At 68.5% G+C, this 110,802-nt stretch carries 114 protein-coding genes and 1 pseudogene (1 of these 115 cut by a window edge); 46 read left to right on the top strand and 69 right to left on the bottom strand.

From position 1 onward, the window contains the following. Together OD997_RS14585 and OD997_RS14580 are read left to right on the top strand one after the other, a co-directional pair. Positions 1-762: the 3' portion of an NAD(P)-binding domain-containing protein gene (locus tag OD997_RS14585; RefSeq protein WP_434332218.1), read on the top strand. It extends 579 nt beyond the left edge of the window; 762 of the gene's 1,341 nt are visible here — the last part of the coding sequence; its start codon lies off the left edge, out of view; its stop codon occupies positions 760-762. Beyond that, entirely contained in the window at positions 759-1,163 is a 405-nt protein-coding gene (locus OD997_RS14580; protein WP_434332217.1) for an arsenate reductase ArsC, read from the top strand. The genes OD997_RS14585 and OD997_RS14580 overlap by 4 nt, the downstream gene beginning before the upstream one ends. A gap of 137 nt (positions 1,164-1,300) precedes the next feature. On the opposite strand, the gene OD997_RS14575 is transcribed toward OD997_RS14580, so the two are convergent. Genes OD997_RS14575 through fdxA form a run of 3 tightly spaced genes read right to left on the bottom strand, consistent with a single transcriptional unit; the run spans position 1,301 to position 2,789 of the window. After that, complete coding sequence (locus OD997_RS14575) at positions 1,301-1,930, bottom strand: superoxide dismutase (protein ID WP_434332216.1); 630 nt, start codon at positions 1,928-1,930, stop codon at positions 1,301-1,303. An 11-nt stretch (positions 1,931-1,941) separates the two neighbouring features. After that, positions 1,942-2,466: a flavin reductase family protein gene (locus OD997_RS14570; RefSeq protein WP_434332215.1), complete on the bottom strand. Its 525-nt coding sequence runs from the start codon at positions 2,464-2,466 to the stop codon at positions 1,942-1,944. Beyond that, positions 2,463-2,789 carry a ferredoxin gene (gene fdxA, locus OD997_RS14565; protein ID WP_434332214.1) on the bottom strand — a complete coding sequence of 109 codons (327 nt, stop codon included), beginning with the start codon at positions 2,787-2,789 and terminating at the stop codon, positions 2,463-2,465. Before fdxA ends, OD997_RS14570 begins: the two co-directional genes overlap by 4 nt. Before the next feature lie 76 nt (positions 2,790-2,865). Here fdxA and soxR point away from each other — a divergent pair, with 76 nt between their 5' ends. Further along, positions 2,866-3,348: a redox-sensitive transcriptional activator SoxR gene (soxR, locus tag OD997_RS14560; RefSeq protein ID WP_056310216.1), complete on the top strand. Its 483-nt coding sequence runs from the start codon at positions 2,866-2,868 to the stop codon at positions 3,346-3,348. A 24-nt stretch (positions 3,349-3,372) separates the two neighbouring features. Here the strand turns inward: soxR and OD997_RS14555 are convergent, their stop codons facing one another. The 6 genes from OD997_RS14555 to OD997_RS14530 all read right to left on the bottom strand — a co-directional run bounded on the left by OD997_RS14555 (position 3,373) and on the right by OD997_RS14530 (position 11,206). Then, positions 3,373-5,619, bottom strand: a complete 2,247-nt coding sequence (locus OD997_RS14555; RefSeq protein ID WP_434332213.1) for a glycoside hydrolase family 3 N-terminal domain-containing protein — start codon at positions 5,617-5,619, stop codon at positions 3,373-3,375. Further along, entirely contained in the window at positions 5,619-6,755 is a 1,137-nt protein-coding gene (locus OD997_RS14550) for an ABC transporter permease (RefSeq protein WP_434332212.1), read from the bottom strand. Before OD997_RS14550 ends, OD997_RS14555 begins: the two co-directional genes overlap by 1 nt. A 1-nt stretch (position 6,756) precedes the next feature. Beyond that, on the bottom strand, positions 6,757-7,845 hold the full coding sequence (locus tag OD997_RS14545) for an ABC transporter permease (protein ID WP_434332211.1): 1,089 nt from the start codon (positions 7,843-7,845) through the stop codon (positions 6,757-6,759). Continuing rightward, positions 7,842-8,648, bottom strand: a complete 807-nt coding sequence (locus tag OD997_RS14540) for an ABC transporter ATP-binding protein (protein WP_311244070.1) — start codon at positions 8,646-8,648, stop codon at positions 7,842-7,844. The genes OD997_RS14545 and OD997_RS14540 overlap by 4 nt, the downstream gene beginning before the upstream one ends. Next, complete coding sequence (locus OD997_RS14535; RefSeq protein ID WP_434332210.1) at positions 8,645-9,469, bottom strand: ABC transporter ATP-binding protein; 825 nt, start codon at positions 9,467-9,469, stop codon at positions 8,645-8,647. Before OD997_RS14535 ends, OD997_RS14540 begins: the two co-directional genes overlap by 4 nt. Positions 9,470-9,541: 72 nt before the next feature. Beyond that, positions 9,542-11,206 carry an ABC transporter substrate-binding protein gene (locus OD997_RS14530; RefSeq protein ID WP_434332209.1) on the bottom strand — a complete coding sequence of 555 codons (1,665 nt, stop codon included), beginning with the start codon at positions 11,204-11,206 and terminating at the stop codon, positions 9,542-9,544. A gap of 166 nt (positions 11,207-11,372) precedes the next feature. Here OD997_RS14530 and OD997_RS14525 point away from each other — a divergent pair, with 166 nt between their 5' ends. Together OD997_RS14525 and OD997_RS14520 are read left to right on the top strand one after the other, a co-directional pair. Next, entirely contained in the window at positions 11,373-12,020 is a 648-nt protein-coding gene (locus OD997_RS14525) for a TetR/AcrR family transcriptional regulator (protein WP_434332208.1), read from the top strand. 10 nt (positions 12,021-12,030) lie between these two features. Beyond that, positions 12,031-13,245 carry an amidohydrolase gene (locus tag OD997_RS14520; protein WP_434332207.1) on the top strand — a complete coding sequence of 405 codons (1,215 nt, stop codon included), beginning with the start codon at positions 12,031-12,033 and terminating at the stop codon, positions 13,243-13,245. 12 nt (positions 13,246-13,257) lie between these two features. Here OD997_RS14520 and OD997_RS14515 read toward each other — a convergent pair whose 3' ends face one another. The 9 genes and pseudogenes from OD997_RS14515 to OD997_RS14475 all read right to left on the bottom strand — a co-directional run bounded on the left by OD997_RS14515 (position 13,258) and on the right by OD997_RS14475 (position 20,269). Further along, positions 13,258-13,845: a hypothetical protein gene (locus tag OD997_RS14515; protein WP_434332206.1), complete on the bottom strand. Its 588-nt coding sequence runs from the start codon at positions 13,843-13,845 to the stop codon at positions 13,258-13,260. Positions 13,846-13,912: 67 nt separating this feature from the next. Beyond that, on the bottom strand, positions 13,913-14,998 hold the full coding sequence (gene moaA / locus OD997_RS14510; protein ID WP_434332205.1) for a GTP 3',8-cyclase MoaA: 1,086 nt from the start codon (positions 14,996-14,998) through the stop codon (positions 13,913-13,915). A gap of 252 nt (positions 14,999-15,250) precedes the next feature. Further along, on the bottom strand, positions 15,251-15,874 hold the full coding sequence (locus OD997_RS14505) for an Abi family protein (RefSeq protein WP_434332204.1): 624 nt from the start codon (positions 15,872-15,874) through the stop codon (positions 15,251-15,253). Between the two features lie 19 nt (positions 15,875-15,893). Next, positions 15,894-16,145, bottom strand: a pseudogene (locus tag OD997_RS14500) (Abi family protein); the annotation flags it as partial. Between the two features lie 172 nt (positions 16,146-16,317). Beyond that, a complete protein-coding gene (locus OD997_RS14495; RefSeq protein WP_434332203.1) occupies positions 16,318-16,911 on the bottom strand; it encodes a hypothetical protein in 594 nt (197 codons plus the stop codon). A 339-nt stretch (positions 16,912-17,250) separates the two neighbouring features. Then, positions 17,251-18,306, bottom strand: coding sequence for a sulfate/molybdate ABC transporter ATP-binding protein (locus OD997_RS14490; RefSeq protein ID WP_434332202.1), 1,056 nt, complete (start codon positions 18,304-18,306; stop codon positions 17,251-17,253). Continuing rightward, positions 18,303-19,091, bottom strand: coding sequence for a molybdate ABC transporter permease subunit (gene modB, locus OD997_RS14485; RefSeq protein ID WP_434332201.1), 789 nt, complete (start codon positions 19,089-19,091; stop codon positions 18,303-18,305). The genes OD997_RS14490 and modB overlap by 4 nt, the downstream gene beginning before the upstream one ends. Continuing rightward, positions 19,088-19,873, bottom strand: a complete 786-nt coding sequence (modA, locus tag OD997_RS14480; RefSeq protein ID WP_434332200.1) for a molybdate ABC transporter substrate-binding protein — start codon at positions 19,871-19,873, stop codon at positions 19,088-19,090. The genes modB and modA overlap by 4 nt, the downstream gene beginning before the upstream one ends. A 3-nt stretch (positions 19,874-19,876) precedes the next feature. After that, a complete protein-coding gene (locus tag OD997_RS14475; RefSeq protein WP_434332199.1) occupies positions 19,877-20,269 on the bottom strand; it encodes a TOBE domain-containing protein in 393 nt (130 codons plus the stop codon). 150 nt (positions 20,270-20,419) lie between these two features. On the opposite strand from OD997_RS14475, the gene OD997_RS14470 reads away from it, so the two are divergent. Genes OD997_RS14470 through OD997_RS14455 form a run of 4 tightly spaced genes read left to right on the top strand, consistent with a single transcriptional unit; the run spans position 20,420 to position 23,161 of the window. Beyond that, complete coding sequence (locus tag OD997_RS14470; RefSeq protein WP_434332198.1) at positions 20,420-21,190, top strand: HesA/MoeB/ThiF family protein; 771 nt, start codon at positions 20,420-20,422, stop codon at positions 21,188-21,190. After that, positions 21,187-22,434: a molybdopterin molybdotransferase MoeA gene (locus tag OD997_RS14465; protein WP_434332197.1), complete on the top strand. Its 1,248-nt coding sequence runs from the start codon at positions 21,187-21,189 to the stop codon at positions 22,432-22,434. Before OD997_RS14470 ends, OD997_RS14465 begins: the two co-directional genes overlap by 4 nt. Then, a complete protein-coding gene (gene moaC / locus OD997_RS14460) occupies positions 22,431-22,910 on the top strand; it encodes a cyclic pyranopterin monophosphate synthase MoaC (protein WP_434332196.1) in 480 nt (159 codons plus the stop codon). Before OD997_RS14465 ends, moaC begins: the two co-directional genes overlap by 4 nt. Continuing rightward, positions 22,907-23,161, top strand: coding sequence for a MoaD/ThiS family protein (locus OD997_RS14455; RefSeq protein ID WP_434332195.1), 255 nt, complete (start codon positions 22,907-22,909; stop codon positions 23,159-23,161). Before moaC ends, OD997_RS14455 begins: the two co-directional genes overlap by 4 nt. A 126-nt stretch (positions 23,162-23,287) precedes the next feature. On the opposite strand, the gene OD997_RS14450 is transcribed toward OD997_RS14455, so the two are convergent. The 5 genes from OD997_RS14450 to OD997_RS14430 all read right to left on the bottom strand — a co-directional run bounded on the left by OD997_RS14450 (position 23,288) and on the right by OD997_RS14430 (position 27,040). Then, complete coding sequence (locus tag OD997_RS14450) at positions 23,288-23,728, bottom strand: molybdenum cofactor biosynthesis protein MoaE (RefSeq protein ID WP_434332194.1); 441 nt, start codon at positions 23,726-23,728, stop codon at positions 23,288-23,290. Beyond that, a complete protein-coding gene (locus OD997_RS14445) occupies positions 23,725-24,213 on the bottom strand; it encodes a MogA/MoaB family molybdenum cofactor biosynthesis protein (protein ID WP_434332193.1) in 489 nt (162 codons plus the stop codon). The genes OD997_RS14450 and OD997_RS14445 overlap by 4 nt, the downstream gene beginning before the upstream one ends. A 43-nt stretch (positions 24,214-24,256) precedes the next feature. Further along, positions 24,257-25,912 (bottom strand): molybdopterin-dependent oxidoreductase, encoded by a 1,656-nt coding sequence (locus OD997_RS14440; protein ID WP_434332192.1) that lies wholly within the window; start codon positions 25,910-25,912, stop codon positions 24,257-24,259. A 105-nt stretch (positions 25,913-26,017) separates the two neighbouring features. Further along, positions 26,018-26,287 carry a hypothetical protein gene (locus OD997_RS14435; protein ID WP_434332191.1) on the bottom strand — a complete coding sequence of 90 codons (270 nt, stop codon included), beginning with the start codon at positions 26,285-26,287 and terminating at the stop codon, positions 26,018-26,020. A gap of 54 nt (positions 26,288-26,341) precedes the next feature. Continuing rightward, positions 26,342-27,040 (bottom strand): GTP pyrophosphokinase, encoded by a 699-nt coding sequence (locus OD997_RS14430; protein WP_056310262.1) that lies wholly within the window; start codon positions 27,038-27,040, stop codon positions 26,342-26,344. 107 nt (positions 27,041-27,147) lie between these two features. Here OD997_RS14430 and OD997_RS14425 point away from each other — a divergent pair, with 107 nt between their 5' ends. The 3 genes from OD997_RS14425 to OD997_RS14415 all read left to right on the top strand — a co-directional run bounded on the left by OD997_RS14425 (position 27,148) and on the right by OD997_RS14415 (position 30,463). Continuing rightward, positions 27,148-27,507: a nuclear transport factor 2 family protein gene (locus OD997_RS14425; RefSeq protein WP_434332190.1), complete on the top strand. Its 360-nt coding sequence runs from the start codon at positions 27,148-27,150 to the stop codon at positions 27,505-27,507. Positions 27,508-27,610: 103 nt separating this feature from the next. Beyond that, positions 27,611-29,698 (top strand): APC family permease, encoded by a 2,088-nt coding sequence (locus OD997_RS14420; protein WP_434332387.1) that lies wholly within the window; start codon positions 27,611-27,613, stop codon positions 29,696-29,698. 174 nt (positions 29,699-29,872) lie between these two features. Further along, positions 29,873-30,463, top strand: coding sequence for a GNAT family N-acetyltransferase (locus OD997_RS14415; RefSeq protein WP_434332189.1), 591 nt, complete (start codon positions 29,873-29,875; stop codon positions 30,461-30,463). Between the two features lie 18 nt (positions 30,464-30,481). Here OD997_RS14415 and OD997_RS14410 read toward each other — a convergent pair whose 3' ends face one another. The 4 genes from OD997_RS14410 to OD997_RS14395 form a co-directional block, all read right to left on the bottom strand. Continuing rightward, entirely contained in the window at positions 30,482-31,660 is a 1,179-nt protein-coding gene (locus OD997_RS14410; RefSeq protein ID WP_434332188.1) for an SLC13 family permease, read from the bottom strand. Between the two features lie 52 nt (positions 31,661-31,712). Further along, positions 31,713-31,907 (bottom strand): YciI family protein, encoded by a 195-nt coding sequence (locus tag OD997_RS14405; protein ID WP_434332187.1) that lies wholly within the window; start codon positions 31,905-31,907, stop codon positions 31,713-31,715. Positions 31,908-32,057: 150 nt separating this feature from the next. Further along, positions 32,058-33,332 carry an RNA polymerase sigma factor gene (locus tag OD997_RS14400; RefSeq protein ID WP_434332186.1) on the bottom strand — a complete coding sequence of 425 codons (1,275 nt, stop codon included), beginning with the start codon at positions 33,330-33,332 and terminating at the stop codon, positions 32,058-32,060. A 95-nt stretch (positions 33,333-33,427) separates the two neighbouring features. Next, entirely contained in the window at positions 33,428-33,619 is a 192-nt protein-coding gene (locus tag OD997_RS14395) for a hypothetical protein (protein WP_434332185.1), read from the bottom strand. A 286-nt stretch (positions 33,620-33,905) separates the two neighbouring features. Between OD997_RS14395 and OD997_RS14390 the strand changes: the two genes are divergently transcribed. The 6 genes from OD997_RS14390 to OD997_RS14365 are packed head-to-tail and all read left to right on the top strand — an operon-like array spanning position 33,906 to position 41,672. Next, positions 33,906-33,995: a potassium-transporting ATPase subunit F gene (locus OD997_RS14390; protein ID WP_056276367.1), complete on the top strand. Its 90-nt coding sequence runs from the start codon at positions 33,906-33,908 to the stop codon at positions 33,993-33,995. Further along, positions 33,995-35,680 (top strand): potassium-transporting ATPase subunit KdpA, encoded by a 1,686-nt coding sequence (kdpA, locus tag OD997_RS14385; protein ID WP_434332184.1) that lies wholly within the window; start codon positions 33,995-33,997, stop codon positions 35,678-35,680. Before OD997_RS14390 ends, kdpA begins: the two co-directional genes overlap by 1 nt. Before the next feature lies 1 nt (position 35,681). Beyond that, positions 35,682-37,820, top strand: coding sequence for a potassium-transporting ATPase subunit KdpB (kdpB, locus tag OD997_RS14380; RefSeq protein ID WP_434332183.1), 2,139 nt, complete (start codon positions 35,682-35,684; stop codon positions 37,818-37,820). 50 nt (positions 37,821-37,870) lie between these two features. Beyond that, positions 37,871-38,470 carry a potassium-transporting ATPase subunit KdpC gene (gene kdpC / locus OD997_RS14375; protein ID WP_434332182.1) on the top strand — a complete coding sequence of 200 codons (600 nt, stop codon included), beginning with the start codon at positions 37,871-37,873 and terminating at the stop codon, positions 38,468-38,470. A 14-nt stretch (positions 38,471-38,484) separates the two neighbouring features. Beyond that, positions 38,485-41,004 (top strand): ATP-binding protein, encoded by a 2,520-nt coding sequence (locus tag OD997_RS14370; RefSeq protein WP_434332386.1) that lies wholly within the window; start codon positions 38,485-38,487, stop codon positions 41,002-41,004. Then, positions 41,001-41,672 carry a response regulator gene (locus OD997_RS14365; protein WP_434332181.1) on the top strand — a complete coding sequence of 224 codons (672 nt, stop codon included), beginning with the start codon at positions 41,001-41,003 and terminating at the stop codon, positions 41,670-41,672. Before OD997_RS14370 ends, OD997_RS14365 begins: the two co-directional genes overlap by 4 nt. Before the next feature lie 130 nt (positions 41,673-41,802). Here OD997_RS14365 and OD997_RS14360 read toward each other — a convergent pair whose 3' ends face one another. Both OD997_RS14360 and OD997_RS14355 read right to left on the bottom strand, forming a co-directional pair. After that, positions 41,803-42,597, bottom strand: coding sequence for a TspO/MBR family protein (locus tag OD997_RS14360; protein ID WP_434332180.1), 795 nt, complete (start codon positions 42,595-42,597; stop codon positions 41,803-41,805). A gap of 100 nt (positions 42,598-42,697) precedes the next feature. Then, positions 42,698-43,261, bottom strand: a complete 564-nt coding sequence (locus OD997_RS14355; RefSeq protein WP_434332179.1) for a TetR/AcrR family transcriptional regulator — start codon at positions 43,259-43,261, stop codon at positions 42,698-42,700. Positions 43,262-43,356: 95 nt separating this feature from the next. On the opposite strand from OD997_RS14355, the gene OD997_RS14350 reads away from it, so the two are divergent. Then, entirely contained in the window at positions 43,357-44,199 is an 843-nt protein-coding gene (locus OD997_RS14350) for an alpha/beta fold hydrolase (protein ID WP_434332178.1), read from the top strand. A 57-nt stretch (positions 44,200-44,256) separates the two neighbouring features. On the opposite strand, the gene OD997_RS14345 is transcribed toward OD997_RS14350, so the two are convergent. The 5 genes from OD997_RS14345 to OD997_RS14325 form a co-directional block, all read right to left on the bottom strand. Then, positions 44,257-47,016, bottom strand: coding sequence for a glycosyl hydrolase 53 family protein (locus OD997_RS14345; RefSeq protein WP_434332177.1), 2,760 nt, complete (start codon positions 47,014-47,016; stop codon positions 44,257-44,259). Between the two features lie 31 nt (positions 47,017-47,047). Further along, entirely contained in the window at positions 47,048-47,959 is a 912-nt protein-coding gene (locus OD997_RS14340; protein ID WP_434332176.1) for a sugar ABC transporter permease, read from the bottom strand. After that, the gene (locus tag OD997_RS14335) at positions 47,959-49,581 is read right to left on the bottom strand and encodes an ABC transporter permease subunit (protein WP_434332175.1); all 1,623 of its coding nucleotides are present in this window, start codon (positions 49,579-49,581) and stop codon (positions 47,959-47,961) included. The genes OD997_RS14340 and OD997_RS14335 overlap by 1 nt, the downstream gene beginning before the upstream one ends. A gap of 64 nt (positions 49,582-49,645) precedes the next feature. Then, positions 49,646-50,872, bottom strand: coding sequence for a sugar ABC transporter substrate-binding protein (locus OD997_RS14330; protein WP_434332174.1), 1,227 nt, complete (start codon positions 50,870-50,872; stop codon positions 49,646-49,648). A gap of 105 nt (positions 50,873-50,977) precedes the next feature. Then, positions 50,978-52,987 carry a beta-galactosidase gene (locus OD997_RS14325; protein WP_434332173.1) on the bottom strand — a complete coding sequence of 670 codons (2,010 nt, stop codon included), beginning with the start codon at positions 52,985-52,987 and terminating at the stop codon, positions 50,978-50,980. A gap of 215 nt (positions 52,988-53,202) precedes the next feature. Here OD997_RS14325 and OD997_RS14320 point away from each other — a divergent pair, with 215 nt between their 5' ends. Further along, the gene (locus OD997_RS14320) at positions 53,203-54,210 is read left to right on the top strand and encodes a LacI family DNA-binding transcriptional regulator (RefSeq protein WP_434332172.1); all 1,008 of its coding nucleotides are present in this window, start codon (positions 53,203-53,205) and stop codon (positions 54,208-54,210) included. Positions 54,211-54,241: 31 nt separating this feature from the next. On the opposite strand, the gene OD997_RS14315 is transcribed toward OD997_RS14320, so the two are convergent. Beyond that, positions 54,242-54,787 carry an NUDIX hydrolase gene (locus OD997_RS14315; RefSeq protein WP_434332171.1) on the bottom strand — a complete coding sequence of 182 codons (546 nt, stop codon included), beginning with the start codon at positions 54,785-54,787 and terminating at the stop codon, positions 54,242-54,244. A 43-nt stretch (positions 54,788-54,830) separates the two neighbouring features. Further along, complete coding sequence (locus OD997_RS14310; RefSeq protein WP_434332170.1) at positions 54,831-55,697, bottom strand: alpha/beta fold hydrolase; 867 nt, start codon at positions 55,695-55,697, stop codon at positions 54,831-54,833. Between the two features lie 185 nt (positions 55,698-55,882). On the opposite strand from OD997_RS14310, the gene OD997_RS14305 reads away from it, so the two are divergent. Beyond that, positions 55,883-56,284: a hypothetical protein gene (locus OD997_RS14305; RefSeq protein ID WP_434332169.1), complete on the top strand. Its 402-nt coding sequence runs from the start codon at positions 55,883-55,885 to the stop codon at positions 56,282-56,284. Between the two features lie 9 nt (positions 56,285-56,293). Here OD997_RS14305 and OD997_RS14300 read toward each other — a convergent pair whose 3' ends face one another. From OD997_RS14300 to OD997_RS14260, 9 genes are all read right to left on the bottom strand, one after another. After that, positions 56,294-57,250, bottom strand: coding sequence for a siderophore-interacting protein (locus tag OD997_RS14300; RefSeq protein ID WP_434332168.1), 957 nt, complete (start codon positions 57,248-57,250; stop codon positions 56,294-56,296). Continuing rightward, positions 57,240-58,040: an ABC transporter ATP-binding protein gene (locus OD997_RS14295; RefSeq protein ID WP_434332167.1), complete on the bottom strand. Its 801-nt coding sequence runs from the start codon at positions 58,038-58,040 to the stop codon at positions 57,240-57,242. Before OD997_RS14295 ends, OD997_RS14300 begins: the two co-directional genes overlap by 11 nt. Continuing rightward, entirely contained in the window at positions 58,037-59,119 is a 1,083-nt protein-coding gene (locus OD997_RS14290; protein ID WP_434332166.1) for a FecCD family ABC transporter permease, read from the bottom strand. The genes OD997_RS14295 and OD997_RS14290 overlap by 4 nt, the downstream gene beginning before the upstream one ends. Beyond that, complete coding sequence (locus tag OD997_RS14285; RefSeq protein ID WP_434332385.1) at positions 59,116-60,138, bottom strand: FecCD family ABC transporter permease; 1,023 nt, start codon at positions 60,136-60,138, stop codon at positions 59,116-59,118. Before OD997_RS14285 ends, OD997_RS14290 begins: the two co-directional genes overlap by 4 nt. A 53-nt stretch (positions 60,139-60,191) precedes the next feature. Continuing rightward, positions 60,192-61,226 carry an iron-siderophore ABC transporter substrate-binding protein gene (locus tag OD997_RS14280; RefSeq protein ID WP_434332165.1) on the bottom strand — a complete coding sequence of 345 codons (1,035 nt, stop codon included), beginning with the start codon at positions 61,224-61,226 and terminating at the stop codon, positions 60,192-60,194. Positions 61,227-61,532: 306 nt separating this feature from the next. Then, a complete protein-coding gene (locus OD997_RS14275; protein ID WP_056310329.1) occupies positions 61,533-61,736 on the bottom strand; it encodes a cold-shock protein in 204 nt (67 codons plus the stop codon). 77 nt (positions 61,737-61,813) lie between these two features. Beyond that, positions 61,814-64,699, bottom strand: a complete 2,886-nt coding sequence (locus OD997_RS14270; protein ID WP_434332164.1) for a helix-turn-helix transcriptional regulator — start codon at positions 64,697-64,699, stop codon at positions 61,814-61,816. A 68-nt stretch (positions 64,700-64,767) separates the two neighbouring features. Continuing rightward, a complete protein-coding gene (locus OD997_RS14265) occupies positions 64,768-65,019 on the bottom strand; it encodes a hypothetical protein (RefSeq protein ID WP_434332163.1) in 252 nt (83 codons plus the stop codon). 160 nt (positions 65,020-65,179) lie between these two features. Continuing rightward, entirely contained in the window at positions 65,180-65,635 is a 456-nt protein-coding gene (locus OD997_RS14260; protein WP_056310335.1) for an SRPBCC family protein, read from the bottom strand. Between the two features lie 117 nt (positions 65,636-65,752). On the opposite strand from OD997_RS14260, the gene OD997_RS14255 reads away from it, so the two are divergent. From OD997_RS14255 to OD997_RS14240, 4 genes are read left to right on the top strand one after another with little or no spacing between them, the layout of a single operon-like run. After that, positions 65,753-66,787, top strand: coding sequence for an FUSC family protein (locus OD997_RS14255; protein ID WP_120494944.1), 1,035 nt, complete (start codon positions 65,753-65,755; stop codon positions 66,785-66,787). Between the two features lie 27 nt (positions 66,788-66,814). Beyond that, complete coding sequence (locus OD997_RS14250) at positions 66,815-67,483, top strand: DNA alkylation repair protein (protein WP_434332162.1); 669 nt, start codon at positions 66,815-66,817, stop codon at positions 67,481-67,483. Positions 67,484-67,517: 34 nt separating this feature from the next. After that, positions 67,518-68,231: a purine-nucleoside phosphorylase gene (gene deoD, locus OD997_RS14245; protein WP_434332161.1), complete on the top strand. Its 714-nt coding sequence runs from the start codon at positions 67,518-67,520 to the stop codon at positions 68,229-68,231. A 55-nt stretch (positions 68,232-68,286) separates the two neighbouring features. Next, the gene (locus OD997_RS14240) at positions 68,287-70,800 is read left to right on the top strand and encodes a DEAD/DEAH box helicase (RefSeq protein ID WP_434332160.1); all 2,514 of its coding nucleotides are present in this window, start codon (positions 68,287-68,289) and stop codon (positions 70,798-70,800) included. 88 nt (positions 70,801-70,888) lie between these two features. On the opposite strand, the gene OD997_RS14235 is transcribed toward OD997_RS14240, so the two are convergent. From OD997_RS14235 to OD997_RS14220, 4 genes are read right to left on the bottom strand one after another with little or no spacing between them, the layout of a single operon-like run. Next, positions 70,889-71,923, bottom strand: a complete 1,035-nt coding sequence (locus OD997_RS14235; protein ID WP_434332159.1) for an acyltransferase family protein — start codon at positions 71,921-71,923, stop codon at positions 70,889-70,891. Next, positions 71,920-72,876: a D-alanine--D-alanine ligase family protein gene (locus OD997_RS14230; protein ID WP_434332158.1), complete on the bottom strand. Its 957-nt coding sequence runs from the start codon at positions 72,874-72,876 to the stop codon at positions 71,920-71,922. The genes OD997_RS14235 and OD997_RS14230 overlap by 4 nt, the downstream gene beginning before the upstream one ends. Further along, a complete protein-coding gene (alr, locus tag OD997_RS14225) occupies positions 72,873-74,009 on the bottom strand; it encodes an alanine racemase (RefSeq protein WP_434332157.1) in 1,137 nt (378 codons plus the stop codon). Before alr (OD997_RS14225) ends, OD997_RS14230 begins: the two co-directional genes overlap by 4 nt. Then, entirely contained in the window at positions 74,006-74,614 is a 609-nt protein-coding gene (locus OD997_RS14220; RefSeq protein ID WP_434332156.1) for a M15 family metallopeptidase, read from the bottom strand. Before OD997_RS14220 ends, alr (OD997_RS14225) begins: the two co-directional genes overlap by 4 nt. 102 nt (positions 74,615-74,716) lie before the next feature. Between OD997_RS14220 and OD997_RS14215 the strand changes: the two genes are divergently transcribed. Both OD997_RS14215 and OD997_RS14210 read left to right on the top strand, forming a co-directional pair. Next, entirely contained in the window at positions 74,717-75,388 is a 672-nt protein-coding gene (locus OD997_RS14215; protein WP_434332155.1) for a response regulator transcription factor, read from the top strand. Next, a complete protein-coding gene (locus OD997_RS14210; RefSeq protein WP_434332154.1) occupies positions 75,375-76,493 on the top strand; it encodes a sensor histidine kinase in 1,119 nt (372 codons plus the stop codon). Before OD997_RS14215 ends, OD997_RS14210 begins: the two co-directional genes overlap by 14 nt. Positions 76,494-76,500: 7 nt before the next feature. On the opposite strand, the gene OD997_RS14205 is transcribed toward OD997_RS14210, so the two are convergent. Continuing rightward, positions 76,501-77,157, bottom strand: a complete 657-nt coding sequence (locus OD997_RS14205; RefSeq protein WP_434332153.1) for an FMN-dependent NADH-azoreductase — start codon at positions 77,155-77,157, stop codon at positions 76,501-76,503. 77 nt (positions 77,158-77,234) lie between these two features. On the opposite strand from OD997_RS14205, the gene OD997_RS14200 reads away from it, so the two are divergent. Together OD997_RS14200 and OD997_RS14195 are read left to right on the top strand one after the other, a co-directional pair. Then, positions 77,235-77,573, top strand: a complete 339-nt coding sequence (locus OD997_RS14200; RefSeq protein WP_120494934.1) for a winged helix-turn-helix transcriptional regulator — start codon at positions 77,235-77,237, stop codon at positions 77,571-77,573. Continuing rightward, positions 77,570-78,067 (top strand): hypothetical protein, encoded by a 498-nt coding sequence (locus OD997_RS14195; protein ID WP_434332152.1) that lies wholly within the window; start codon positions 77,570-77,572, stop codon positions 78,065-78,067. The genes OD997_RS14200 and OD997_RS14195 overlap by 4 nt, the downstream gene beginning before the upstream one ends. 111 nt (positions 78,068-78,178) lie before the next feature. On the opposite strand, the gene OD997_RS14190 is transcribed toward OD997_RS14195, so the two are convergent. Beyond that, positions 78,179-79,696 (bottom strand): SDR family NAD(P)-dependent oxidoreductase, encoded by a 1,518-nt coding sequence (locus OD997_RS14190; protein ID WP_434332151.1) that lies wholly within the window; start codon positions 79,694-79,696, stop codon positions 78,179-78,181. Positions 79,697-79,943: 247 nt separating this feature from the next. Here OD997_RS14190 and OD997_RS14185 point away from each other — a divergent pair, with 247 nt between their 5' ends. The 7 genes from OD997_RS14185 (at position 79,944) to OD997_RS14155 (ending at position 83,907) form a co-directional block, all read left to right on the top strand. Next, complete coding sequence (locus tag OD997_RS14185) at positions 79,944-81,008, top strand: M4 family metallopeptidase (RefSeq protein ID WP_434332150.1); 1,065 nt, start codon at positions 79,944-79,946, stop codon at positions 81,006-81,008. Beyond that, complete coding sequence (locus OD997_RS14180) at positions 80,983-81,288, top strand: protealysin inhibitor emfourin (protein WP_434332149.1); 306 nt, start codon at positions 80,983-80,985, stop codon at positions 81,286-81,288. The genes OD997_RS14185 and OD997_RS14180 overlap by 26 nt, the downstream gene beginning before the upstream one ends. An 80-nt stretch (positions 81,289-81,368) precedes the next feature. Further along, positions 81,369-81,707 (top strand): hypothetical protein, encoded by a 339-nt coding sequence (locus tag OD997_RS14175; RefSeq protein WP_434332148.1) that lies wholly within the window; start codon positions 81,369-81,371, stop codon positions 81,705-81,707. 60 nt (positions 81,708-81,767) lie between these two features. Then, positions 81,768-82,004, top strand: coding sequence for a hypothetical protein (locus OD997_RS14170; RefSeq protein WP_434332147.1), 237 nt, complete (start codon positions 81,768-81,770; stop codon positions 82,002-82,004). Next, entirely contained in the window at positions 81,988-82,668 is a 681-nt protein-coding gene (locus tag OD997_RS14165; RefSeq protein WP_434332146.1) for a hypothetical protein, read from the top strand. Before OD997_RS14170 ends, OD997_RS14165 begins: the two co-directional genes overlap by 17 nt. A gap of 43 nt (positions 82,669-82,711) precedes the next feature. Continuing rightward, entirely contained in the window at positions 82,712-83,449 is a 738-nt protein-coding gene (locus OD997_RS14160) for a ribonuclease H family protein (RefSeq protein WP_434332145.1), read from the top strand. Positions 83,450-83,487: 38 nt separating this feature from the next. Beyond that, the gene (locus OD997_RS14155; RefSeq protein WP_434332144.1) at positions 83,488-83,907 is read left to right on the top strand and encodes a DoxX family protein; all 420 of its coding nucleotides are present in this window, start codon (positions 83,488-83,490) and stop codon (positions 83,905-83,907) included. Between the two features lie 99 nt (positions 83,908-84,006). Here the strand turns inward: OD997_RS14155 and OD997_RS14150 are convergent, their stop codons facing one another. Then, entirely contained in the window at positions 84,007-84,984 is a 978-nt protein-coding gene (locus OD997_RS14150) for an SRPBCC family protein (protein WP_434332143.1), read from the bottom strand. 1 nt (position 84,985) lies between these two features. Then, the gene (locus tag OD997_RS14145; RefSeq protein ID WP_434332142.1) at positions 84,986-85,381 is read right to left on the bottom strand and encodes an ArsR/SmtB family transcription factor; all 396 of its coding nucleotides are present in this window, start codon (positions 85,379-85,381) and stop codon (positions 84,986-84,988) included. A gap of 125 nt (positions 85,382-85,506) precedes the next feature. Between OD997_RS14145 and OD997_RS14140 the strand changes: the two genes are divergently transcribed. Then, entirely contained in the window at positions 85,507-86,553 is a 1,047-nt protein-coding gene (locus OD997_RS14140) for an NAD(P)-dependent alcohol dehydrogenase (RefSeq protein WP_434332141.1), read from the top strand. Between the two features lie 113 nt (positions 86,554-86,666). Here OD997_RS14140 and OD997_RS14135 read toward each other — a convergent pair whose 3' ends face one another. Genes OD997_RS14135 through OD997_RS14115 form a run of 5 tightly spaced genes read right to left on the bottom strand, consistent with a single transcriptional unit; the run spans position 86,667 to position 92,305 of the window. Beyond that, positions 86,667-87,605: a PfkB family carbohydrate kinase gene (locus OD997_RS14135; protein ID WP_434332140.1), complete on the bottom strand. Its 939-nt coding sequence runs from the start codon at positions 87,603-87,605 to the stop codon at positions 86,667-86,669. Next, positions 87,599-89,110, bottom strand: a complete 1,512-nt coding sequence (locus OD997_RS14130) for a glycoside hydrolase family 32 protein (RefSeq protein WP_434332139.1) — start codon at positions 89,108-89,110, stop codon at positions 87,599-87,601. The genes OD997_RS14135 and OD997_RS14130 overlap by 7 nt, the downstream gene beginning before the upstream one ends. Positions 89,111-89,146: 36 nt before the next feature. Continuing rightward, complete coding sequence (locus OD997_RS14125) at positions 89,147-89,980, bottom strand: carbohydrate ABC transporter permease (protein WP_055876214.1); 834 nt, start codon at positions 89,978-89,980, stop codon at positions 89,147-89,149. Positions 89,981-89,987: 7 nt separating this feature from the next. Continuing rightward, positions 89,988-90,923 (bottom strand): carbohydrate ABC transporter permease, encoded by a 936-nt coding sequence (locus tag OD997_RS14120; protein ID WP_434332384.1) that lies wholly within the window; start codon positions 90,921-90,923, stop codon positions 89,988-89,990. Further along, complete coding sequence (locus tag OD997_RS14115) at positions 90,923-92,305, bottom strand: extracellular solute-binding protein (RefSeq protein WP_434332138.1); 1,383 nt, start codon at positions 92,303-92,305, stop codon at positions 90,923-90,925. The genes OD997_RS14120 and OD997_RS14115 overlap by 1 nt, the downstream gene beginning before the upstream one ends. Before the next feature lie 195 nt (positions 92,306-92,500). Between OD997_RS14115 and OD997_RS14110 the strand changes: the two genes are divergently transcribed. Together OD997_RS14110 and OD997_RS14105 are read left to right on the top strand one after the other, a co-directional pair. Next, entirely contained in the window at positions 92,501-93,526 is a 1,026-nt protein-coding gene (locus tag OD997_RS14110) for a LacI family DNA-binding transcriptional regulator (protein WP_434332137.1), read from the top strand. A gap of 22 nt (positions 93,527-93,548) precedes the next feature. Continuing rightward, on the top strand, positions 93,549-94,340 hold the full coding sequence (locus OD997_RS14105) for an IclR family transcriptional regulator (RefSeq protein WP_434332136.1): 792 nt from the start codon (positions 93,549-93,551) through the stop codon (positions 94,338-94,340). Here OD997_RS14105 and OD997_RS14100 read toward each other — a convergent pair. The 3 genes from OD997_RS14100 to OD997_RS14090 are packed head-to-tail and all read right to left on the bottom strand — an operon-like array spanning position 94,323 to position 97,738. After that, a complete protein-coding gene (locus OD997_RS14100; protein WP_434332135.1) occupies positions 94,323-95,096 on the bottom strand; it encodes an IclR family transcriptional regulator domain-containing protein in 774 nt (257 codons plus the stop codon). The two genes, OD997_RS14105 and OD997_RS14100, sit on opposite strands and share 18 nt — an antisense overlap. Before the next feature lie 36 nt (positions 95,097-95,132). Beyond that, entirely contained in the window at positions 95,133-96,263 is a 1,131-nt protein-coding gene (gene alr, locus OD997_RS14095) for an alanine racemase (RefSeq protein ID WP_434332134.1), read from the bottom strand. Continuing rightward, positions 96,260-97,738: an amino acid permease gene (locus OD997_RS14090; RefSeq protein WP_194763077.1), complete on the bottom strand. Its 1,479-nt coding sequence runs from the start codon at positions 97,736-97,738 to the stop codon at positions 96,260-96,262. The genes alr (OD997_RS14095) and OD997_RS14090 overlap by 4 nt, the downstream gene beginning before the upstream one ends. Positions 97,739-98,027: 289 nt before the next feature. On the opposite strand from OD997_RS14090, the gene OD997_RS14085 reads away from it, so the two are divergent. Then, a complete protein-coding gene (locus tag OD997_RS14085; protein WP_434332133.1) occupies positions 98,028-99,080 on the top strand; it encodes a homoserine dehydrogenase in 1,053 nt (350 codons plus the stop codon). Next, positions 99,080-100,489 carry an aldehyde dehydrogenase family protein gene (locus OD997_RS14080; RefSeq protein ID WP_434332132.1) on the top strand — a complete coding sequence of 470 codons (1,410 nt, stop codon included), beginning with the start codon at positions 99,080-99,082 and terminating at the stop codon, positions 100,487-100,489. Before OD997_RS14085 ends, OD997_RS14080 begins: the two co-directional genes overlap by 1 nt. Before the next feature lie 55 nt (positions 100,490-100,544). Here OD997_RS14080 and OD997_RS14075 read toward each other — a convergent pair whose 3' ends face one another. Beyond that, positions 100,545-100,988: an Lrp/AsnC family transcriptional regulator gene (locus OD997_RS14075; RefSeq protein WP_434332131.1), complete on the bottom strand. Its 444-nt coding sequence runs from the start codon at positions 100,986-100,988 to the stop codon at positions 100,545-100,547. A 113-nt stretch (positions 100,989-101,101) separates the two neighbouring features. Between OD997_RS14075 and OD997_RS14070 the strand changes: the two genes are divergently transcribed. Beyond that, positions 101,102-102,316, top strand: a complete 1,215-nt coding sequence (locus tag OD997_RS14070) for a trans-sulfuration enzyme family protein (protein WP_434332130.1) — start codon at positions 101,102-101,104, stop codon at positions 102,314-102,316. Between the two features lie 127 nt (positions 102,317-102,443). After that, on the top strand, positions 102,444-103,196 hold the full coding sequence (locus OD997_RS14065; protein WP_434332129.1) for an SDR family NAD(P)-dependent oxidoreductase: 753 nt from the start codon (positions 102,444-102,446) through the stop codon (positions 103,194-103,196). Positions 103,197-103,342: 146 nt separating this feature from the next. Here the strand turns inward: OD997_RS14065 and OD997_RS14060 are convergent, their stop codons facing one another. The 4 genes from OD997_RS14060 to OD997_RS14045 all read right to left on the bottom strand — a co-directional run bounded on the left by OD997_RS14060 (position 103,343) and on the right by OD997_RS14045 (position 105,804). After that, positions 103,343-104,566, bottom strand: coding sequence for an MFS transporter (locus tag OD997_RS14060; protein WP_434332128.1), 1,224 nt, complete (start codon positions 104,564-104,566; stop codon positions 103,343-103,345). A gap of 91 nt (positions 104,567-104,657) precedes the next feature. Continuing rightward, complete coding sequence (locus OD997_RS14055) at positions 104,658-104,948, bottom strand: hypothetical protein (protein WP_434332127.1); 291 nt, start codon at positions 104,946-104,948, stop codon at positions 104,658-104,660. 3 nt (positions 104,949-104,951) lie between these two features. Beyond that, positions 104,952-105,281, bottom strand: a complete 330-nt coding sequence (locus OD997_RS14050; RefSeq protein WP_434332126.1) for a hypothetical protein — start codon at positions 105,279-105,281, stop codon at positions 104,952-104,954. 73 nt (positions 105,282-105,354) lie between these two features. Beyond that, positions 105,355-105,804, bottom strand: coding sequence for a MarR family winged helix-turn-helix transcriptional regulator (locus OD997_RS14045; RefSeq protein ID WP_434332125.1), 450 nt, complete (start codon positions 105,802-105,804; stop codon positions 105,355-105,357). Positions 105,805-105,925: 121 nt separating this feature from the next. On the opposite strand from OD997_RS14045, the gene OD997_RS14040 reads away from it, so the two are divergent. Together OD997_RS14040 and OD997_RS14035 are read left to right on the top strand one after the other, a co-directional pair. Then, positions 105,926-106,183 (top strand): hypothetical protein, encoded by a 258-nt coding sequence (locus OD997_RS14040; RefSeq protein WP_434332124.1) that lies wholly within the window; start codon positions 105,926-105,928, stop codon positions 106,181-106,183. Next, a complete protein-coding gene (locus OD997_RS14035) occupies positions 106,183-106,740 on the top strand; it encodes a MarR family winged helix-turn-helix transcriptional regulator (RefSeq protein WP_434332123.1) in 558 nt (185 codons plus the stop codon). The genes OD997_RS14040 and OD997_RS14035 overlap by 1 nt, the downstream gene beginning before the upstream one ends. Positions 106,741-106,785: 45 nt before the next feature. Here the strand turns inward: OD997_RS14035 and OD997_RS14030 are convergent, their stop codons facing one another. The 3 genes from OD997_RS14030 to OD997_RS14020 form a co-directional block, all read right to left on the bottom strand. Then, positions 106,786-108,399 (bottom strand): MFS transporter, encoded by a 1,614-nt coding sequence (locus OD997_RS14030; protein WP_434332122.1) that lies wholly within the window; start codon positions 108,397-108,399, stop codon positions 106,786-106,788. A gap of 100 nt (positions 108,400-108,499) precedes the next feature. After that, on the bottom strand, positions 108,500-108,673 hold the full coding sequence (locus OD997_RS14025; protein ID WP_431074657.1) for a CsbD family protein: 174 nt from the start codon (positions 108,671-108,673) through the stop codon (positions 108,500-108,502). 62 nt (positions 108,674-108,735) lie between these two features. Beyond that, a complete protein-coding gene (locus OD997_RS14020; protein ID WP_434332121.1) occupies positions 108,736-108,990 on the bottom strand; it encodes a hypothetical protein in 255 nt (84 codons plus the stop codon). 89 nt (positions 108,991-109,079) lie between these two features. Here OD997_RS14020 and OD997_RS14015 point away from each other — a divergent pair, with 89 nt between their 5' ends. Beyond that, positions 109,080-110,708, top strand: a complete 1,629-nt coding sequence (locus OD997_RS14015; RefSeq protein WP_434332120.1) for an SDR family oxidoreductase — start codon at positions 109,080-109,082, stop codon at positions 110,706-110,708. Positions 110,709-110,802 lie beyond the last annotated feature (94 nt).

Raw genomic sequence — 110,802 nt, 5'->3', positions numbered from 1 at the left:
GTCGTGGGAGCCGGTCATTCGGCGACGCATGCGGTGCTGAGACTGACGGATATGGCTCGCCGCGCTCCCGGCACCCGGGTGACCTGGCTGCTCCGCCGCGGCAGCGCGACGGGAGTGCTCGGCGGCGAAGCGGGAGACGAGCTGCCGGAGCGGGCCGCACTCGGCACACGGGCACGGCGCGCGATCGATGCCGGAGTCGTCGACGTGGTGACCGGATTCCGGGTGTCGGAGTTCCGCCGCGACCCCGACGGCCTGACGATCGTCGCTGAGGACGGACGCGAGGTCGGCGATGTCGCCGGGGTCTTCGCGCTGACGGGATTCCGCCCCGACCTCGGGATTCTGCGTGAAGTGCGCATCGACCTCGACGCATCGCTGGAGGCGGTCGCCGGGATCGCGTCCGAGATCGACCCGAACGTCCACTCCTGCGGATCCGTCGGCGCGACGGGCGCACGGCAGCTCTCCCAGCCCGAGCAGGGGTTCTTCATCGTCGGGGTGAAGTCCTACGGACGAGCGCCGACGTTCCTGGCCCTGACCGGATTCGAGCAGGTGCGCAGCGTCGCGGCGCACCTCGCCGGCGATCACGAGAGCGCCGCCCGAAACGAGCTCGCTCTGCCTGAGACCGGAGTATGCGGGGGTTCCGGCGACTTCGACCCCGAGGCCACCGGCGCGGGATGCTGCTCGGCACCCGCCACACTGCAGATCGGCAGGACACCCTCGACCGCCCTCGACCCCGCTCACTCGCTTACCCTGGAGACATCATGACCGACAGCATCCCTTCCGTCCTCTTCGTGTGCGTGCACAACGCGGGGCGCTCGCAGATGGCCGCCGGGTTCCTCCGGGAGTTCGCGGGCGACCGCATCGAGGTGCGCTCGGCCGGATCCATGCCCGCCGACCAGATCAACCCGGTCGCGGTCGAGGCGATGAGCGAGCTCGGCATCGACATCACCGCCGAGGCGCCGAAGGTGCTGACGACCGAGGCCGTGCAGGCATCCGACGTCGTGATCACGATGGGATGCGGCGACGCCTGCCCGTTCTTCCCCGGCAAGCGGTACGAGGACTGGACGCTCGACGACCCGGCAGGCCAGGGCATCGACGCCGTGCGGCCGATCCGTGACGACATCCGCCGCCGCATCGAGGCTCTCGCGGGCGAACTGCTCGCCTGACCCCTGCCGTCCGGCGGCTCACACCATCCGCTGCGCCTCGGGAGGAGAACTGCGCCTCGGGAGGACGGATGCCGTGGCATCCTGCTCCCGAAGACGAGTTCTCCTCCCGAAGAGGCGCGCGCAGCGGGCTACGCGACTCAGCGGGCGACGATGAGCCCTGCGGTCTTCTCCTGCGCAGTCTGGAACCGGCGCTGCACGTCTGACCAGTTGACGAGCTCCCAGAACGCCTTGACGTAGTCGGCGCGCACGTTGAGGTAGTCGAGGTAGTACGCGTGCTCCCAGACGTCGAGCTGCAGCAGCGGCGTGACGCCGAGCGGTGCATTGCCCTGCTGGTCGAACAGCTGGAAGATCACCGGGCGGGCGCCGACGCTGTCCCAGGCGAGAACAGCCCAGCCCGAGCCCTGCACGCCGAGCGCGGTCGCCGTGAAGTGCGCGCGGAAGGCGTCGATCGAACCGAACGCGTCGGTCAGCGCCGCCTCGAGCTCGCCCTCGGGGTTGCCGCCGCCGTCGGGCGACAGGTTCTCCCAGAACACCGAGTGGTTGATGTGTCCGCCGAGGTTGAACGCGAGGTCCTTCTCGAGCTTGTTCACCGCGGCGAAGTCGTTCGAGTCACGGGCTGCCGCCAGCTGCTCGAGGGCCGTGTTGGCGCCGGTCACATAGGCCTGGTGGTGCTTCGAGTGGTGCAGCTCCATGATCTTGCCCGAGATGTGCGGGGCGAGTGCCGAGTAGTCGTACGGCAGTTCGGGGAGGGTGTACAGAGAGGTCATGCGTGTTCCTTTCAGTCGTTCTGATCGGTGGGGAGTGAGTGGAATCGGCGGTCGAGGTAGACGAGCGGTCGACCCGGCCGCCCGAGCAGCACCTCGTCGATCTCGGCGACCACGACGGTCGATGACCCGACCGCGACCGTCGACATCGTGTGACCGCGCATCGCGGCGCGCGCCTCGGCGAGGTACGGCTCACCGGTCGGAAGGGTGCTCCAGCCCTGATCGGGGGTGAAACGGTCGGCGCCGCTCACCGCGAAGCTCTGCGCCAGAGCCGAGTGCTCGTCGTCGATCAGGTGCACGACGAACGACTCGGCGTTCAGGATCGAGCCCGCGCTGCCGGTCGCCCTGGTCACCGAGAACACGATCGCGGCGGGGTCGACCGCGACGGACGCGACGCTCGACGCCGTGAGTCCGACCGGACCGGCGGGGGTCATCGCGGTGATGATCGCGACTCCGGCCGGGTGCGCGCGGAACGCGGCTTTGAGCCCTTCACCGACCTCGGAGGGTACCGGCGCTGCGGGATGCTGCTGAGTGCTCATTCGGGTGCCTCCTGGGGCGGAAGGGCTGTGATGATCGGATGATCTCGGTCGATGATGCCGAGCTTGGCGGCGCCACCGGGGGATCCCATCTCGTCGAAGAACTCGACGTTGGCCTTGTAGTAGTCCTGCCACTCGTCGGGCAGGTCATCCTCGTAGTAGATCGCCTCGACGGGGCAGACGGGTTCGCACGCGCCGCAGTCGACGCATTCGTCCGGGTGGATGTACAGCGAGCGCTCGCCCTCATAGATGCAGTCAACCGGGCATTCGTCGATGCACGCACGGTCCTTGACATCGACGCAGGGCAGCGCGATCACATAGGTCATCGGTCACTTCCTGTCGCGGTCACATGTGCAACCGTAAGACCTCAAGTACGCTTGAGGTCAAATCGAGGAGGTCGGCGTGACCGCAGAGACAGATTCCGATCGGGCCGTCCATGGCCCCGACGAACCGCTGACGATCGGTGAGATGAGCAGGCGCACCGGCGTCGCGCCCTCGGCGCTGCACTTCTACGAGAGCCTCGGACTCATCGCGTCGACACGCACCGCCGGAAATCAGCGCCGTTACGCGCGTCACATGCTGCGGCGGGTCTCGCTCATCACGGTCGCGAAGCGCCTCGGCATCCCCCTCTCCGACGTGCAGCACGCGTTCGCCGACGTGCCTCTGACCCAGACCCCGAGCCATGCCGACTGGCAGCGCGCGTCGAGACGCTGGAAGCGCGAGCTCGAGAAGCGCCGCGAGGGAATCGAGCGTCTCGAGCGCGAACTCACCGGATGCATAGGCTGCGGGTGCCTGTCGATGAAGGCGTGCGGCCTGCTCAACCCCGACGACGCCCTCGGCAGTCAGGGCGCGGGGCCTCAGCGTCTGCGTGACGAGGACGCCTGAGCGCCCTCGTCACGGCGGCGCACCTCAGGCGACGGTGAACGCGGCGCTCAGCAGCGCGTCATCCCGCGAGCTCGAACCCACGAGCAGCTCGAACGCACCGGGCTCCACGAGGCGGATGCCGGCGGCATCCACGATCGAGCAGTCGGCGACGGGAAGCTCGAGGCGCACGCGCACGGACTCCCCCGGCGCGACGTCGACCTGGCGGTAGGTCTTGAGCTCTTTGCCTGCCCAGCTGACACTCGTGATGGAGTCGCGCACGTAGACCTGCACGGTCTCGCGCGCGGGTCGAGAGCCCGTGTTCGTGACCGTCACCTCGGCGACGATCGTGTCGTCGTGACCGAGCCGATCGGACGCGAGCGCCAGGTCGCCGTACGCGACCGTCGAGTACGACAGCCCCTCGCCGAACGCCCAGGCCGGAGACTGGGTGAGGTCGGCGTAGCGGTCGCCGTGCTGGCCGCGGATCTGGTTGTAGTACGTCGGCTGCTGGCCGACGTGGCGGGCGAACGAGATCGGCAGGCGCCCTGACGGCTCGACGGCACCCGAGATGATCTCGGCGAGCGCGCGGCCACCCTGCATGCCCGGGTTCGCCGCCCAGATGACGGCGGCGGCCCGCGAGGCGGATGCCGGCAGCACGAGCGGCTTGGAGGCGAGCAGCACGATCACCACAGGCTTTCCCGTCGCGATCAGCGCGTCGAGCAGGGCGTTCTGTCCGCCGATCAGCTCGAGCGTCGCGGTGGAGCGCCCTTCGCCGACGAGCTCGATGCGGTCGCCGACCACGGCGACGACGACGTCGGATGCCGCAGCAGCCGCCACCGCTTCGGCGATGAGCGCGTCGTCAGCCGGCGCCGGCACGACGACCGAGGGCCGAGGCTGCCCGTCGGGGAACTTCGCGCCGCGGGGGTCGTCCTCGAGCGTGAGAATCTCGGCGCCGCGGGCATGCGTGACCGACCAGCCGTCGACGCCCGCGAGGCCGTCGAGCACGGTCGTGATCATCTCGCGCGGCTGTCCGTCGAGCCAGCCGGCCTGACCGGAGCCACCCGCCCAGTCGCCGAGCTGCGTCTGGGCATCGTCGGCGAGCGGACCCACCACGGCGACCTTCAGGGATGCCACGGCATCGAGCGGCAGCACACCGTCGTTCTCGAGCAGCACGATCGAGCGGCGAGCCGTCTCGAGGTTGAGCTCCGCGTGTGCGTCGCTGCCGACCACGGCATCCAGCTCGTCCTGCGGCAGCCGCGGGTTCTCGAACAGCCCGAGCTCGAACTTCAGGGTCAGGATGCGCGCGACCGCGTCGTCGAAGGCATCCTCGGCGAGGAGTCCGTTCGACACCGCCTCGAGCGCACCCGCGAAGAAGCCGGGGGTGTTCATGACCATGTCGTTGCCGGCAGTCACCGCGGCGGCCGAGGCGTGCGCATAGTCGGGCTGCACGTGCTGCTCCCACACCATGCGACCGACGTTGTCCCAGTCGGTGATGAGCGTGCCGGTGTAGCCCCACTCGCCGCGCAGCACGTCGCTGAGCAGCCAGTCGTTGACCGTGATCGGCACCCCGTCGGTGGTCTGGTAGCCGAGCATGAACGTGCGGCATCCCTCGCGGGCGACGCGCTCGAACGGCGGCAGGAACCACGACCGCAGCTTGCGCCGCGAGATGTCGGCCTCGCTCGCGTCGCGCCCGCCCTGCGTCTCGGAGTACCCCGCGAAGTGCTTCGCCGTGGCGAGGATCGCGGTCGGGTCGTCGAGTCCCTCGCCCTGGTACCCCCGCACCATCGCCGAGGCGAGCTCGCCGATCAGGAACGGGTCTTCACCGAACGTCTCGTCGATACGGCCCCAGCGCAGGTCGCGCGCGATGCACAGCACCGGCGAGAAGGTCCAGTGGATGCCGGTCGCCGCGACCTCGACCGCGGTGGCCCTCGCCACCTTCTCGACGAGCTCGGCATCCCAGGTCGCCGCCATGCCGAGCTGGGTCGGGTAGATCGTCGCACCGGGCCAGAACGAGTGGCCGTGGATGCAGTCCTCCGCGACGAGCAGCGGGATGCGCAGCCGAGTCTGCGAGGTCAGCTCGTTCGCCCGGATGATGCGCTCGGGTGAGGTGTGCAGGATCGAGCCGACGTGCTTTCCGAGCACGTGGTCGTCGAGGTCGTCGCGGGCGTCGAGCTGCAGCATCTGCCCGATCTTCTCCTCGACCGTCATGCGATCGAGGAGGTCGGCGACGCGTGCCGCGATCGGCAGTTCGGGGTCGAGGTACGGCAGGGATTCGGTCAGGGTCTGAGAGGTCATCACTCGGCGTTCTGTGTCTTCGTATCGGTCTTCGTATCGGTCTTCGTCTGGGTCGTCGTCGCTGTCGCCGCGCTCTGCACGGTACCCGAGTCGGTCGTGGGCACGCTGCGCACCGCCGTCACCGGGTCGTTCACATTGAGCCCCTTCTTCTTCATCGCGCGGGCGCGCTCACCCGCCGACCGCAGCCTCGGGTTGACGTACTCGTCGATGCCGAAGTTGATGAGCGACAGGGCCACCCCGATGATCGCGATGCAGAGACCTGCGGGCACGTACCACCACCACAGACGTGGGAACGCGCCGTTCTGCTGCGCCCAGAACAGGATGGTGCCCCAGTTGAGGTTGCTCACCGGGATCACGCCGATGAAGGCGAGGGTGGTGAGACCGAGGATGGCCGCGGTGACGGTGCCGACGAAGCTCGACGCGATCAGCGCCATGAGGTTCGGCAGCATCTCGACCGTGATGATGCGGTGCAGCGGTTCGCCGTTGGCCCGGGCGGCCTGGATGAAGTCGCGGTTGCGCAGCGACATGGTCTGCGCCCGCAGCACACGCGCACCCCAGGCCCAGCCCGTGAGCCCCAGCACCGCGGCGATCACGATCAGCGGAGGGTTCTCGAACTGCGAGGCCACGATGATGATCAGCGGGATGCCGGGGATCACGAGGAACACGTTCGTGAGCGCCGACAGCGACTCGCTCTTCCATCCGCGGACGTACCCGGCGATGACGCCGATCGTGATCGCGATGACGGTCGCGATGATCGCCGAGAGGAAGCCGACGACGACCACGCCGCGGGTGCCGAAGATCAGCTGGCTCAGCACGTCCTCACCCATGTGCGTAGTTCCGAGCCAGTGGTCGAGGGACGGCGGCTGGCGGAGCGCCGTGCGATCCTTCTGGGTGGCCCCGTAGGGCGCGAGCAGCGGCGCGAAGATCGCGATCAGCACGAACACCCCGAGGATCATCAGGCCGGCGATCGACTTCGGGTTGCGGAACATCGCGAACGCCTGCACCAGCTGCGACCAGAACGTCTTGCGGGTCGGCTGGTCACCCTCAGCGGTGCGGAACGTCGCGGTCTCCGGCATCCCGGTGGGGATCGCGCTGCCGTCGGGTGCCGTGGTGTCGGTCGATGTGGGAACGCTCATGTCAGGCCTCCGTCTGGCGCGTGCGCGGGTCGAGGTATGCGTAGACGATGTCCGCCAGGATGTTGGCGACCAGCACCGACAGCGTGATCACCAGGAACACCCCCTGCATCAGGGCGAAGTCCTTCGCGTTGGTGGCGTCGAGCAGCAGCTTGCCGACGCCCGGGTAGCTGAAGACCATCTCCATGACGATCGTGCCGCCGACGATGAAGCCGATCGAGAGCGCGAAGCTCTGGATCTGCGGCAGCACCGCATTGCGCGCGGCATACGCCCACAGCACCCGCCTGTTCGGCATGCCCTTGGCCTGCGCGACGGTGATGTAGTCCTCGTCGAGGACCGTGAGCATCATGTTGCGCATGCCCAGCATCCAGCCGCCGAGCGAGGCGATGATGATCGTGACCGCCGGCAGGGTGCCGTGCACGATCACCTGACCGATGAAGTCGAGGCTCCACTCGGGCGACTGGCCCTTGTCGTAGGCGTGCGACGAGGGGAACCACTTGAGCGTCGACGAGAAGATCGCGATCGCGATGAGTCCGAGCCAGAAGTACGGGATGGTGTTGAAGAACGTCGTGATCGGGATGAGCGCGTCGAGCCTGCTGCCGCGCTTCCAGCCGACGATCGCGCCGCCCACCGTGCCGAGCGCGAACGAGATGATCGTCGCGAGGCCGACGAGGCCGAGCGTCCACGGGAGGGCGGATGCCAGCACCTCCGACACCGGCCGCAGACCGTGCAGCGTCGAGATGCCGAGATCGCCGCGGAAGAGCATCGCCCAGTAGTCGATGTACTGCTGCCACATCGACTTGTCGGTGTCGATGCCGAGCAGGATGCGCAGCGAGTCGGCAGCCTCCGGGCTGATGTTGCGGTTGCGGGCGAGATACGAGCTGACGGCATCGCCCTTCATGAACCGCGGCAGGAAGAAGTTGATCGTGATGGCGGCCCACAGGGTGAACAGGTAGAAGCCCGCCCGTCCGGCGAAGAATCGCCACGGCACGAGCGTGCGTCCCTTCTGCGCGGTGGTCGCGGTGGTGCCGACTTCGAGCGCGTCGCGGCTCTCCTGGTCGATCTGACCCAGATCGGGGGATGCGGTGGTCACTGTGCACCTCCGTGCGAGCCGGCCGTCGCGAAGTGCTTGTCTGGGTCGGGAGAAGCCGCCCGCAGTTCGCGCGTGTAGGGGTCCTGCGGGTTGAGGATGACGTCGTCGGCATCGCCGTACTCGACGACCCGACCCTGGTTGAGCACCATGATCTTGTCGCTGAAATGGCGGGCGGTGGCGAGGTCGTGGGTGATGTACAGAACGCCGAGACCCTCTTCGCGCTGCAGGTCGGCGAGCAGGTTCAGCACCCCGAGGCGGATCGACACGTCGAGCATCGACACCGGCTCGTCGGCGACGAGCAGCGAAGGGCGCGATGCGAGCGCGCGGGCGATGGCGACGCGCTGACGCTGACCGCCAGACAGCTCGTGCGGGCGGCGGTCGATCACGGCATCCGCGTCGAGCCGCACGCGCTCGAGCAGGCGGCGCACCTCGGCCTCGGTCTCCTTCTTCGGCACGACGTCGTCGAGGCGGATCGGGCGCTCGATGTGGTACCTGATCGAGTGGTACGGGTTGAGCGAGGCGAACGGATCCTGGAACACCATCCGCAGCTGCTGGCGGTACTTCCGCAGCCCCTTGCCGCGCCGAGGGATGGGCTTGCCATCGAGGCGCACCTCTCCGGTCGTCGGCGTCTCGAGCTGGGTGAGGATCTTCGCGATGGTCGACTTGCCGCTGCCGGACTGTCCGACCAGGCCGATGGTCTGCCCCGAGGTCAGGGTGAAGCTGACGTCGTCGAGCGCCTTGAGCTGACCGGCTCCGCGGACGTTGTAGGTCTTGGTGACGTGGGAGAACTCGAGAGTGGTCATCGGGTCAGCACTCCTCGCGCACCGGTGAGACGGGGGAACGACGACAGCAGCGTCTTCGTGTAGTCGTTCTGCGGATCCGTCCAGATCTGCTCGGCGGACGCGAGCTCGACGATCTCTCCCTCGCGCATGATCGCGATGCGGTCGCTGATCTCGAGCAGCAGAGGGAGGTCGTGGGTGATGAAGATCACCGAGAAGCCGAATTCGTGACGCAGCTGCGAGATCTGCTTGAGGATCTCTCGCTGCACCAGCACGTCGAGTGCGGTCGTCGGCTCGTCCATGACCATGAGCTGCGGGCGAAGGGCCAGGGCCATCGCGATCATGACGCGCTGGCGCATGCCGCCGGACAGCTCGTGCGGGAACGAACGGGTGCGCTGACGGCCGACCTTGACGATCTCGAGCAGCTCCTCGGCCTCGGCCCGGCGCTGCCGGCGCGTCATGTCGGGCCGGTGGATCTCGAAGACGTCCTCGAGCTGCGACCCGATCGTGGCGACGGGGTTGAGCGCGTTCATCGCCCCCTGGAACACCATCGACACCTTGTCCCAGCGGAACTTCTGCATCGCGTCGACGTCGAGGGCGTTGATGTCGACGTCGACGCCGGACGCATCGTGGAACGTCACGCTGCCGCCGGCGATGACAGCGGGTGCCCGAAGCAGGCGCTGCACTCCGTAGGCGAGGGTGGTCTTGCCGCATCCGCTCTCTCCCGCGAGGCCGAGGATCTCGCCGCGCTGCAGTTCGAGGGTCACGTTCTTCACCGCCTCGACAGGTGGATCGACGTCGTACACGACCGAGAAGTCGCGCACGCTGAGCAGGGATTCTGACATGAGGGGTCCTTCGTCGGTCGGGAGGTCGGTGGGAGGGGCGGATGCGGTCGCATCCGCCCCTCCGCGGACTGCTTACTCGGCCGGCTTCAGCTTCGTGAGGATCATCACGATGTTCTGCTGCGTCGGGTCACCCGAGGCGTAGGGGTCGTCCTCGGACGGCCATCCCACGTAGTTGCGGGTGTTGTACTCGCCGAGCAGCGGGTGCGCTCCGAGCGGGATCGCCGGGACCTGATCGACGAAGATCTGCTCGAGAGTGGTGATCGCCGCGGTGCGCTCCTCGTCGGACGAGGCGTTCGCGTAGGTGTTCAGCGCCTCGGTGGCCGCCGGGTCCTCGAAACGTCCGAAGTTGAATCCTGCGATGCCCTCGGGCGAGATCCAGCGCGGGTCCATGGTCGAGGTGTAGAGGCCGTAGGCCGTGCCGCTGTCCTCGAGCCAGTGGATGATCGCCGAGAAGGTGCCCTCGTCGCGGGGACCGGCCCAGCCGCCCCAGTCGGGCATGTCGATCTTGACCTCGGCGCCGATCGCCTCGGTGATGTCCTCGGCGATGAGCTCCTGCGCGGTGTTCCAGTCGCTCCATCCCGAGGGGACCGAGAGGGTGAACGAGACGGGCGTGCCTTCGGGGTCGACCAGTGCGTCGTCCTTCCAGGTGTAACCGGCATCCTCGAGGATCCCGCGCGCCTTCTCGGCATCGACCGAGTAGTCCTGGCCTTCGAACTCGGGCTGGATCTCGTCTTCGAGGATCGAGGACAGACCGGTGACGGACCAGACCGGCTCGCTGGCACCCTCGCGGGCGATGTCGACGTAGGCGTCGCGGTCGATCACCCAGGCGAGCGCCTTGCGGAACGCGACGTCGTCGAACGGCTTCTGCTGCAGGTTCATGAACAGCGTCGCGGAGCCGGTGGTCGGAGCCACGTAGAACTTGTTGTGCTCGGGGTCCGCGTCGAGGAACTGCTCCTGGATCTGCGGGATGAACGCCTGCGCCCAGTCGGCCTCGCCCTGCGCGAGCGCGGTGGTGAGTGCCGTGTTGTCGCCGTACGAGACGTAGTGCAGCTCGGGCACGGCGAGGTCGCCGCCCCAGTAGTCGTCGCGGGCCTCGAGCGTGACCGACTCGGTCGACCAGTTCGACAGCGCGTAGGGACCGGTGCCGACCAGGTCGTCGCCCTTGACCGGGTCGGTCGCGGGCTCGTCGAACTTCTCCCAGATGTGCTTCGGCACGATGGGCACGTGCAGCACGCGGGCCTGGTTGACGTACTTCGACTCCCCGAAGGTGAGCGTGACGGCGTCGCCCTCGACGGTCGCGCCCTCGAACTTGAGGCCGGCGGTGTCGAGCGCCGGCGTCGAGACGAGCTCGTAGGTGAAGACGATGTCGTCGGCGGTGAACGGCTCGCCGTCGCTCCAGGTGACGTCCTTGCGAGGCACGACCGTGACCGCGGTGTAGTCGTCGTTCCACTCGATGCTCTCGGCGAGCCAGGGCGTGACCTCGCGGTCACCGGTCTGGTTCACGAGGCCCAGCGTCTCGAAGATGACCTTGCCGTAGCCGTACTTCGAGGCCGACGAGTCGCCGACGTACGGGTTGTTCGACTCGGTGGTGATCGCGCCGTCTGGCTTGGCGATCGTCAGGGCGGCACCGTCTCCGGAGCCGCTGTCGTTCGATCCGCCGGCGGCGCAGCCGGCGAGGGCCGAGATGCTGAGGGCGGAGATCGCCGCGACAGCGATCAGGGACTTTCTGAGCTTCATTGCTTCTCCTTGGGCACGGGTCGTTGTGCTGTGGTGCTGTCGGTGCTCGGGCATCCGACCTGTTTTGCTTACTGGCGAGAAAGTAAGCTGGTGCGAGGTTACTCGTTGGTAAGTAGAGTTGGCAAGTACGATCCAGATCAGGTATCGGTGCAGGAGAGGAGGGACCATGGCGAAGGATGTCGTCGCACCTGCGAACGTCCGCCCCGCGACGCGTGAGAAGCGGGAGCAGATCCTCAAGGCCGCCGTCGAGATCTTCGGCAACAAGGGCTCGACCAACGGCACCCTCGCCGATGTCGCCGAGCAGGTCGGCATCACGCACGCGGGAGTCCTGCACCACTTCGGCTCGAAGCAGAAGCTGCTCCTCGAGGTTCTCGCGTACCGCGACCAGGCCGACGTGGCCGAGCTCGCCGAGAAGCACATCCCCGGTGGCCCCGAGCTCTTCCTGCACCTGGTGCGCACGGCCATCGCGAACGAGCGACGCCCCGGCATCGTGCAGGCGTACACGGTCCTGTCCTCCGAATCCGTGACCGACAACCACCCCGGTCGCGAGTACTTCGAGGAGCGCTACACGACGCTGCGTCGCGAGGTGACCGAGGCGTTCCATCTGCTGTGCGCGCAGGAGGGCGTGACCGAGCCCGCGACGGTCGCGACCGCCGCGGCCGGAATCCTCGCCGTCATGGACGGCCTGCAGCTGCAGTGGCTGCTGCACCGCGACGTCTTCGACCTCGGCGAGGCGAGCGAGTTCGCGATCCGCGCCATCGTCAACGGCGTGCTGCACCCCGGACCCACCTTGGAGTCCTACCGCCACGACTAGGCTCGGGGCCATGACGATCGATCTCGAAGCGCTCTACATCGACCTGCACCAGCATCCTGAGCTCTCGTTCCAGGAGACGCGCACCGCCGGCATCGCCGCCGGTCACCTGCGGGATCTCGGGCTCGAGGTGCACGAGGGCATCGGCGTCACGGGAGTCGTCGGAGTTCTGAAGAACGGCGACGGCCCGGTCGTGTGGGTGCGCGCCGACATGGACGCGCTGCCCGTCGGCGAGGAGACGGGACTCGCCTACGCGAGCACCGCGACCGGCATCGACCCCGCAGGCAACACGGTTCCCGTCATGCACGCCTGCGGACACGACATGCACGTCACCGCGATGATCGGCGCCGTCGAGAAGCTCGTCGCCGAGAAGGCGGACTGGTCGGGCACCGTGGTCGTGCTGATCCAGCCCGCCGAGGAGTACGGCGCCGGTTCCCGCGCGATGCTCGACGACGGCCTGCGCGACCTCGTGCCCCACCCCGACATCGTGCTCGGACAGCACGTCACCCCTCTTCCTGCCGGCACGATCGGCGTGCGCCCCGGCACGCAGATGGCGGCATCCGACGGCCTGACCGTCACCCTTCACGGCCGCGGCGGACACGGCTCGCGTCCGCACTCGACGATCGACCCCGTGGTCATGGCCGCGGCGACCGTCATGCGCCTGCAGACGATCACCTCACGCGAGGTCGACCCCCGTGACGTCGCCGTCGTCACGGTCGGCTCGATCCACGCCGGTCTGAAGAACAACATCATCCCCGCCGAGGCGAAGCTCGAGCTCAGCCTGCGCTACCCGAACGACGAGATGCGCGACAAGGTGCTCGCGAGCGTCGAGCGCATCGTGCGCGCCGAGGCCGCGGCATCGGGAGCAGAGCGCGAGCCCGAGATCCGCACCGACCACACCCTGCCGCCCACGATCAACGACGCGGATGCCACGGCACGCGTCACGTCGGCGCTGCAGCGCGCATTGGGCGAGGCGTCGGTGATCGACCCCGGCATGTTCACCGGCAGTGAAGACGTCTCGTGGTTCGCGCGCGACACCGGAGTGCCGCTCGTGTTCTGGTTCTGGGGCGGGGTCGATGCGGCGACCTTCGCGGCATCAGCTGCCGCGGGGACGCTCGACAAGGACATCCCCACGAACCACTCGCCGTTCTTCGCGCCGGTGATCCACCCGACCATCGAGGTCGGCATCACCGCACTGTCGTCGGCCGCGCGCGAGTTCCTCGGCTGACCTCACGGCTCATCAACTCGGCGGCCCCGGAACGCACCCCTGCGGTTCGGAGTTGCCGCTGATGGTGAAGTCTCCGCAGGTCAGGAAGTGCTCCTGGTTCGCGCCGAGCGCGAACGACGCGACGCCGACCACGATGACCGCGATCACGACGAGGAACCGCCGACCCCTGCTGATGTCTTCGCCGAACTCGGGCCACATGACGCGCGCGAGCACCCAGATCGTGGCGGGCACGCTCAACAGCGCCACGAAGACGGCCAGAAGGTCGATCACGACCGACAGCACGTCGTCGGCATCGAGGGGCGCGAACGACAGCACCAGCCAGAGCGATGGCACCAGCAGGGCGAGCGCCTTGAGCACCCGCGGCCGCCCCCGGGGTTGGAAGAGCACGACGATCAGCGCGCCGACCGACGCCGCCCAGACGGTGAGCATCTGATCGAAGAAGAACGTCCCCCATGCGCCCAGAGTGAACGCCGGCCACCAGACCGCGATGCTCATGGCGATGATGACGACACCCGTCGCGCGGGCGGATGCGTGCGACCTGACGCCGACCGGCACGGGATCCGGGCGGCCGGCGAGAGAGTCGGGTGACGGGCTGCTCACGCGCTCACGGTAACAGCCGACCCGACGTCATGACAGCGTGCCGGCGAGAATGACGCGCAGTGAGCGCTCAGCCGCCGATGGCGTTCATGCCACGGGCGGGCTGCAGGAACGACGGGTCGTTGATCGCGTGCCCCGGCAGCTTGCCGTGCACGCACGAGCGCAGCATGGCTCCGATCGCCCCTGCCCGCTGGGCGGGATCGGACGCAGCGGGTCCGCGGAGCGAGTCGATCAGGTCGTACTCGGCGTTGGAGAACAGGCAGTTGCGCAGCTGCCCATCGGCGGTGAGGCGCAGGCGGTCGCACGCGCCGCAGAACGGAGCGGTGACCGAGGCGATGACGCCGACCTCGTGAGGTCCGCCGTCGATGCGCCACTTCTCGGCGGGTGCACCGCCGCGACCGGGAACAGGCTCGAGGCTCCATCTCGCGCTGAGCTTCTTGAGGATCTCCTCGCGCGTGACCATCGAGGCGCGATCCCAGGTGTGCCCGGCGTCGAGCGGCATCTGCTCGATGAAGCGCAGCTGCGCGCCGACCTCCATCGCGAACGCGACCAGGTCAGGCAACTCGTCGTCGTTCACGCCGCGCATCGCGACCGTGTTGAGCTTGAGCGGGCGGAGCTCGGATGCCGCCGCTGCCGCGATGCCCTCGAACACGTCGTCGATGCGATCACGACGCGTGAGGTCGGCGAAGCGCTGACGGTCGACCGTGTCGATGCTGATGTTCAGACGCGTGAGTCCGGCCTCGATCAGGTCGGGCAAGTGTTTCGCGAGCGTGATGCCATTGGTCGTCATCGCGACCTCGACGGGGCCTTCGTCACCCTCGATCGCCGAGACACGTCGCACCACGTCGACGATGTCGGCACGCAGCAGCGGCTCACCCCCGGTGAGCCGGAAGGTGCGGATGCCGAGCGATGCGGCGACCTGGGCGACCTCGACGATCTCGTCGGTCGACAGGATGCTCGTGCGCGCAAGCCATTCGTTGCCCTGCTCGGGCATGCAGTAGGTGCAGCGCAGCGAGCAGCGGTCGGTCAGCGAGATGCGCAGGTCGCGGTGCACGCGACCGTGGGTATCGATGAGTCCCTGCGAGGCGGGCGCGGCGGCATCGATGACCGCGGCGCTCGGCGCCCGCATCCCGATCACGACCGGCACCGCCGTCATCGCTCCATCCCTCTCCCCAACATGTTCCGAGACTACCCGCGCCTCCGACGCCACGGCCCGCGTGGGCACGACGACCGGCATATTGCCAGGTCTTCCGGGCAGCCGGGCGGTACTGACTTCTCTGGACGCCCGCGCCACCGGCGTCTCACATGGGCATCCACTACCGTGATCTCTTGCGAACACCCCTTCTGAGACGCGACCACGCCGTGATGAGCTCGTGAGACGAACCGAGGGAAGCGTCCCATGAGCCGATCATCTGGCGGCACTCCAAACACTTCGAGCCCGCCAATCCTCCGGGAATCCCATCTCCTTCGAGGAGCGCTCCTGGAGCAGGCTAAATATGCTGTCCATCTCTCGGACCACTTTCGCTGACCACGTGGATCCTGGCGATGTGGTTTCGAGGATGATGGCCACAATTGAGAGGGCGCCGAAGACGTCTTCGCTCTGACCCTCTCGGAGACATTCAAGCCCAGGCACCGTCCTCATTGCACTGGTGGCCGCCGGAGCTAGTCTGCGATTCCACAGGCGTCCATGATGGGCGGTGATGTTGCGCATGAGTGACAGTTGCTCAAGCCAACGAGCAAGCGGATGGTTCTTGAGGGCCTTCTTCCGCTGCGAGGGACGCAGCTGGCTGAGGTCGAACCGAATTCCGAGCCCCTCAGCGACCTGGAACTGATCCGCAGCGCGCATTCCTTCGAACAGGATCGAGACATCCGCGAAGTCGAGAACATCGACGAGAACCCAGATGGGGATGTCGCCGCCGTATCGATCCGCGTGATGCCTGATGAACGCGGAGCTGCGGGCATTTCGCGCTACTCGGCCTTTGGCCCCACGTGGCATGGTCGAAATCCGGGCGGAACAGCCGCGGATCCTCATGAGCGAGGGGATCCTTGGCTCCCAGCACGTAGCTGACCTGGATGCGCAGGGCTACCTCGATGCGTTCGATTCCGTCGTGGACGAGAGTGCGGAGCTTTCGATCGAACTCGTACAGCGCGGTAATCGCCGAGAACTTGGTGTCGCCAGCGAAATCGTCTGAGCGGACAATCCGCCCGTCCTCCGTCGTTAGGGTCCGATAGATGTACCAGTACCCGCTCAGACGGTAGTAGTTGACAGCAGCGAGCCATCGTTCGGGCACACCGACGATCATGCCAGGCCCAAAGAAATCCAGCCCACACCGGAAGGATCCGGGCGGGCTGAACGATTGACTTCAATGTAGCAAGCCCCCACTGACACTCGGCCACGTGCGCGAACTTCGGTCGCCATGCTCGCCCCACGAGCTGGAGATTCAGTTACTGAAGACTCGTTGAAGCTCTCCACTCTCATGGGTGGATCCACGCCCGCACCTCGAGCGCGCTTGCAGGCGCCGTACTCAGCGCCGATGTCCAGCGTCTGACGATGCCGACGACGCGGTAGTCACCATGCGGACTCATCGCCTCTCCGGACAGGAGGAGGTTGTTGTCCCGGCCCTCAATGGCGAGGATTTCGTCCGCGCGTCGGAGCATGGCCGGGGTGTTCTGCGAGTGGACAACGACGAGGTAAGGGCCCAGAAGCGGCCCCAGCTCAGACTCGACGCGATCGACATCAGTGGCCGCGACAACGACTGCGAAATGCTCGGCGTCGTCCACCACGACGAAATGCAATGCTGCTTCTTTCTCGACCAGGTCTCCAGCGACCGACCGAGCGAGGGAGAGATCGATCCCGGCCCGGCTGCCAGCAGCAGAAGGCAAAGACAGAAGAGCCTGCGTACCCAATGACGGCGGCGGCGCAAGGACTGCGGCATCCTCAGCTACCGGAATGATGTCCCGGACCGCGACTGCTCCCTCGCGAACCCACACTCCTCGCACCTCGACGTAGCCGTGGGTCAAGCGATCGAGATCTGAAGATGCATCCAGAAGAATCCTGGCATCGTCCATAGCAAGGCGGGTCTCGGGTGACAGCGAGACCACCGGAATCAACCACGAGTCGTGTTCGTCTTGGCGGAGGAGTCCGCGGGCTGCAACCGTGTGCCCCACTGTCGCCCCTCTCGAAGTGTCTGACATCGTCACCATCTCCTTTCCTCACACCGACGCTGGCGCAAGACCCTCCCACGGTCCCACCGCTACCGTGCGGAGACGAATTCTGGTCTTATCGGCCGCGTCCGCATGAAACTCTGACGGCAACGAGGCTTCATCCTCCACACCCACCGCGACGCATATCGATATGAAGCGCTGTCAGCAGAGAATTCGATGCTCGATCACGAAGCTGGGCGCAGCTCAGGGCACCGCGACGAACCGCACCAGTGCCGGGTCCACCCGCAGCCGAATCCGATCGCCGACCGCGACGCATCCGGCAGCATCCAGCGACAGGTCGACCGCCCCCACATCGGTGTGCACGCGCATGCCTCCCAGGGTGGGCTCGATGCGCGCCACCACAGCCGGCCACGACTCCGCGCCCGCCTCGGCGACCCGCACATCGCCCGGGCGGAAGACCGCGGCGAGCGCAGCACCATCCGTCGCTGCGAGCGCACGCGACGCAGGATCGGCACTGGTCAGCAGCACCTCGCCGCTGCGCCACCCTCCCCCGCTCGCGACGCCCACCAGGCGATTCACCCCGGCGATCGATGCGACGAAACCGGATGCCGGGGCGGCGAGCACGTCGCGCACCGGCCCCTCCTGAGTCACGCGCCCAGCCTCGACGACGATCAACCGGTCGGCGAGCGCGACGGCATCCGCGGCATCGTGCGTGACCGCGACGGTCGTGGTCGAGACGAGCTGGTCGCGCAGCATCCGTCTGATGTCGCCGGCCGTCTCGGGGTCGAGCGCTACGAGAGGCTCGTCGAGCAGTACGACACGAGGGGATGCGGCGAGCGCACGCGCGACCGCGACCCGCTGCTGCTCGCCTCCGGAGAGCTCGTGCGGCATCCGCTCGCCGGAGCCGGGGAGTCCGACCCGCGCGAGCCAGTCGTCGGCGCCGGCTCGCGCAGCACGAGCCTCGCCCCCGGCAGCCCGCGGCCCGAACGCCACATTCTCGCGCGCCGACAGATGAGGGAACAGCCGGGGCTTCTGCCCCAGCAGCACGACACCGCGGCGCATCGGCTCGGTCCGCACCCGTGGCTTCGCGACCCGGTCGACGACGCGACCCTCGACGGCGATCTCGCCCCCACCCAGCGGCTCGAGTCCGGCGAGCGCCTGCAGCAGCGTCGACTTGCCCGCGCCACTCGGCCCCATCACGGCGACCGTCTCCCCCGTTTGCACCCGCAGCGAGACATCGACCGTGAAGTGCTCCCGAGGCACGATCACCTGGGCGCGCAGGCCCTCGACGGCGCTCATCGTGCAGCACCTGGACGCCACCCGCGCACGAGCAGCAGCACGAGGATCGCGGTGACGAGCAGCAGCAGTGCGAGGGCGACCGCGGCGCCCTGCGTGACTCCGGCACCGTTGAAGGCCGTGTAGATCGCCAGGGGCATGGTCTGCGTGACGCCGGGGCGGTTGCCCGCGAAGAGTGCCGTGGCTCCGAACTCGCCGATCGCCCGTGCGAAGCACAGCACCACGCCGGCCACGATTCCGGGGGCGGCGAGGGGCAGGGTGATGCGGCGCAGGATCGTCCAGCGGCCGGCGCCGAGCGCGGCGGCGGTGCGCTCGTACTCGACCCCCGAGGTGCGCACGGCGCCCTCGACCGCCAGCACCAGGAAAGGCAGCGCCACGAACGTCTGCGCGAGGATGACCGCCGGCGTGCTGAACGAGAGCCCGAGTCCGCCGAACCACCCCGCCCGCCCGAATAGGTAGAGCAGGGCGACGCCGCCGACCATGGGCGGCAGCACGAGCGGAACCGTGACAGCCGCACGCAGCACTGCCGCGAGGCGCGGCCCTGAACGAGCAATGGTCAGCGCCAGCGGAACGCCGATCACGATGCACAGCACTGTGGCGACGAGACCTGTGCCCAGCGACAGCAGCAGCGCCGAGCGCGCGGCCTCCGACGTCACATCGGCGAGGAAGGTCGACCACTCGACGCGGGCGACCAGGGCCGCGAGCGGGAGGATGAGGAACGCGAGCCCGACCAGGGCGGGGACGGCCAGCGCGCGCGGCGCGTATCCGCGCGCTCCGGCCGCACTCACGGCTTTCCGAACCCGAAGTCGGCCAGGATGCGCTGTCCCTCGTCTGACAGCACGAAGGCGACGAACGCCTCGGCGGCCGCGGAGTTCGGAGCCTCGGAGAGCGCCGCGATCGGATAGTGGTTGACGACCTCGTCTGCGCCGTCCGGCACGATCACCTCGACGTCGTCGCGGCCGATCACATCGGTCGCGTACACGAGCCCGGCATCCGCCTCGGATGCCGCGACCTTGGTGAGCACCGCAGTGACGTTCTGCTCGAGGCTCGCCGCCTCGACCGTGACGCCGGCGTTCGAGAGCAGCGTGGCGGAGGCGGCACCGCACGGCACCTCGGGGGCGCACAGCACGGTGGTGACGTCGGCCAGGTCGGCGAGGGTCTCGACGCCGCCGGGGTTTCCGGTGGGCACGGCGATCACGAGAGTGTTCGACGCGAACAGGGCCGGGTTGACCGCTGCATCCTCGAGCTTCTTCATGTTCGCCTCGTCTGCCGAGGCGAACACGTCGGCCGGGGCGCCCTCGAGCAGCTGGGTGACCAGCGTCGACGAGCCGTCGTACACGCCGCTGAAGTCGACGTCGGGGTTCGCCTCGGTGAACGCCGCGCCGATCTCGTCGAACGCACCGGAGAGCGAGGCGGCCGCGTAGACCGTGAGCTCCCCGCTCACGTTGCTCTCAGCGGAGTCATCCGTGGCGGTCGGCGTCGGCGACTCGGCACCAGCGGCGCACCCCGTGAGAGCGAGCGCTGCGGCGGTCAGAACGACCGTGACGGTGCGGCGGAGAGTGCGCTTCATGGATCAGCCCTTCGGCACTTCGACGACGACCTGCGTCGCCTTGACGGATGCGGTGGCGAGAGAGCCCACCTCGAGATCCAGTTCGCGAGCGGCCTCAGCCGACATGAGCGAGACGACGCGGTGCGGACCCGACTGCAGATCGACCTGCGCCATGAGTCCATCGATCTGCACGCGGGTCACGATGCCGACGAAGCGGTTGCGAGCGCTCGAGAGCGCATGGCTCGACTCCTGCGCCTCCTCGGCCAGCTCCACCGCGCGTGCCGCCAGCGCATCTCCGGGGATCTCGGCCGGGACGGCGTCGGTCGTCGGCAGCAGGCCCTGGTCGATCCAGCGCCGCACCGTGTCATCGCTCACCCCGAGCAGCTGTGCCGCGCGGGAGATCCGAAAGCTCTGCATGGTCGAACATTACCGCAGAAGCGGATGCTGAGGGAGAAAACAACCGTATCCGCGGAACCGTTTTGCTCCTGACAGGACCGCCCGCTCCGAACTCCGGCCGAATCCCCCTGCACCCGCCGCAATCGCGCACCCCGGGCATAGCCTGGGGGCATGCAGCCGCTCGTCGCTCCCGCGCCCGCCCTCGACCCGGCCGAACTCGTGCGCACCGCCAGGCACGCGGTGCTCGCAGGCATCGGAGAAGAGGGGCAGCGCCGCCTCGCCGCCGCCCACGTCACCGTCGTCGGCGCCGGCGGCCTCGGCTCCCCGGTTCTCCTCGCCCTCGCCGCGGCAGGGGTCGGCAGCATCGCGGTGATCGACGACGACATCGTCGAGTTGACCAATCTGCAGCGTCAGCTCGCACACCGCGTCGAGGACATCGGCAGACCCAAGACAACCTCGGCGGCGCGCGCGATCACCGCACTGTCGCCCGGGGCAGAGGTCGTGACGGCGGCGGAGCGGCTCGACTCCGACAACGCCGAGCGCTTGTTCGCGGGGGCCGACATCGTGGTCGACACGAGCGACTCCTTCGCGACCCGGCGCGATGTCTCCGCCGCGACCGAAGCCCTCGGCATCCCGCTCGTGTGGGGCGCCGTGCAGGAGTGGCACGCACAGGCGACCGTGTTCTGGTCGGATCCGCCCGAGGGGCACTCGCCCGTCGTCCTGACCGATCTCTTCCCGCTCGGCACCGAGGGCGAGCCGCCGAGCTGCGCGCAGGTCGGCGTGCTCGGAGCGCTGTGCGTGCAGGTGGGCGGGATGCTGGCGGGCGAGGTCGTGAAGCTCATCACCGGCGCGGGCGAGCCGCTGCTCGGCCGACTCGCCATCATCGACGCCCTCACCTCGAGACAGCACGAGATCACGATCCGATCGGCGGTGTCGGCATGAGCGCCGCGAACGGCAGCCGCCGCACGGTCGAGGAGCAGCTCGCCCTCGTTCTCGACGCCGCACGCGTTCTCCCGACCGAGAGTCGTGCGATCCGCGACGCCGCCCACCGCACCCTTACCGAGCCCGCGACGGCGGCCCACGACATCCCGCTCTTCGACAACTCGGCGATGGACGGCTTCGCGGTGCGCGCGGCCGACGTGGCCGCGGCATCCGCCGACGACCCGGTGGTGCTGCGCGTGGTCGCCGACCTGCCCGCCGGGGTGTCCGACGACCCGCCTCTGGATGCCGGCGAGGCCGCGCGGATCATGACGGGCTCACCCACGCCGACCGCCGCTGATGCGATCGTGCCTTTCGAGGACACCGCCGGAGGACTCGCCGACTCGCTGGGCGAAGTGCGGGTACTGCGAGCACCCGCCGCACCGGGAGCATTCGTCCGCCGTCGCGGCGCCGACCTGCATGCGGGGGATGCCGTCGTGCTCGCCGGCGAGCGCCTCGGCGCGTTCCAGCTCGCGGCGGCCGTCGCCGCCGGGGTCGAGACCGTGTCGGTGACCCGGGCGCCGCGCGTGGCCGTGGTCTCGACGGGCAGCGAGCTGCTGTCGCCGGGTGAGCCGGCTGCCCGTGGTCGCATCCCCGACTCGAACGGCCCCCTGCTCGAGCTCCTCGTCGCCGACGCCGACGCCGAGGTCGTCCTCGTGGCGCGCGTCGCCGACGACGCCGACGCCGTGCGCACCGTCACCGCGACCGCCGTCGAACGAGGTGCCGATGTGATCGTGTTCACGGGCGGCGTCAGCGCCGGAGCCTACGAGCCGGTGCGCGGCGCCTTCGACGGACAGGGTGCCGTCGAGTTCGCGAGCGTCGCGATGCAGCCGGGCAAACCGCAGGCGTTCGGCGCTCTCGACTCAGGCACGCTCGTGTTCGGCCTGCCGGGCAACCCGGTGAGCGTCGCGGTCTCGTTCGAGGTCTTCGTGCGGCCCGCGCTGCTCGCCCTGCAGGGGCGCTCCGAGATCCATCGCGCTCGCGCATCCTTCACGGCGGATGCCGCCTGGACCACCCCGCCCGGACGCCGCCAGTACCTGCCCGCCGTCGTCGATCTCGCGAACGGCACGGTGAGCCCCGCGACCGCCGGAGGCTCGGGCTCGCACCTGGCCGGCGGTCTCGCGCGGGCCCGCGCGTTCGCGATCGTGCCCGCCGAGGTCGAGGCCGTCGCCGTGGGCGACGCGATCGATGTCATGCTGGTCGAATGAGTTTCACGCACCTCGACTCGGCCGGTCATGCGCACATGGTCGATGTGACCGCCAAGCAGCCGACCGTCCGCACCGCGACCGCTCGCGGCTTCGTGCGCTGCAGCCCCGAGGTCGTCGCGGCCCTGCGTGACGGCACCGCGCCCAAGGGCGACGTGATCGCGGTCGCCCGCATCGCCGGCATCCAGGCCGCCAAGTCGACGCCCTCCCTGCTGCCCCTCGCCCACGTGATCGGCGTGCACCGCGCGAACGTCGAACTCGACATCGTCGACGACGGCGTGCACGTCGAGGCGACCGTCGGCACCGCCGACCGCACCGGCGTCGAGATGGAGGCCCTCACGGCCGTCTCGGTGAGCGCTCTCGCGATCGTCGACATGATCAAGGGACTCGACCGCTCGGTCGTCATCGAAGACGTGCGCATCGTCGCGAAGTCCGGCGGACGCTCGGGCGACTGGGTGCGCGAGGGAGAGACCCGATGACCGCGCCGCTGACCGCGACCGTCCGCGTGCGCTACTTCGCGGCCGCGGCGGAGGCTGCGGGCACCGATTCCGAGGAACGCGGCGAGCGCTCGCTCGCACAGCTCCGCGCCGGCGTGATCGCCGACCACCCCGACCTCGCCGACATCCTGCCGCGCTGCGCGGTCATGGTCGACGGCGTGCGCAGCGACGACGACCGATCGCTCGACGACGCGCAACTGATCGACGTGCTGCCGCCGTTCGCCGGAGGCTAGGAGGCCACCGGCGAAGCGATGCCCGTGGGGCATGCTTCGCGCGGCGATCTGCACTTAAGAAGGACGCGCATACCGAAAACGGCCGTCGGAAGCGCGAATGGCCGTGTGAAGCGGCCACGGCTCGGCTCAGCCGCCGATGCCCTTCCACGACGTCGATCCGTCGGACTCGACCTGACGCTTCCACACGGGGAGCGAGGTCTTGATGTCCTCGATGATCGCGCGGCACACCTCGAACGCCTCGGCCCGATGCTCGGCGGCGACCGCGATAACGACGGCCGCATCACCCACGTCGAGCCGTCCGATGCGGTGGCTCACGGCGACTGCCACGCGGGCGTCGCCGACGGCATCCGCTGCAGCCTCCTCCGCGATGCGCCGCAGCGTGGCCTCGGCATCGGGGTGCGAGCTGTACTCGAGCCCGACGACGGGCGTCTCTGCATCGGGGTCGTTATCCCGCACGCGACCGATGAATGTCGTCACGCCGCCCAGCGCAGGGTCCTCGACGGCGGTGAGATGGGCGTCGAGCCCGAGACGCTGGTCGGAGATCGCGGCGATCCGCACCTCGTTCATGCGTGGTCACCGCCCTCGACCTGGTCGACCACGTGTCTCGCGACGGTCAGCACCACCGGGACTCCGGATGCGACGGCACGCGTGGATCCCGGAAGGTTCACGACGAGCGCTCCGGCCGGGTCGACGACACCCGCGAGCCCGCGGGAGAGCACCGACAGCGGGGTGTCGGAGAGACCGCTGCGACGCAGTTCCTCGGCGATGCCCGGCACCTCGCGGGTGATCACCTGACGGGTGCCCTCGGGGGTCTCATCTCGGGGGCTGACCCCCGTGCCGCCCGTCGTCAGGATCAGCCGTACACCGCGCGCGACCGCTCGGCGCAAGGCATCGGCGACGGAGGCCGCCCCGTCGGGGATGACCTCGGCGTCGGGGCAGTGCCACCCGGCTTCCCGCAGCAGACCGACCGCTATGGGACCGCCTCTGTCTTCGCGTTCCCCGGCGAACGATCGGTCCGAGACGGTGATCACACAGGCGGGGAGCGACGTCATGGCTCCACCCTAGGGGCTGCCCCGCAGCGACGCACGAGCACCGTCACGAGACGCGGATGAGCGAACGCTGCCAGCCCGACGATCCGTCCGGCGCGATCGGTGCGCGCTCCTCGATCTGCATGTCGCCGTTCTTGTTGATCGCCCGCACGGCCACGTAGTGCGTGCCCGGTGTGGCATCCCACTCCATGAACCACTGCACCCACGTGTTCTCGTTGATCGGAGCCGACAGCGTCGCCGGCATCCAGTCGCCCTCGTCGATCCGCACCTCGACGCGCTCGATGCCCACGGTCTGCGCCCAGGCGACGCCGGCGATCGGGATGCGACCCGCATCGACGGCCTGACCGACCTTGGGGGTGTCGACGCGCGAGGCGAACTTGATCGGCGCCTCGGCGCTGTATCCGCGCGGCGTCCAGTAGGCCTCGTCCTTGTCGAACGTGGTGACCTTGAGCTCGGTGAGCCACTTCGTCGCCGAGACGTAGCCGTAGAGCCCGGGCACCACCATGCGCACGGGGAAGCCGTGCTCGAGCGGCAGCGGCTCGCCGTTCATTCCCACGGCGAGGATCGCGTCGAGGTTGTCGTCGGTCAGCGCCGACAGCGGAGTGCTGGCGGTGTAGCCGTCGACGCTCTTCGACAGCACCATGTCGGCGCCGGACTTCACGCCGGCCTTCTTCAGCACGTCGCGCAGCGGAACACCCAGCCACACGGCATTGCCGACGAGGCCGCCGCCGACCTCGTTCGAGACGCAGGTCAGCGTGACCGCGTACTCGTCGAGACCCATGTCGAGGATGTCCTGGAAGCTCATCTCGACGCGCTTGTCGACCATTCCGTCGATCACGAGACGCCAGGTCTCGGGGTCGATCGTCGGCACAGTCAGTGCGGTGTCGACGCGGTAGAAGTCCTTGTTCGGCGTGATGAGCTTGGTGAGTCCCGGGATGTCGAGCTCGGCACCCTTCGGGACGGTCACCGTCGACTTCGGCGAGGGCAGCTTGAGGGCGTCACGGATCGACGCGACGGATGCGACCGTCATGCTCGCGGTGCGCGAGGCGACGCCCACCACGACGGCTGCGACGCTCGCGATGCCGGCGAGGATGAAGAACTGTCGGCGGCCCATCGCCTTCGCAGGCTTGCCGTCGGAGGCCTCGGCCTCGGCATCCGCTGGCTCCGTGGTCTCACCCTTGCGGTCGACCATCGCGGCGGGAACGGCGGAAGCCCTCCACGCCACGAGGCGACGGATCAGCAGCACGATGATGATCGATCCTGCGATGGTTCCGAGCACGGGAGGAAGGAAGGCGAGGGGCGTGACGCCGGCCCTCGTCACGATGGCCGCGGTGGAGAGCGCGCCCGCGACCACCAGGGCGATGACGCCCAGCGGGGGACGGAGCAGCTGCAGGATTCCGGCGATCGCAGACGCGATCACCACCGCGAGACCGAGACCGACCAGCAGGGCGATCTTGTCGTACTCGCCGAAGGTCGCGATCGCGAACTCCTTGAACGGCTGGGGCACGATGTCGATCACGAATCCGCCGACGGCGAGGAGGGGGCTGGCCGAGCGCGCGAAGATCAGCGCGAACAGCTCGGCGGTCGCGAGGAAGACGAGTCCGCTGATGACGCCCGAGAGGGCCGCCCAGAAGAAGAACCTCTTACCTCTGCTCTGCCGTGTGCCCGTGCCGCTCTCTTCTGCGGTGCTGCGCTGTGCCATGGTCTGCTCCTTCGCACCGAGGACGGTGTGGTCTCGGGTTGTTCGGAGCGGAGGTGAGAACGGATGGGCTCCGCAGCGGATGCTGCGCGATCAGAGGCACGACGATCAGAGGCGTCGCGCGGTGATGGTGTCGCGGTCCTGCAGTTCGCGCAGTGTGCGCAGGCACCTCGAGCAGAGGATCTCGACGCGTCGCGGGTGGTTCTCTCCGCACACGCAGTCGACCGACACGCGCCACTTGGCCTTGCGTCCGCAGGCGGCGTACGCCTCGTCGTCGCCGTGGTCGCACTCGCACAGCTGGCGTCCTCGGTCGAGTCCGGGGAGTTCGACGAGGGTGCGCTCGACATCCGAGACCGGGGGCTGCTGCGTCTTCACCACCTGCCTATGCTCCAGGGTCACGCGTCCCCGCGCAACACCGCGCCGGGTGGCGGGTCAGACCTGCACGACGTGCGGGGGCGGCGGAGGGGCGAGCTGACGCTGGGGCACGCCGTGCGCCTCGCGGTGCAGACGCTCCATGCGGCTGTCGAGCTCGGCCGCGGCCTCGGCGGCATCGGTCAGGCTCTCGACGAGGTGCGACGGCACCTGGTTCGAGAACTTGTAATAGATCTTGTGCTCGAGGCTGGCCCAGAAGTCCATCGCGATGGTGCGGAACTGCACCTCGACCGGCACCGAGAGCGCGCCTGTCGACAGGAAGACCGGCACCTCGATGATGGCGTGCAGGCTCTTGTAGCCGTTGTCCTTCGGGGTCGCGATGTAGTCCTTGACCGTGACGACCGTCACGTCGTCCTGCGCGGTGAGCAGATCGAACAGACGGTAGACGTCGGCGACGAAGCTGCAGGTCACGCGCACGCCGGCGATGTCGGTGATCTCGGCGCGGATGCGCTCGAAGTCCGGCTCGGCGATGCCCTTGCGGGCGATCTTCTCGACGATGCTGTCGGGAGTCTTCAGCCGGCTCTTGACGTGCTCGATCGGGTTGTACGCGTGGTGGTGGGTGAACTCGTCACGAAGGATCGAGATCTTCGTCTCGACCTCCCGCATCCCGAACTCGTATTCGCGCAGGAAGCGCTGGAACTCATCGCGGAGTTCCCGAGTCTGCTGGATGGCGTCGTCGGTGACCTGGAGGGACGTCATGCATCTGACGTTACGCGTCCGTGATCGGAAGTGGCTGTGCATCGTCGATGAGAAATCGAGCCAAACCCCCGTTGACGATGTCGGAGCCCGGGTCTAGAACGGAGGGCATGACCAGCCCAGGAGAGAAGTGGACCGAAGCGTACGTCGAGGCGTGGAGGTCGAATGACCCCCAGCAGATCGCGGCGCTCTTCAGCGACGATGCCAGGTATCTGACGAGTCCCGATTCCGAGCCGCGTGTGGGCCGAGCCGACATCGTGGCCGGCTGGCTCGAGGACCTCGACGAACCGGACACCTGGTCGTTCGAGTGGTGGATCGTCCGGGAGGATGCCGGTTTCGTGGCGATCGAGGGGCGGACGAAGTATCCCTCCGAACGCGACTACCTCAACCTCTGGATCGTGCGCCTCGACGGGGACGGTCGGGCGACGGAGTTCACCGAGTGGTACATGCCACGGCCGCATCAGGACTGACCGCAGGATGTGCGCGAGGAACCCCGTAAGGATTCCGTTAATGTCGCACGACGCGCCGTAGGGATTTCGTGAGGATCGCGTGAGGAAGGCGTTTGCGGGCGTAGTGTCGCCCGACGTGTCAGATGAATCCAGGGACAACACCGACGCCCCTCCCCGCGCCAAGCGCATCCTCATCGGCGACCCGCTGACGAGCGAGCAGGTCGACGATCAGCTGCTCCCGAAGAAGATGGCGCTGCCGATCTTCGCGTCGGATGCACTGAGCTCTGTCGCCTACGCGCCGCAGGAGCTCGTGATGATCCTGCTGATCGGCGGCCTGACGTTCCTGTCGTTCACACCGCTGGTCGCGGTCGCGGTCGTCGTGCTGCTGATCGTGGTGGTGCTCAGCTACCGCCAGCTGATCAAGGCCTATCCGTCGGGTGGTGGCGACTACGAGGTCGCGTCGAAGAACCTGGGCGAGATCCCTGGCGTCATCGTGGCCGCCGCTCTCCTGGTCGACTACGTGCTCACGGTCGCCGTGTCGGTGGCATCCGGTGTCGACAACATCATCTCGGCCGTGCCGGGGCTCGATCCGCTGAGGGTCGAGCTGGCGGTCGGCTTCGTGATCCTGATCATCCTCGTGAACCTGCGCGGCGTGCGCGAGGCCTCGCTCGTGTTCGCGATCCCCACCTACGTCTTCATCGCCTCGGTCGGCTTCATGATCGTGACGGGACTCATCCGCACCTTCCTCGGCGATGCGCCGGTCGCATCCAGCGCCGCGTTCGCCGTGAACGCCGAGAACCTCGGCCAGGCGGCGGTCATCCTCTTGATCCTCCGCGCCTTCTCGAGCGGATGCTCCGCCCTCACCGGCGTCGAGGCCGTCTCGAACGGAGTGCCCGCCTTCCGCACGCCGAAGGTGCGCAACGCGCAGTCGACGCTGGTGCTGATGGGCTCGATCGCGGCCTGTCTGTTCGCCGGCCTCACCGCGCTCGCCCTGATCACCGGCGTGCACTACGCCGAGAACCCGTGCGACCTGATCGGCTTCGACTGCTCGAACCCGCAGCCGAGCCTGATGGCGCAGATCGCATCGGCGACGTTCGGCGGCGGCAGCATCATGTTCTTCATCGTGCAGGCCGCGACCGCGTGCGTGCTGCTGCTCGCGGCGAACACCGCATTCAACGGGTTCCCCCTGCTCGGGTCGGTGCTCGCCCGCGACGGCTACGCACCGAAGTCGTTGAACACCCGCGGCGACCGTCTGGTGTTCTCGAACGGCATGATCGTGCTCGGCATCGCCGCGATCGCGGTGCTCGTGATCTTCCAGGCGAAGCTCACGACACTGATCCAGCTGTACATCATCGGCGTGTTCGTGTCGTTCTCGCTGGGGCAGATCGGCATGGTGCGGCACTGGAGGCGCGTGCTGCGTGGTCCCGTCGAAGACAAGGCGGGTTCGGGGATCGACGGAGCCTCGGCATCCGATCGCCGCTCGGCGAAGATGGGCCTGATCATCAACTCGCTCGGCGCCGCGATGACGGTCACGGTGCTGCTGATCGTGACGATCACCAAGTTCACCCACGGCGCATACCTGGTGTTCTTCGCGATCCCCGTGCTCGCCTTCCTGATGATGGGCGTCAAGCGGTACTACCGCGACGTCGAGCACGAGATCGCAATCGACGACACCACCAAGTTCGGCGCCACCGGCGACCTCGCGATCGTGCTCGTCAACCGACTGCAGAAGCCCGTCATCAAGGCGATCGACTATGCGATCGCCGCGAAGCACGGCAAGACGCTCGCGGTGCACGTCGCCGTCGCGTCCGACGACGCCGCCCAACTGCAGAAGGACTGGGCCGACCATCTCGTGCCGATCCCGCTCGTGATCGTCGAATCGCCGTACCGGTCGTTCGCCCAGCCGGTGTCGCAGTTCATCAAGCAGTACCGCGCGAAGCACGGCTCGTCGGTCGTCACCGTGTACCTGCCGCAGTACATCGTGGGGCACTGGTGGGAGACCTTCCTGCACAACCGCCGCTCGCGCCGCCTCGCCAACCAGCTCATGCTCGTACACGGGGTGTCGATCACTCTCGTACCGTGGCTGCTCGACTCGTCGGAGCTCATCTACGGTCGGCGTTCGCGGCCCCTGCCCGGGCAGGAGCGCGCGGGACGCCCGGTCGTCGTGAACGGTCGACGTGCACACCGGCCCGAGGGACCGCCCGAGAGCTGAGCCGCGCCGGTTCCCTGTCGCACCTTCCGGTCGCAGTTCATGCCGCCCGCGAGCTGCGTCTCCGATTCCGGTCGCAGTTCGTGCTGCCCGCGAGCGATCTCGGCGGCACAAAGTGCGACCGGAGCGGGCAGGAGGCGGATGCTGGCCGCGCAGCCGCCTCCGTAGGCTGGGGCGATGACCGCTACGCCGCACGCCGATGTCTGGCCCGTCCGCACTGAGCGTCTGCAGATCCGTCCGATGACCGCACCCGACATCGATGCGATGTGGGCGTGGCGGCAGCTGCCTGACGTGAACCGCTGGCTGGGGCTCGCGCCCGACACCGTCGAGGCGTTCCGCGAGCGCTACCTCGACCCTGAGCGCCTCGCCTCGATGTACCTCGTCGAACTGCTGCCGCACGGTGGCGAGCCCGCCGTGCCGATCGGCGACGTCATGATCAGGATCGGCGACGGGTGGGGTCAGCTCGAGGTCGCCGACCAGGTGAAGGGCGTCGAGGCGGAGCTCGGCTGGGTGCTCGATCCTGAGTTCACCGGACGCGGCTATGCGACCGAGGCGATCCGCGCGGTGATCGAGGTCTGCTTCGGCCCGCTGGGGCTTCGCCGGGTGCACGCCGGGTGCTTCGCCGACAACGAGCCGTCCTGGCGACTGATGGAGCGCCTCGGCATGCGGCGCGAGGAGTTCAGTCGCAAGACCGCGCTGCACCGCTCGGGCGAGTGGCTGGACGGCATGAACTACGGCATCCTCGCGGAGGAGTGGGCAGTCAGCTGACGGTCGCGGCCGTCAGCATCAGCCCGAGACGAGGGCGAGGACGAGCGTCGCGACGAGCACTGTCGGCACGGCCACGATCGCACCCCAGAGCATGAGGCTTCCCCAGCGGATCTCGACGCCGAGCGACACCACCCGGTGATGCCACAGCAGGGTCGCGAGAGATGCCCACGGCGTGATGAGCGGGCCGAGGTTCACGCCGATCAGCAGCGCCATGAGCGCGACCGGGTCGCCGGCTGCGGGTTCGAGGATCAGGTAGGCCGGCAGGTTGTTCACGCCGTTCGCGGCGAGCGCTCCGGCGGCCGAGAGACGCAGCAGCTCTGCGGGTGCGTGCCCGCTCGTGGCCAGTACCGACAGGAAGTCGAGGAGGCCGTTCGCGTGCGCCGTCTCGACCACGACGAACAGAGCCGCCGCGAGACCGATCGCCTGCCACGGAACGAGCGACAGTCGCAGCACGTGTCGACGTCGGATGCCGAAGAGCACGATGAGGATGACCGCGGCGACGGTGGCGGGGATCCAGACGTCATGGGTCAGCGCGAGCAGCGGCATCAGCAGCACGAGTGTCGCCGCGGCCCCCCAGAAGAGAATCCGATCAGACGGCTGTCCTCCTGACGGCACCCGGTATCCGCCGAAGAGCGTGCGCCGATGCCGGAGGGTGAGGATCAGCACCGGGATCAGGATGCCGACGAGGGTCGGCGCCCAGCTGAGCGCCAGGAACGACAGCGGGTCGTCACCGATCGCGCGCGCGGCGAGCAGGTTGGTGAGGTTCGAGACCGGCAGGGCGAGAGACGCCGTGTTCGCGAGCCACACGGTCACCAGCGCGAAGGGCAGGGGCGGGATGCCGACGCTCTGCGCCAGCACGACGACGACCGGCGTCACGATCACCGCCGTGGTGTCGAGCGAGAGGAACACGGCGCTGATCACCGCGAGCACCACGACAGACACCCACAGCAGGATGACGCGACCATGGCCCCAGCGCGCGAGGCGCTGGGCGACCACGTCGAACACGGCTGCATCGCGGGCCAGTTCGGCGACGATCGTGATCGCCACGACGAACCCGAGTACCGGCGCGATGCGGGCGCCGAGTGCCCCGGCATCGGTCCGCGGAAGAATGCCGGAGACGATGCAGACCACCGCGACCACGATGAGCGCCAGGACGATGATCGTCCCTGCTCCCAGTCGCCGTCGCGTCGCACTCACTCGCTGAGTGTAGATCCGTCGCGTCGTCGTCGGCGCGCACGACTCTGCCTGGTCAGTCCTGGTCCCAGGGGAGCTTCACCACCGGCAGGATGTAGACCCGGCCCATGACGGCGGTCGGATGCTTCGCCATGAACGTCGCTGCTTCTTCTATCGACTCGGCGGTGAGGAGGTCATAGCCGGCGAACCACTCCTTGAACTCGGGGAACGGCCCGTCGGTGACGAGCACCGTGCCGTCTCGTACGGCCACCGACTTCGCCTCCTCGGGCCCGGCGACCGGGGCACCGTCGCCCCGCGGCGTCGCCCTCTTGCGCCCATTCCCCCAGCATGCGCTGGTCTTCGCCCTGCGGCATCGTGCCGCCGGTCGGATCGGTCATGTGGATCACGAGGTACTTGTTGCTCATCTGCTCTCTCCGTTCGATGCGGCCCCGGGCGTTCCGGGTGCGGGAGGCGTCGCGAGCTCGTCGCGGCGCCGGGTCAGGTGGATGATCTCGGCGGCATTGTCGGCCAGCGCGATCGCCCGGGCGTACGCGTCGCGGGCCTCTGCCTCGCTGCCCGTGGCTCGCAGCAGTTCCGCGCGCGTCACGTGGAACCCGTGGAAGTGGTCGAGCGCGTCCTGCAGCTGCTCGACGAGCGGCAGCGCCTGCTCGGGCGAGTCCCGCTCTGCGAGCGCGACCGCCTTGCTGAGGACGACGACCGGGCTGGGGTCGATCCGCTCGAGCTGGTCGTAGAGGCCGACGATGCGCGCCCAAACGGTGTCGGCGGCGTCCTTCGCTCGCACGTGCACCGCGTTGATCTCGGCCAGCAGCCGATGACGACCGGGCGCCGCAGGCAGCGGCTCTTCGAGAAGCGCGAGCCCCTCCTCGATGAGCTCGTGGTTCCAGGTTGCGCGGTCCTGTTCATCCAACCGCACCAGCTCGCCCTCGGTCGTGACTCTCGCCGTGGCGCGCGCCTCGCTGAGCAGCATCAGCGCCACAAGACCCGCGACCTCCGCGTCGTCGGGCAGCAGCTCGCGGAGCAGCCCGGTGAGCCTGATCGCCTCGCCGGTCAGCTCCCGACGCAGCGCGGGCACACCGGCTCCGGACGCGAAATACCCCTCGTTGAAGACGAGGTAGAGCACGGCGAGCACCCCATCGATCCGGGCCGGAAGGTCGTCGGCCGCGGGCATCCGATACGGGATCCGTTCGGTCTTGATCTTCGCCTTGGCCCGGGTGATGCGCTGCCGCACCGTGGACTCCGGGATGAGGAACGCCCGCGCGATCTCCTCGACCGTGAGACCACCGACGATTCGCAGAGTCAGGGCGACACGCGCCTCGAGCGAGAGCGCCGGGTGGCAGCAGGTGAAGAGCAGTCGCAGGCGATCGTCGTCGATGATTCCTGTGGGCTCCGGTGGTTCGGGATCCTGCAGCATCAGAGCCTCCCGCTGCTTGGCCTCGCGGAACGACTCACGGCGGAGCCGATCGATGGCCTTGCGATAGGCCGTGGTGGTGATCCAGCCGGCGGGGTTCGGCGGAACGCCCTCCTCCCGCCAGAGCTCAGAGGCTGCGGCGAAGGCCTCAGCAGCCATCTCCTCGGCCAGGTCGAGGTCCCCGCACCTCCGGGTGAGACCGCCGACGATGCGCGCCCACTCGTCGCGGTACACCTGCGTGACGCGCGCCGCGACATCGGCGTTCATCGAGGCTCCTCGATCCGATTCCGGCGCTGCATCACTCAGATTCTCTCCGTCCGCACGATCGAGCAGGCTCTGCGCCGAGCCTGCCCTCCCGACGATCATCCCCGTTCCCCGCTCCTGCGGAAAGAGATGCGCGCCCACATGCGGCGAGCGCGGGCGATGAGAGACGGTCGCCGGATCAGACCCGGATGCTCGAACGCCGCGCGCCGTCGAGCGATCCGCTCTTCGGCTTCCTCCGCCTCGAGCCGGTAGACCAGGCTCGCCACCATCGGGTCGATGTACACAGCCACCACCGCGTCTCTCGTGTCGTGGGGCGACCGCGTATCGATCGCCTCCACCTTCACCACGAACGCCGGGCCCCGAATGCGACAACGAGGCACGATGAAAGTTCACCCGACCCCGAGATGTGAGCATCCCGCATGCATCGCGCACGCCCCCGTAGGCAAAGCGTGAGGATCGTCATATTCCGGTCTGCACGGGAGTTGTATCGAGTCTCGTGCTCGACATCATCTACATCGCGCTGACTCTCGCGCTGTTCGCCCTCGTCTCCCTGGTTGCGAAGGGGGTGGAGCGACTGTGATCGTCTTCGAGATCATCGCCGCCGCCCTCGCCGTGGCCGCCGTCGTCTACCTCGTGGTGGCTCTCGTCGCCCCGGAGAAGTTCTGATGGGCGCCGGCACCGAACTGTGGTTCGGCATCCTTCAGGCCGCGGTCCTCATCGTCGCCCTCGTGCTGCTCTACCGCCCTGTCGGCGACTACATGGCCCACGTCTTCAGCACCCCGCGTGATCTGAAGGCCGAGCGCGGCATCTACCGCCTGATCGGCGTCGACCCGGCATCCGAGCAGACCTGGCGGGCCTACGCCCGCAGCGTGCTCGCATTCTCGGTCGTCGGCCTGCTGCTCGTCTACGGCCTGCAGCGACTGCAGGGCTTCCTGCCCGAGTCGCTCGGACTCCCCGCAGTGCCCGAGGGCCTGGCGTTCAACACCGCCGCGTCGTTCGTCGCGAACACCAACTGGCAGTCGTACTCGCCCGAGCAGACCATGGGTTACACCGTGCAGCTCGCGGGCCTCACGGTGCAGAACTTCGTCTCCGCCGCCGTCGGCCTGGCTGTCGCCGTCGCTCTGATCCGCGGACTCGCTCGTCGAGGCTCGACCACGATCGGCAACTTCTGGGTCGACCTGATCCGCGGGCTCGGACGCATCCTGCTGCCGATCGCCCTGATCGGCGCCATCGCCCTCATCGCGGGTGGCGTGGTGCAGAACTTCGCGGGCTTCACCGATGTGACCACCGTCTCGGGTGGCACGCAGACGATCCCCGGCGGCCCGGTGGCATCGCAGGAGGCCATCAAGCTGCTCGGCACGAACGGCGGCGGCTTCTTCAACGCCAACTCCGCACATCCGTTCGAGAACCCGACCGGCTGGACCAACCTGCTGCAGATCCTGCTGATCCTCGTGATCCCGTTCGCACTCCCCCGCACGTTCGGCCGCATGATCGGCGATAACCGCCAGGGCTACGCGATCGCCGCCGTGATGGGCACGATCTTCCTGATCTCGACCTTCGCCCTCTCGGCCCTCGAACTCGCCGGCCGCGGCAGCGCCCCCGAGCTCGCGGGTGCCGCCATGGAGGGCAAGGAGGTGCGCTTCGGCATCCTCGGCTCCACCCTCTTCGGCAGCGCCAGCACGCTGACGTCCACCGGTGCCGTCAACTCGATGCACGACTCGTACACGGCACTCGGCGGCATGATGCCGATGCTCAACATGATGCTCGGCGAGGTCGCTCCCGGCGGCGTCGGCACCGGCCTCTACGGCATGCTCGTGCTCGCGATCATCGCCGTGTTCGTCGGCGGACTGCTCGTCGGCCGCACCCCCGAATACCTCGGCAAGCGCATCGGCCCGAAGGAGATCAAGCTCGCGAGCCTCTACATCCTCGTGACGCCGACCCTCGTGCTGGCAGGCACCGCACTGAGCTTCGCGATCCCCGGTATCCGCTCCGACGTCGAGTCGACCAGCATCCTGAACCCCGGTGTGCACGGCATGAGCGAGGTGCTCTACGCCTTCACCTCGGCGGCGAACAACAACGGCTCGGCCTTCGCCGGACTCACCGCGAACACCCCGTGGTTCAACACCGCACTGGGAGTCGCGATGCTGCTCGGCCGGTTCATCCCGATCGTCCTCGTGCTGGCTCTCGCCGGGTCCTTCGCCGGGCAGCAGCGCGTGCCGGAGAACACCGGAACCCTGCCCACGCACCGCCCGCAGTTCGTCGGCCTCCTCGCCGCCGTCGCGGTGATCATCACGGCTCTCACCTACTTCCCCGTGCTCGCACTGGGACCCCTCGCTGAAGGACTCGTCTGACATGACCATGACCACCACACCCACGGAACAGCAGGATGCTCCGGCATCCGCCCCCGCGGCCCCCGCGCGCTCGTTCGGCTGGGCACAGCTGACCCAGGCCCTGCCCGGTGCACTGCGCAAGCTGAACCCCGCATCTCTCGTGCGCAACCCGGTGATGCTGCTCGTCTGGGTCGGCGCCGCGTTCACGACCGTGCTCGCGATCGCCGAACCGTTCCTCGGCGGCCCCGCCGACTCGGGCGGAACGCCGGTGCCCGCACCGTTCACCTGGGGCATCGCGATCTGGCTCTGGCTGACCGTGCTGTTCGCCAACGTCGCCGAGTCCGTGGCCGAGGGCCGCGGCAAGGCCCAGGCCGCAAGCCTGCGCAAGACCCGCACGAGCACCATGGCCCGGCGCGTGGTGCGGTACGACGCGGCAGGGGATGCCACTGCCGACCGCACCGAGACGGTCGACGTCTCGTCGGCCGAGCTGCAGCGCGACGACATCGTGATCGTCACGGCGGGAGAGCTGATCCCGGGCGACGGTGACATCGTCGCGGGCATCGCGACCGTCGACGAATCGGCGATCACGGGCGAGAGCGCCCCGGTCATCCGCGAATCCGGCGGCGACCGCAGTGCCGTCACCGGCGGCACCAGGGTGCTGTCCGACCGCATCGTCGTGCGCATCACCTCGAAGCCCGGCGAGACGTTCGTCGACCGCATGATCGCCCTCGTCGAGGGTGCGAGCCGCCAGCGCACACCGAACGAGATCGCGCTCAACATCCTGCTCGCGAGCCTGTCGATCGTGTTCGTCGTCGTCGTTCTCGCGCTCAACCCGATCGCCTCGTATGCGGCATCGCCCGTCAGCATCCCGGTGCTGATCGCCCTTCTCGTGTGCCTGATCCCGACCACGATCGGCGCCCTGCTCTCGGCCATCGGCATCGCCGGCATGGACCGGCTGGTCCAGCGCAACGTGCTCGCGATGTCGGGGCGCGCGGTCGAGGCCGCGGGAGACGTCACGACCCTGCTGCTCGACAAGACCGGCACCATCACCTACGGAAACCGTCGCGCCCACGAAGTGCTGCGCCTCGGAGGCGTCGACCCCGACGAGCTGCTGCGCGTCGCCGCCCTGGCATCCCTCGCCGACCCGACCCCCGAGGGCGCCTCGATCGTCGAACTGGCGCTGAGCCACGGCATCCAGGTCGACGAACCCACGGACGCCGTGGTCGTGCCCTTCACCGCGCAGACCCGCATGTCGGGTCTCGACCTCGCCGACGGCACGCAGATCCGCAAGGGCGCCGGCTCCGCGATCAGCGCCTGGCTCGGACTCGACACGGATGCCGAACTCACCGGCCTCGTCGACGGCGTCGCGTCGAGCGGCGGCACCCCGCTCGTGGTGGCCGTGAAGCAGGCGGCGGGCGACGGTGAGGTGCTCGGCGTCGTGCACCTCAAGGACATCGTGAAGGACGGCCTGCGGGAGCGGTTCGAAGAGCTCCGCAGCATGGGCATCCGCACGGTCATGATCACGGGCGACAACCCGCTGACCGCCGCCGCGATCGCGAAGGAGGCGGGCGTCGACGACTTCCTCGCCGAGGCGACCCCCGAGCAGAAGCTCGAGCTGATCAAGCGCGAGCAGGAGGGCGGCCGACTCGTCGCGATGACCGGTGACGGCACCAACGACGCCCCGGCCCTCGCCCAGGCCGACGTCGGCGTCGCGATGAACACCGGCACGTCGGCCGCGAAAGAGGCGGGCAACATGGTCGACCTCGACTCGGATCCGACCAAGCTCATCGACATCGTGCGCATCGGCAAGCAGCTGCTCATCACCCGCGGAGCCCTCACGACGTTCTCGCTCGCGAACGACATCGCCAAGTACTTCGCCATCATCCCGGCGATGTTCATGGGGGTCTTCCCCGGCCTCGCGGCGCTCAACATCATGCAGCTGCACTCGCCGGCATCCGCCGTCACCAGCGCGATCATCTTCAACGCGATCGTGATCGTGTTCCTGATCCCGCTCGCACTCCGAGGGGTGAAGTACCGGCCGGCGAGCGCCTCGCAGATCCTGCAGCGCAACCTGCTCGTCTACGGCCTGGGCGGGGTGATCGCACCGTTCATCGGCATCAAGCTGATCGACCTGGTCATCACCCTCATCCCCGGTTTCTGACCGGCATCCGTCCCGCTCCGCTCGCTCCTTCTCGCATCGAAAGGCATCCCATGTCCTCCTCCCGCACCCTGGCCCGCACCACCGGCGTCGCCATCCGAGCGATGCTCGTGCTCACCCTCGTGCTCGGCGTCGGGTACACCCTGGTCGTCACCGGCATCGGCCAGCTGCTGCTGCCGTTCCAGGCGAACGGCTCCCCGCTGGCCGACGGCAAGGGCAGCTCGCTGATCGGGCAGCCGTTCACGGATGCCGACGGCGAGGCGCTGCCGCAGTACTTCCAGTCGCGTCCGTCTGCCGCCGGTGACGGCTACGACGGCGCCGGTTCGAGCGGCAGCAACCTGGGCCCGGAGAACCCCGACCTCGTCGCGGCGATCGGCGAGCGCCAGGCGGCCATCGCCGAGCGCGAGGGCGTGAGCGTCGACGCTGTGCCGGCCGACGCCGTGACCGCTTCGGGCTCGGGTCTCGACCCGCACATCAGCGTCGCCTACGCCCTGCTGCAGGTGCCGCGGGTGGCCGCCGAGCGAGGCCTGCCCGAGCAGCAGGTGCGCGACCTCGTGGAGTCTAGGATTCAAGGGCGGGATCTGGGATTCCTCGGCGAGGAACGCATCAACGTCGCCGAACTCAATCTCGCGCTCGATGAGCAGGAGGGCTGATGACGGCAGAGCGGATGCCGCGGCGCGGCCGACTCCGCGTGCTGCTCGGTGCAGCCCCCGGGGTCGGCAAGACCTTCGAGATGCTCGTCGAAGGGCGCCGGCTGCTCGATGAGGGCCGCGATGTGGTGATCGCGATCGTCGAGACGCACGAGCGCGCGGCGACCGCGGCGCAGACCATCGGCATCCCCGAGGTCCCCCGTCGCACCGACCTGCATCGGGGTGTGCCGCTCAGCGAGATGGATCTGGACGCCGTGCTCGCACGCCGCCCCGAGATCGCCCTGGTCGACGAGCTCGCCCACACGAACATCCCCGGCTCGCAGAATCCGAAGCGCTGGCAGGACGTCGGGATGCTGCTGGATGCGGGCATCGACGTCGTCACGACCGTCAACGTGCAGCACATCGAATCGTTGAACGCGGTGGTCGAGAAGATCACCGGCATCGCACAGCAGGAGACGATCCCGGACGCCGTGGTGCGTGCGGCCGACGAGATCGAGGTCGTCGACCTCGCCCCGCAGTCGCTGCGCGACCGGCTCTCCGCCGGACTCGTCTACCCCGCCGAGCGGATCGACGCGGCACTGTCGAACTACTTCCGTCTCGGCAACCTCACGGCGCTGCGCGAGCTCGCACTGCTGTGGCTGGCCGACGAGGTCGACAGCGCGCTGCGCAGCTACCGCGCCGACCACGGCATCGAGGGCACGTGGCAGGCGCGCGAGCGCGTGGTCGTCGCCCTCACCGGAGGCCCCGAGGGCGAGACGCTGCTGCGTCGAGGCGCACGCATCGCGGCGCGATCGGCCGGCGGCGAGCTGCTCGCGGTGCATGTCGCAGCGCAAGACGGACTTCGCGACGAGACCCCGGGCGCTCTCGCGGCACAGCGCTCGCTGGTCGAGTCGCTCGGTGGCAGCTTCCACCAGATCATCGGCGACGACATCCCCGAGACCCTCGTCGAATTCGCGCAGGGCGCGGATGCCACGCAGCTCGTGATCGGCGTCAGTCGGCGCGGACGCCTCGCGGCCGCTCTGACCGGGCCCGGCATCGGATCCGAGGTCATCCGGCGCTCCGGCGACATCGACGTGCACATCGTCACGCACGCTGCCGCGGGCGGACGCGTCACCCTCCCCCGCATCACCGGCGGAGCCCTCGGATGGCGACGTCAGGTGCTCGGGTTCGCCGTGGCCCTCGTCTTCGGTCCGCTGCTGTCGTGGGCCATGTTCGCGTTCCGCAGCCCCGAGTCGATCACGGTCGAGGTGCTGGCCTTCCAGCTGCTCGTCGTGATCGTCGCCCTGGTCGGCGGGGTGCGCCCCGCCGTCTTCGCGGCGGTGCTGTCGGGCATCACTCTCGACTTCCTGTTCGTCGCTCCCCTGTTCACCATCACGATCGCACATCCGCTGCACGTGCTCGCCCTCGCGCTGTACGTGACCATCGCCATTCTCGTCAGCATCATCGTCGACCAGGCGGCTCGCCGCGCGCGCACCGCTCAACGCGCCGCGGCCGAGGCCGAGCTGCTCGCCGCGGTCGCCGGCAACGTGCTGCGCGGAGACAATGCCGTGCTCGCCCTCGTCAGCCGCACCCGAGAAGCATTCGGGCTCACCGGCGTTCGCCTGCTCAGCGCCGACGGCGAGGTGCTGGCGAGCGACGGTGAACCCGTGCCCGACGGCCGCGCCACGACGATCGCCGTCGGCTCGGGGCCTGCGCCCGCGGTGCTCGAACTGCACGGAGAACCGCTCGACACCCCGGCCCGCCGTCTGCTCGATGCGATCGTCGCCCAGCTCGCCGCCGCGATCGAGCACACCGACCTGCGGGCGACGGCCCGAGAGGTGGCGGCCCTCGCCGAGACCGATCAGGTGCGCAGCGCCCTGCTCTCGGCCGTCAGCCACGACCTGCGTCGGCCTCTCGCCTCGGCCGTCGCCGCGATCGGCGGACTCCGCGGGGCGCACTCGCTGTCGGCATCCGATCGGGAAGAGCTGCTCGCCACCGCCGACGAGAGCCTCGCGACCCTGTCGTCGCTCGTGACCGACCTGCTCGACGTCAGTCGGGTGCAGGCCGGAGTGCTCGCCGTCTCGACCATGCGGCTCGACGTCGCGGGCCCCGTGCTCGCCGCGGTCGACGAGCTGGGTCTCGGTCCGTCCGATGTCGAGCTGACGCTGGATGCCGAGCTGCCCGCCGTCTCGGCCGATCCGGTGCTGCTGCAGCGCGTGCTCGTGAACGTGATCGCCAACGCCTACCGCCACTCGCCCGCCGAGAGCCAGGTGATCGTCTCGACGAGCACGATCGGCGACCACGCCGAGATCCGCATCATCGACCGCGGCTCCGGAGTGCCCGCCGAGAAGCGCGATGAGATCTTCCAGCCGTTCCAACGGCTCGGCGACACCGACAACACCACCGGCCTCGGCCTCGGCCTCGCGCTGTCGCGAGGATTCGCCGAGGGCATGGGCGGTACCCTGACACCCGAGGACACCCCCGGCGGTGGACTCACCATGGTCATCTCGCTGCCCCTGGCGGCAGAGCCCGATCTCACGCAGGAGGAGACGGAGTGAAGCTCCTCATCGCCGACGACGACCCCCAGATGGTGCGGGCATTGCGAATCACGCTCTCCGCCCACGGATACGAGGTCGTCGTCGCCCCCGACGGGGCCGCCGCGGTGGCCGCTGCCGCGCAGACGCATCCAGACCTCATCATGCTCGACCTCGGCATGCCGCGACTCGACGGCATCGAGGTGATCCAGGCGCTGCGCGGGTGGACGAACGTGCCGATCATCGTCGTGTCGGGCCGCACCGGGTCGGCCGACAAGGTCGAGGCGCTGGATGCCGGAGCCGACGACTTCGTCACGAAGCCGTTCCAGGTCGACGAGCTGCTCGCCAGGCTGCGGGCGCTGTCTCGTCGATCGGTGCCGGTCGGTGGCGAATCGACCGTCGGGTTCGGCGACGTCGTGGTCGACCTCGCGACCAAGACGGTCACCCGCGCAGGATCGCGGGTGCACCTGACCCCGACCGAGTGGCGGATGCTCGAACACCTCGCCCGGCATCCTGGCGCCCTGGTCACCCGACAGGATCTGCTGAAGGAGATCTGGGGCAGCGAGCAGGTGTCCGACTCGGGCTACCTGCGGCTGTACATGTCACAGCTGCGCAAGAAGCTCGAAGCCGAGCCCAGCGCGCCTGTGCACCTGCTCACCGAGTCGGGAATGGGCTACCGGCTCGTCCTCTGAGCCCTGCCGCGTACGCGCTTCGCCCTCGCACTTCGCCTGAGATCAGGAGGACCGTCTGAGATCAGGACGATCTACGCCGGATTCTCCTGATCTCGACCGTCCGTCCTGATCTGGGCGTGGGGTGAGCGACCTACGCCGCGACCCCTGAACGCGACCGGCGGAGCACACCGAACGCACCGGCCGCGACGAGGGCCACCGCGACGATGATCCCGGCGATGCCGACGACGGTGCTTTCGGGCTCTCCGGTGAAGCGACCGACCGCGAGCCAGCCGAGACCCCACGCCGTCGCGAGGGCGGGGGCGATGCGCTTGGTGACGAGGGCACAGGCGACACCGATCACGAGCACGACGGCGAGCACGGCGACCGCCCAGATCTCGGCCTGGTCCGCCCAGCTCTCGGGGGCGATCTGCGTCAGCCACGCTGTGGCGTTGGCGACGGTCGCGATCGTCACCCACCCGAAGTGCAGGCCGTTGGCCCCGTCGACGACGATGCGCTCGGGCCAGGTGCGGGCGCGGCTGCGTCCGAGGATCACGATGACACGGGCGAGGGTCGCGAGCAGCACGGCGATCACGAGCACCGTGAGGGGCAGCGACAGGAACTGCGCCGTCACGAGCCACAGACCGTTGAGGATCATGGATGCGGCGATCCATCCGCCGACCGCGCGCTGACGCTCATCGGCCCGCTGCGCCGGCAGCGCCTGCCACACCGTGTAGGCGATCAGGCCGATGTAGATGAGCGACCAGATCGAGAAGGCGGGGCCCGCCGGGGCGAGGTACGACCCCTGCGCCGAGAGCGCTCCGTCCTGCAGCTCGCTGACCGAGGTGCCACCGAATGCGCCGGAGCCGACAGCCGCGGCTATCAGCATGAAGGTGGCTGAGGCGATGATGACCGACTGACGGGCGATGTCCTGCGTCCGGGATTCCATGCTCGCAACCTACGCGCGAGCGGGCGCGTGCGCAGGAGCCTTGACACCGGCATCCGAAAACGCTAGCCAGGCTAGCTAAATCCTTGGCTTCCTGCGAGGATCAGACGGCGACGGCCGCATCGATCAGCACCTCGGCGGCGTTGCGCGCCTGAACCGCGACCTGGGGATCGGCGGCGATGGCCGCAGTGCTCTGGGCGCCCTCGGCGAGGATCGACAGCTGTGCGGCGAGGGATGCCGGGGCCCCGGCATCCACCACGAGACCCGACATGTACTGCTGGAACGAGGCCTTGTGATCGCGGACGATGGCCGCGACCTCGGGGTTCGTCCCACCGAGCTCCCCGAACGCGTTGATGAATGCGCAGCCGCGGAAGTCGTCGGTGCAGAACCAGTCCTCGAGGTATCCGTAGACGGCGAGCAGCCTGGCACGGGGGTCGGCCCCGGCATCCGCGACCGCTCCGGTCAGACCGGCCTCCCACTCGGCGTGCTTGCGCGAGAGGACAGCGGTGACGATGTCGGTCTTCGAGGGGAAGAGGGCGTAGAGCCTGCGCAGCGAGACTCCGGCAGCTGCCCGCAGCTCATCCATGCCGACAGCCGCGTAGCCCTTGCGGTAATACAGCTCATCGGCCGCCGCAAGGATCTGTTCACGCACTGTTCCATCGGTCATGATCCCAGTGTACTTGACATGAGAACGACCGTTCTCTACAGTGGGAGAAATCAGGTGAGAACGATCGTTCTCACCGAACCGAAAGGATCAGGATCATGGGTTACATCACCGTCGGAAACGAGAACAGCGCCCCGATCGAGCTCTACTACGAAGACCAGGGATCGGGTCAGCCCGTCGTGCTGATCCACGGTTACCCGCTCGACGGACACAGCTGGGAGCGTCAGACCCGCGAGCTGCTCGCCCAGGGCTACCGCGTCATCACGTACGACCGCCGCGGCTTCGGCGGATCGTCGAAGGTGAACGCCGGCTACGACTACGACACCTTCGCCGCCGACCTCAACACCGTGCTCGAGACCCTCGACCTGCGTGACGTCGTGCTCGTCGGATTCTCGATGGGCACCGGCGAGCTCGCCCGCTACGTCGCGAAGTACGGACACGAGCGCGTCGCGAAGCTCGCCTTCCTCGCATCCCTCGAGCCGTTCCTCGTGCAGCGCGACGACAACCCCGAAGGTGTGCCGCAGGATGTCTTCGACGGCATCGAGGCCGCAGCCAAGGGCGACCGCTTCGCCTGGTTCACCGACTTCTACAAGAACTTCTACAACCTCGACGAGAACCTCGGATCGCGCATCAGCCAGGAGGCCGTCACCGGCAGCTGGAACGTCGCGATCGGCAGCGCACCCGTCGCCGCCTACGCCGTGGTGTCGTCGTGGATCGAAGACTTCCGCGGTGACGTCGACGCCGTGCGCGACGCCGGAAAGCCGACGCTGATCCTGCACGGCACGAAGGACAACATCCTGCCGATCGACGCGACCGCCCGCCGGTTCCACCAGGCCGTGCCGGCCGCGACCTACGTCGAGGTCGAGGGCGCCCCGCACGGCCTGCTCTGGACCCACGCCGACGAGGTCAACGCCGCGCTGAAGGACTTCCTCAGCAAGTAACCCGGCCGTCCGGTCGAGAGCCCGGCATCCACCACAGGATGCCGGGCTCTCGCGCTGTCAGCGCTTGACGGTCACCGTCAGCGTCTTGCTCTCGCTGCTTCCTGCGGCGTTCACGAACTCGACGCGGTAGGTGTGCTTCCCCACTGACCGCCCGTCGACCGCGACCGAGACCCGTTGCGCGGAGGGGGCATTCGCCGCGAGCTCCCCCTCCTTCAGGAGCACGCCGTCCTCGAACAGTCGGTAGGACGTCGCATTAGTTCCCCACCACATGTCGGCGGTGAGAGTGTACGAGCCGTCTCCGTCCCAGTTGTCCGACGAGAGCACGGGCGTTCCGGGAGCGGCATCCGTCACCTTCACCGTGACGGGCTGCACCGCGGTCACGCCACGCGAGTTCACGAGCTCGCCGGTGTAGACGTACGTCCCGTTCTTCTTGCCGGCCACGGCGACCCGAGTGATCTGCGCCGCCGTGCCCCCGAACGTGAGCGGCACGGTCGTGATCAGCACGCCGTTCTCGAACACACGCAGCTTCGTGGCATTCGACCCCCACCACAGGTTCATGGTGACCGTGAAGTCGCCGTCGAGCAGTCCGGTGTCGTGGCCGTTGTCGTGGGACAGCACGCCACGCGCAGGCGCGGCCGTCGCGGCATCCTTCAGCACGAGGGCGTCGACCGCGGCATCCAGTGCGTCCAGCGCCCCGGCGACGGCGGACGCACTCGGGCTCGCCGCCGACAACACGATGTCGGCACGGCCGATCGCACCGGGCACCGCGGCCGTCGACGACTCGACATAGGCCGCCAGGTCGAGGGCCGCGGCAGCATCCCGCCGCTCCCGCAGCGCCGACGTGTCGGCACCGACCACGGGTTCGCGCACGAGCTCGAAATCGTCGATCGTGCCCCACGCGCCGGCAGGCAGAGCAGCAGCGACCCGCACCACAGCGGTGCCGTCGGCGCCGACCTGCAGCGCCTGAGTCTCAGGCGTCGACCACACGCGCCAGCCGTCGAGCGCGAAGGCCGCAGGCTCACCCGTCACGGCAGCGGAAGACAGAGACAGCGCCACTCGCCCGTCGGCGCCCTCGCCGTCACCCTGCAGTGATGCACGCGCGACGTACGTCCCGGCAGGCAGTCCCGTCACGGTCTGCGACAGATCGAACGAATACGCGGATGCCGCATAGAAGTGTGCCGAGTGCGTGCCGCTGCGGGGGTCGTCCCACGCGCGCAGAGTCAGGCCGGACCCGGTCGCCCGCCACATGCCCGTGTCGGCGTCCTCGAAACCGGGGTTCCGCAAGAAGTTCCGGGCAGAGACGGTGACGGTCGCGGTGGCCGCGAGGCCCGCATCCGTCACCCCTGTGATCGCGTACTCGCCGACGCCCTCGATGTACTGCGCGGCGTCAGACCAGGTGACGGCCTGCTGCTCAGACGACCCGTCGTTGTAGAGCACGGTCACCTCGCCGGGCAGCTCGACGGCATCGCCCTCGACCAGCGGCAGCGCGACGGGCTGCACCGACTCGACCGCCCGGGGAGCCTGAGCGCCGGAGCGCACGTACGAGAAGATGTTCAGCGCGTCGGAGGGCGTGCCGTCGAAGCCGAACAGCGCCTGGTTGTCCCACGCGGATCCGCCGAACCAGTGCCCGGCGTCTTCGGGCTCGTATTCACCGGCGAAGCTCGACGCCCATCCGGATCCGTCGCGCTCCCACAGCACCTTGTTCTGCTCGAGCTGCGCCGGGGTGCCGACCGGCAGCCATGCGGGCTCCCAGTAGTACACGCCGATGCCGGCCTCGCCCACGTCGGCGACGGCCTGCACGACCGCGCGCACCGCATCGGCCTGACCCTGCACGCTCACCGGATACTGCGTCGCCTCGGACGGCAGGTCGATCACGTTGCCGTGGCCGTCTCCGTCGTCGAGCGTGAACGCCCACGAGGTCTCGGCGACCATGACCTTCTTGCCGTACGTCTCGGCGACGTGCGAGAGCACCGCCGTGAGGTTCTCGGGAGTCCCATGCCAGAACGGGTAGTACGACGACGCGAACACGTCGTAGTCGACGTCGCGGCGGTCGAGCTGCGCAGCGACGTCGGCATAGAAGCCCGCCCGCTCGGGGTTGGTGAAGTGCAGGGCGACGAGCGTGTCGGGCGCCTCGGCACGCACCGCGGCGGAACCGGCAGAGAACACCTTGGCCATGTCGTCCCAGCCGCGCACTCCGGCGACTCCCCCGTTGGTCTCGTTGCCGACCTGCACCATGCGCAGATCGACCCCGGCCGTGACGAGCCGCCGCACGGCATCGCGCGTGAAGACGCCCACCTCCGCAGCGACCTGGTCGACCGTCATCCCCTCCCACGCCTTGGGTGCCTGCTGCTTGGCGGGGTCTGCCCAGAAGTCCGAGTAGTGGAAGTCGACGAGCACGCCGAGTCCGGCATCCGTCGCGCGCTGAGAGATCTCGATGGCTCGATCGACGTCGACGTCACCGCCGCCGTAGCCGTTGCCGTTCGCGTCGAACGGGTCGTTCCACACGCGCACGCGTACGTCGGTGACCCCGGCATCGGCGAGGATCTCGAACAGGTCGCCCGGGGCGCCGTCCGCGTCTCGGAACACGACTCCCGACTCCTCGAGCGACAGCACGGACGACACGTCGACGCCGCCGATGAAGTCGTCGGGCAGATTCTCGACCCGGGGGACGGTGATGGTGGCATCCACCGGCTCGACCGCAGCAGCCGAGACGAGCGCGGATGACGCGGCCGACGCCGGCAGTGCGACGCCGACCAGGGCGACGGCGGTGACCGTTGCCAGGGCGGTGGAGAGAAGGGAACGCGTGCGACGGTGCATGACGGCCTTTCGAGCAGAGCGGAAGAGGGGATCAGCCCTTGACGGATCCCTGGGTGAGCCCGCCGACGATGTACTTCTGCAGCGAGAAGAACAGCGCGAGCACGGGCACGGCGGCGACGACGACACCGGCGGAGAAGAGCCCCCAGCGCGAGGTCAGCTGGTTCGAGACCCACTGGTACATGCCGACAGCGAGGGTCCAGTTGTCCTCGGAGGTGAGGATGATCTTCGACAGGATGAAGTCGCCGAAGGCCGCGAGGAACGCCAGCAGAGCGACGACCGCGAGGATCGGCACGACCAGCGGCATGATGAGCCGCCAGAAGATCTGCGCGTGGGTGGCTCCGTCGATCTTCGCCGACTCGTCGATCTCGACGGGGATCGTGTTGAAGAAGCCGTACATGAGGAACGTGTTCGCGCCGAGGGCGCCGCCGAGGTACACGCAGATCAGGGCGATCTTCGAGTTGATGCCGAGCGCCGGCACGACATCGCCGATCGTCTGCAGCATCAGGAAGATCGCGATGAACGCGAGCGCCTGCGGGAACATCTGCAGCACGAGCAGCGTGGTGAGGCTGGCACGCCTGCCGCTGAACCGGAACCGCGAGAACGCGTACGCACCGCAGGCGCCCATGAGCACCGATCCGACCGCGGTCACACCGCCGATCAGCAGCGTGTTGCCGAACCACACCCAGTAGCGCGACTCTCCGAGGGCGATGTAGTTCGCGGGATCGAACGCGCTGAACAGGGCGCTGGATGCCGCGAGGCTGCCGTTCGGGTTGAGCGATGCCGACAGCACGTAGACGAGCGGGAAGGCGGCGAAGAACAGCACGCCGACGGCCAGGATGTACTTCCAGCCGACCTCGCTCCACCACCGACGCCGTCGTGCACCCGCACGGGCGGCCTCGGCATCCTTCGACGAACCGGTCACGATGACTCTGGTCTCGCTCATCACTGGTACTCCTCAAGCTTGCGGGTCTGTCGGAAGCTCAGCGCTGAGATGAGACCGACCACGATGAAGGCGATGATCGACAGCGCACTCGCGAGGCCGTAGTCGGCCGCACCACCCGAGACGCCGGAGACGTCGTAGATGGCCGAGACGAGGATGTCGGTCGAGCCCAGTGCGTACGGAGCGCCGGCGATGGCCGGCCCGCCGTTGTTGAAGGTGTAGATCACGGTGAAGTTGTTGAACGCGACGGCGAACGACGCGATCAGCAGAGGCGCGGTGGAGACGAGCAGCAGCGGCAGCACGATCGCCCGGAACCGCTGGATCTTGTTCGCACCGTCGATCTCGGCGGCCTCGAGCGTCTCGCCGGGGAGGGACTGCAGCGCGCCCGTGCACACGAGGAACCAATAGGGGTAGCTCAGCCAGACGTTGACGAAGATCACCGCGGCCCGCGTGAGCCAAGGGTCGCCGAGCCAGTTGATGTTCGCACCGAAGAAGAGCAGGTCGTTGATCACGCCGAACTCGGCGTTGAACATGCCACGGAACAGCAGCGCCGCCATGAACGCGGGGAACGCGTAGGGAAGGATGAACAGCGCCCGCAGGAACCGACGCCCCTTGACCCGAGGGTCGTTGTAGACGATCGCGAGCCCGAGTCCGACCGCGAAGCTGAGCACGACCGAGAGGATCGCGAACGCGAAGGTCCAGACCGTGACGCTCAACAGGGTGCCCGCGAGGTTCGCATCCGTGAAGAGCTTCAGGAAGTTCGCGAAACCGACGTTCACCGACCACCCGGTCGGCAGCGCCGTGCCGTCCTCGGCGACGAACGCGCCGAGGTCCGTGGCGGTGTAGACCGTGCCCGACTGCGTGTCGGTGACGGTCTGCGCCTCGGCATCCCACACCAGCGTCGGCTCGTAGACCGAACCGGTGGATCCCTCGCGGGTGCGGATCGAGCCGTCGTTCGGGTCGTCCGAGACCGGGACCCGGAGGTCCTTGATCGTCGCGCCGAGTGTCGCATCCGTCAGCACGGTCGCCCGCGGGATGACCGTCCACCCCGGCACCTCGCTCGGGGCGCCGGTGGTGCCGACCTCGGCTCCGGAGACGTCGGAGAGCGGCTCCGTGGCCGACCCGACCTGCACGTCGCCGTCGTCGTCGACGATCGCGAAACCGAGCTCACCGCCGCGCTCGACGATCGACAGCGGATAGTCGGCCGACCCGTCGACGCGGCGTTCGCCCTGGATGAGAGCGGCCTCGACCGCCTGCTCCTGGGTTCCGACGTGGCCCGTGCCGTAGTTGGTGAAGGCGATGTAGGCGGTGTATCCGAAGATGAAGATCTGGAAGACGAGCAGGAAGATCAGCCCGGGGAGCAGGTACTTCAGCGGCAGCGCCCGACGGGTGAAGTACACCCAGTCCGCGATGATCACGAGCAGGACGACGACGCCGAGGACGATCCACGACTCGGCGCTCCACGCCGAGATCGCCGTCATGATGCCGAACGCGTTGACCAGCGCCATGAGGGCCAGCTTGATGAGGAAGCCCCAGCCGAGACCGGGGAAGCGGCGGGCGTGGGATTCGCGCGAGGGCTTCACCACAGGGGTGGGCGCCTCGGTGGGCGGTGCCTGGATCGTCATGTGTGCGTCCTGTCTGCGGATCGCAGGATGGGGAGGGGTTCGGGCCCCTCCCCATCCGGCAGGATCAACCGGCGAGAGTCGTCTCGAGGTCGGCGACCATCGTGTTCCACGTCGACACCGGGTCGGCGCCGTTGATGATCTGCGCCTGAGCGGCGTTCCAGAGGTCCCACACCGAGCCCATCTCGGGGATCGACGGCATCGGCACGCCGCTCTGAGCGGAGGCCACGAAGCCGGCCGTGATCGGGTCGGACGAGACCTCGTCGGCGAGCGTCGACCACGCGGGGATGCGGGGGTCGGCCTCGTACAGAGCGCGCTGCGCGTCTTCGGTGCCGAGGTAGTTCGTGAGGAACTCCTGAGCGAGGAGCGCGTTCTTGCTCTTGCTCGAGAGGTAGAAGCCCTGCACTCCGACGAACGGCGCGGCGGTCTCGCCACCGGCCGACGGGATCGGGTTCACGGCGACGTTGATTCCGTCGAAGGCGCTGATCGCCCACGGTCCCTGGATCGTGTACGGAGCCTTGCCCGACGCGAACAGCTCGTTGTTGATGTCGTAGTCGATCGTGGTCGAGATGTACCCGGTGCCGTTCGAGCCGTTGGCGCCGAGCCAGCTGGCGAAGGCCTCGCCGGGCGCTCCGCCCATGCCGACCTCGCTCGTGTACGAACCGGTGTCGTCCTGCACGAAGACGGGGGCGCCGAACGAGGTCTGCAGCCCGTACATCGTGTAGCCGTCGCCGGTCTCGCCGCCCGTGTTGATGACGAAGGGGCGCTCGGTGCCGGCGGCGACGCCCTTGGCGATCATGTCGTCCCAGGTCGCGGGAGCCTCAGCGCCGACCAGGTCGACGTTCTGCACCAGTGCGATGGTCTCGAGCGAGTACGGCAGGGCGTAGAGCTGGCCGTCGTAGGTCATGGCGTCGAGGGCGACCTGCTCGAACTCCGACGCCTTGTCGCCGAGGTCGATCGTGTCCACGACACCCGCGGCGACGAGCGCGCCGAGCCAGTCGTGGGCACCGACGGTGATGTCGGGGCCCTCACCCGTCGGGACCTGCGCGATGAAGTCGTTGCGGAGGTCCTCGAAGTTCTTCTGCACGAGGGTGACCTTGGCTCCGGTCTCTTCCTCGAAGGCCTCTGCGGCTGCGGTGATCGCGGCTTCGCGCTCGGCATCCGTCCAGATGACGAGTTCAGCCCCGTCGCCGGATGCCGCGTCGTCGCCGCCCTCCGGTGCGCCGGCCGAGCAGCCTGCCAGGAGGACGACGGCGGACAGAGCGAGTGCGCCGACTCCGATGTGCTTGCGCATGCGTTTTCCTATCTGTTGTGGCCGACGATGCGCTTCGCGTCATCGCGACCGGGTGAGTGTGTGGTGCTGGTGTTCGGGTGGTGCTGAGTGGTGCGGGTGGTGCGGTCAGGGGGTGGCGGCGCGGATGACGGCGACGCCGCCCGCTGCGATCGTGAGGGCGCCCGAGACCTCGGCGCCGGTGAGCAGATCGACGCCTGAGGCCTCGAACTCGACGTCGTCGTCGCGGTGGTTCACGGCGATGCGGTAGACCGCGTCGGCGCCGTGGCGCGTGATGACCTCGAGACCTTCAGCGACATCTGCGGGTGCGATGTCGGCATCCGCGTAGACCTCGTGCAGGAGGGCGCGCATGCCCGCGGCATCCAGTCGGGTGCCGACGTACCAGCCGGTGCCCGAGCCGTGGACGTTGCGAGTGATCGCGGGCTCGCCCTCGCCGGGGCCGCCGGAGAAGTTGGCGACGACCTCGGCTCCTTCGAGCGCGATGTCCTCCTGCCAGACGTCGGCGACGACGCCCTCGTGGTCGACCCAGTCGAGGCCGTGGCTCTCGCCCTCGCGCAGCGGAAGGAACTCCTCGACCGTGAGGCCGAGCGCGTCGCGAAGCGGGGCGGCGAAACCACCGGCGTGCACGGCGTCGTTCTCGTCGACGATCGCCGAGAAGAACGACACCAGCAGAGTGCCGCCGCCGCTGACGTAGGAGGTGAGGTTCGCGGCATCCGCGGTGCTCAGCAGGTACTGCGCCGGGGCGACGACCAGGCGGTAGCCCGAGAGGTCGTGACCTGGCAGGGCGAAGTCGACGGTGATGCCGTCGCGCCAGAGCTGCTCGTAGAAGCGGCGCACCTGGGCGGCGTGCGTGACGTCCTCGGAGGGACGCCACTCGAGGTCCTGCGCCCAGAACGACTCGAAGTCCCAGAGGATCGCGACGTCGGCCTTGACCGTACTGCCCTGCACCTCGTCGAGGCGACCGAGAGCTGCGCCGAGGTCGACGACCTCGCGGAAGACGCGGGACTCCGCTCCGGCGTGCGGCAGCATCGCGGAGTGGAACTTCTCGGCGCCCGAGCGCCCTGCGCGCCACTGGAAGAACAGGATGCCGTCGGCCCCGCGGCCGAGGTGCGTGAGCGAGTTGCGGGTCATCTCGCCGCGGCGCTTGGCGATGTTGCGCGGCTGCCAGTTGACGGCCGACGTGGAGTGCTCCATGAGGATCCACGGCTTGCCGCCACCGACCGAGCGGCTGAGGTCGGCGGCGATCGCCAGACCGATGTGCGCGTCTTCGTCTGCCGCCCACAGGTAGTGGTCGTCCGAGACGATGTCGACCTCGCGGCCCCATGCCCACAGGTCGGTGGTCCAGCTCTGGTTCGCCATGAAGTTGGTGGTGACGGGCTGGTCGGCGTGTGCGCGGATCGCGTCACGCTCGGCGATGAAGCACGCGCGCAGCTGGTGATCCGTGAAGCGGGCGAAGTCCAGGCGCTGGGCCGGGTTCACGACGCTCGGGGCGATGGCCGGGGCACCGACGTGCTCCCAGGCCGAGTAGTGCTGACCCCAGAAGGCGGTGCCCCATGCGCTGTTGAGCGCATCGAGCGAGCCGTACTTCTCCTGGAGCCAGAGCCTGAAGGCGGCGACGCCGTTCGGGGAGTAGTCCTCGCCGACGGGAACGCCGTACTCGTTGTGCACGTGCCAGAGCACGACCGACGGATGCTGCGCATAGCGCGCCGCGAGAGCATCCGCGATCCGCACGATCGCCTCGCGATAGGCCGGAGACGAGTGCGACGCCATGCCGCGGGAGCCGAAGCCCATCGTGCGACCCTCGCGGTCGATCACGTGAGCGTCGGGGTTCTTCGCGAAGAACCAGGCGGGCGGCGATGCCGTCGGTGTGCCCAGGTCGACCTTGATGCCGTTCTCGTGCAGCAGGTCGAGCAGCTCGTCGAGCCAGCTGAAGTCGAACTCGCCCTCGGCGACCTCGATGAGCGCCCACGAGAAGATGCCGACGCTGACCAGGTTCACGCCGGCCTCGCGCATCAGCACGACATCCTCGCGCCAGGTCTCACGAGACCACTGCTCGGGGTTGTAGTCGCCGCCATAGGCGATTCCGCGCAGGTCGGGCCAGGCGTGGGGGGAGGTCATCGGCACTCCATCGGGTCGGTGCGGTCGTGGTGCGTGTCCCGTGCTGCTGTCGCTCAGTCGACTGGGACCGGTCTCAGGTTGTTCCGGAGAACGCGACTGGGACCGGTCTCAGTTCTACCTCAGGTGCGCTGGAGATCACAACCGCCGTTACCGAACTGAGACCGGTCCCAGTTTCGACTACCGCTGGACGGGATGCTGTGGGTAGAGTCACAGCGATGAGTGATGTCAGCGCGAAGCGCAAGCCGACGATCCGCCAGATCGCGGCGCAGGCGGGGGTGTCCCGCAGCACTGTCTCGCGCGTGATCAACGGCGGGCACTGGGTGTCCCCCGACGCCAGGCAGGCCGTCGAAGAGGCGATCCTCGCCACCGGCTACACGGCCAACCATCACGCGCGCAGCCTCGCCACCGGCCGCGCCGGGTCTCTCGCCTTCCTCCTCACCGAGCCGCAGCAGCTGCTGTTCGACGACCCGACGTTCGCGCTGCTGCTGCGCGGCGCCGCTGAAGCACTCGCCCAGCGCGCGATGACCCTGGTGCTTCTGGTGGCCGGAACCCCCGCCGAACGCGAGAGCGTGGCACAGTTCCTCAGCGCCGGGCACGTCGACGGAGTCATGCTCATCTCGTCGCACGAATCCGACCCGCTGCTCGACCAGCTCATCGAGGTCGGCATCCCCACCGTCTGCTGCGGCCTGCCGCTCGGACACGAGCGCGAGCTCTCGACGATCTCGGTCGACGAGGTCGCCTCCGCCCGAGCGATGGCCGCGCACCTCGTGGCCCGGGGGCACCGCCGAATCGGCATGATCACCGGCCCCGACGACACCCCCGGCGGTCGCTACCGGCTGGTCGGATTCCGCGAAGAGCTCGGCGAACTGTACGACGAGTCGCTGGTCGAACAGGGCGACTACTCATACGAATCGGGTGTCGCCGCGATGACCCGGATGCTCGAGCACGACGTCGACGCTGTGTTCGCGGCCTCCGACCGCATGGCCGCAGGAGCGATCGCCGCCGCCCGCCGCGCAGGACGCCGCGTGCCCGAGGACATCGCGATCGCCGGCTTCGACGACTCGGGCCTCGCCGCCACCCACGAACCGCCGATCACGACCATGCGTCAGCCGTGGGATCAGATCAGCGCGCAGATGGTCGCCGTGCTGCTCGAGGTCATCGCGGGCGCATCCCCTCGCTCCGTCATCCTCGACACCGAGCTGGTCGTGCGCGCGAGCGCGTAGGCGGCGTCCCGCTCCCGCTCCGAAGGAGATCTCACTCAGCGAAGGACCGGATGCCGGATGCATCCCTTCGTTGCGCGAGATCTCCTTCGTTGCGCGCGACGGCTCCGATACGCGGGAGCGTACTCACCAGAGGGAACCAATGCCGGTCGCGCAACGGAGATTCATCGCCGATGCTGACCCACGTCCCTTCAACGACGGGGGTGGCCTCCGAAGTCCACACACCGAAGTACGCGTGCGGCGTCGGCCAGGGATAACCGTCTCGAGGTGATTCGACGACGTTTCGCACTGCCCCCGAGAAGGTCGACTGCGACCGGCGGCCGGTGACCCCCTCGGCAAGATCAGCGATCGCGAGCATGCCGCTCGGGTCGTCGACTCCGACATGACGCATGGGCAGGTCGAGTCGGCTGTTCTCGTCTCGCGGCACACAGAAGACCTGATCGCCCTGACGCAGAAACAGCCGAACAACGCACATCGGCCGAGGCGGGGTGCTGCGACAAATCACCTCGGCCCTGCCGTGGCGGGGAAGCCACGCGGCATCCGGCGTCACGTGGATGAGCGTCTCGTCGTCGGCAATCACATGGCGAGCGTAGCGGCAGAAGACCGCGTATTCCGTGCGCGACCTACGACCGGTCGAGCACCTCGCGGAGTTTGGCGGCGAAGGCCTCGGGCTGGCCGGCATAGCCGAATTCGCCGCCCATGAAGCCTCCGTGATGGCTGGGGAAGACCGTCGCCTGCTGGCCGAGTTGCTCGGCCAGGGCGATCGCGGTGCGGCCGGTGTAGACCTTCAGCGACTCCTCGCCGACCGCCACGACGATCCGCGTGGGCGCGGCCTTCAGAGCTTCGATGTCCGGCACATAGAGGGGCACCGCCCACGACAGTTCTGACAGCAACGGGTCGTCTCGCCTGCCGTCGTCTTCCGTCGGCATCCCGAACGCCGCGGGGTCCGGCGCAGGCTGAGCGAGGAATTCGTCGGTGACCTCGCCCTCCCACGACGTCATCGCGACGAAGGCCGCCATTCCGGCACCCCAGCCCCTGTCCTGATAAGCCCGGGTGTAGGCCACTCGGGCTCGATGCACCGCCTCGGCATCCTGCAGCACGCTGTCGATCGGCGGCTCGTGCGCGACGAGGGTCGCGACATCGTGCGGGTGGGCGGTGACCAGAGCGAGCGCGGTCACCGCACCTCCGCTGCTCGCGAGCATGTCGACCGGTCCGGCCCCGAGCGCCTCGATGATCGCGTGGACGTCCTCGGCCTGGGTCTCCGGCTCGTTCGTCTGGCGGCCGTCTTTGCGCGTGCTGCGGCCCAACCCTCGCGGGTCGTAGGTCACGACGGTGCGGTCGTCGAACAGCGCCACCTGGGCCTGGAAGCCGCTCGCATCCATCGGCTGGCCGATCATCATCAGCGGAGGACGACCGTCCGCCGTCGGCAACGGCCCGTGCACGTCGTAGACGAGATCGACCTCGGGGAGCTCGAGCGTGTGCTGCGTCATCGGAGGCCTCCTCGCCGTCGGAACGATTCCATTGGGATGCTACGACGCGGCCTTCCCGTGCGCCACCGCTTCACGGCCGTCCGAGGCAGGTCGCACGCGCCTCTGACGGGCGCCTCGCCGCCGAGGCGATGAGCGAGTGCGCTCCAGCACGCACTCGAACGAACGCGGTGCGACAGTATGGTTCGATGCGCCACCGTTCATCGCCTGCTGCCTTCGCGCTCGCACTGATCAGCCTCACCGCACTGACCGGGTGCAGCTTCACGTCCACAACGCTCGCCGTCTTCGAGACCGAGCGCGAGGCTGAGGACGAGCTGCCCCCGCTCGAGGACGATTCCTATGGGGCGGTCGATGTCGAGTCGAGCCACTACGTCGGAGAGTACGAGGGTGTGTCGCTCTGGGTCACGAAGGGCTCTGATTCACCGGTCTGCATCGTGGCCATCACCGACCCGGAAGACGACTGGATGGTCGGATGCGGCGGCCTGCCGACGAGGATCAGCGGCTCCGGTCACACGTTCGAGTTCCGGGCTGACGATTGGCCCGCCCCCGAAGGCATGACGCGCGTCTCGGACAACGTCTACGCCGAGTAGCGCGCCGACTCAGCCGCGCATGGCGACGCCGCGGCGCCAGTAACCCATGAAGGCGACCTGCGAGCGGTCGATGCCGAGATCCTTGACCAGGTGGCGTCGCAGCGTCGTGACGACGCCGCTCTCGCCGGCGATCCAGAAGTAGCGCTCGGCCGGAGCATCCGCCACCGCGATGTCCTCGCCGAGACCCGAGTAGTCGGGGGTCTCCCAGAGCAGGTCTTCGGACTCGATGTCTTTCACGTCGATCTCGTCGGCCGCATCCGCATCGCCGAGGTATCCGAGCACGGCGGGCATCAGGCGCACGCCGTGGGGCTCGCCGACATCGCGAGGAAGCCAGTGCACCTCTACGCCGACAGGGGCGTCGATGCGCAGGATGTCGGCGGGCGACGGAACCTCGATGAACGCGCAGCCCCGCAGGTCGCTCGGGGCGTCCTCGAGGATGCGGGCGATGGCCGGAGCTGCGGTCTCGTCACCCGCGAGGACGATCGAGGTCGCCGTGCCGGGCTCATATTCGGCGCCGCCGTGAGCCGCTGCGGGCACACCGCGACGAGGGCCGACGATGAACAGCTCCTGCCCGACCTCGGCCGCGCTGGCCCAGAGCGACGCGGGTCCGGTGAGACCAGGCGCGAGATGCAGCACGAAGTCCACATCGAGCTCGGTACCCTCATCGGTCACGCGCAGGTCGCGCACCGAGTAGGTGCGCATGGATCCGCGCTGGGCCTCGGGAACAGCGAGGAAGGATCCCCACCAGTCGCCGGTCTCACGATCGAGATCGGGGAGGATGCCGGATGCCGGCGGGAACACGATCTTGATGCGCGAGTCGAAGACGTCACCCGGCGTTCCGAACTCGAACAGGTCGTCGCCGCCGAACGTCACGCGCACGAAGTTCGGCGAGACGCGGGCGACGCCGCGCACCTCGGCACGGGCGAGCACGTAGGTGGGGCGTTCGGTGGTGGTCTCAGCGGACATGATGCCTCCCGATCGGGGTGACCATCGGCTTTCCGGAGACCGGATCCGTGGTGATCTGATTGGCGAGGTCGAAGACCTCTTCGACGAGCTGGGCAGTCACGACATCCTGCGGAGTGCCGGTGGCGTGCACCTTGCCCTCCTTCATCGCGACGAGCTCGTCGGAATAGCGTGCGGCGAGGTTGAGGTCGTGCAGCACCATGACGATCGTGGTGCCGCGCGAGACGCTCAGGTCGGTGAGCAGATCGAGCACCTCGACCTGGTGCGCGACGTCGAGGAACGTGGTCGGCTCATCGAGCAGCAGGATGTCGGTCTCCTGCGCGAGCGCCATCGCGATCCACACGCGCTGACGCTGACCGCCCGACAGCTCGTCGACGCTGCGGTCGGCGAGATCCGTGGTGCCGGTCGCGGCGAGAGCATCCGCCACGACCTCGTAGTCGTGGGAGCTCCAACGAGCCAGCATCTTCTGGTGCGGATGGCGACCGCGACCGACGAGGTCGGCGACGGCGATGCCCTCCGGAGCCACAGGCGACTGCGGCAGCAGACCGAGGATGCGCGCGACCTCCTTGGTCGGGCGCGAGTGCACCGACTTGCCGTCGAGCACGACCTCCCCCGCGGTGGGCGACAGCAGACGCGCGAGAGAGCGCAGCAGCGTCGACTTGCCGCATCCGTTCGCCCCGACGATCGTCGTGATCTTGCCGGGAGCGATCCGGAGGTCGAGCCCGTCGATGATCGTGCGATCGCCGTAGGCGAGGGTGACGGACTCGGCCGCCAGAGTGTGCGCCTCGGTCACAGGGAGCCTCCCGAGCGGTTGGTGCGGATGAGCAGATAGATCAGATACGGAGCACCGAGCACACCGGTGATGACGCCGACCGGGTAGCGCTCGCCGAACGCGAACTGCCCGATGAGGTCGCCGCCCAGAACCAGCACGGCACCGATGAACGCGCTCGGCACGAGCAGGTTCGCACCCGGCCCGGTGATGCGGGCGGCGATGGGGCCTGCCATGAAGGCGACGAACGCGATGGGACCGGTGGCGGCGGTGGCGAAGGCGAGCAGCGCCACGGCGCCGAGGATGAACAGCAGGCGCGTCGTGTTGACCCGCACTCCGAGACCGGATGCCGAGTCGTCGCCGAGCTGCATCGCACCCAGCGCCCTGCCCTGCAGGAGCAGGAGCGGCACGATGATGACCGCAGCGATCGCAAGCGGCATCACGCGTTCCCACGAGGCGTTGTTCAGGCTGCCGGTGAGCCACTGCATCGCGGTCTGGATGTCCCAGTTCGCGGCCCGCGACAGCATGTACGAGATGAGGCTCTGCAGCATCGCCGCGACGCCGATGCCGATCAGGATCAGTCGGGTGCCGGCGAAGCCGTTCTTCATCGACAGCAGGTAGATGACCCCTGCGGTGACGATCGCGCCGCCGAGTGCCATCAGCGAGACGACCGGGCCGTTGACCGACAGCACGATGATGCCGAACACCGCGGCGGCGCCTGCACCGTTCGAGATGCCGATGATGTCGGGCGAGGCGAGCGGGTTGCGCAGCAGCGTCTGGAATGAGACGCCGGCGATGCCGAACGCGAAGCCCGCGAGGATGGCGAGCACCGCACGGGGCAGGCGCAGTTCGCCGACCGTGAACGTGGCCCCGGGCACCGTCTCGCCGAGGATCACGCGGATCACCTCGTCGAGCGGATAGAACGTGTTGCCGATCATCAGCGCCACGGCGAACAGCACCAGCAGCATCGCACCGAGCACGATCGTGGCCACGGCGTGGCGGCGGTGGCGCGAACGGCGTCCGGCGATGATCGCGGCGACCTGATCGCGCGTGCGGTCGGACGCCGGCGGAGTGTGGGCGGCGGCCCTGTCGATGGTGCTCACAGTTCACGCACCTTCTGACGACGGACGATCCAGATGAAGAACGGGGCGCCGATGATGGCCGTGATGATGCCGACCTGGATCTCCTCGGAGGTCGGGGCGATCACGCGGCCGACGATGTCGCTCGCGAGCAGAAGTGCGGCGCCGGCCATGGCCGAGAACGGCAGCAGCCAGCGGTGGTCGGTGCCGATCAGCATCCGGCAGACGTGCGGGATGACGAGACCGACGAAGCCGATGGGCCCGGCGATGGCGGTGGCGGCGCCGGCGAGGATCACGGCGCCGACGGCCGACATGAGCCGCGTACGGAACACGTGCTCGCCGAGGCCTTTGGCCATGTCGTCGCCGAGGGCGAGGGAGTTCATGCCGCGGGCGCTGGCGAAGCAGATCAGCGCGCCGAGCGCGAGCACCGGTGCGGTGATCGCGATGCGCGGCCATTCGGCACCGCCCACTCCGCCGATCTGCCACGACTGGAACGCCTGCAGCAGGTCGACGCGCGGCAGCATGACGGCGCTGATGAGCGAGGCGAAGGCGGCAGAGGTCGCGGCCCCCGCGAGAGCGAGCTTGAGGGGAGTCGCGCCACCGCGTCCGAGCGAGCCGACGGTGTACACGAAGGCCGCGGCGAGGGCGGCCCCGATGATCGCGAGGGCCATCTGGCTGTAGGCATCGGTGAGACCGAGGAAGGCGAGGCCGAACACGACGGCGAGCGATGCGCCGTTCGAGACGCCCAAAATGCCGGGGTCGGCGATCGGGTTGCGGGTGACCGCCTGCATCGTGGCGCCCGAGAGCGCGAGGGCCGCGCCGACGAGGATCGCGAGCACCGTGCGCGGGAAGCGCTTGATGATCGCGGCCTGCGCGAGTGTGTCATCCTGCCCCGCGAGGGCGGCGAAGATGTCGTCGATGCTCACGGAGCGCACGCCTAAGCAGATCGACAGGATGCAGAGCACGAGCAGCACTCCGAGACCGACCAGCAGCCAGAGCGTGCGCGCCCATGCCGGGCGCCGCAGATCTGCGGTGCCCGGCATGGGAAGGGTGACAGCGGTCACGGGAATTCAGTGCGCGAAGGTGACGCCGAAGGTCACTTCGCGGCGAGCGGTGCTGCCAGCAGGCCGAGGTAGTCGGACAGGCCCCACTGGATCGACAGCGGCGACGGGTTCGCCGAGGCCGCGATCGGGGTGGAGTCGGGCAGGATCACGATGTTGCCCTCGGCGATCGCGGGGATCTTCGACAGCAGCGGGTCGGCCTGCATGGTGGCGATCAGCGAGTCGTCGCCGTACGTCACGAAGACGTCGACGTCGTCGAACGCGTCAGCCTGCTCCGAGCTCACCGAGAGGTAGAACTCCTCGCTGTCGGCGTTCTCCTCGACGATCGACGGGAGCGGAAGGCCCAGGTCGTCGTGCAGGTAGCCGGGGCGCGTGTCGATCGCGGTGTAGTAGCCGACCTGGCTCAGGTCGCTCGGGTCGATGTAGGCGAAGAGGACCTTCTTGTCCTTGAGAGCGCTGTTCGCCTCGAGCGCGGCCTCGGCGTCGGCGTGCAGCTCTTCGATGAGGGCGTCGCCCTCTTCTTCGAGACCGAGGGCCTTCGAGTTCATCTCGATCATGTCGTCGACAGGAGTGCCCCACGCGACCTCGGGGTAGGCGACGACCGGAGCGATCTTCGAGAGCTGGTCGTACTCCTCCTGCGTGAGTCCCGAGTAGGACGCGAGGATGACGTCGGGCTGGGTGTCGGCGACTGCCTCGTAGTCGATGCCGTCGGACTCGTCGAACAGCACGGGCTCTTCGCCGCCGAGCTCGTCGAGCTTCTCCTCGACCCAGGGCAGGATGCCGTTGTCGTCGTCGTCGCCCCACGATGCCTTGCTCATGCCGACCGGGACGATGCCGAGGGCCAGGGGCACCTCGTGGTTCGCCCACGCGATCGTCGCGACGCGCTCGGGCTTCGTCTCGATGGTGGTTTCGCCGTACACATGCTCGATCGTGACGGGGAAGGCACTGTCATCGGCGGGGTTGCCACCGGCGGAGTCGGAATCGGAGCCGGTCGACGGCGTCGCGCAGGCAGTGAGGCCGACGGCGAGGGCCGCGGCGACACCGGCGGCGATGAGACGAGAGGTGCGCACAGGCGTTCCCTTCGGGTTGGGATGAGGGGGGTGCGGCGCAGAGGGGCGCCAGGCTTTGGTAAGCCTGGCCTAATCTACCAGAAGGTTAGGCAAGCCTCATCTCGGCGTGCCCCTCGGAAGCCCGAGCGTCGGCGCGGGTCACTTGTGCATCGCAAGGCCTGGCGGGGCCAGTTGCGCATCGCAAAGCGGCGAATCGGATGCAGAACTGGCCCCGCATGCACAGGCATCCGCGCGAAGACCCCAGGGCATGCAGAAAGCCGGCCGGATCCGTGAGGATCCGGCCGGCTTCAGGAAGTCAGCGCGCGCTCAGAGAGCGCGGATGTTCGCCGCCTGCATGCCCTTGGGGCCACGCTCAGCGTCGAATTCGACCTTCTGGTTCTCGCGGAGCTCCTTGAAACCGGAGCCGGCGATTGCCGAGTAGTGGGCGAAAAGGTCGTCCGTGCCGTCATCGGGAGCGATGAAGCCGAAGCCCTTTTCCGCGTTGAACCATTTCACAGTGCCAGTGGCCATGTGTTTTCTACTTTCTGTTTTCAAACGGCCGCTTGCGCGGCCCGCGCCGTGACGGAACGTCCGACATACGCGCGTCCTCAACGTACCACGGCAGGCTGACCGCTGGCTCCGAACTCCGACTTCTGCTGCAGGACGGCCGCTTCCGTGCGCGTGCTGACACCGAGCTTTCGCAACACAGCCGACACGTGGACGCTCACGGTCTTCGCGCTGATGAACAGCCTCTCGCCGATCTGCCGGTTGCTGAGTCCCTCGACGATCAACTCAAGAACCTGCCTCTCGCGAGCGGTGAGCGGGTCGGATTCCGCGGCGGCACGGGAAGAACCGGATGCTGCGGTGAGGCCCGCCGCCGCGGAGAAGGCCCCGACGGCCTGCCTGAGCGGAACGTGCCCGAGCCGCTCGGCTTCAGCGTGTGCCTGAGCGAGCACGGCGGCGGCTTCGGTGCGCTCACCCGCGTCGACGAGCAGGCGAGCGAGCTCGAGCCGCGTCGTCACACGGAAGGTCACGGGAACGTCATCGTCGTCCGCGAGGTCGACAGCAGCGCGCATGGCAGGGATCGACGGCGAGAGCAACGCCTCGAGGATCATCCCCCACCGGTCGCCCTGCAGCGGAGCGGGCTGCGCGAGCCACGCTCCCCGCACATCGGCGACGGCCTCTGCGACGTCGATGCCCGTTGCCCGGAGCTCGGCGATCATCCATGCGGCTTCGAGAAGAAGACGACGCTGGTGGAGGAAGACGGGTCCGGCATCCGCCAGCATCGCCCTGACCTCGGCGAGCGCTCGCTCGTGATCGCCCCGCCCCTCGGCGACCGCGACGCGCATCATGACCTCGTCGTACCAGATCTGCCGTTCGACGCGTCCGGTCTCTTCGAACGACGGATGCCACTCGCGCAGTATCTCGGCCGCCTGCTCATGCCGACCTCGCCACGACAGCACGCGGACGCGCGTCATCGTGGAGTACATGTGCGAGATGCGCAGTGTCCGCTGCGAGAGTTCGCGCGCCAGCATCCCCTCGACACGATCGATCTCACCCATCTCGAGAAGGGGCACCGCCATGTTCTGCGTCATCAGGGCACCGGTCGTGCGCTCGACACCGAACGCCCGCGCCGGGGCGAGGCCGTCTTCGGCGACCTGCACTGCGTCACGGTAGCGCCCGAGCAGACCCAGAAGGTCGGAGTAGTTCACTCGGTACCGCATCTCGGCGTTCGTGCCTTTCGCGAGCCGCAGGGCCAGTGCGTACTCGCGATGCCCGGCCTCGAGATCGCCGAGGTGCGCGCGGGCGCCTCCGCGGACGTTCGCGGCGATCGACGCCTCATCGTCGGACCCCGCCCGCGCCGCACGTTCACCGGCCTCGATCGCCAGCGTGATCGCCTCATCGAGACGCCCCGCGATCATGTACCTGCTCGCCAGCTGGTTGAGGATCGATGCGCGGAGCCGATCGTCGTCGACCCTGCCGTCGAGCACCTCGAGCGACTCCTGCAGCAGCGCGATCGAGCCTTCACGCCCGAGATTCATCAGGTAGTAGGCCTTGTCGCGCAGCAGCCTCGCATGCGTGCGCGGATCGACGGTCTCGGGGTCGACCTCGTCGAGCGCGACGTTGACGACGGCCAGCGCCCTCTCGCCGTCTCCGGCGTTGCGCAGCACCGAGCCGAGGGTGCGCAGCACCTCGAAGCGCTCGATGTCGACGACGCTCTCGGCGTCTGGCACCTGGATCCACAGATCGAGGGCGAGCTCACCGAATCGGGCGGCGCTGGCGAAGGCGAATCGCGACTTGGCGTCGAGCATGGCGGCGACGGATGCGGCGAGCGCACGACGGTCGTCTTGCGCGAGCTGCCAGTGATAGGCGAGCGCTGCGGGATCCCCGCCGTCGGTGCCGGTGGCGTTCTCTTCGAGCGTCTCGGCATAGGCCCTGTGCAGGCGCGCGCGTTCGCCGGGGAGCAGGTCGTCGTGCACAGCCTCGCGCAGCAGCGCATGCCGGAATCGGTAGTCGTCGTCGACCACGACGAGGATGCCGCTGAGTGTCGCCTCGCGGATCCCCTCGTCGAGGCGCGCCTCAGGCAGACCGGCGAGCCGCGTGACCAGCGGGTGCGTGAGCGGACGCTCGGCGCCCGACACGACCTGCACGACGCGCCTCGCATCATCGCCGAGTCGGTCGAACCGGGCCAGCAGCAGGTCGCGCAGGCTGCCGGGGAGGGGACCTGCGGAGCATCCGGCGATCTCCTCGACGAAGAACGGCACGCCCTCTGCGCGCTCCTGGATGCGCTCGAGCGCGGTGTCGCTGAGCGGCGTTCCGGTGATCGACTCGGCGAGCTGTCGCACGGATGCCGACTCGAGGCGCTCGATCGTGACCCGCTCGAGGAGGCGCGCGCGAGTGGACTCGCCGATGAACCGGCTCACGGCGTCGCCGCGGCGGACGTCGTCGGTGCGGCAGGTGAGGACGAGCAGGATGCGCCCTCGAGCCAGTGTGCGCAGCAGGAAGGAGAGGAGCGCGAGCGTCGACTCGTCGGCCCAGTGCAGGTCTTCGACGACCAGCACCTGAGGGGCGAGTTCTGCAGCAGCCTCGATGAGCGACGCGATCGCGTCACGCAACCGGTCGGGGCTGGTCTGCGAGCGCTCGGTCGGATTGAGCTCGGGCAGCAGCATGCCCAGCGCTTCGACGCCGACGCCGAGCTGGTCGCGCACGCGATCGGCGCCCATGAGTGCGACGATCGAGCGGAGGATGCCGGTCAGCGGCCCGAACGGCGTGCGCGATGACCCGAGGTCGAGGCACCAGCCGACGTGGACGTCGGCGCGGTTCGCCACCTCGGCTCCGAACTCGCGCAGCAGACGCGACTTGCCGATGCCCGCCTCGCCCTCGACCAGGACCGCGACGGGGACTCCCTCGACGACCTGGTCGAAGAACCCGCGCACGATCGCGAGCTCGGCTTCACGGCCGACCATCGTGGCGCTGGGAGCGGACGGGGGCATGGATTCATCGTCCCACCCCCGTCCGACATTCAGGGCGCTCCATGCGTCTGCCGTCGGCAGACCAGAGCTCACCGGGCCGCGACCGGTTCGCACCCGGCGGCGGCCCTCCGGTCGGCGGGTGCGGCGGCATCCGTCGTGGCGGTGCGTGCACCGGCGATCGCTCGCAGCATCCGCTGTCCTGCTCGGCGGATCGGTCCCGCGGCACGGGGCACGATCTGGTCGGAGTGCTCCGCGAGGAATCGACGGCGCTCGGCCGCCTGCTGGATCCGCTCCTGCTCGTACTCGTTCACCTGGTAGGCGAGGTAGGGGTGCTCGTACATGACATCTCCTCGGTTGGGATGTCCCTACACTCCGCTCTGAGGTGCCCTGCCGACATCAGGAGGATGCCCTATCTTCACGATCCCGTTCGTCCCGGCGCACAGAACGAGGCCCGAACGACAGCGGGGACTACCGCCGTTCGGGCCTCTCACCTGGGGTCTGTCAGGCCTTCACGTCACCGCGCCACGAGCCGGTCTCGGCGCCGCGCTTCTCCATGAACTCCTTGAAGTTCTTCAGGTCCTTCTTGACCGCGTGCGAGCCTGCGCCCACGAGGGAGCCGACCTTCTCGAGGAAGCCTTCGGGCTCCCAGTCGATCTGCACGGTCACGCGGGTCGTCAGGTCCTCGATCTTGTGGAACGTCACGACACCGGCATGCTCCGTGTCGCCGCCGACGCTCTTCCACGCCACGCGCTCGTCGGGGTGCTGCTCGGTGATCTCCGCGTCGAACTCGCGCGTCGCGCCGCCGACCTTCACGGTCCAGCGGTTGTGGGTGTCGTCGATCTGGACGATGGACTCGACCTCGTCGAGGAACTCGGGGAAGCTCTCGAACTGCGTCCACTGGTTGTACGCGACGTCGATGGGGACGTGGACGTCGATGGTCTCGATGATCTGCACCATGTGATGCTCCTCACTGTTCGTCGTTCGTGTGGTCCCATTCAGCGCCGGCTCCCGGGTGTTGGCGACGGGGTTGACAGACCGCCTGAGAGGGGGCACTTCCCGAGTAGCGTTGTGCGCATGCGCATCCACGCCGCGATCCGCGCCTCGAAGCGCTCACCCCTGCTGCAGGTGGTGAAATCCGCCGCGGCGACGATCGCCGCATGGCTGCTCGCGGGGTGGGTCGTGCCGGGGCAGTTGCCCGTGTTCGCCGCGATCGCCGCACTGCTCGTCGTGCAGCCGAGCGTCAACCAGTCGCTGTCGAAGGCGCTGGAGCGCAGCATCGGCGTCATCGCCGGCGTGATCATCGCCGTCTCGCTGGGCCTGCTGCTCGGATCGCCGAGCTGGATCGTGCTGCTCGCGATCGTCGTGGCCATGCTCGTCGCGTGGGCGTTCCGGGCCACCCCCGGCACCGGCAACCAGGTCGCGATCTCGGCGATGCTCGTACTCGCCCTCGGCTCGACCCCGGACTACGCCCTCGCCCGCATCGTCGAGACCCTGATCGGCGTCGCGATCGGCATCATCGTCAACGCGCTGATCGTGCCGCCGGTGCTCGTGGCACCCGCACGGCGCGATCTCGGACTGCTCGGGAGCGAGCTCGCCGCGAGCCTCGACCGTCTCGCCGACGCCCTGCCCGAACCGCAGACGCCGGCGAAGCTGCAGGAGATCATGCTCGAGGCGCGGCTGCTGCGTCCGATGAGGGATGCCGCGGAGGCGTCGATCGAAGCCGGCGAGGAGTCACTCACCCTCAATCCGCGCCGCTCGACGCATCGTGAGGAGCTCGTCGAGATGCGCGCGCTGCTCGAACGCCTCACGCCCATCGTCACGCAGACGATCGGCATGACCCGCGCCTACTTCGACCACTACGACGACTCGATCGGTCAGGAGCCCGCGGTCACGGCGATCGCCGAGCAGCTGCGCCGAGCCGGCCACGACGTGCGCCTCGCGGTGCAGATCGCCGATGTGTCACCCGAGCCCGAGACCCTGACCTCGGCGATCCCCGCGCTCACGGCGCCCCTCGTGATCCGGCCGCCGTCGTCGACTCACTGGATCCTCATCGGCTCGCTCATGGAAGACCTTCGGCGCATCCGCGGGGAGCTCGTCGAAGAGGACTGAGCGCGGCGCGAGGCCTACCCTGGAGGCATGTCCGACATGACCGTGCCCGAAGCGCTGGCCGAGCTGGCCGCGATCGAGGATCCGAAGATGCGCGCCGCGAACGAGAAGCGCGGCGATGACCACGGCATGAACCTCAGCCGGCTTCGCGGCGTCGCCAGACGCATCAAGACCGATCAGCGTCTCGCGAAGGAGCTGTGGGCGACGGGCGAGACGGGCCCCCGACTGCTCGCGCTGCTCATCTGCACGCCGAAGCAGTTCACCGCCGACGAGCTCGACGCGATGCTGCGCGAGACCCGCCCGCCGAAGGTCAACGACTGGTTCGTCAACTACGTCGCCAAGAAGACGCCACTCGCCGAAGAGCTGCGTCTGCGCTGGTTCGACGACTCCGACCCGACGGTCGCCGCCGCAGCGTGGTCGCTCACGACCGTGCGCGTCGCGAAGGACGCCGACGGCCTCGATCTGGAACACCTGCTCGACCTGATCGAACGCGATCTGCGGGATGCCCCGAAGCGCCTGCAGTGGTCGATGAACGAGACACTCGCGAACATCGGCATCTTCCACCCCGAGCTGCGCGCCAGGGCGCTGGAGATCGGGGACCGCCTGCAGGTGCTCGCCGACTACCCGACCGCGCCGGGCTGCACCTCGCCGTTCGCCCCGATCTGGATCGGCGAGATCGTGCGGCGGCGCGAGGGCTGAGCATCCTCATCGGTTGCCCTCGTACGCTGAGGGCATGAGCACGCACATCGCCGCAGCGCCCGGTCAGATCGCCCCCATCGTCCTGTTCCCCGGTGACCCGCTGCGGGCGAAGTGGATCGCCGAGACCTTTCTCGACGATGCGGAGCTCTACTCCGAGACCCGCGGGATGCTGGGCTACACCGGCACCTGGGAGGGCCACCGCATCTCGGTGCAGGGCTCGGGCATGGGCCAGCCGTCGATGGCCATCTACGCGAACGAGCTGTTCGAGGAGTACGACGTGCAGACCATCGTGCGGGTGGGCTCGTGCGGCGCGTTGACCGAGAAGCTCCAGGTGCGCGACATCATCATCGCGAACGGCGCCTGCACCGACTCGGGCATGAACCGCGTGCGCTTCCACGGCCTCGACTACGCCCCCGTCGCCGACTTCGGCCTGCTGCGTGCCGCGGTCGAGGCGAGCGAGGAGGAACCGCTGGACTCCACCGTGCACGTGGGGCTGCTCTTCTCGAGCGACCAGTTCTACAGCACCCGGCCCGAGCTCACCGAGCCGTTCGTGCAGCACGGCGCACTCGGCGTCGAGATGGAGGCGGCGGGCCTCTACACCCTCGCCGCGTACTACGGGCGTCGGGCCCTCGCCATCTGCACCGTGTCCGACCACATCGTCACGGGCGAGCAGACCACGGCCCAGGAGCGCGAGCAGACCTTCGGCGACATGATCCGGATCGCGCTGCGCGCCGCGACCTCGGTCTGAGCCTCGCGCTCGTTCGCAGGAGGCGCCGGGCCGAAGGTGGGATGATCGACAGACCATGCCTGCGATCCTCGACCCGACCACACTGACCGACGGATCCGATGCGGATGTCGTCTACACGGCGTTCGTCGAGTGGGCCGAGTCGACCGGCATCAGCCTCTATCCCGCGCAGGACGAGGCGGTCATCGAGATCGTCTCGGGCAACAACCTGATCCTGTCGACGCCCACCGGCACCGGAAAGTCGCTGGTCGCGGTCGGCGCGCACTTCGCCGCGCTCGTCGAGGGTCGCCGCTCGTTCTACACGGCTCCGATCAAGGCCCTGGTGAGCGAGAAATTCTTCGCGCTCGTCGACGTCTTCGGCGCCGCGAACGTCGGCATGATCACGGGCGACTCGTCGGTCAACCCCGACGCTCCGATCATCTGCTGCACGGCCGAGATCCTCGCGAACCTCGCACTGCGCCAGGGCACGGATGCCGCGGTGCACCAGGTCGTGATGGACGAGTTCCACTTCTACGCCGACCCCGACCGCGGGTGGGCGTGGCAGGTTCCGCTGCTCGAACTCCCGCAGGCCCAATTCATCCTCATGTCGGCGACCCTCGGCGACGTGTCGCAGCTGTCGACCGACCTGACCCGCAGGACCGGCCGCGACACGGCATCCGTCACCGGCGTCGAACGCCCGGTGCCGCTGCACTATTTCTACGAGACGACGCCGATCCACGAGACGATCGAAGACCTGCTCGGCACCGGCCAGTCGCCGATCTACATCGTGCATTTCTCGCAGGCTGCCGCGATGGAGCGGGCGCAGGCGCTGTCGAGCACCAAGGTCGCCACCCGTGAGCAGCGGGACGAGATCGCCGCCCTGATCGGCGGATTCCGCTTCACCACCGCCTTCGGCAAGACTCTCTCCCGGTTCCTCCGGGCGGGCATCGGCGTTCACCATGCCGGGATGCTGCCGAAGTACCGACGTCTCGTCGAGCAGCTCGCGCAGCGCGGCCTGCTGCGCGTGATCTGCGGCACCGACACTCTCGGCGTCGGCATCAACGTGCCGATCCGCACAGTGCTGCTCACGGCGTTGACGAAGTTCGACGGCACCCGGATGCGGCAGCTCAGCGCCCGCGAGTTCCACCAGATCGCGGGACGCGCAGGACGAGCAGGCTTCGACACCGCCGGCACGGTCGTCGCGCAGGCTCCGGAACACGAGAGCGAGAACGTCGCCGCAGTCAAGAAAGCCGGCGACGATCCGAAGAAGAAGCGCAAGATCGTCCGCAAGAAAGCGCCGGACGGGTTCGTGTCATGGGGTGAGCCGTCGTTCCGCAAGCTGATCGACGCCGAACCCGAGACCCTGACCTCGCACATGCAGATCACGAGCGCCATGATGCTCAACGTGATCGGTCGGGGCGGCGACGTCTTCGGCAACATGCGCGCGCTGGTCTACGACAACCACGAGCCCCGCAAGAGGCAGCGTGAGCTCGCACTGCGCGCCATCGGCATCTATCGGACACTGCTCGAGTCGGGCGTCGTCGAACAGACCGCAGACGGCGAGATCCGCCTCACGGTCGATCTGCAGCCGAACTTCGCCCTGAACCAGCCGCTGTCGCCGTTCGCACTCGCGGCGTTCGACCTGCTCGACCCCGATCCCTCGGCGGGCACGGGCACGGGGTCGTATGCGCTCGACATGATCTCGATCGTCGAGTCGACGCTCGACGACCCCCGCGCCATCCTCGGCCAGCAGGAGTTCCAGGCGCGCGGAGAGGCCGTCGCCGTCATGAAGCGCGAGGGTATCGAGTACGACGAGCGCATGGAGCTGCTCGAGGAGATCACGTATCCGAAGCCGCTCGACGAGCTGCTCACGGCCGCGTTCGAGACGTTCAGTGCCGCCCAGCCGTGGATCCGCGACTTCGAGCTGCACCCGAAGTCCGTGGTGCGCGACATGTACGAGCGGGCCATGTCGTTCGGAGAATATGTCGCCTTCTACAAGATCGCGCGCTCCGAGGGCGTGGTGTTGCGCTACCTCTCGGACGCGTATCGGGCGGCCTCGCAGACGATTCCCGAGGAGCTCAAGGACGAGGATCTGCGCGACCTGATCGAGTGGCTCGGCGAACTCGTGCGCCAGGTCGACTCCAGCCTGCTCGACGAGTGGGAGGAGCTGGTCAACGGGGTCCTGCAGGATCCCGACGAGGAGCCGATCGTACCGCCGGCGCCGAAGCGCCTGACGTCGAACACCCGTGCCTTCCGCACTCTGGTGCGCAACGAGCTGTTCCGCCGGGTGCAGCTCGCGGCGCGCGAGGATGTCGCTGCCCTCGCCGAGCTCGATCCGTCGTTCGGAGCCGACGCGTGGTCGGACGCGCTCGACGGGTACTTCGCCGATCACGATGAGATCCTCACCGGCGCGAACGCCCGCAGCTCGCAGCTGCTGCTCCTCACCGAGGGCGCCACCGAGTGGACCGTCCGCCAGATCCTCGACGACCCGGCCGGGGACCACGACTGGGGCATCTCGGCCACGGTCGACCTCGCCGCCTCCGACGAAGAGGGCGCCGCGGTCGTCACGGTGACGGGCGTCGACCGGCTCTAGGGCGGACGGACGGCTGATCTTCGCCAGGCTGGCTGATCGCTGACGCCTGGTGAGTCGGCCATCCGGGCGTCACCCTGCCGTCCGGGCGTCACCCTGCCATCCGGGCCGCAGCCACGCGGTCGACGATGAGCAGCGGATCGAACAGCGACCCGAGTCCGATCCGCATGAGCCCCGCGTGCGTCGCGAGACAGATCGTGATCACGACCGCCGTGAGCACGATCGGCCAGACGACCTCGACCGCCGGGGTCGCGACCCAGCCCAGGCCCCGGAGCGCGCCGTCGATCAGAGCGAGCGGGATCATGTGGATCACGTAGATCGGCAGGGTCCTCTGACCGATCCAGCGCAGAGGGCGGGCGATCATCTCCGCATGACGGTCGAGCAGCGCGCACGCCGCCACACCGAAGGCGACCGCGACGATCGCCGACAGCGGCCAGATCCCCGGCCACTGCCGCATGCCCAGCACCCCGACGGCGCCGACCGCCGCGACATATGCGCCTCCGAGCATGAGAGTGCGGAGAGCTCCGGATGCCGCGGCGAAGCGCTCGATGATCGGCCGCAGCCTGAGCCCCGCGAGGAAGAAGAACAGGTTCTGCACGAGTTGCCACAGGTTCCCGAGATCCGGAAGGAGTCCCGCGGCGGCGATCGCCGCGATCACGAAAGCGACCGGCAGCGCCACCCCAGTCGGCACGTGACGGACCAGACGCGCGATCAGCAGGTACACCGCGAGTGCGAGCAGATACCAGAGGTTCGTGGGGCTGATGGTGAGCTGCGCGAGCAGCTGCCATACGTTCTCCGCCCTGGCCGTGTCGAAGTCGGGCGTCAACGCGAGCACGAAGGTCTGGATGATGACCCAGATGACGTAGACGCCGGCCAGTCGTCCCGCGCGGCGACGCCACGACTCTCCGGCCGGAGCGTTCACGGCACTTGCGGCGAACATCCCCGAGATCAGGAAGAACAGCGGCATCCGCAGCGGGAGCAGCTGCGCGTTGAGCGTCGCCCATCCTTCGGTGACCACCCCCGCTCCCTCGAGCTGGATCGCGTGCTTGGTGACCACGTGCCACAGCACCACCAGGATGATGCAGACGCCCTTCGCGACATCAGGCCACCCGACGCGCGCGGTCACCGCCCCGGCACCTCGGCGGCGCACACCAGGCGCGACACCAGGTCGACGTACGACACGTCGGCCGCCGCGAACATCCGCGGCACCTGAGATGCCGCGGTCAGCCCAGGCATGGTGTTGACCTCGTTCAGCACCGGCCCCTCCGCGGTGAGGAAGAAGTCCATACGGGCGACGCCGGCGCAGCCGAGCGCGTCGAACATCGTCAGTGCGGCCCGGCTGAGGGCGGTCGCGTCGGCATCCGAGAGCTGCGCCGGCACCGTGAACCGTGCGCTGCCGTCGTACTTCATGGCGGTGTCGAAGAGTCCGGCCGCGTGGATCTCCAATGGCGGAGCCGCCCAGCGCACCCCGCCGGCCTCCCGGATCACCGCGACGTCGATCTCGCGCCCCTGCACGACCTCCTCGACGAGGATGCGGCGATCGAACCGTGCGGCCGCGCGCAGCGCAGCCCCGAGCTCACCCTCCTCGCGCACGAGCGAGACACCGTAGCTCGATCCCGCCGACACCGGCTTGACGACCACCGGGCCGTCGAACTCGGCATCCCCGCAGTCCGCCGCATCGATCATGCGCCCTCGGGCCGTGCGGAGTCCCGCAGCCTCGGCGACGAGTTTCGTCGCCCACTTGTCCATGCCGATGGCCCCGGCCCGAGGCCCGGATCCGACCACTCGCACGCCCGCGAGCGCGCACAGCGCCGCGAGAGCGCCGTCCTCTCCCAGCGCTCCATGCACCGCGGGGAATACGACGTCTGCACGGGCGATGAGCGACAGCGTGAGAGCCAGGGAAGAGGCGGCGGTGGCACCCTCCGAGACGCCCGCCACCTCCCAGATCCCGTCGCGCGAGATCGTCACCGTGCTGACCTCGTATCCCCCGACACCCAGGGCCTCGGCGACCGCCGCGGCAGAGGCGAGCGACACGTCGTGCTCGGCGTTCTGCCCTCCTCCGACGACCAGCACCCTCACGCGATCACCCTCTCGACCCGAGCGCCGATACCGGTGACGATCGTGTGCGGGATGCTCCCGGCCCACCGCGCCCACTCCTGCACGCTCGGCACCGCTTCGCCCTCCGGGCCGAACACGACCGCGGTGGCACCCCGCGGCACGATCGCATCCCCCGTGTCGACGACGATCTGATCCATCGACACCCGCCCGACGATCGGACAGCGGATACCGTCGATCGCGACCGCGGCGCCCGTCGCAAGCTCACGGGGGATGCCGTCGGCGTACCCGACCCCGATCACGCTCAGATGACTGGTCCGCTCGGTCACGAACGCACCGCCGTAACCCACCGGAGTGCCCGCGGGCACGACACTGCTGTGCACGACCGATGCCGTCAGCCGTGCGGCGCCCTGCAGCGCCACCGTCTCGGACGGATCGATGCCCACGAGGCCAGCACCGACGCGAACCAGGTCGAAGTGCGTCGCAGGGTCGGTCAGAGCGCCGGATGTCGCGGCGAGGTGCACGAGCAGCGGACCGAACCCGGCGCGCAGCACGGCATCCCGGGCCTGGCGCATCCGCAGCACTGCGGGGGCGTTGCGAGCGGGGTCGGCGTCGTCGGCGCACGGCAGGTGTCCCATGACTCCGACGACCTCCACGCGCCCCCGGCCCGCACGCGCCAGCTGCAGCAGCTCGGACCAGTCCTCCAGGGGCACTCCACCTCGCGACATCCCGGTGTCCATGTGCAGGTGCACGCGCACGCGTCCCGCGGCCAGCGGCGCGGCGTCGGCGATGAGCTGTCGCAGCTCCTCCACCGACCCGACCGCGATGTCGACGCGATCGGCGATCGCCCGTGCGACGTCCACCCCTGACGGGTTGAGCCACGCCAGGATCGGCACCTCGATGCCCGCACGGCGCAGCGCGGTGGCATCCTCCGCATCCGTCACGCCCAGCCATTCGGCGCCCGCCGCGATCGCCGCGCGAGCGACCGTGACGGCTCCGAGGCCGTAGCCGTCGGCTTTCACGACCGCCATGATGCGGGCGTCGGTGGCGGATCGCATCCGCTCGACGTTCGCTGCCACCGCTGCGGGGATCGTGTGAAGAGTGGGCGCGTGCATGCGCGAGAGGGTGAGACGCGGGGTCGTCAGTGTCGTGCTCATCGCTGGGTCCTCGGATCGGCCGTCGGGTCGTCGTACATGAGCGGGCAGCCGTTGGCGACGGCTGCCGGGCGCAGCTCGAAGTGCCAGCGCTCGTTCGCGTAGATCTGGCAGAGCCCGAACTCGGCGCCGTAGCGCGAGAGCCAGTCCTGCGCGGCGACCGGACCCAGATCGACCGCGTCGCCCGACACGTGCTCGGAGTTCTCGGGAGTCGCGACCCAGCGGGCTGCCTCCTCCTCGGAGCCGTACTCGACCACGGCGTCCTGCCGCAGCACCTGCTGATACGCGGCCGATCGCCAGCCGCCGTTCACGTGCACCCGCACACCGTCGAGCTCGGCGGCGGTCGCGGCGGAGCGCACAGCAGAGAGCAGGTCGGGGTCGAGGTTCGTGACGGCCGGCACCTCGTCGAACACCGACACCGCGCCTTCTTCGCGGATGACGCCGTCGGACTCGGTGAGGGAGGCGGCCGAGAGCTGCGGAGCGACGGATGCCGACGCCAGCGACTGCTGGCCGATCAGCACGATCGATCCGATAATGGCGGCAGCGAGCAGCGCGACACCGATGATCGCGGTGCGGCGTCGCCGACTGAGGGCAGTGCGTGTGTTCATGTCCTCAGTCAATTCAGGCGCCTGTTGCCAGGGCGTATGCGCTTTTGCATACGCTCCCGATATGCCCGGGTGCGTAAGCTCTGAGCACATGAGAGCTGTGCCGTGCGTGTGCTGATCGTCGAGGACGAGCCGTATCTCGCCGAGGCCGTGCGCGACGGACTGAGGCTCGAGGCGATCGCCGCCGACATCGCGGGAGACGGCGACACGGCGCTCGAGCTCCTGAGCGTCAACTCCTATGATCTGGCCGTCCTCGACCGCGACATCCCCGGCCCTTCGGGTGACGACGTCGCCCGCTCGATCGTGGCTTCGGGCAGCGGCATCCCGATCCTCATGCTCACTGCGGCCGACCGCCTCGACGACAAGGAGACAGGCTTCGAGATCGGTGCCGACGACTATCTGACGAAGCCCTTCGAGCTGCGCGAACTGGTGCTGCGCCTGCGAGCCCTCGACCGCCGCCGTCAGCGCGTGCGTCCGCCCGTGCTCGAGATCGACGGGCTGCGGCTCGATCCGTTCCGTCGCGAGGTCTACCGCGACGGCAGATACGTCGCCCTCACCCGAAAGCAGTTCGCGGTGCTTGAAGTGCTCGTCGATGCGGGCGGCGGTGTGGTGAGTGCCGAGCAGCTGCTCGAGCGCGCGTGGGACGAGAACGCCGATCCGTTCACCAACGCCGTGCGCATCACCGTCTCGTCGCTGCGCAAACGGCTCGGGGAGCCCTGGCTGATCCTCACCGTGCCGGGAGTCGGCTACCGCATCGGGACGGATGCCGATGGCTGACCAGATCCGCACGCCCCGGCGCCGCGGCATAAGCGCCCGCTGGAAGCTCACGCTGAGCTACGCGGGCGTCGTGGTCGTGTCGGGCATCGGGCTGCTCGCCGCGGTCGCCCTCTACCTGCTGCGTTACGTGCCCGATGTCGCGATCATCGCCGACCGCTTCGTGCCGAACCGCTCGGACCTCATCCGCGCTTTCGTCCCGGTCGCGATCGTGATGATGCTGGTGCTGCTCGCTCTGGGGCTGGGCGGCGGGTGGCTCATCGCAGGGCGCATGCTGGCGCCCCTCGACCGCATCGGGCGCGCGGCCCAGCTCGCAGCCCAAGGGTCGCTGTCGCATCGTGTCGCGCTCGAAGGGCCTCGGGATGAGTTCCGCGACCTCGCCGACGTGTTCGACTCGATGCTCGAGCAGCTCGAGGCGCACATCGCCGAACAGCAGCGGTTCGCCGCCAACGCCTCGCACGAGCTGCGCACCCCGCTCGCGATCTCGCAGACCATGCTCGAAGTCGCCCGCAACGACCCAGACCGCGACGTCGACGCTCTGATCGACCGACTGCACGAGGTCAATGCGCGGGCCATCGAGCTGACCGAGGCGCTGCTGCTGCTCAGCCGAGCCGAGCGACGCACCTTCACCCGCGAGCCGATCGACCTCTCACTGCTGGCCGAGGAATCCGCCGAGACGCTCCTCCCCCTCGCCGAGCGCCGGGGCGTGACGATCGATGTCGGCGGCGACACCGCGAACGTCCTCGGATCCCCCGCACTGCTGCAGCAGCTCATCACCAACCTCGTGCACAACGCGATCGTGCACAATCTGCCCGCCGACGGCACCGTGACCGTCCGCACCCATGTGCTCCCCGAGGCCGTCGCGCTGGTGGTCGAGAACACCGGTGAGGTGCTGCCCGCGGATCGGGTCGCCACCCTCGCCGAACCGTTCCAGCGAGGCGCCGACCGCACGCGCGGCGACGATCACGCGGGCGTCGGCCTCGGGCTCGCCATCGTGCAGCGCATCGCCCAGACCCACGACGGATCGCTCGTGCTCACAGCCCGCAGAGGCGGCGGGCTGAACGTGACGGTGTGGCTGCCGCATCCGTTCCCCCGCCCCCTGGCCTGAGCGCAGGTCAGGCGACCTGGTCGCCCCGGAGCGCGGCGAGCTCGCGGCCGTACGTGCGAGCATCCGTCTCGGCGTTCTCCTTGAGCTCGCGGGCGGTGTCGGCGAAGGCATCCAGTGCCGGGTTCACTCCCACGAGGGTGAACGGACGCTCGACGATGCGCAGGTCGAGGCCCCAGACATCTTCGAGCACGCGGCGCAGCCACCCGGTGGAGTGGTCCCAGCCCTCCTTGGGGGTACCGGGGGCGTAGTTGCCGCCGAGCACCGTGACGAGGGTCGCCGGCTTGCCGCGCAGCGCGGTGCCCTGCGGGTCGATGCGGGGGTCGGTGTAGGCCAGGTCGAACCAGGTCTTGAAGTGCTGCGAGACGCCGTAGTTGTAGAGCGGCACGGCGAAGAGCAGCGCATCGGCGCCGATCAGCTCGTCGGCGAACGTGGTGCCGAGGGCGCGCGCGGCGCGCTGGGCGTCGGTGCGCTGCGCCTCGTCGACGAAACCGCCGGTGACAGCATCCGCCCAGGCCGTCGCAGGCACGGGGTCGGTGGCCAGGTCGCGGCGCGTGACCGTGGAGTCCGGGTGGGATGCGGTCCACTCGGCTTCGACGAGGTCGGCGAGCGAACGGCTGGCGGACGACGCGGGAAGGATGCTGGCATCGAGGCGGAACAGGGGCATGAGGCTGCTTTTCGTTTGCGTAGTCGCTCTGTTTTTCTTAGCGACTCGCGTTAACGTAGCACAGGTATGATGGGCGCATGGCCGAGATCGACGAAGAGAGTCACGTGTGCGACGCCGCCGTCACACTGGCCTTCAGCGTGCTCGGCAAACGCTGGAACGGCATGATCGTGTCGTCCCTCGGCGGCGGCCCCTCGACCTTCGTGTCACTGCGCCGCGCGGTCGCCGGCATCAGCGACACCGTGCTCTCCGACCGCCTCGCCGAACTCGCCGATGCCGGCCTCGTCTCGCGCGCGGTCGACCCCGGGCCTCCCGTCGCAGTCTCCTACGCCCTCACCGACAGCGGCCGCGGGCTGCTGCCGATCCTCGACCAGCTCGGCACCTGGGCATCCGAGAACCTCGAGATCCGAGCCCGATGACGACGCCTCAGGCACGACGCCCCCGCCGCGCCTGGTGGATTCTGCTGCTGCTCGGCGCGCTCGTCCTGGTCGGCGCCGCCGCACTCGCGTTCAGCCCGGGTTTCCGTCTCGCGCCGCCCGTCGCCTTCGGCGACGAGCTCTCCGTGGACCTCAGCGAGGGCGATCACGCGGTCTATGTGACCCCGTCGGATCAGTGGAGCGAGATCGAGTGCACCGGCACGTTCCCCGCCGGTGGCGTGCTGCAGCTGAGGCCCGACATGCTCCAGCAGGCGATCCTTCTCCCCGAGCGATGGGACGCCCAGGGCAGCTTCTCGCTGGGCGTCGCCTCCCCCGGAACGATCACGTGCGACGGCCCGGTGGCCGATGGCCGGTTCACGGTCGGACCGGTGATGACGTTCTTCACGGTCGTCGGCGCCGTGCTCCTCGCCATCCCCGGCATCCTGCTGGTGATCGCCGGCGTGGTCGTCGTAGCCGTGCAGGCTCGACGCCCGTAGGCCGGCAGGGCCGAAGCACCGAAGCAGGGTTTCGAATCGCGCACTTTGCCGTTTTCCCACCGCGAACCCTGCAAAGTGCGCGATTCGAAACCCGCGGGGCGGCCGCCGAACTCACCAGGGGCTGGGCTCGTAGTCCTTCAGGAAGACGCCGTGGATGTCATCGCCCGCCTCGCCGCGCACGATCGGGTCGTACACGCGGGCTGCTCCGTCGACGAGGTCGAGAGGGGCGTGGAAGCCCTCCTCGGCGAGGCGCACCTTCGTGTAGTGCGGACGCTCGTCGGTGATCCAGCCGGTGTCGACGGCGGTCATCAGGATGCCGTCGGTCTCGAGCATCTCGCCCGCACTCGTTCGCGTCAGCATGTTGAGCGCGGCCTTCGCCATATTGGTGTGCGGGTGACCGGGGCCCTTGTAGCGGCGGGAGAACTGACCCTCCATGGCCGAGACGTTCACCACGTACTTGCGATGAGCCGACGACGCGGCCATCGAGGCGCGGAGGCGACTGATGAGCAGGAACGGCGCGGTCGTGTTCGCGAGCTGCACCTCGAGCATCTCGAGCGGATCGACCTGATCGATCGACTGCACCCAGCTGTTCGTGCGATTGACGTCGGGCACGAGTCCGCCCGCGTCGATCGCGGTGCCGTCTGCGTGCTTCTCGAGCGACGACGACCCGGGGGCCATCGCGAGCCGCGCGAGGTCTTCGGCGGTCAGTGCCTGACCGCCCTGCTCGGCGACGGTGCCGCCGAGAGCCGCGACCGACAGCAGCGGGTGCGCATCGACCGACGCCTGCAGCGCCTGCGGATGCGGATCGGCGGTGTGCCCGAACGTCTCCATCTCGGGCAGCGGTCCGTCGGGAAGGGGCTGCAGTTCGGCATCCGCCAGCAGCGAGTACGAACCGGGCGAACGGCGCACGGTCTGTGCGGCGTTGTTGATCAGGATGTCGAGCGGCCCCTGCGCCGCGACGGAATCGGCCAGCCCGATGACCTGAGCAGGGTCGCGCAGGTCGATCCCGACGACGCGCAGGCGGTGCAGCCAGTCGGCCGAGTCGGGCAGTGCCGAGAACCGACGCACGGCGTCGCGCGGGAAGCGTGTGGTGATGGTCGTGTGGGCGCCGTCGCGCAGCAGCCGCAGAGCGATGTGCATGCCGATCTTGGCGCGTCCTCCGGTGAGCAGGGCGCGCTTGCCGGTGAGGTCGGTGCGGGCGTTGCGCTTGCCGTGGCTGAAGCGCGCGCAGTCGGGGCAGAGCTGGTGGTAGAACGCGTCGACTACCGTATACGGCTGCTTGCAGATGTAGCAGTTACGGGGCTTGAGCAGCTCGCCGGCGATCGGGGCGTCGACGACGCTGGTCGCCAGGTCGTGGCCACGGGTCTCGTCGTCGATGCGATCGGGGGCGCCGGTGGCGGTGCGGGCGACGACGGCCTTGTCGGCCTCGGCGATCGCATCGCGGATCTCTTTGCGGCGCACGCGCTTGACGGCCTTGAACATCGCGGCGGTCGCGTGACGGACGGCGACGAAGTCGGGGTGCTCGTTGTCGATCTGGTGCAGTTCCGAGAGGACCCGCAGCGTGGTGGCGAGGTCTTCGGGGTCGATGCCGGCACCCAGGTCGGAGGTGGCGTCGGGTGCGTCGGTCATTGTGCCGATTTTACGCGAGATCCCGGGGTGTTTTCCTGGGAGCCCCGAGGGTGTCCCGCCCCGCGGAATACGGCCCCCTCGCGCGGTCCGCGTGCACGCGCGAAGTCCGATCGCGTGTGCGCAGTCCGGATGCCGGGGATTCAGACTTCTGTGGCGCAATTCGCCTCGTGTGGCGCACATGCTCCGAGCGCGACGACATACGCCGTTGACTTGCCGGAACGTCAGACCCCCGGCGTAGGGTCTGAACATGAGCAGCCACACCGAAACCCCCGGAGTCGTCCCGTCCTACCTGCTCGCGCGCCTGGCCGAGTCGGGCCGCTACCCCCGCGCGGCCGCCGCCGCGAGGCAGACGCTGACGGCGGGCAGACCGCCGTTCCGTGCGCGCATCGACCTGTCGATCGACGAGAACGGCGATCTGGTCGCCGAGCTGTCCGACGCGCCCAACCGCACGATCAGCGACGCGGGCAACACGCAGACGCTCCCCGGTGCGATCGTCCGCAGCGAAGACGATGAGCCGGTCGCCGACGCCTCCGTCAACGAGGCGTTCGACGGGCTCGGGGCCACGTTCGAGATGCTGCTCTCGGCCTTCGGCCGTAACTCCCTGAACGACGCCGGGGCTCCGCTCGACGCCACGGTGCACTACGGCGTCGACTACGACAACGCCTTCTGGGACGGCGAGCGCATGGTCTTCGGAGACGGCGACGGCGAGGTGTTCGTGGGCTTCACCTCATCGACCACCGTCATCGGGCACGAGCTCGCGCACGGCGTCGTGCAGTACACCGCGAACCTCGAGTACCAGGGCCAGCCCGGCGCGCTGAACGAGTCGATCGCCGACGTCTTCGGCGCGCTCACCGAGCAGTACCTCCTCGGCCAGAGCGCGGCCGATGCGACGTGGCTCATCGGTGCCGAGATCTTCACGGATGCGGTGCAGGGCAAGGCGCTGCGATCGATGATCGAGCCGGGCACCGCCTATGACGACGACGAGCTCGGCAAAGATCCGCAGCCGGCCCACATGAGCGGATTCGTGCGCACGACCGAGGACAACGGCGGGGTGCACATCAACTCCGGCATCCCGAATCGCGCGTTCGCCCTGTTCGCGATCGACCTCGGCGGCAACGCCTGGGAGGCCGCGGGCACCGTTTGGTATCGGGCGCTCACCGGCGGGCTGTCGAGCACCGCGAACTTCACCGAGTTCGCCGACGCGACGGTCGCCGCGGCATCCGCGATCGACGATGCCACGGGCGCAGCCGCTCGACGTGCGTGGACGACCGTGGGAGTCTATGGAGATGAGCGAGTCCCCTCCACCGACTGACGCGCAGGTCGTCATCGCCGTGGTGCGCACGGGCGGCATCGCCGGCATCCGTCGTCAATGGCGCGTCGAACCGGATCCGGCGGAGTCCCACGACTGGATCGCCATGATCGAGAGCTGCCCATGGGATGCCGATGCGGATGACGCCACGGGAGCCGACCGGTTCGTGTGGCTGATCCGCGTGCGCACCCCGTCGGAGAAGCGCGAACGGGAGCTGCCCGACTCCGAACTCGCCGGCCCCTGGCGGCAGCTCGTCGACGCCGTGCGCGCGGCATCCGACTAGAGAGCTCCCCAACGGGCGAGGCGACCACGACGAACCGCCGCCATCGCGCATGATGGATCGACGACACGAAGGGGAACACCATGCCGACGAGCGAAGAGGCCACACGCCTGCTGCAGCTGTCACGAGATGCGTTCGACCGCGGCGATTCGGTGCTGCACCTGCAGGCCGAAGTCAGCCGTCTCACCGGCCAGGCGTCGTCGTGGGGCTCCGCAGAGAACGACTTCGTGAGCGATGACCACGTCGGGTATTTCCTCAGCGAGGTCGAACGCATCGGCTGGCGCCTCGAGCAGACCGGATACACCTTCGTGGAATCGGGCGCGACGACCTCGGCGCGCATGCTGAGCACCGGAACCGGCGTCGTCAACCACGGCCACGTCGCGGGCTACTTCACGTTCCGTCGCATCACCCCGTCTGCCTGAACCGATCCATCCGGTGTGAATCCGGCGCCCCCGCCGGCAGGCGGGAGCAGAATGGGACCCATGGGACTTTTCCAGCAGCGATCCGACGAAGAAGAGAACCAGTGGACTCTGCCCTCTGAGCCGCTCGAACGCTCGGAGTCCGAGGTGCTCGACGAGGCTCCCACCGTGGATCCGTTGTCGATCGGTCTAGGCCTCGGCCCCGGCGCGTCCGTCAGCTCGGTCGCCTTCCCCGTGGCACCGCCCGCACCGGAGGCGGTCTCGATCGAGAACCGCGAACCGGATGACAGCGACGACTGACACTCTGCTGGCGGCGTTGCCCGCGGACGCCACGCATCACGACGCCGAGCGCCTGCTCCGCGACGAGGGGTGGGAGCCGTGCGGCGCCGGCGACTGGGCGATTGCTCTGCAGTCGCCCGATGGCTTCCGGGTCGCACGGATCAGTCCGTTCGATCCCGTCGGCCCCTACACCGCGGCCCTGTATCGCCAGGCCGCGCAGACCCGGCTCGCACCCGAGTTGTTCGCCCATCGACGACTCGAAGGCGGCGGCGACCTGATGATCATGGAGCGCCTGCATCCCGCGGATGAGCAGGATGCGTCTCGCTTCCTCCGCACGATCGAGTCCGGCGATTCCGCCGTGTCGGACCTCGTCGACGTCGTGCGCCGCGTCCACGCTCGCGCCCTCGCCGAGCTCCCCTGGTGCGGCCCTCTCGACGAGAACCCTGCGAACGTGATGAGTCGCGACGACGGCACTCTCGTGCTGATCGATCCGTACTTCGCCGATGGGCCGGCTCTGTATGCGGCAGCCGGATCCGACCCGGATTCCGTGGCGGCGCGCATCCCGATGGATCAGCGCCGCTACATGACCGAGATCCCGCTCGCGTACTCCGGGCCATGGCCGGAGGAGTCGCGCGAGGAGATGCGTCGGGGACTCGCCGCCGCGGACGCGCGCCGAGTCGAGTGACCGCCGCGCGGGCGATGTCGCCCGTCGCGGCTACGGTTGAGGGATGACGATCACCGCCGCCGCAGACGGCTCCGCCCTGGGCAATCCCGGCCCCAACGGCTGGGCCTGGTACATCGACGACGACAACTGGGCCGCGGGCGGATCCCCGCACGGCACGAACAACCAGGGTGAGCTGAGGGCTGTGCTCGAGCTGCTCCAGGCGACGGCGGGCATCACCGAGAAGCTCATGATCGAGTGCGACAGTCGCTACGTGATCGATTCGGTGACCAAGTGGATGCCCGGGTGGAAGCGCAAGGGCTGGCGCAAGTCCGACGGCGGACCGGTGCTCAACCGCGACCTGCTCGAGGGCATCGATGAGGCGATCCGCGGACGCGATGTCGAGTTCTCGTGGGTGAAGGGCCACGCCGGCCACCCTCTCAACGAGGCAGCCGACGAGCGGGCGAACGCCGCGGCCAAGGCGTACCAGGCGAAGCAGGAGCCGCGCCGGGGGCCCGGATTCACCCTGGCGACGGATGCCGGCTCAGCGGCGGCAGAATCCGCTCCGATCGCCGCCGCAGCCACGCGCGCGGAGGATGCTCCCGCTGCGTCGCCGACCGTCACGACGGCGATCGCCGAGCCGCTGTGGGCCGAGCCGTCGGATCTGCTCGACAGCCTCTACGCCCCGATCGACGACCCCATCGAGGTGCGGTTGGCGCTGTCGAGCGACGAGCATGCCCGCCTGCGCGACCGCGCCGAGGCGCAGGGCATCACACTCGAAGAGGCGCTCCGCCGCCTGATCTGAGGCGTCTCGACCCCCGCGAGCCCGCGTACACTCGCACCATGTCGAAGAAGAATGTCGCACGCACCGTCGGTCGGATCTTCCTCGGTTCCTTCCTCGTCTTCGCGGGCGTCTCGCATCTGACGTTCGCGCGCGAGGAGTTCCAGGCACAGGTGCCGGACTGGGTGCCGCTGGATCCTGACGTGACCGTGCTCGCGTCCGGTGTCGTCGAGGTCGGTCTGGGCGCAGCGCTCCTCGTCGCGCGCAAGCGTCGAGGACTGGTCGGAGTGCTCGCGGCGCTGTTCTTCGTCGCCGTCTTCCCCGGCAACATCGCACAGTGGCTCGAGCACCGCGACGCCTTCGGGCTCGACACCGACACCAAGCGCTTCGTCCGACTGTTCTTCCAGCCGGTGCTCATCGCCCTGGCGCTCTGGTCGACGCGCACTCCGCGCCGCACATCCGCCGCATCTTCCGACTCATAGCAGCGAGCGCTCGTTCACGATTCAGCATCGGCGAGGGCAGGACAGCAGAAGAGGAGGCGGTTCCCCCGGGAACCGCCTCCTCGTGCTGAGTCGTGAACGTCAGACCGCGAGCAGCTCCCGCTCGAGACGGTCGTACGACGTCTCCATGCCGTCGGACATGCCGGTGGCGAGGATCATGTCGCGCGTCTCCTTGTCGGGGTACTCGATCAGCAGGGTGATCAGCGTCGCGCCGTCCTCCTCGTAGAGGTTCAGGTCGTTCAGCGTCTCCACCGGCATCCCGACCATCCGCTCGGTGTTGACCGACCGGCGAGGCGCGTCGATCAGCAGCGCCTCCCCCTCGAAGCCGAACGGCTGTCCCTCGGTGTCGCCCACCGGCGCCCACGAGTTGCGGTACGTCTGGCCGACCTCAGTGGCGACGATGCACTCGGTCATCTCCCACCCGTCGGGTCCGAGCAGCCACTGCTTCATGAGCTCGGGCTCGTTGTGGGCGCGCCAGACCAGCTCGCGCGGCCCCTCGACGAGGCGGGTGATGCGCACGTGCACGTCGTCGAGCAGCTCGACCCGCGTGCCCTTTCCCTGCGCGTAGTCGCGGAGGTCCTGCAGCACGGCGTCGATCTGGCTCATCGCGAGCTTCGTGCCCTCGACCGCACCCATCGAGACGACCTGCTCCAGTGCATCGGCAGACGCGAAGTGGCTCGCGGTGACCATGCGCGTGCCCTCGGCGGTCGACTCGAACGAGAAGACCATCCGCATCGAGGGCAGGTTCGGGTCAGGGGTGCCCTGCTCGTCGGCGAACGAGTCGAGCACCTCGAAGCCGTGCGGGGCCTCGATGCGCAGGAACTCCCAGGTGCCCGAGGCCTTCTCGCCGCGGGGGCCGTTCATCGTGTAGTTCGCCTTGCCGCCGACCGTGTGATCCCAGGCGGTGAAGGTCGCCGGCCATCCGGGAGGACCCCAGAAGCGCTCGAGCTGGCGCGGGTCGCTGTACGCGGCCCAGACGCGCTCGATCGGCGCCGCGAAATCGGCGACGACGGTCATGGTGAGGTTGTCGGCATCGGTGGTGACATCCGTGACGGGCATGTCAGTCTCCTTCTTCGGTTCGTGGATCTTCGGTGGTGCTGGTGGTGTCGGATGCGGGTGCCGGCGGCTCGGCCAGCAGGTCATCGAGCCGGGCGATGCGCGACCGCCACAGCTCTTCGTATCGGGCGAGGAGCGCCCTGGCGCGGGCGATCATCTCGGGGTTCGCGCGGACGAGCCGCTCGCGTCCCTCGGCGCGCTTGACGATGAGATCCGCCGCTTCGAGCACGGCGACGTGCTTCTGCACCGCGGCGAACGACATCTCGTATTCGGAGGCGAGGGTCGAGACGGACTGCTCCCGCTCGATCGTCCGGCGCAGGATGTCGCGCCGGGTCGACGTCGCCAGTGCGTGGAACACACGGTCGACCTCCGCTTCGCTCAATTCTCTTTGTGCAACCATTTGGTTGTACGTTATGCCTGGGCCGGGTGGATGTCAAGAGGTTCGATAATTGAAGTGGCAGGGTCGAGCGCTCCCGCCTTCCGCACCGCGCGGCAGACCGCTCGTGCGCCAGGAAGAAGAATCACATGAAAGCTCTCCGCTACGTCGAGATCGGCAAGCCCCCCGTCGTCGTCGATATCCCCATCCCGAAGCCCGGCCCCGGCCAGGTGCTGCTGAAGGTCACGGCGGGCGGCGTCTGCCACTCCGACGACTACGTCATGGGCCTCCCCGAGAAGGACTACCTCGAGCAGAGCTACCCGCTGCCGCTGACGCTCGGTCATGAAGGCGCGGGCATCGTGCACGAGATCGGCGAGGGCGTCGACTCGACGCTGAAGGTCGGCGACGCCGTGGCGGTCTACGGCCCCTGGGGCTGCGGCCGCTGCCACAACTGCTCGCAGGGCATGGAGAACTACTGCACCAACGCCGCCGCAGAGGGCATCCGCCCTCCCGGCCTCGGAAACCAGGGCTCGATGGCCGAGTACATGATCGTCGACGACGCCCGCCACCTCGTGCCGCTCGGCGACCTCGACCCCGTGCAGAACGTCTCGCTGACCGACGCCGGCCTCACGCCGTACCACGCGATCAAGCGCTCGCTCCCGAAGCTGGGTGCGGGCACCTTCGCCGTCGTCATCGGCACCGGCGGTCTCGGCCACGTCGGCATCCAGATCCTCAAGGCGATCTCGGGCGCCACGGTGATCGCCCTCGATGTCAACGACACGAAGCTCGAGCTCGCCACAGAGGTCGGCGCAGACCACGTGCTGATCAGCGATGCATCCGCCGCCGAGAAGATCCGCGAGATCACCGGAGGTCTGGGCGCGAACGCGGTGTTCGACTTCGTGGGTGCGAACCCGACGATGGCCCTGGCACAGAGCGTCGCCGCTCTCGATTCGGACGTGACGATCGTCGGCATCGGTGGCGGGACGATGAGTCTCGGTTTCGGTGCGATCGCCTACGACGCCGCCGTGCGCATCCCCTACTGGGGCTCGCGGTCTGAGCTGATCGAGGTCCTCGATCTCGCCCGCGCCGGCAAGATTCACGTCCAGACCGACACCTACTCCCTCGACGACGGCCCCAAGGCATACGAAGATCTCGCCTCGAACAGCATCCGCGGCCGCGCGGTCATCGTCCCCTAGACGGCGATTCCGCAGAGTGCGGCCGCTCCGACTCGCCGTCGGAGCGGCCGCCGCTGTCTACGGCGACGCTCGGAACGCCACCCCGCCCGCCGAGAGAGATTGAGGGTGCCGCGTCAGAGCACCGAGCTCTGCGCCAGCTCATGCAGACGAGGCGGGGCCGCTCCGGTTCTAGACACCGCGACGGCCGCACTGGCGAGCGCAGCGTCGGCGGCTCCTTCGAGCGCACTCAGGACATCGCCGTCAGGAGCGAAGACGTCGGCGGTCAGCTCGGGGATCAACCCCGCGGAGACGATCCCAAAGACGAGACCGGACATGAACGCGTCCCCGGCACCGATCGTGTCGACCACCGTCACGGGCGACGCTCGCCTCGTCACCGGGTCTCCCGCACCGGCGATCGCGGTGAGGCAGCCCTCGCCACCCCTCGTGACGACGGCCATCCTGGCTCCCAGAGCGAGCACGTGCGCGAGCACATCATCGCCGCTGCGACCGGGGTAGAGCCAGTCGGCATCCTCATCGCTGAGCTTCACGACGTGAGATGCGGCCATGATCGCCTCGACGCGCGCCACGGCTGCGGCTCGCGGTCCGAGAAGCGCAGGCCGGATGTTCGGGTCGTACGTGCGCAGAGCGCGACTCGAGACCGTGCGGAGCATCGCATGGACGGCGTTCGCCCCGGGTTCGAGCGACGCACCGATCGAGCCGACGTGGATGAGGTCTGCCTCCGCTGCCTCGGCGATCGCGGCCGACTCGGAGAGGGTCCATTCGATGTCGAAGTCGTAGACGGCCGCGCCGTCGACGCCGATCGCGGCGGTGGCCCGAGAGGTGCGCTCCCCGACTCTGCAGCTCGCCGAGGCCAGAGAGACGCGCTCACGGATCAGGTGCTCCTCGAGCATCCGTCCGTACGCGTCATCGCCGATTCGGGTGAGCAGTCTCGTATCGAGCCCGAGTCTGGCGAGACCGACCGCGACATTCATGGGTGAGCCGCCCGGATGCGGCACGCCGTCGACGACATCGACGAGGGCCTCACCGACGACGAGGCAGCGGGGAATCAGCATCCCCTCTCCGCGATACCCGCTCGCGCCCCCTGCAGAGATCCTCCGACGGCTGACACGGTGTAGGTGCGCGGCGAGGCGACGGGAATCAGCGCAGTGAGCACCCTCTCACCGTTCTGCGCGAACAGCTCGACCGAGGACACCCGCTCATTCAGTTCGTCGATCCAGATGTCCCATCCGATCTCGCCCGGCCGGTCGAGACTCATCGAGGGAGACCCATGAAAACCTGACGGCATTCCCGCGCCGGGACGTTCGAGCTCGATGCGTCCGCTCTCACGGTCCTGACGGATCACGATCTCTCCGTCATCCGCCTCTGATCCGATGCGCAGCTCGACGCTCTGCGCACCGCCGAAGTTCGCGGTGAAGCGGACCCGCGCGGCACCGGCGACCCCTTCGGCGAGCGCGACGACACCGGTCGCACCGCCGAGGTCGATGCTCTCACCGAGCTCGAGTCCGACCGCCAGCTCCTGCCGCAGTCGCACGTCACCGCTCTGATCGCGTACGAGCGAGAGGCGTCGGGGAAGAGTCATCGCACTGCGGTGTTCATCGGAATCATCGGTCGGGATGCGACCGGCATACTTCCAATTGTCCATCCAGGCGATGAGCGTCCGCTCGTTGCGCGAGAGGCCGTCGAACGTGACCCCGGCATAGCAGTCGGGTCCGAAGTCGATCCAGCCGTAGCGCTCCAGCTCGTCGCGCGACTGAGTCCCGTCTCTCAGCAGCGCACGCGTCGGAGTGGGATGGGGAACGGAGGCGCGGAACGTCGTGCCGTCGAAGTCGCCCACGACGTAGTGCGTCCCCGAACCGCCCGCGATCCCGCCGGGGTTGAGGCTGATCAACAGCACCCAGCGCACGTCGGTCTCGTCGCCGTCGACCGCGAGCGGGAACATGTCGGGGCACTCCCAGACGCCGCCGACCGGGCCCGCCGGGCCGTAGGACGACAGGTAGGTCCAGGTCTTGAGGTCGTCGGAGCGGTGGAACAGCACCTGGCGATCCTCCGCCTCGACCGCGACCATCACCCAATACCCGTCTCCTCCGTCGTCGTAGCGGAACACCTTCGGGTCACGGAAGTCGCTCGTGCCGCGGTCGAGCACAGGATTGCCGTCGTACTTCGTCCAGGCGTACCCGCCATCCGTGCTGTACGCGAGAGCCTGCGCCTGATGCCCCGGCGCCGCGGCCGTGTAGAGCGCGACGAGCGGAGGCTCCTCAGCCGTGCCGAATCCCGAGGTGTTGCCGTGGTCGACGACGACAGAACCCGAATAGATCTGCGCATCGTCATCCCAGAGGATCGCCGGGGCATGCTCGGTCCACCGCGTCAGGTCGGAACTCGTCGCATGACCCCAGCTGAGGTTGGCGTGCTCGATGCCCTGCGGGTTGTACTGGAAGTACAGGTGGTACAGACCGTCGTGGAAGACGAGACCGTTCGGATCGTTCATCCAGTTGTTGCGCGGGGCGAAGTGCATGCGCGGGCTCGTGGTGCGGACCGGGGGAAGGTCAGTGGGGGTCACCGGGGTAGTCGTCTTTCTCTGTGATGGGGGCGTGCGTCACTTGCCGACGCCCGCTGTGAGTCCTTCGCGCAGCGGCTTCTGCCCGAAGAAGAACACCAGGAGCGCAGGGATCATCGAGAGGATCACTCCGGCGAGCACCGTCGAGATGCTGCCGGTGCCGAGGTTGCCCTGCAGCGTCACGAGTCCCAACGGCAGGGTGAAGTTCTGGTCGCTGATGGTCATGATGAGCGGTCGGAAGAACTCGTTCCAGTGGTAGTTGAAGGCGAGGATGCCGACGATCGCGAGCGCCGGCGTCGCCAGCGGCAGGTAGACGCCGAAGAACGTGCGCCAGGGCCCTGCGCCGTCGAGCTGCGCGGCTTCGCCCAGTTCGGTCGGGATCCCCATGAAGTACTGCCGCATCAGGAACGTGCCGAAGGCGGTGGGCAGGGCGGGCACGATGAGCGCCAGAAGCGTGTCGGCGAGCCCCATCCCCCTCACCAGCATGAACACGGGCACGATCGTGACCTGCAATGGAACCATCATGGTCGCGAGGATCAGCGCGAAGAGAATCTTCTTGCTGCGGAACTCGAACTTGGCGAAGACGTAGCCCGCCATCGCCGCAGACAGCATCTGCCCCGCGGCGACGAGCATCACCACGAGCGCGCTGTTCCAGGCGTACAGCCAGAGCGGGATCTTGGTGAAGACATCGGCGAACGCTCCGAAGCCGACCGTGACCTCTTGAGTGACGCTGTCGGTGGGCGAGAGCGCCGTGACGAGGGTCCAGACGACCGGCCCGAGAGTGAGGAACGCCGCCAGCCCGAGGATGACGAATTTTCCACCTGTGCCGAGGCTGTGGGCCCACGAGCGCTTCGTGATGATTGTCGTAGTCATGATGGCCTCACCCGTAGAAGACGAATCGGCGGCTCAGCCGGAACTGGATGGCCGTGACGAGCATGATGAGAAGCGTCAGCACGATTCCGATGGCGGAGGCGCCCCCGAAGTCGAGCTCCCGGAAGGCGGACTCGTAGATCACCATCACGGCGGTTCGGGTCTCATCGCCGGGCCCGCCGCGGGTGAGCACCCACGGCTGATCGAAGATCTGCAGCGCGTTGATGATGGCCATGACGGATGCCACCAGCAGGGTCGGGCTCACGAGGGGCAGCGTGATCATGCGGAACTGCGTCCACCCGGCCGCGCCGTCGAGCGATGATGCCTCATAGACCTCGCTCGGGATCGCAGCGAGCCCTCCGATGAAGAGCAGGAACGTGAAGCCGAAGTTCTGCCACACGTAGACCAGCAGCACCACGACTTTCGCCCCGAAACCGGTCGTCAGCCACCCGACGTCGGCGATGCCGATCAGGTTGAGCGTCTGGTTCACGAGCCCGAATTCCTGGTTGAACAGGTACGCCATGATGAGCGAGACGGATGCGGCCGAGAGGATCAGAGGGAAGAACAGCGACGACCGGAAGAAGGTGCGCAGCCACGCCGGCATCTTCGATTGGACGAGGATGGCGAGCACCAGCGCGACCGTGAGCTGCAGGATGACCGCCACGATGACGAAGCCGACGGTGTTCAGGAACGACACGCGCACCGTCGGGTTCATCGCGAGGTCGACGAAGTTGTCGACTCCGACGAAGACCGGATCGGAGATGATGTCCCAGCGGAAGAACGCAAGGACGAACGATCCGACGATCGGGACGAGGTTGAACAGCCCGAGGCCGATCACCGTGGGGGCCAGGAAGACCCAGATGATGGACCGGCCCGAGCGGGCGACGGTGCCGGTCTCGCCGCGTGCTCCCGGCGGGACCGTGAGGGTTCTAGTGCTCTCCGACATCATCGTCCTCCCAGCGCGATCTCGAGATCTCGCTGCATCGTCTCCAGTCCGCGGCGCACACCGGACGGGCCGTTGGTGATGGTCGACACCACGTTCTTGAGCAATGCCGACTCGACGGCGGCCTGCTGCGGAGGTGCCGGCATCGGGCCGGTGTCGGGGAACTTGTCGAGGGTGTCGTAGAAGACCTCCCAGTGGGCGGGGCCCACCCCGGCTCCGTACAGCTCGGCGTTGAGCGAGCGGCGAGGCAGAGACGAGTCGGGTCGCGGATGGGCGATCTTCATGCCCTCGACCGAGACGCAGTACTTGAGCCACTCCCAGGCCTCGTCCTTGCGCGGAGAGGTCTCCATGATCGCGTAGCCGCCTGCGCCGAACTGATGCCGCTGCCCCGACATCCGTGGGAAGTAGGTGACGTCATAGGCGTCATTGGCGACGCCGGCCTCTTCGAGACCGCGAACCCAGAATCCGCCCGCGGGAGTCATTCCGACCGCGCCGGTGGAGAACAGCGAGACCAGCTCGTTCCCGCCTCCCTGTGCAGGGTTCGCCGCAAGACCCTCCGAGACCATGCGTTCGAGCACCGAGAAGCTCTCGACGGCATGCTCGTTCAGGGCGTCGGCCTGCTTCCACACGTAGCCTCCGCTGCGGGCCGGCTGGTCGGGATAGAAGCGATCCCAGAACCAGTCCCCTCCGCCCGCCTTCTCTTCGCGCAGGAAGCTCGTGTTGTTCACGTACAGCCAGGGGACGACGCCGCCCCACAGGCGGTTGTTCCAGAAGTAGGGCAGGAACTGACCCGACGCGCTCTTCTTCATCGCACGGGCGGTGCCGAGGAACTCCTCCAGCGTCCAGTTGTCGGCGGGGCGTTCGAGCCCTGCGCGCTCCATGGCCTGGGTGCTGTAGAAGACGTTCGCCGCATTGAAGTTGTCAGGCATCTGGAAGAGGCTGCCCTGGTACATGAACGCCTCGATGAGCGTCGGATTCACGTCGTCGAAGTACTCCTGCATCTCCGCCGCGTCTCTGCGCACGAAGTCGTCGAGCGGGTGCGCGAGGCGCGACGCGAAGAGCTGCGAACCTTCGGTCGCGACCGTGACGACATCCGGGGGCGTGCCTGCCGCGATCATCGTGAGGATCTTCGCGAAGTACTCGCTCCAGTCCTGACCCTGGATGGCGACGATGCGCACCTCGATGCCGGGGTGCTTGCGCTGGAATCCATCGATCAGCGACTGACGGGCCACCGCGTCCTGCGCGGTGCCGAAGAGGGCGACCGTCAGAGTGTCGGTTCCGCGACCCGGGATGTCGGATCCGGTGAGCCGCGGCCACGAGACCACGGTGCCGACGATGCCCAATCCGATCGCGCCGAACAGAGCCCTGCGAGTGAGATCAACCACGATGTTCTCTCCTGAGTGAGTGACTCCGCAGGCGGGATGCAGTCTCCGCGCGGAGGTGCTGAATTGATTCAGCACGCCGAGATTAGCATCGTGGATCGGGGGCTGCAAGCATTTTGCTAAATCAATTCAACACAGGTGGTTTCGGGGCATCCCGTGCACTGCCTAAGCTGGAGATGTCACGACAGGAGGAAGCCGGTGCCGAAGAACGTCGATCGCAGGCCGACGCTCGCCGATGTCGCCGCGCTCTCAGGGATGTCGAAGACCGCCGTCAGCATGATCCTGAACGACCGACCGGGCTCGCGCCTCTCCGTCGACACCGCGCGCCGCGTTCGGGCCGCTGCGGAGGAGCTCGGCTACCGCCCGAACCCGGCGGCCCAGAGCCTGCGCCTCGGCAAGACCAAGACCCTCGGCTTCATCTCCGACCAGATCACGGTGACCCGCTACGCCTCCGAGATGATCCGCGGCCTGCTCTCCGCGGCGAAGGAGCACGGCCACACCGTCCTCATCGCCGAGACCGAGGGCGACGACGCGACGATCTCGGACGAGATCCAGGCGATGATCGATCGCCGAGTCGACGGCATCCTGATCGGACTCCTCGGAGCCCGCATGATCGAGGTACCTGAGACACCCGCCGACGTTCCCATCGTGATCGTCAACGGCACGTCGACCACGGGGCACCCCTCCGTGCTCCCCGACGAACGCACCGCTGGCCATGCGATGGCGCGCCTGCTCACGGAAGCCGGACATCGTCGTGTCGGAGTGATCGGCAACAACCCGCGCGCGGTCTCGTCGCCGTTGCACTCGGTCACCATCGGGCCGCGGTTCGACGGCATTCGCGCCGCGTTCGCCGAGGCGGGCGTCGACCCGCTCATCATCGACGTCCCCGAGTGGAACCCCGACATCGGATACACGCGGACGCTGCAGATGCTCGACGCGCACCCCGACCTCACGGCGATCCTGGCTGGCAACGACGGCGTGGCATTCGGCACGTACCAGGCGATCGCGGAGCGCGGGCTGCGGGTTCCCGACGATATCTCGGTCGCATCGTTCGACGATGAGGAGCTGGCGAGCTTCCAGCGACCGGGCCTGACGACTGCACGGCTCCCCTACGACGTCATGGGTCGCACGGCCGTCGAGATGCTGCTCGGAGAGCGCCCGCTCGGCGCGGTGCTGATCCCGATGCCGGTCATCGAGCGGGCCTCGATACGCTCCGTGGGCTGACGCACAGCGGTAGCCTCGTTCCATGCCACCAGCCACGCCGAGACCTCCCTCGTCGAGCAGCATGGGCCGAGGGCTCGATGTGCTCTCCTCCGTGGCGACGCTCACCCGCGACCTCCGACCGGCCACGGTCAGCGTGATCGCGGATTCCCTCGGTCGTGAGCGCTCACAGGTGTCGCGCACGCTGGCGAGCCTGGAGCGCTCGGGCCTCGTCACCAGAGGTGCGGACCGTTCATTCACCCTCGCGTGGGGATGGTACGCCGCCGCCCAGGAGCTGAGCGCACAGCGCCTGCGCACGCACGGCCTGGTGGTGCTCGAAGACCTGTCGTCGCGCCTCGGCGAAGCCGCCTTCCTCAGCGTGCTGCAGGGAGACACGACGCTCACCATGCTCGAAAGCCTTCCCGCCGACTCGCGCATGATCGGGTCGTGGATCGGACGCGCCTACCCTGCCTATTGCAGCGACGCCGGCCGTGCCACGCTGTGGGACGCCTCCGCCGATGAGATCCGCGCGGTGTTCCGCGCCACCGATTTCTCGCCTCAGGGGCCGAACACCCCCGCTTCGGTCGACGACTTCCTCTCACGGCTCGACGACGATCGGCGCCGAGGGTTCGCGATCGTCGACCAGGAGGCTGAGCCAGGTCTCTACTCGGTCGCCGCTCCCGTGTGGGACCACCGCGGCGAGGTCGTCGCCGCGGTCCAGGTGATCGGGACGCGCGACGTGATGGCGGAGCGCACGGCGACGTGCGGCGAAGCATGTGCCCGGGCTGCCGCCGAGCTCTCCCGAGAACTCGGCGGCCCGTCAGCCGTTCTCGCGTGAGGGCTGATCGGCGCCGGCTGCGGCGCTGAGCTCGCCGGCGAACTGCGTGAGCAGGGCCCGCGTGTCGCGGGTGATCCCCTGGGGGCGGTGCCTGCCACGCACAGCCAGGGAGGCGATGACCTCACCCCTGCTGCGGATGGGGAGGGCGAACTCGTCGATGCCCTCGTCGTATTCCTCCGCGGCGGCGACGAGCGAATCCTCGCGGTCCCGTTCGAGCAGCGCCCACACATCGCGCGTCGAACGAGCGGCTGTCGGTCCACCGACCCCGACGAACTGCACGTCCTCGAGCAGCGCCTCGAGCTGCTCGAGCGTGTGATCCCAGAGCAACGCCCGGCCCGCACCGGTGCACCAGATCGGTGTGACGAGCCCCTCACGGATGGAGCGATCGAACCCATCGGCGGACCTCTCGCAGCGCAGCAATACACCGCGCGCACCATCGGCGATCGTGATCAGGGCGTTGAGACCTCGCTGCGAGGCGAGCGCCCGCAGCGCGGCTCGCGAGGCCCGCAACCAGGGTGCGTTGAGAACGGCAGCGGTGCGGAAGAACTCCGGCCCCGCCGAGAACAGCGCGTCGTCGTCGCGACTGAGGAGCTCCCGTGCGCGCAGCTCCTGCGTGAGCCGCGACACCCGGCTGCGCTCGATCTCGGTGGCCTCCGCCAGACGGGAGGCATTGAGTCCGGGACGAGCGCGGCGCTCCTGGGAGACCGAGGCATCGAGAAGCTTGAGACCCTGCACGAGCGAGGATGAGGCTGCCATCGTTGCTCCTTCGTGCGGGTCGAGATCACGGCAATCCTATCCGGCGGCCGCGACCGGACGACGCGGCAGGAGCCGCCCCCAGGCGACGTAGAGATCGGCAGCGATGTGACCGTGCGACCGCTCGACATCGGCCGGGGCGATCACCTCGTCGCCTTGCTGGCCGAACAGCACCGCCTCGTCTCCCGGCGCTGCGCGCGGGATGCTCGAGACATCGACGAGGAAGCTGTTCATGGCGATCCGATCGACGATCGGTGCACGTCTCCCCCGCACGAGCACCTCGCCGGTGCCGCTGAGGCTGCGATGGATTCCGTCGGCATATCCCAGAGGGATCACGGCCAGACGCGCATCGTGGTCGAGACGGTGCCAGCGCTCGTATCCCACAGTGCTGTCACGCGGATAGGCATTGATCGCCGCGATCCTCGACACGACCCGCATGGCAGGACGCAGCGCGCCGCCGACCGTGTCGGAGTCGCCATACAGCCCCGCGCCGATGCGCACGAGGTCGAACCGAGACTCGGGCACCGTGAGTGCCGCGAACGTGGTCGCGCAATGCCGCGCGATCCGATCATACGCATGCGTTCCGGCGAGCAGCACACGGGTCTCCTCGTCAAAGCGCGATGCGCCCTCGGCCACATCGGCAGCGTCTTCGCAGGGGAAGTGGGAGCACAGGCCGACGACCTCCAGGTGCGGGTCTGCGAGAACGGCGGTCACGGCATCCAGGCCCCCGGCTTCACCGAGGTCGATGCCGTCGCGACCGAGTCCGGTCGAGTTGAGCGAGAGATGCACGCGAATCCTGACCCCCCGCGCCGCCGCGGTCACTCCCACGATTCCCGCGTGCTCGACTCCGCCGACCCATTCCTCCAGGCCGAAGCGGATGCCGTCGTCGATCTCCTCCCGCCCGGCGGGGCGCACGCGCATCAGTCGCCCGACGAACCCCGCCGCACGAACGGCGGCGGCGTCGTCGTTCGAGGCCACCCCGACGATCGCGATCCCCTCGGCGACGAGCAGCGGTGCGACGATGTCGATCCCGTGCCCGTAGGCGTCGGCCTTCACGACCGCGCAGAACCCGACCTCCTCGCCGAGCTCTGCGCGGATCGTGCGGATGTTGTGCGTGATCGCGTTCCGGTCGATCTCCACCCACCCCGCCGCGGACGACGGAGCCGTCATGCCTCGACGGACTCGGCCTCGTGATCCTGCACGACATCACGTACGCCCTGGCGACCGTGACGCCACCAGAAGTACAGGTAGCAGGCACCGACGAAGGGGATGCCGAAGTAGAGCGCGGCCACCTGGTTCGGGTCGAACGCGATCGCGATGATCGAGATGAGCAGCAGAGAGAATGCGACGATCGGCAGCGCGGGGTAGAGCGGCGTGCGGTAGGCCAGATCCTGCACGCGTCCTCCTTCGCGCACGAAGGTGCGGCGATGGAAGAACTGCGAGGCGACGATCGACATCCACACCGCGACGACCGCGAATCCGGCGATCGACACGAGCACCAGGTAGACCGTTCCGGCCGCGATCACGCTCGTCAGCAGCGAGACGAGACCGATGAGGATGCTGACGCTGAGCGCGATGAGCGGCACACCCCGCCGGGTGAGGCGGGTGAACGCCTTCGGGGCGTGACCCTCCTCGGCGAGCGAGAACAGCATCCGCGCGCAGGAGAAGAGTCCGCTGTTGCCGGCCGAGAGAAGCGCCGTGATGATCACGAAGTTCATGATGTCGGCGGCGTAGGGGACGCCGACGTACTGGAAGACGTCGACGAACGGGCTGCTGGTGACGCTGGCCTGGTCGTACGGCAGGATCGCGGCGATGACGGCGATCGCCCCGACGAAGAGCACCACGAGGCGCAGCACCGTCGAGCGCAGGGCACGGGGGATGTTCTTGGCGGGGTCCTTCGTCTCGCCGGCGGCGACACCGATCAGCTCCGAGCCGCTGAACGCGTAGAAGACGGCGAGGGCGGTGACGATCACACCGCTGAATCCGTTAGGGAAGAGGCCGCCGGGAGTCTCGAAGTTGCTGAAGAGCAGTGCCGGCGGATGCTCTGGAGACAGCGGTGTGAATCCGAAGATCGCCGCGCCGCCGAGCACGATCAGGCCGACGATCGCGATGACCTTGACGAGCGAGAACCAGAACTCCGCCTCGCCGAACACGCGAGCCGAGATCGCGTTGAGCAGGAACAGCACCGCCGCGAAGATCAGGCACCACAGCCACACCGGAACCCCGGGGAACCAACGCTGCATGAGGATGCCGGATGCCGTGAACTCGGATCCGAGCGCCACCACCCAGCAGAGCCAGTACAGCCAGGCGGTGGTGAAGCCGGTCGCCGGGCCGATCGACCGCGACGCGTAGATGTGGAAGGCACCCGAGACCGGGTACGCGACCGCGAGTTCGCCCAGGCATGCCATGACGAGGTAGACGACGAAAGCGCCGATCAGATACGCGATGATCGCGCCGAGGGGTCCGGCCTGCGAGATCGTGTAGCCGGAGCTGAGGAACAGCCCCGAGCCGATCACCCCGCCGAGCGCGATCATGATCAGGTGACGGGCATCCATGGTGCGCTGCAGCCGACGCAGCGGCACCTGGGTGGCCGTCGTACTCGGCAGGACGTTAGGGAGGGGCTTCTCGCCGGGAAGAGGCGTCATCGGAACTCTCAATCGGGTTGTATGTGCATCATATTCACATCTATGTGCCAATGACGCATTTCTTTGGTGATCTGCGGGGACACTATCTCCTGAGATATCCGGTGCGCAAGAGCACACCTGCGGATTGGCCCCCGCATCCGCCACCACCGACATTCCGGGCGAGAAGCTGCCATTCCGCCCACTCCCGCTGCCGTTCTGACAGGCGCGCACAGACACCGCGCGCGCTGAGGATGGACACATGTCAGCGCGGCGACGCCGGCGACAGTCCACGTAGAGAAGGAGAACCCCGGTGACTCACCACGACCTCGCCCTCATCGGCTTCGGAGGCGTCAACCGCGCCCTCGCCGAGATCATCCACGACCGAGGCTCCGACCTCGCCGACGATCTCGGCTTCACCCTGAGAGTCGTGGCGATCACGGATCTGCGATTCGGCTCCCTCATGCAGGAGGACGGCATCGACCTCGGAGCCGTGCTCGCGATGACAGGGGATGCCTCCTTCGCCGGGATGCCGGGTGGAGACGTCGATCCTCGCAACGACCACGTCATCCGCACCACGACGGCGGGCATCATCGTCGAGGCGACCTACACGAACCCGATCGACGGCGAACCTGCGATCTCGCACGTCCGCGCCGCCCTCGAGAGCGGCAAGAGCGTCACGACCACGAACAAGGGGCCCGTCGCGCTCGCGAGCGCCGAACTCAACCGGCTCGCAGAGCAGAACGGCGCTCGCTTCGAGTACGAGGGTTCTGTGATGAGCGGCACTCCGGTGCTGCGACTGGCACAGCAGACGCTCAAGGGACTCCGCATCAGCCGCATCCAGGGAATCCTCAACGGCACGAGCAACTTCGTGCTCGGCCAGATGGAGTCGGGCAAGTCGCTCGGCGATGCCGTGGCCGAGGCTCAGGCATTGGGTTACGCCGAGGCCGACCCCACCGCCGACATCGAAGGATCCGACGTGCAGCTGAAGGTCGTGATCCTCGCCAATGAGCTGCTCGGCGCCGAGATCACCACGGCCGACGTCTCTCGCGTCGGCATCAGCGGGATCACCGCGAGCGATGTGATCGCGGCAGCGGCGGCGGGCGAGCACTGGAAGCTCCTCGGCACGATCACCCGCGACGAGTCGGGCGCCGTGACGGCATCCGTCCAGCCCCTCTCGCTGGCCGCCGACCACCCTCTCGCAGGCATCTCCGGAGCGACCAACGCGATCGCGTTCACGACCGACCTGCTCGGCACCGTCACGATGTCCGGCCCCGGCGCCGGACGCCTCGAGACGGCCTACGCGCTGCTGTCCGACATCATCGCGATCGATGCGCAGCAGGCGTCACTCGTCGGAGCGGCGTGATGAGCGCGCCCGCCATGGAGGCTCCTGTGACGCAGGCGTCGCTTCTCGAGGTGCTCGACCCGTACAACGGGGAGGTGATCGCCCGCCTCGCCCAGCACTCGGTCGACGATGTCGACGAGATCATGTCGCGCGCGCGGCTCGGCGCCACTCTCTCGGGCGACCTGTCGAGATTTGCGCGGCACCGGATCCTGGATAGCGCAGCGCGGATCCTCGCGGGCCGCGCCGAAGAGGCAGCGACCCTCATCGTCCGCGAAGCGGGGAAGACGATCACTCAGGCGCGCAAAGAAGTGCAGCGAGCCGTTACCACTATTTCGCTCTCGGCCGAGACCGCTCGCGCCTTCGACGGCGAGGTCATTCCCTTCGACGCCTACGAGGGCTCCGCGAATCGCCGCGGCTGGTACACACGAGAGCCGCTCGGGGTGATCCTCGCGATCACGCCCTACAACGACGCCCTCAACCTCGTCGCCCATAAGATCGGCCCGGCGATCGCCGGTGGCAACGCCGTGATCCTCAAGCCGTCGCAGTTCACCCCGCTGACCGCGCGGTTCCTCGTCGACGTGCTGCTGGAGGCAGGACTCCCCGACGAGATCATCACGGTCGTCCACGGCGACCGGCACGTGGCGCAGGCGCTCGTCGCCGTGCGCGACATCCGCATGGTGTCGTTCACCGGAGGATTCACCACGGGTGAGGCGATCGCCCGCACCGCGGGTCTCAAGAGGCTGGCGATGGAATTGGGCGGCAACGCCCCCGTGCTGGTGTTCGCGGATGCCGACATCCCGGCCGCCGTCGAGGCCTGCGTGTCCGGCGCATTCTGGGCTGCGGGGCAGAACTGCGTCGGCGCGCAGCGCATCCTCATCGAGCGCTCCGTGTACGCCGAGTTCCGCGACCGCTTCGCCGCTCGCACCTCGATGCTGCGCGCAGGAGACCCGGTGAACCAGGCGACCGATGTCGGTCCGATGATCTCAGTGGCTGCGGCGACGCACGCCGAGCGCGTCGTCGACGACGCCGTGCGGGCGGGGGCGCGCGTGCTCGCCGGGCACCGGCGGGAGGGCTCGGTGTACTGGCCCACCGCACTCGAGAACGTCTCGCCGACGTGCGAGGTCTGGAACGAGGAGGCCTTCGCCCCCATCGTTGTCCTGACTCCGTTCGACACCGAGGACGACGCGATTGCCGAGGCCAACAGCATCGACTACGCCCTGCACGCCGCGGCGTTCACCTCCGACATCACCCGCGCGCTGCGCGTCGCCGAGGCACTCGACGCCGGGGGCGTGATGATCAACGACTCCTCCGACTATCGCATCGACAGCATGCCGTTCGGCGGATCGAAGTACGGGAGCATGGGGCGCGAAGGCGTGCGCTTCGCATTCGAGGAGATGACCCAGCCGAAGGTCACCTGCATCACCACCTGAGATCTCCTCGCGGAGGGGGAGGGGTCCGCGGGGGATGCCCTGCCCCTCTGCGAGGTCACGCCCGGTCGACCACCCGGGTCAGCGACACCGCTGTGACGGTGTTCGCGACTCCCGGGAGCGCTGCGAGCAGCTCCCAGATCTCGCCGATGCGATCCATGGACTCCGCTTCCAGCGTCACCAGCAGGTCGAAATCGCCCGAGAGCACATCGCACCGACGCACTTCGGGAATCTGGGCGATCTCCGAGACGACGCCACCCCCGCGCATCCGATCGCTGCGGTAGACCAGCACGATGGCCGAGACGGGCGAGCCGCCGGCACGTCCGGGAACGACGCTGTAGCCGCCGATGACGCCCTGGCGCTCCATCCGCTCGATGCGCTGCTTGACGGCGTTGCGCGACAGATGCACCTGGGCTGCAAGGGTGACCAGCGGGATGCGGGCATCCTCGGTGAGCGCCGCAAGTATCTGTCGATCGATCTGATCGGGATGAAGCCGCTCCATCGAGACCTCCTGAGACAGTGCAACCTCATGCACGATTAGCAATTGCGTGTGTCTATTATGCACCTTAGAGTGAAAGATGGCACTGGAAGACGGTGCGGAACGAAGGAGTCACGATGGGCGCTCGACCCGACCGCAAGGATCTGCACACGCTGTCCGACCTCAGCCTGGCCGTGCATGCAGGCAATCAACTCGACTCGACGTTGGCGCTGCGCACGCCTCTCGTGATGGCGAACTCGTACCAGCTGCCCGACGACCCGAGCGAGATCAGCTGGTCGGCCACCGCACCCGGGCTGTACACCCGCAACACCGGGGTCAATCAGGCGGCACTCGAGCAGAAGCTCGCCGCCCTCGACGGCGCCGAAGAGGCGGTTGCACTCGCCTCCGGAGTCGCGGCCCTGCACGCGGTGTTCTTCACCCATGTGCGCGCCGGTGATCATGTGGTCGTGAGCGATGTGGTCTACGAGGCCACCTGGCGGCTGTGGACCGAGCTGCTGCCCCAGCGCTACGGCCTCGAGGCGACCTTCGTCGATATCAGCGACCTCGACGCGGTGCGGGCGGCCATGCGCCCCGAGACGCGCCTCGTGTGCATCGAGGCCATCGCGAACCCGACCACCAAGGTCGCCGACGTGAGCGCGGTCGCCGCGATCGCCCACGCCACAGGCGCCATCCTCATGGTCGACTCGACCTTCTCTCCGCCGCCGTTCTACCGACCGATCCACGACGGCGCCGACCTGGTGGTGCACTCCCTCACCAAGTACCTCAACGGGCACGGCGACGCCATGGGCGGCTCGGTCTCGGGGCGGCGCGATCTCATCCAGGCGATCAAGGCCGACGCCATGGTCGACGTCGGCGGCATCATCTCGCCCTTCAACGCCTGGCAGATCCAGCGCGGCACCGTCACCCTGCCCCTGCGCCTGCGTCAGCACTTCTCGTCGGCGCTGCAGATCGCGCAGATGCTCGAGGCCGACCCCCGGGTGGAGTACATCTACTATCCCGGCCTCGAATCGCATCCGGATCACGCTCTCGCCGTGCGGCAGTTCGGCGGGCGCGGCTTCGGCGGAATGATGTCGTTCGCCGTGACGGGCTCCCCCGACGTGCAGAACCGGTTCGTCGCGAACCTCCGACTGATCACCTCGGGGTTCTCCCTCGGTCACGACGACTCGCTCATCGTGCACACGGGCACCGAGGGCGGCCGTGTCGCCACGTACCCGGCGCCGTTCCGAGAGTTCGGACACCTGCGTCTCTCTGTGGGCCTCGAGGATGCCGACGACCTGGCCGCCGACCTCTCCGAAGCCCTGGATCTCACTTTCGGCACCGATTCGCGATAGAGCAGTGGAGCCGAGAAAAATCCATTCACGCGCATCCATCCCGCTCCGACAGGCGTAGGCTGGAGAGAAGGACGGACCGTCCGAGAAGATCTCCCGGCACCGCGATCGTCCGGAAGAGGAGTCACTCGTGGCTCAGTACGACGTCTCGAACCGCTCGGCGATCGTGACGGGAGCAGGCAGCGGAATCGGACGCTCGACCGCTCTGCTGCTCGCCCAGAACGGCGCATCCGTGGTCGTCAACGACCTGAACGCCGAGCACGCCAACGCGGTCGTCGAAGAGATCCGCGCCGCCGGCGGCACCGCCGAGGCATCCGTCGGAGATGCGACCGACACCGCGTGGATCGCCAGCTCGATCGAGCTCGCGAACACGCTCGCCCCGCTGCGCATCGGCGTCAACAACGCCGGCATCGGCGGAGCATCCGCTCCCACCGCCGAGTACGACGACGAGGCCTGGGACAAGGTCATCTCGATCAACCTCAACGCCGTCTTCCGCAACATGAAGGCGCAGATCCCCTCGATCCTCGCGAACGGCGGCGGCTCTGTCGTCAACATCGCCTCGATCCTCGGCAGCGTCGGCTTCGCCGGCTCCCCCGCCTACGTCGCCGCCAAGCACGCGGTCGTCGGCATGACCAAGTCGGCCGCTCTCGAGTACTCCGCCCAGGGCGTGCGCGTGAACTCGGCCGGCCCCGGCTTCATCGACACCCCGCTGCTGGCCACGATGGGCGACGAGGCGAAGGAGTTCCTCGTGAGCAAGCACCCGATCGGACGCCTCGGCCAGGCCGACGAGGTCGCGAACCTCATCGCGTTCCTCGCCAGCGACGCCGCCAGCTTCATCACCGGCAGCTACCACCTCGTCGACGGCGGCTACACCGCCCTCTGAGGCTCGGTCGCCGCGCGGGCCTGCTGCGCAGCGCACCTGCAGGACGAAAGTACGGATGCAGGGCCAGATCACCGATCTGGCCCTGCATCCGCGCTTCGGTCCTGCATCCGGCACCGAAACACCAGACAGGACGCAGACCGAAGCCCCTAGTCCCGAACCTTGCGCTTCTCGAGCACCCCGGCGAGCAGCACCGCGACGAGAGCCGCGGCCGGTGCCACGATCAGCCCGGCCCGCAGACTCTGGGTGTCGGCGATGAATCCTACGAACGGCGGCGACAGCAGGAATCCGAGCCGCAGCAGCCACGACACGATCGTGAGGCCCACGCCCGGCTTCAGCCCAGGGAGTTCGTCGGCGGCGTGCATGGCTGCGGGAATGAGTGTCGCGATGCCGAAGCCGACGGCCGCGAAGCCCGCGATCGTTCCGGGAACGCTCGGGAAGATGAGCGCGAGGGTCATGCCGCCCGCGGCGATCAGACCGCCGACCCTGGCGACCGCCCGCTGACCGAAGCGGTCGGTCATGCCGTCGCCGAGCATCCGCCCGATGAACTGCGCGCCGACGAGGGCGATGAAGCCGAGCGGCGCGATCGCGGCCGCGGCGCCGAGCGACTCACTGAGGTACAGCGTGGCCCAGGAGTTTCCGGCATCCTCCGCGATCGCACCCGCCATCGCGATGAGCGTGAGGGCGATGATGATCATCACGGTGCGCGGACTCACGCCGCGACGCACCGCGGTCTGCAGCTCGACCGGTTCGGCCGTGGCCTCGGCATCCGCTTCTTCGTCGCGGCCGGGCAGGCAGAACCAGAGAGCGATGAAGGCCACCGCGGCGAACACCGCGGTCGAGATGCCGAGGTGCACCCCGAGGGGCAGCTGCAGCGCGATCGCAGCGGCGGCCATTCCGCCGCCGAGCACCGCGCCGATCGACCAGATCGCATGGAAGGAGTTGATGATCGAGCGGCCGTAGCGACGCTGCACGCGGAGTCCGTGCGCGTTCTGCGCGACGTCGGTGATGGCGTCCGAGGCGCCGCCGAGCAGAAGGGCGACGGCGAAGAGGATGCCGGAGGGCGCGACCGCGGCGGCGAGCAGACCGAGCCCGGTGGCGATCGTGCCGAACACCGCGATGCGCGCGGAGCCGAACCGGCGGATCAGCACCGCGGCGAGGAGGCCGGCGGCGATCGCTCCAGCAGGGAAGGCGGCGATCGCGAGGCCATATCCGACGTTGTCGAGACCGAGGGCGGCTTTGATCTCGGGGTAACGCGGAAGGATGTTGGCGAACAGCGCGCCGTTCGTCAGGAACAGCGCCGAGACGGCGATGCGCGCACGTCGGGAAGCCCGATCCGGCGCCGGTCGTCGAATCGATTCGATCGAAGTCATAGCAACGACCGTACACGCCAACCGGCGACGTCGGAAAATCGCGTCGGGCGTCGACCGCATCACGTGGCGCGACGACGAGTCTCAGCGAGACTCAGCTCAGCTGGGGCTCGACCTCTGCAGCAGCAGCCACGCTCGACGCCGCCGCGGCCACAGCGACCTTCGCCGCATCGAGCTCGTCGAACATTCCGAGAAAGTCCGACTGCGGGCCGAAAGCGCGGAAGCCCTCGCGGGGCGTCCCGGTGATCGAGCCGAGGAACTGGCGACGGTCATTGCCGACATGGAAGCCGGGGTCGACCTCGACCCACAGCCCCCGCGGACGGGATGCCGATCGCATCCTCGCGCCGGTGACGGCCTTCGCGGCGTTTCTGATCCGGGCAGACATGGGTCACGCACTCATCGCATGCAGCCTGCGCGAGCCGCCGGTCGATCGGGCGAACTCCGCCCGCGTGACGTCGAGGCCACCGGACGAGCTCGCGGCGTTCATCATCGCGACGATGAGCGGACGATCGATCGGCGCCTCGTCCTCGATCGCGAAACGCAGCGGGATGGAGGCGTGCAGCCAGAGCGTCTCCGACACCCCGTCGGCCAGGGGGATCGTGAGCGGGAACGCCTCGTTGCGTCGGAGCTTGGTCACGATCACGAGGCGAAGGTGTGTGAGCAGCTCGTCGTCGACCTCGATCGGTGCTGCGGTGTTGCCGTAGGTCAGGTAACCCATGATCTCTCCTCAAGCCGGACATTTCGCTTGATAAATAGATTACTAGGTTACCTAGCTAAATCACAGCCGAGACTCAAGGAAGGTCGTTGATCTCCTCCGAGAGCCGGCGCAGGAAGCGGGTCACAGCCTCGGTCTGCTCAGGCGTGAACTCGCTCGCGATCGACTCGACACGCTGGGTGAGCTCGTCGGCGGGCGAGTGCAGATCGCGCAACGACGGGCGCAGCACCTTCGACCGCGCATCAGCCGGGTGCGGGGCGATGACGATCTGCCCTCGCTCCTGCAGACGACGCAGCAGGCTCGTGATGGCGGCCGTGCTCACGTTCAGGTGAGCGGCGAGGCTGCCCGGCGTCGCCGGTGCGTCTGCCGGAGCATCCGTGATGAACCGCATCGCCTCGCGATCGGTGTCGTTCGGCGCGCGCATGGCCGCCAGCCGACGCCCCAACTGTGCCTCGGCGCGACGAAGCTCATCGACGCGTGCGACGAGTTTGGTGGCCGTGGTCTGCAGCTCGGTTCTGCTTGCCATGTGTCACCCCCTGACTCGTCCATGATACTCGACAAAAAGGTAACCAGGCTGACTAGCGAAATACAATGCGACCAGGGACTCTGTTCGGATGCGAAGATGGATACCTGCGGGAAGGGAAGACATGGTCGAGCGATTCACACTCGAGGATGCGGGGTACATCATGTACTCCGACATGCTCGATCGCCTGCGGGAACGCTTCCCGTCCATCCCCTCGTGGCGCCTCGACCAGATCGTCTCCGCCGAGCATGACGCCATCACTGGCGGCATCCTTCGGATCGTGCCCGAAGAGGTCGAAGCCGGCGCGATCGAGATGCTCTCCCGCGAGTCCGACGAACGCGAGAGCGAAGACGCGCGCAGCGACGACGGCGAGGTGGCGTGATGGAGAAGCCTGAGGAGTTCGGCCGCTCCGGCTACTGGTACCCCGAATCGAGCACCGCCAGCACGGTCGACGTGCTGAACATGCTGCGTCGCTACCGTTCCGCCGAGACCGCGATGCGGGCACGCACCCGCGTGTCGATGGGCATGAACGAGACCGACCTGGTGGCCCTGCGCTTTCTGCTGCGCGAGCAGCGAGCCGGTCGCATCGTGCGCCCGATCGATATCGCCCGCATGCTCGACATCTCGACCGCATCGACGACGACTCTGATCGACCGGCTCGAGAAGGGCGGGCACGCCCGCCGCGAGCCGCACCCCACCGATCGCCGCGCCGGCGTGGTCGTGCCGACCGTCAGCAGCGACGACGAGGTGCGCGAGACCCTCGGGGCGATGCACCGGCGGATGCTCGCTCTCGTCGACGAGATGAGCGACAAGGAGCGCGGCATCGTCACGCACTTCCTCGCCGGCATGACCTCGGCGATCGAAGAGGCATCCGATCTCGATCAGGAGCTGCGCGACGTCATCCGCTCGCACGAGGAGTCGGAGTCCTCCGGCGAGTGACCGCCGAGGGCCGGCCGCGAATCGGCCGGCCACCCGTCAGGTCGATCAGGCCTTCTCGGCCTGGCCCTCGGTGTCGGCCTGGCCCTCGGCCTGCGCGTCCTGCTCCGCCTGCGCAGCCAGCTCTGCCACGTACTCCTCGTTCTCGAGGCGCTCGGGAAAGAGCTCGTCGAGGTCGAGGTCGGGGTTCTCCTCCTGGGTCTCGACGAGCTCGACGGCTTCTTCGTGGGTCTGCACGCTCGGCATGGCACCGGGCAGCGGGCGGCGTGCCGACTCCTTGAGCACGACCACGGCGATGAAGCCGGCGATCGAGGTGCCGATCACGTAGAACGCGGGTGCCAGCGACGACCCGGTCAGCTGCACGAGCGCCTCCATCACCACCGGAGCCGTACCCGCGAACAGCGCGACCGCGAGGTTGTACGAGATGCCCATGCCGCCGTAGCGCGACGACGTCGGGAAGAGCGCCGGCAGCGACGACGCGAGGTTCGCGACGTAGAACGTCACCGGGAACGCGAGCAGCACGAGACCGAGCAGAGTCGACCAGATCTCGCCGTGCATCATGAACAGGAACGACGGCACGGCCAGCACGATCGCCGAGATCGATCCGATGAACAGCACCTTCTTGCGTCCGATGCGGTCGGACAGCCTGCCGGTGAGCGGGATGCAGAGCGCCATCGCCACGAGCACGGGGAGCGTGAGCAGCGTGCCGTGCACCTCGTCGTAGCCGAGGGTTCCGGTCAGGTACGTCGGCATGTAGGACGTGAGGGCGTAGCCGACCGTGTTCGCGGCGGCCACGAGCACGAAGGCCGTGAGCAGCTCGCGCCAGTACGCGCGGATCAGCGCGATGACGCCCTTGGGAGCATCCGCCGAGGCCTTGGCGTCGTCGGCCGAGCGCTGCGCAGCGTCCTGCGCCTCCTGGAAGGCGGGGGTGTCCTCGATCTTGAGTCGGAAGTAGATCGCGATCAGTCCGAGCGGCAGGGCGACGAGGAACGGGATGCGCCAGGCGAAGCCCTGCATGACCTCGGCCGAGAGTGTGAGCTGCAGGATCGAGACGAACGCGGCACCGATGGCGAAGCCCATGTACGATCCGAGGTCGAGCAGCGAGGCGTAGAAGCCACGGCGCTTGTCGGGGGCGTATTCAGTGATGAACGTCGTGGCACCGGCGTACTCGCCACCGGTCGAGAAGCCCTGCGCGAGCTTGAGGACGATCAGCAGGATGGGCGCCCAGACGCCGATCACCGAGAAGTCGGGCAGCACGCCGATGAGGAACGTCGCCGCGGCCATCATGATGAGTGTGAACGCGAGCACGCGCTGGCGACCCATGCGGTCACCGAGCTGGCCGAGCACGATGCCGCCGAGCGGACGCGCCACGAACGTCACGGCGAAGACGCCGAGCGAGAACAGCGACTGCGCACCGGCCGAGGCGTCGGGCAGGAACGCGCGCCCGATGATCACGGCGAGGTAGCCGTAGACGCCGATGTCGTACCACTCCATGAGGTTGCCGACCACGGTGCCCGCGACGGCGCGACGGAGCATCGGGCGGTCGACGACCGTGACGTCCTCGACGGTGAGCCGCCGCAGTTCATCCGCCTTGGCCGGTCGCAGGCGACGGAGCAGTCGCTGCCACAGGGTCAGATTCTCGGTCTTCAATGGATCGGACATGCAGTCATCTTCTCTCTCGCGCCGGAACAGCCTCGTAGGCCGGGCCGGACAGACGGCGGGGAGGCGGCTGTCGCCGCCTCCCCGCACTGTGTTGCTGGTCTCAGTTGTTGAAAGCGTCCTTGACGTTCTCGCCAGCCTTCTTGACGTTGGCCTTCGCCTGGTCGGCACGGCCCTCCGCCTCGAGCTTCTCGTTGTCGGTCACCTTGCCGGCGGCCTCCTTCGCCTTGCCGGCGAGGTCCTGTGCGGCGTTCTTGATCTTGTCATCGAGTCCCATGGGGGATCCTTTCTCTTATCAGCGGCGGTCTTCAGTTGGTCTGGGCGGCTGCGGCCGTGTGGTCACAGCGGAAGTGCGAGGATCTGAGCGAGCAGCGGCAGTGTGGCGGCGGCGATCAGGGCGATGAGCCCGACGATGCCTACGGTCTGCCACGTCGGAGATTTCTTGGTGACCAGGGGCGCGCGGCCGATACCGGTCGCGCGCCCCACGGCCTCGCTGGCGGGGAGCGGTGCGAGACTGACCGCCGTCGAGAGCGCAGACGTCGCGTCGAAAGATCCTGGGGAGACGCGTCTGGGGGAATTCGTTGCTCTGGACATGATCACCTTCCTCACGACAAAGATTACTAGGTGAACTAGTGAGTTGTCACCCTAGCGAAATATTCAGGCATTGCGCTTACGCTCAAGACATGACCGAGCTCACCCAGCCCACAGGGCACGAAGAGGCCCTGCGCGCACTCCCCCGCGAGGATGGATCGGCGCCCCGCGCGCTTGTCCTCGGAGCCACCGGATACATCGGCGGCCGCCTCACTCCGCGCCTGCTGAACGCCGGATACCGGGTGCGAACGCTCGCCAGAGACGCCGCGCGCGCGGCATCCTTCCCCTGGGGCTCGGAGTGCGAGATCGTCGAGGGCTCGGCCGATGACGCGGATGCCGTGGCCGAAGCCATGAAGGATGTCGATGTCGTCTACTACCTGATCCACTCGATGACCGCCGGCAAGGGGTTCGAGGAGAGCGACGAGCGCGCGGCGACGACGGTGGCGGATGCTGCGGCTGCCGCAGGTGTGCGCAGGATCGTCTACCTGGGCGGGCTGCATCCCGAGGATGCGAAGCTCTCGCCTCACCTGCGGTCCCGCGTGCGCGTGGGCGAGATCTTCCTCGAATCCGGCGTGCCTTCGCTGGTGCTGCAGGCCGGTGTCGTGATCGGCTCGGGCTCGGCATCCTTCGAGATGATCCGCCACCTCACCGACGTGCTGCCGTACATGCCGGCGCCGAAGTGGGTGCGCAACCGCATCCAGCCGATCGCCGTCCGCGACGTGCTGCACTACCTGCTCGGGGCTGCGCGGGTGGATGCCGACGTCAATCGCGCGGTCGACATCGGCGGCCCCGACGTGCTGCGGTACGGGCAGATGATGAACGGGTACGCGCTCGAGGCGGGTCTGCGCCAGCGGGCGATCGCGGCTCTGCCGGTGCTGACTCCCGGCCTGGCCTCGCACTGGGTGAACCTCGTGACGCCGGTTCCGCGATCGATCGCTCGCCCGCTCGTCGCGTCGCTGCAGAACGAGTGCATCGTGAAGGACCATGCGATCGACGATCTGATCCCGAAGCCCGCGGGCGGGCTGACGCCCTACCGCAAGGCCGTGTCGATGGCGCTGGGGCGTCTCGACGCCGACACGATCGAGACGAGCTGGCAGGATGCCGAGGTCTCTGGCGCACCGAGCGACCCGCTGCCGAGCGACCCCGACTGGGCCGGACGCACCGTCTTCACCGACACCCGCAAACTGAAGACGGCAGCGCCGGTCGACGGCCTGTGGCGTGTGATCATCGGCATCGGCGGATCGAACGGCTGGTACTCGTCGAAGTTCCTGTGGGCAGTGCGCGGCTGGATGGACCGCCTCGTCGGAGGCGTGGGACTTCGCCGTGGAAGGCGCAGCAAGGTCGAGGCCCGCGTCGGCGACGCGATCGACTTCTGGCGCGTCGAAGCCGTCGAGGAACCGGGGCGCGCGACCGACTCCTCCCCCGCGAGCGGCGGACTGCTGCGCCTGCGCGCCGAGATGAAGGTGCCGGGAGAGGCATGGCTCGAGCTGCGGGCGCTGCCGGACGGCGAGGGATCGCGCTACGAGCAGCGCGCCGTGTTCTTCCCCCGCGGGCTCGCCGGACGCCTGTACTGGCTCGGCGTGCTGCCGTTCCACGGGTTCATCTTCGCGGGCATGGCAGCCCGGATCACCGACGCGGCCGCTGTTCCGGTCGAGACTGTCGCGCCCGGTGCGGGTGCGGGTGCCGGTGCGGATTCTGCCGAGACGACCGCCGCTGCCTGAACCGCCTAACGGCCCGAGCACCCACTGGCTCCGCAGGCGGGGTCGGTTCAGCATCCACCGCCGCACCCGGGGTCAGTCACGCACCGGAAACGGG

This window comes from Microbacterium sp. CGR1 (assembly GCF_051062835.1).
In the GTDB taxonomy this organism is placed as follows: domain Bacteria; phylum Actinomycetota; class Actinomycetes; order Actinomycetales; family Microbacteriaceae; genus Microbacterium.
Note: the sequence above shows the minus strand (reverse complement) of the source record. Positions and strands in the feature narration are given on the sequence as shown.

What these genes read in the sequence shown, in the direction of transcription:
- OD997_RS14580 (WP_434332217.1), top strand. Translation starts at nt 759, where the DNA reads ATGACCGACAGCATCCCTTCCGTCCTCTTCGTGTGCGTGCACAACGCG.
- OD997_RS14575 (WP_434332216.1), bottom strand. Translation starts at nt 1,930, where the DNA reads ATGACCTCTCTGTACACCCTCCCCGAACTGCCGTACGACTACTCGGCA.
- OD997_RS14570 (WP_434332215.1), bottom strand. Translation starts at nt 2,466, where the DNA reads ATGAGCACTCAGCAGCATCCCGCAGCGCCGGTACCCTCCGAGGTCGGT.
- fdxA (WP_434332214.1), bottom strand. Translation starts at nt 2,789, where the DNA reads ATGACCTATGTGATCGCGCTGCCCTGCGTCGATGTCAAGGACCGTGCG.
- OD997_RS14555 (WP_434332213.1), bottom strand. Translation starts at nt 5,619, where the DNA reads ATGACCTCTCAGACCCTGACCGAATCCCTGCCGTACCTCGACCCCGAA.
- OD997_RS14550 (WP_434332212.1), bottom strand. Translation starts at nt 6,755, where the DNA reads ATGAGCGTTCCCACATCGACCGACACCACGGCACCCGACGGCAGCGCG.
- OD997_RS14540 (WP_311244070.1), bottom strand. Translation starts at nt 8,648, where the DNA reads ATGACCACTCTCGAGTTCTCCCACGTCACCAAGACCTACAACGTCCGC.
- OD997_RS14535 (WP_434332210.1), bottom strand. Translation starts at nt 9,469, where the DNA reads ATGTCAGAATCCCTGCTCAGCGTGCGCGACTTCTCGGTCGTGTACGAC.
- OD997_RS14530 (WP_434332209.1), bottom strand. Translation starts at nt 11,206, where the DNA reads ATGAAGCTCAGAAAGTCCCTGATCGCTGTCGCGGCGATCTCCGCCCTC.
- OD997_RS14525 (WP_434332208.1), top strand. Translation starts at nt 11,373, where the DNA reads ATGGCGAAGGATGTCGTCGCACCTGCGAACGTCCGCCCCGCGACGCGT.
- OD997_RS14520 (WP_434332207.1), top strand. Translation starts at nt 12,031, where the DNA reads ATGACGATCGATCTCGAAGCGCTCTACATCGACCTGCACCAGCATCCT.
- moaA (WP_434332205.1), bottom strand. Translation starts at nt 14,998, where the DNA reads ATGACGGCGGTGCCGGTCGTGATCGGGATGCGGGCGCCGAGCGCCGCG.
- OD997_RS14505 (WP_434332204.1), bottom strand. Translation starts at nt 15,874, where the DNA reads ATGAGGATCCGCGGCTGTTCCGCCCGGATTTCGACCATGCCACGTGGG.
- OD997_RS14495 (WP_434332203.1), bottom strand. Translation starts at nt 16,911, where the DNA reads ATGGACGATGCCAGGATTCTTCTGGATGCATCTTCAGATCTCGATCGC.
- OD997_RS14490 (WP_434332202.1), bottom strand. Translation starts at nt 18,306, where the DNA reads ATGAGCGCCGTCGAGGGCCTGCGCGCCCAGGTGATCGTGCCTCGGGAG.
- modA (WP_434332200.1), bottom strand. Translation starts at nt 19,873, where the DNA reads ATGAAGCGCACTCTCCGCCGCACCGTCACGGTCGTTCTGACCGCCGCA.
- OD997_RS14475 (WP_434332199.1), bottom strand. Translation starts at nt 20,269, where the DNA reads ATGCAGAGCTTTCGGATCTCCCGCGCGGCACAGCTGCTCGGGGTGAGC.
- OD997_RS14470 (WP_434332198.1), top strand. Translation starts at nt 20,420, where the DNA reads ATGCAGCCGCTCGTCGCTCCCGCGCCCGCCCTCGACCCGGCCGAACTC.
- OD997_RS14465 (WP_434332197.1), top strand. Translation starts at nt 21,187, where the DNA reads ATGAGCGCCGCGAACGGCAGCCGCCGCACGGTCGAGGAGCAGCTCGCC.
- moaC (WP_434332196.1), top strand. Translation starts at nt 22,431, where the DNA reads ATGAGTTTCACGCACCTCGACTCGGCCGGTCATGCGCACATGGTCGAT.
- OD997_RS14455 (WP_434332195.1), top strand. Translation starts at nt 22,907, where the DNA reads ATGACCGCGCCGCTGACCGCGACCGTCCGCGTGCGCTACTTCGCGGCC.
- OD997_RS14450 (WP_434332194.1), bottom strand. Translation starts at nt 23,728, where the DNA reads ATGAACGAGGTGCGGATCGCCGCGATCTCCGACCAGCGTCTCGGGCTC.
- OD997_RS14445 (WP_434332193.1), bottom strand. Translation starts at nt 24,213, where the DNA reads ATGACGTCGCTCCCCGCCTGTGTGATCACCGTCTCGGACCGATCGTTC.
- OD997_RS14440 (WP_434332192.1), bottom strand. Translation starts at nt 25,912, where the DNA reads ATGGCACAGCGCAGCACCGCAGAAGAGAGCGGCACGGGCACACGGCAG.
- OD997_RS14430 (WP_056310262.1), bottom strand. Translation starts at nt 27,040, where the DNA reads ATGACGTCCCTCCAGGTCACCGACGACGCCATCCAGCAGACTCGGGAA.
- OD997_RS14425 (WP_434332190.1), top strand. Translation starts at nt 27,148, where the DNA reads ATGACCAGCCCAGGAGAGAAGTGGACCGAAGCGTACGTCGAGGCGTGG.
- OD997_RS14415 (WP_434332189.1), top strand. Translation starts at nt 29,873, where the DNA reads ATGACCGCTACGCCGCACGCCGATGTCTGGCCCGTCCGCACTGAGCGT.
- OD997_RS14400 (WP_434332186.1), bottom strand. Translation starts at nt 33,332, where the DNA reads ATGAACGCCGATGTCGCGGCGCGCGTCACGCAGGTGTACCGCGACGAG.
- kdpA (WP_434332184.1), top strand. Translation starts at nt 33,995, where the DNA reads ATGGGCGCCGGCACCGAACTGTGGTTCGGCATCCTTCAGGCCGCGGTC.
- kdpB (WP_434332183.1), top strand. Translation starts at nt 35,682, where the DNA reads ATGACCATGACCACCACACCCACGGAACAGCAGGATGCTCCGGCATCC.
- kdpC (WP_434332182.1), top strand. Translation starts at nt 37,871, where the DNA reads ATGTCCTCCTCCCGCACCCTGGCCCGCACCACCGGCGTCGCCATCCGA.
- OD997_RS14370 (WP_434332386.1), top strand. Translation starts at nt 38,485, where the DNA reads ATGCCGCGGCGCGGCCGACTCCGCGTGCTGCTCGGTGCAGCCCCCGGG.
- OD997_RS14360 (WP_434332180.1), bottom strand. Translation starts at nt 42,597, where the DNA reads ATGGAATCCCGGACGCAGGACATCGCCCGTCAGTCGGTCATCATCGCC.
- OD997_RS14355 (WP_434332179.1), bottom strand. Translation starts at nt 43,261, where the DNA reads ATGACCGATGGAACAGTGCGTGAACAGATCCTTGCGGCGGCCGATGAG.
- OD997_RS14350 (WP_434332178.1), top strand. Translation starts at nt 43,357, where the DNA reads ATGGGTTACATCACCGTCGGAAACGAGAACAGCGCCCCGATCGAGCTC.
- OD997_RS14345 (WP_434332177.1), bottom strand. Translation starts at nt 47,016, where the DNA reads ATGCACCGTCGCACGCGTTCCCTTCTCTCCACCGCCCTGGCAACGGTC.
- OD997_RS14340 (WP_434332176.1), bottom strand. Translation starts at nt 47,959, where the DNA reads ATGAGCGAGACCAGAGTCATCGTGACCGGTTCGTCGAAGGATGCCGAG.
- OD997_RS14335 (WP_434332175.1), bottom strand. Translation starts at nt 49,581, where the DNA reads ATGACGATCCAGGCACCGCCCACCGAGGCGCCCACCCCTGTGGTGAAG.
- OD997_RS14330 (WP_434332174.1), bottom strand. Translation starts at nt 50,872, where the DNA reads ATGCGCAAGCACATCGGAGTCGGCGCACTCGCTCTGTCCGCCGTCGTC.
- OD997_RS14325 (WP_434332173.1), bottom strand. Translation starts at nt 52,987, where the DNA reads ATGACCTCCCCCCACGCCTGGCCCGACCTGCGCGGAATCGCCTATGGC.
- OD997_RS14320 (WP_434332172.1), top strand. Translation starts at nt 53,203, where the DNA reads ATGAGTGATGTCAGCGCGAAGCGCAAGCCGACGATCCGCCAGATCGCG.
- OD997_RS14310 (WP_434332170.1), bottom strand. Translation starts at nt 55,697, where the DNA reads ATGACGCAGCACACGCTCGAGCTCCCCGAGGTCGATCTCGTCTACGAC.
- OD997_RS14305 (WP_434332169.1), top strand. Translation starts at nt 55,883, where the DNA reads ATGCGCCACCGTTCATCGCCTGCTGCCTTCGCGCTCGCACTGATCAGC.
- OD997_RS14300 (WP_434332168.1), bottom strand. Translation starts at nt 57,250, where the DNA reads ATGTCCGCTGAGACCACCACCGAACGCCCCACCTACGTGCTCGCCCGT.
- OD997_RS14285 (WP_434332385.1), bottom strand. Translation starts at nt 60,138, where the DNA reads ATGCCGGGCACCGCAGATCTGCGGCGCCCGGCATGGGCGCGCACGCTC.
- OD997_RS14275 (WP_056310329.1), bottom strand. Translation starts at nt 61,736, where the DNA reads ATGGCCACTGGCACTGTGAAATGGTTCAACGCGGAAAAGGGCTTCGGC.
- OD997_RS14270 (WP_434332164.1), bottom strand. Translation starts at nt 64,699, where the DNA reads ATGCCCCCGTCCGCTCCCAGCGCCACGATGGTCGGCCGTGAAGCCGAG.
- OD997_RS14265 (WP_434332163.1), bottom strand. Translation starts at nt 65,019, where the DNA reads ATGTACGAGCACCCCTACCTCGCCTACCAGGTGAACGAGTACGAGCAG.
- OD997_RS14260 (WP_056310335.1), bottom strand. Translation starts at nt 65,635, where the DNA reads ATGGTGCAGATCATCGAGACCATCGACGTCCACGTCCCCATCGACGTC.
- OD997_RS14255 (WP_120494944.1), top strand. Translation starts at nt 65,753, where the DNA reads ATGCGCATCCACGCCGCGATCCGCGCCTCGAAGCGCTCACCCCTGCTG.
- OD997_RS14250 (WP_434332162.1), top strand. Translation starts at nt 66,815, where the DNA reads ATGTCCGACATGACCGTGCCCGAAGCGCTGGCCGAGCTGGCCGCGATC.
- deoD (WP_434332161.1), top strand. Translation starts at nt 67,518, where the DNA reads ATGAGCACGCACATCGCCGCAGCGCCCGGTCAGATCGCCCCCATCGTC.
- OD997_RS14240 (WP_434332160.1), top strand. Translation starts at nt 68,287, where the DNA reads ATGCCTGCGATCCTCGACCCGACCACACTGACCGACGGATCCGATGCG.
- alr (WP_434332157.1), bottom strand. Translation starts at nt 74,009, where the DNA reads ATGAGCACGACACTGACGACCCCGCGTCTCACCCTCTCGCGCATGCAC.
- OD997_RS14220 (WP_434332156.1), bottom strand. Translation starts at nt 74,614, where the DNA reads ATGAACACACGCACTGCCCTCAGTCGGCGACGCCGCACCGCGATCATC.
- OD997_RS14210 (WP_434332154.1), top strand. Translation starts at nt 75,375, where the DNA reads ATGCCGATGGCTGACCAGATCCGCACGCCCCGGCGCCGCGGCATAAGC.
- OD997_RS14205 (WP_434332153.1), bottom strand. Translation starts at nt 77,157, where the DNA reads ATGCCCCTGTTCCGCCTCGATGCCAGCATCCTTCCCGCGTCGTCCGCC.
- OD997_RS14200 (WP_120494934.1), top strand. Translation starts at nt 77,235, where the DNA reads ATGGCCGAGATCGACGAAGAGAGTCACGTGTGCGACGCCGCCGTCACA.
- OD997_RS14195 (WP_434332152.1), top strand. Translation starts at nt 77,570, where the DNA reads ATGACGACGCCTCAGGCACGACGCCCCCGCCGCGCCTGGTGGATTCTG.
- OD997_RS14190 (WP_434332151.1), bottom strand. Translation starts at nt 79,696, where the DNA reads ATGACCGACGCACCCGACGCCACCTCCGACCTGGGTGCCGGCATCGAC.
- OD997_RS14185 (WP_434332150.1), top strand. Translation starts at nt 79,944, where the DNA reads ATGAGCAGCCACACCGAAACCCCCGGAGTCGTCCCGTCCTACCTGCTC.
- OD997_RS14180 (WP_434332149.1), top strand. Translation starts at nt 80,983, where the DNA reads ATGAGCGAGTCCCCTCCACCGACTGACGCGCAGGTCGTCATCGCCGTG.
- OD997_RS14175 (WP_434332148.1), top strand. Translation starts at nt 81,369, where the DNA reads ATGCCGACGAGCGAAGAGGCCACACGCCTGCTGCAGCTGTCACGAGAT.
- OD997_RS14170 (WP_434332147.1), top strand. Translation starts at nt 81,768, where the DNA reads ATGGGACTTTTCCAGCAGCGATCCGACGAAGAAGAGAACCAGTGGACT.
- OD997_RS14165 (WP_434332146.1), top strand. Translation starts at nt 81,988, where the DNA reads ATGACAGCGACGACTGACACTCTGCTGGCGGCGTTGCCCGCGGACGCC.
- OD997_RS14160 (WP_434332145.1), top strand. Translation starts at nt 82,712, where the DNA reads ATGACGATCACCGCCGCCGCAGACGGCTCCGCCCTGGGCAATCCCGGC.
- OD997_RS14155 (WP_434332144.1), top strand. Translation starts at nt 83,488, where the DNA reads ATGTCGAAGAAGAATGTCGCACGCACCGTCGGTCGGATCTTCCTCGGT.
- OD997_RS14150 (WP_434332143.1), bottom strand. Translation starts at nt 84,984, where the DNA reads ATGCCCGTCACGGATGTCACCACCGATGCCGACAACCTCACCATGACC.
- OD997_RS14145 (WP_434332142.1), bottom strand. Translation starts at nt 85,381, where the DNA reads ATGGTTGCACAAAGAGAATTGAGCGAAGCGGAGGTCGACCGTGTGTTC.
- OD997_RS14140 (WP_434332141.1), top strand. Translation starts at nt 85,507, where the DNA reads ATGAAAGCTCTCCGCTACGTCGAGATCGGCAAGCCCCCCGTCGTCGTC.
- OD997_RS14135 (WP_434332140.1), bottom strand. Translation starts at nt 87,605, where the DNA reads ATGCTGATTCCCCGCTGCCTCGTCGTCGGTGAGGCCCTCGTCGATGTC.
- OD997_RS14125 (WP_055876214.1), bottom strand. Translation starts at nt 89,980, where the DNA reads ATGACTACGACAATCATCACGAAGCGCTCGTGGGCCCACAGCCTCGGC.
- OD997_RS14120 (WP_434332384.1), bottom strand. Translation starts at nt 90,923, where the DNA reads ATGTCGGAGAGCACTAGAACCCTCACGGTCCCGCCGGGAGCACGCGGC.
- OD997_RS14105 (WP_434332136.1), top strand. Translation starts at nt 93,549, where the DNA reads ATGCCACCAGCCACGCCGAGACCTCCCTCGTCGAGCAGCATGGGCCGA.
- OD997_RS14100 (WP_434332135.1), bottom strand. Translation starts at nt 95,096, where the DNA reads ATGGCAGCCTCATCCTCGCTCGTGCAGGGTCTCAAGCTTCTCGATGCC.
- alr (WP_434332134.1), bottom strand. Translation starts at nt 96,263, where the DNA reads ATGACGGCTCCGTCGTCCGCGGCGGGGTGGGTGGAGATCGACCGGAAC.
- OD997_RS14090 (WP_194763077.1), bottom strand. Translation starts at nt 97,738, where the DNA reads ATGACGCCTCTTCCCGGCGAGAAGCCCCTCCCTAACGTCCTGCCGAGT.
- OD997_RS14080 (WP_434332132.1), top strand. Translation starts at nt 99,080, where the DNA reads ATGAGCGCGCCCGCCATGGAGGCTCCTGTGACGCAGGCGTCGCTTCTC.
- OD997_RS14075 (WP_434332131.1), bottom strand. Translation starts at nt 100,988, where the DNA reads ATGGAGCGGCTTCATCCCGATCAGATCGATCGACAGATACTTGCGGCG.
- OD997_RS14070 (WP_434332130.1), top strand. Translation starts at nt 101,102, where the DNA reads ATGGGCGCTCGACCCGACCGCAAGGATCTGCACACGCTGTCCGACCTC.
- OD997_RS14060 (WP_434332128.1), bottom strand. Translation starts at nt 104,566, where the DNA reads ATGACTTCGATCGAATCGATTCGACGACCGGCGCCGGATCGGGCTTCC.
- OD997_RS14055 (WP_434332127.1), bottom strand. Translation starts at nt 104,948, where the DNA reads ATGTCTGCCCGGATCAGAAACGCCGCGAAGGCCGTCACCGGCGCGAGG.
- OD997_RS14050 (WP_434332126.1), bottom strand. Translation starts at nt 105,281, where the DNA reads ATGGGTTACCTGACCTACGGCAACACCGCAGCACCGATCGAGGTCGAC.
- OD997_RS14045 (WP_434332125.1), bottom strand. Translation starts at nt 105,804, where the DNA reads ATGGCAAGCAGAACCGAGCTGCAGACCACGGCCACCAAACTCGTCGCA.
- OD997_RS14040 (WP_434332124.1), top strand. Translation starts at nt 105,926, where the DNA reads ATGGTCGAGCGATTCACACTCGAGGATGCGGGGTACATCATGTACTCC.
- OD997_RS14035 (WP_434332123.1), top strand. Translation starts at nt 106,183, where the DNA reads ATGGAGAAGCCTGAGGAGTTCGGCCGCTCCGGCTACTGGTACCCCGAA.
- OD997_RS14030 (WP_434332122.1), bottom strand. Translation starts at nt 108,399, where the DNA reads ATGTCCGATCCATTGAAGACCGAGAATCTGACCCTGTGGCAGCGACTG.
- OD997_RS14025 (WP_431074657.1), bottom strand. Translation starts at nt 108,673, where the DNA reads ATGGGACTCGATGACAAGATCAAGAACGCCGCACAGGACCTCGCCGGC.
- OD997_RS14020 (WP_434332121.1), bottom strand. Translation starts at nt 108,990, where the DNA reads ATGTCCAGAGCAACGAATTCCCCCAGACGCGTCTCCCCAGGATCTTTC.
- OD997_RS14015 (WP_434332120.1), top strand. Translation starts at nt 109,080, where the DNA reads ATGACCGAGCTCACCCAGCCCACAGGGCACGAAGAGGCCCTGCGCGCA.